The organism is Methanomicrobiales archaeon, assembly GCA_030019205.1.
Taxonomy (GTDB): Archaea; Halobacteriota; Methanomicrobia; order Methanomicrobiales; family JACTUA01; genus JASEFH01.
This window is the reverse complement of the sequence record JASEFH010000008.1, coordinates 1-101836: the sequence shown is the minus strand read 5'-3', so window position 1 is coordinate 101836 and position 101836 is coordinate 1. Positions and strand designations below refer to the sequence as shown.

At 61.4% G+C, this 101836-nt stretch carries 82 protein-coding genes and 4 tRNA genes; 45 read left to right on the top strand and 41 right to left on the bottom strand.

Annotation, left to right across the window (positions count from 1 at the left end):
* Positions 1–230: 230 nt before the first annotated feature.
* Entirely contained in the window at positions 231–947 is a 717-nt protein-coding gene (locus QMC96_06490; GenBank protein ID MDI6876401.1) for a methyltransferase domain-containing protein, read from the bottom strand.
* A gap of 63 nt (positions 948–1010) precedes the next feature.
* On the opposite strand from QMC96_06490, the gene QMC96_06485 reads away from it, so the two are divergent.
* Positions 1011–1157, top strand: a complete 147-nt coding sequence (locus QMC96_06485; GenBank protein ID MDI6876400.1) for a hypothetical protein — start codon at positions 1011–1013, stop codon at positions 1155–1157.
* A 304-nt stretch (positions 1158–1461) separates the two neighbouring features.
* On the opposite strand, the gene QMC96_06480 is transcribed toward QMC96_06485, so the two are convergent.
* A complete protein-coding gene (locus QMC96_06480; protein MDI6876399.1) occupies positions 1462–2187 on the bottom strand; it encodes an SIMPL domain-containing protein in 726 nt (241 codons plus the stop codon).
* Between the two features lie 308 nt (positions 2188–2495).
* On the opposite strand from QMC96_06480, the gene QMC96_06475 reads away from it, so the two are divergent.
* Positions 2496–2738, top strand: a complete 243-nt coding sequence (locus QMC96_06475) for a hypothetical protein (GenBank protein MDI6876398.1) — start codon at positions 2496–2498, stop codon at positions 2736–2738.
* 738 nt (positions 2739–3476) lie between these two features.
* On the opposite strand, the gene QMC96_06470 is transcribed toward QMC96_06475, so the two are convergent.
* Both QMC96_06470 and QMC96_06465 read right to left on the bottom strand, forming a co-directional pair.
* Positions 3477–5723: a hydrophobe/amphiphile efflux-3 (HAE3) family transporter gene (locus QMC96_06470; protein ID MDI6876397.1), complete on the bottom strand. Its 2247-nt coding sequence runs from the start codon at positions 5721–5723 to the stop codon at positions 3477–3479.
* A 118-nt stretch (positions 5724–5841) separates the two neighbouring features.
* The gene (locus QMC96_06465; GenBank protein ID MDI6876396.1) at positions 5842–7191 is read right to left on the bottom strand and encodes a COG1361 S-layer family protein; all 1350 of its coding nucleotides are present in this window, start codon (positions 7189–7191) and stop codon (positions 5842–5844) included.
* A 234-nt stretch (positions 7192–7425) separates the two neighbouring features.
* On the opposite strand from QMC96_06465, the gene QMC96_06460 reads away from it, so the two are divergent.
* The 4 genes from QMC96_06460 to QMC96_06445 all read left to right on the top strand — a co-directional run bounded on the left by QMC96_06460 (position 7426) and on the right by QMC96_06445 (position 11925).
* The gene (locus QMC96_06460) at positions 7426–9468 is read left to right on the top strand and encodes a PAS domain S-box protein (protein MDI6876395.1); all 2043 of its coding nucleotides are present in this window, start codon (positions 7426–7428) and stop codon (positions 9466–9468) included.
* 52 nt (positions 9469–9520) lie between these two features.
* Entirely contained in the window at positions 9521–9742 is a 222-nt protein-coding gene (locus tag QMC96_06455; protein ID MDI6876394.1) for a hypothetical protein, read from the top strand.
* A gap of 437 nt (positions 9743–10179) precedes the next feature.
* The gene (locus QMC96_06450) at positions 10180–11355 is read left to right on the top strand and encodes a nitrogenase component 1 (GenBank protein MDI6876393.1); all 1176 of its coding nucleotides are present in this window, start codon (positions 10180–10182) and stop codon (positions 11353–11355) included.
* Positions 11356–11529: 174 nt separating this feature from the next.
* Positions 11530–11925 carry a hypothetical protein gene (locus QMC96_06445; GenBank protein ID MDI6876392.1) on the top strand — a complete coding sequence of 132 codons (396 nt, stop codon included), beginning with the start codon at positions 11530–11532 and terminating at the stop codon, positions 11923–11925.
* A gap of 706 nt (positions 11926–12631) precedes the next feature.
* Here QMC96_06445 and QMC96_06440 read toward each other — a convergent pair.
* The 5 genes from QMC96_06440 to QMC96_06420 all read right to left on the bottom strand — a co-directional run bounded on the left by QMC96_06440 (position 12632) and on the right by QMC96_06420 (position 16930).
* Positions 12632–13486 (bottom strand): site-specific DNA-methyltransferase, encoded by an 855-nt coding sequence (locus QMC96_06440; GenBank protein MDI6876391.1) that lies wholly within the window; start codon positions 13484–13486, stop codon positions 12632–12634.
* 798 nt (positions 13487–14284) lie between these two features.
* A tRNA-Glu gene (locus tag QMC96_06435) sits at positions 14285–14359 on the bottom strand.
* Between the two features lie 211 nt (positions 14360–14570).
* Positions 14571–14999: a CBS domain-containing protein gene (locus QMC96_06430; protein MDI6876390.1), complete on the bottom strand. Its 429-nt coding sequence runs from the start codon at positions 14997–14999 to the stop codon at positions 14571–14573.
* Between the two features lie 204 nt (positions 15000–15203).
* A complete protein-coding gene (locus tag QMC96_06425) occupies positions 15204–15488 on the bottom strand; it encodes a hypothetical protein (GenBank protein MDI6876389.1) in 285 nt (94 codons plus the stop codon).
* Between the two features lie 155 nt (positions 15489–15643).
* On the bottom strand, positions 15644–16930 hold the full coding sequence (locus tag QMC96_06420) for a 2'-5' RNA ligase family protein (GenBank protein ID MDI6876388.1): 1287 nt from the start codon (positions 16928–16930) through the stop codon (positions 15644–15646).
* 204 nt (positions 16931–17134) lie between these two features.
* Between QMC96_06420 and QMC96_06415 the strand changes: the two genes are divergently transcribed.
* Positions 17135–18247, top strand: a complete 1113-nt coding sequence (locus tag QMC96_06415; protein ID MDI6876387.1) for a GTP-binding protein — start codon at positions 17135–17137, stop codon at positions 18245–18247.
* A 967-nt stretch (positions 18248–19214) separates the two neighbouring features.
* Here the strand turns inward: QMC96_06415 and QMC96_06410 are convergent.
* Positions 19215–20327, bottom strand: coding sequence for a tRNA (guanine(10)-N(2))-dimethyltransferase (locus QMC96_06410; GenBank protein MDI6876386.1), 1113 nt, complete (start codon positions 20325–20327; stop codon positions 19215–19217).
* Between the two features lie 67 nt (positions 20328–20394).
* Here QMC96_06410 and QMC96_06405 point away from each other — a divergent pair.
* The 4 genes from QMC96_06405 (at position 20395) to QMC96_06390 (ending at position 24431) form a co-directional block, all read left to right on the top strand.
* Positions 20395–20469: transfer RNA gene (locus tag QMC96_06405), tRNA-Arg, on the top strand.
* A 58-nt stretch (positions 20470–20527) separates the two neighbouring features.
* Positions 20528–21373 carry a geranylgeranylglycerol-phosphate geranylgeranyltransferase gene (locus tag QMC96_06400; GenBank protein MDI6876385.1) on the top strand — a complete coding sequence of 282 codons (846 nt, stop codon included), beginning with the start codon at positions 20528–20530 and terminating at the stop codon, positions 21371–21373.
* Between the two features lie 69 nt (positions 21374–21442).
* A complete protein-coding gene (locus QMC96_06395) occupies positions 21443–22765 on the top strand; it encodes an acetyl ornithine aminotransferase family protein (GenBank protein ID MDI6876384.1) in 1323 nt (440 codons plus the stop codon).
* A 100-nt stretch (positions 22766–22865) separates the two neighbouring features.
* Complete coding sequence (locus tag QMC96_06390; protein MDI6876383.1) at positions 22866–24431, top strand: aldehyde dehydrogenase family protein; 1566 nt, start codon at positions 22866–22868, stop codon at positions 24429–24431.
* Between the two features lie 40 nt (positions 24432–24471).
* Here QMC96_06390 and QMC96_06385 read toward each other — a convergent pair whose 3' ends face one another.
* Positions 24472–24861, bottom strand: coding sequence for an HIT family protein (locus tag QMC96_06385; protein MDI6876382.1), 390 nt, complete (start codon positions 24859–24861; stop codon positions 24472–24474).
* Between the two features lie 103 nt (positions 24862–24964).
* Between QMC96_06385 and QMC96_06380 the strand changes: the two genes are divergently transcribed.
* Positions 24965–25774: a proline dehydrogenase family protein gene (locus tag QMC96_06380; GenBank protein MDI6876381.1), complete on the top strand. Its 810-nt coding sequence runs from the start codon at positions 24965–24967 to the stop codon at positions 25772–25774.
* A 46-nt stretch (positions 25775–25820) separates the two neighbouring features.
* Here QMC96_06380 and QMC96_06375 read toward each other — a convergent pair whose 3' ends face one another.
* Complete coding sequence (locus QMC96_06375) at positions 25821–26411, bottom strand: stage II sporulation protein M (protein MDI6876380.1); 591 nt, start codon at positions 26409–26411, stop codon at positions 25821–25823.
* A gap of 307 nt (positions 26412–26718) precedes the next feature.
* On the opposite strand from QMC96_06375, the gene QMC96_06370 reads away from it, so the two are divergent.
* On the top strand, positions 26719–27132 hold the full coding sequence (locus QMC96_06370) for a polymer-forming cytoskeletal protein (protein MDI6876379.1): 414 nt from the start codon (positions 26719–26721) through the stop codon (positions 27130–27132).
* Here the strand turns inward: QMC96_06370 and QMC96_06365 are convergent.
* The 15 genes from QMC96_06365 to purH all read right to left on the bottom strand — a co-directional run bounded on the left by QMC96_06365 (position 27113) and on the right by purH (position 47745).
* Complete coding sequence (locus tag QMC96_06365) at positions 27113–27799, bottom strand: DUF116 domain-containing protein (GenBank protein ID MDI6876378.1); 687 nt, start codon at positions 27797–27799, stop codon at positions 27113–27115. The genes QMC96_06370 and QMC96_06365 overlap by 20 nt on opposite strands.
* Before the next feature lie 18 nt (positions 27800–27817).
* Entirely contained in the window at positions 27818–28846 is a 1029-nt protein-coding gene (mtnA, locus tag QMC96_06360; GenBank protein MDI6876377.1) for an S-methyl-5-thioribose-1-phosphate isomerase, read from the bottom strand.
* Positions 28843–30126, bottom strand: coding sequence for a CoB--CoM heterodisulfide reductase iron-sulfur subunit A family protein (locus tag QMC96_06355; protein MDI6876376.1), 1284 nt, complete (start codon positions 30124–30126; stop codon positions 28843–28845). The genes mtnA and QMC96_06355 overlap by 4 nt, the downstream gene beginning before the upstream one ends.
* A complete protein-coding gene (locus QMC96_06350; GenBank protein ID MDI6876375.1) occupies positions 30119–30613 on the bottom strand; it encodes a gamma carbonic anhydrase family protein in 495 nt (164 codons plus the stop codon). The genes QMC96_06355 and QMC96_06350 overlap by 8 nt, the downstream gene beginning before the upstream one ends.
* A gap of 529 nt (positions 30614–31142) precedes the next feature.
* Entirely contained in the window at positions 31143–31556 is a 414-nt protein-coding gene (locus QMC96_06345) for a PaaI family thioesterase (protein ID MDI6876374.1), read from the bottom strand.
* Positions 31553–32251, bottom strand: a complete 699-nt coding sequence (locus tag QMC96_06340; protein MDI6876373.1) for a glycosyltransferase — start codon at positions 32249–32251, stop codon at positions 31553–31555. The genes QMC96_06345 and QMC96_06340 overlap by 4 nt, the downstream gene beginning before the upstream one ends.
* On the bottom strand, positions 32248–33225 hold the full coding sequence (locus QMC96_06335; protein MDI6876372.1) for a glycosyltransferase family 4 protein: 978 nt from the start codon (positions 33223–33225) through the stop codon (positions 32248–32250). Before QMC96_06335 ends, QMC96_06340 begins: the two co-directional genes overlap by 4 nt.
* The gene (locus QMC96_06330; protein ID MDI6876371.1) at positions 33216–34532 is read right to left on the bottom strand and encodes an FAD-dependent oxidoreductase; all 1317 of its coding nucleotides are present in this window, start codon (positions 34530–34532) and stop codon (positions 33216–33218) included. The genes QMC96_06335 and QMC96_06330 overlap by 10 nt, the downstream gene beginning before the upstream one ends.
* A 574-nt stretch (positions 34533–35106) precedes the next feature.
* Positions 35107–36687 carry a sodium:solute symporter family protein gene (locus QMC96_06325; GenBank protein MDI6876370.1) on the bottom strand — a complete coding sequence of 527 codons (1581 nt, stop codon included), beginning with the start codon at positions 36685–36687 and terminating at the stop codon, positions 35107–35109.
* 2109 nt (positions 36688–38796) lie between these two features.
* Positions 38797–39300 (bottom strand): acetolactate synthase small subunit, encoded by a 504-nt coding sequence (ilvN, locus tag QMC96_06320; protein ID MDI6876369.1) that lies wholly within the window; start codon positions 39298–39300, stop codon positions 38797–38799.
* Positions 39297–40973, bottom strand: a complete 1677-nt coding sequence (gene ilvB, locus QMC96_06315) for a biosynthetic-type acetolactate synthase large subunit (protein MDI6876368.1) — start codon at positions 40971–40973, stop codon at positions 39297–39299. Before ilvB ends, ilvN begins: the two co-directional genes overlap by 4 nt.
* A complete protein-coding gene (locus tag QMC96_06310) occupies positions 40957–42453 on the bottom strand; it encodes a 2-isopropylmalate synthase (GenBank protein MDI6876367.1) in 1497 nt (498 codons plus the stop codon). The genes ilvB and QMC96_06310 overlap by 17 nt, the downstream gene beginning before the upstream one ends.
* Before the next feature lie 1289 nt (positions 42454–43742).
* Complete coding sequence (locus QMC96_06305) at positions 43743–44444, bottom strand: DUF4013 domain-containing protein (GenBank protein MDI6876366.1); 702 nt, start codon at positions 44442–44444, stop codon at positions 43743–43745.
* A gap of 172 nt (positions 44445–44616) precedes the next feature.
* Positions 44617–45252, bottom strand: coding sequence for a DUF4013 domain-containing protein (locus tag QMC96_06300; protein ID MDI6876365.1), 636 nt, complete (start codon positions 45250–45252; stop codon positions 44617–44619).
* A gap of 1005 nt (positions 45253–46257) precedes the next feature.
* Positions 46258–47745 carry a bifunctional phosphoribosylaminoimidazolecarboxamide formyltransferase/IMP cyclohydrolase gene (gene purH / locus QMC96_06295; protein ID MDI6876364.1) on the bottom strand — a complete coding sequence of 496 codons (1488 nt, stop codon included), beginning with the start codon at positions 47743–47745 and terminating at the stop codon, positions 46258–46260.
* Between the two features lie 395 nt (positions 47746–48140).
* Here purH and QMC96_06290 point away from each other — a divergent pair, with 395 nt between their 5' ends.
* The 8 genes from QMC96_06290 (at position 48141) to QMC96_06255 (ending at position 56148) form a co-directional block, all read left to right on the top strand.
* Positions 48141–48680 (top strand): nucleotide exchange factor GrpE, encoded by a 540-nt coding sequence (locus tag QMC96_06290; protein ID MDI6876363.1) that lies wholly within the window; start codon positions 48141–48143, stop codon positions 48678–48680.
* Complete coding sequence (gene dnaK, locus QMC96_06285) at positions 48673–50553, top strand: molecular chaperone DnaK (GenBank protein MDI6876362.1); 1881 nt, start codon at positions 48673–48675, stop codon at positions 50551–50553. The genes QMC96_06290 and dnaK overlap by 8 nt, the downstream gene beginning before the upstream one ends.
* Positions 50554–50573: 20 nt before the next feature.
* Positions 50574–51680 (top strand): molecular chaperone DnaJ, encoded by a 1107-nt coding sequence (gene dnaJ / locus QMC96_06280; GenBank protein ID MDI6876361.1) that lies wholly within the window; start codon positions 50574–50576, stop codon positions 51678–51680.
* Positions 51681–51962: 282 nt separating this feature from the next.
* Positions 51963–53069, top strand: coding sequence for a molecular chaperone DnaJ (dnaJ, locus tag QMC96_06275; GenBank protein ID MDI6876360.1), 1107 nt, complete (start codon positions 51963–51965; stop codon positions 53067–53069).
* Positions 53070–53141: 72 nt separating this feature from the next.
* Positions 53142–54098 carry a methyltransferase domain-containing protein gene (locus QMC96_06270; protein ID MDI6876359.1) on the top strand — a complete coding sequence of 319 codons (957 nt, stop codon included), beginning with the start codon at positions 53142–53144 and terminating at the stop codon, positions 54096–54098.
* 113 nt (positions 54099–54211) lie between these two features.
* Positions 54212–54565, top strand: a complete 354-nt coding sequence (locus tag QMC96_06265) for a DUF5518 domain-containing protein (protein ID MDI6876358.1) — start codon at positions 54212–54214, stop codon at positions 54563–54565.
* 103 nt (positions 54566–54668) lie between these two features.
* Positions 54669–55022 (top strand): DUF5518 domain-containing protein, encoded by a 354-nt coding sequence (locus QMC96_06260; GenBank protein ID MDI6876357.1) that lies wholly within the window; start codon positions 54669–54671, stop codon positions 55020–55022.
* Positions 55023–55590: 568 nt separating this feature from the next.
* Positions 55591–56148: a DUF2121 domain-containing protein gene (locus tag QMC96_06255; GenBank protein ID MDI6876356.1), complete on the top strand. Its 558-nt coding sequence runs from the start codon at positions 55591–55593 to the stop codon at positions 56146–56148.
* Positions 56149–56198: 50 nt separating this feature from the next.
* Here the strand turns inward: QMC96_06255 and QMC96_06250 are convergent, their stop codons facing one another.
* On the bottom strand, positions 56199–57410 hold the full coding sequence (locus QMC96_06250; protein ID MDI6876355.1) for an NADP-dependent malic enzyme: 1212 nt from the start codon (positions 57408–57410) through the stop codon (positions 56199–56201).
* Between the two features lie 243 nt (positions 57411–57653).
* Between QMC96_06250 and QMC96_06245 the strand changes: the two genes are divergently transcribed.
* Positions 57654–58184, top strand: a complete 531-nt coding sequence (locus QMC96_06245) for a DUF421 domain-containing protein (protein ID MDI6876354.1) — start codon at positions 57654–57656, stop codon at positions 58182–58184.
* 1546 nt (positions 58185–59730) lie between these two features.
* Here QMC96_06245 and QMC96_06240 read toward each other — a convergent pair.
* From QMC96_06240 to QMC96_06230, 3 genes are all read right to left on the bottom strand, one after another.
* Positions 59731–59825, bottom strand: a tRNA-Thr gene (locus tag QMC96_06240).
* Positions 59826–59970: 145 nt separating this feature from the next.
* Positions 59971–60684, bottom strand: a complete 714-nt coding sequence (locus QMC96_06235) for a sugar phosphate isomerase/epimerase family protein (protein MDI6876353.1) — start codon at positions 60682–60684, stop codon at positions 59971–59973.
* Positions 60685–61140: 456 nt separating this feature from the next.
* On the bottom strand, positions 61141–62166 hold the full coding sequence (locus tag QMC96_06230; GenBank protein ID MDI6876352.1) for a mechanosensitive ion channel family protein: 1026 nt from the start codon (positions 62164–62166) through the stop codon (positions 61141–61143).
* A 46-nt stretch (positions 62167–62212) separates the two neighbouring features.
* Here QMC96_06230 and hypD point away from each other — a divergent pair, with 46 nt between their 5' ends.
* Together hypD and QMC96_06220 are read left to right on the top strand one after the other, a co-directional pair.
* Positions 62213–63241 carry a hydrogenase formation protein HypD gene (gene hypD, locus QMC96_06225; GenBank protein ID MDI6876351.1) on the top strand — a complete coding sequence of 343 codons (1029 nt, stop codon included), beginning with the start codon at positions 62213–62215 and terminating at the stop codon, positions 63239–63241.
* Between the two features lie 56 nt (positions 63242–63297).
* Positions 63298–63369: transfer RNA gene (locus tag QMC96_06220), tRNA-Arg, on the top strand.
* A gap of 932 nt (positions 63370–64301) precedes the next feature.
* Here the strand turns inward: QMC96_06220 and QMC96_06215 are convergent.
* Both QMC96_06215 and QMC96_06210 read right to left on the bottom strand, forming a co-directional pair.
* A complete protein-coding gene (locus QMC96_06215) occupies positions 64302–65231 on the bottom strand; it encodes a hypothetical protein (GenBank protein MDI6876350.1) in 930 nt (309 codons plus the stop codon).
* A gap of 64 nt (positions 65232–65295) precedes the next feature.
* Positions 65296–65439, bottom strand: a complete 144-nt coding sequence (locus QMC96_06210) for a hypothetical protein (GenBank protein ID MDI6876349.1) — start codon at positions 65437–65439, stop codon at positions 65296–65298.
* Positions 65440–65524: 85 nt separating this feature from the next.
* On the opposite strand from QMC96_06210, the gene QMC96_06205 reads away from it, so the two are divergent.
* The 3 genes from QMC96_06205 to QMC96_06195 all read left to right on the top strand — a co-directional run bounded on the left by QMC96_06205 (position 65525) and on the right by QMC96_06195 (position 68493).
* A complete protein-coding gene (locus QMC96_06205; GenBank protein ID MDI6876348.1) occupies positions 65525–65770 on the top strand; it encodes a hypothetical protein in 246 nt (81 codons plus the stop codon).
* A complete protein-coding gene (locus QMC96_06200; protein MDI6876347.1) occupies positions 65757–67742 on the top strand; it encodes a type B DNA-directed DNA polymerase in 1986 nt (661 codons plus the stop codon). The genes QMC96_06205 and QMC96_06200 overlap by 14 nt, the downstream gene beginning before the upstream one ends.
* 121 nt (positions 67743–67863) lie before the next feature.
* A complete protein-coding gene (locus QMC96_06195) occupies positions 67864–68493 on the top strand; it encodes a hypothetical protein (protein ID MDI6876346.1) in 630 nt (209 codons plus the stop codon).
* Between the two features lie 160 nt (positions 68494–68653).
* Here the strand turns inward: QMC96_06195 and QMC96_06190 are convergent, their stop codons facing one another.
* Positions 68654–69625, bottom strand: a complete 972-nt coding sequence (locus tag QMC96_06190; protein MDI6876345.1) for a TIGR00341 family protein — start codon at positions 69623–69625, stop codon at positions 68654–68656.
* Between the two features lie 862 nt (positions 69626–70487).
* On the opposite strand from QMC96_06190, the gene QMC96_06185 reads away from it, so the two are divergent.
* The 5 genes from QMC96_06185 (at position 70488) to QMC96_06165 (ending at position 75277) form a co-directional block, all read left to right on the top strand.
* Positions 70488–71135 carry a RimK-like ATPgrasp N-terminal domain-containing protein gene (locus QMC96_06185; protein ID MDI6876344.1) on the top strand — a complete coding sequence of 216 codons (648 nt, stop codon included), beginning with the start codon at positions 70488–70490 and terminating at the stop codon, positions 71133–71135.
* Entirely contained in the window at positions 71128–72018 is an 891-nt protein-coding gene (locus tag QMC96_06180) for a RimK family alpha-L-glutamate ligase (protein ID MDI6876343.1), read from the top strand. The genes QMC96_06185 and QMC96_06180 overlap by 8 nt, the downstream gene beginning before the upstream one ends.
* A 187-nt stretch (positions 72019–72205) precedes the next feature.
* Entirely contained in the window at positions 72206–72703 is a 498-nt protein-coding gene (locus QMC96_06175; GenBank protein MDI6876342.1) for a YkgJ family cysteine cluster protein, read from the top strand.
* Positions 72700–73815 carry a glutamate-cysteine ligase family protein gene (locus QMC96_06170; GenBank protein ID MDI6876341.1) on the top strand — a complete coding sequence of 372 codons (1116 nt, stop codon included), beginning with the start codon at positions 72700–72702 and terminating at the stop codon, positions 73813–73815. Before QMC96_06175 ends, QMC96_06170 begins: the two co-directional genes overlap by 4 nt.
* A 79-nt stretch (positions 73816–73894) precedes the next feature.
* A complete protein-coding gene (locus QMC96_06165; GenBank protein MDI6876340.1) occupies positions 73895–75277 on the top strand; it encodes an ArsB/NhaD family transporter in 1383 nt (460 codons plus the stop codon).
* A gap of 120 nt (positions 75278–75397) precedes the next feature.
* Here QMC96_06165 and QMC96_06160 read toward each other — a convergent pair whose 3' ends face one another.
* A complete protein-coding gene (locus QMC96_06160; protein MDI6876339.1) occupies positions 75398–75874 on the bottom strand; it encodes a pyridoxamine 5'-phosphate oxidase family protein in 477 nt (158 codons plus the stop codon).
* 410 nt (positions 75875–76284) lie between these two features.
* Between QMC96_06160 and QMC96_06155 the strand changes: the two genes are divergently transcribed.
* The 7 genes from QMC96_06155 to uvsE all read left to right on the top strand — a co-directional run bounded on the left by QMC96_06155 (position 76285) and on the right by uvsE (position 84169).
* Positions 76285–76695 carry a hypothetical protein gene (locus QMC96_06155; protein MDI6876338.1) on the top strand — a complete coding sequence of 137 codons (411 nt, stop codon included), beginning with the start codon at positions 76285–76287 and terminating at the stop codon, positions 76693–76695.
* A 565-nt stretch (positions 76696–77260) separates the two neighbouring features.
* A complete protein-coding gene (locus tag QMC96_06150) occupies positions 77261–78244 on the top strand; it encodes an A/G-specific adenine glycosylase (protein MDI6876337.1) in 984 nt (327 codons plus the stop codon).
* 188 nt (positions 78245–78432) lie between these two features.
* Positions 78433–79041 (top strand): superoxide dismutase, encoded by a 609-nt coding sequence (locus QMC96_06145; GenBank protein MDI6876336.1) that lies wholly within the window; start codon positions 78433–78435, stop codon positions 79039–79041.
* Between the two features lie 880 nt (positions 79042–79921).
* Positions 79922–80455 (top strand): hemerythrin domain-containing protein, encoded by a 534-nt coding sequence (locus QMC96_06140; protein MDI6876335.1) that lies wholly within the window; start codon positions 79922–79924, stop codon positions 80453–80455.
* A 237-nt stretch (positions 80456–80692) separates the two neighbouring features.
* Positions 80693–81175 (top strand): hemerythrin domain-containing protein, encoded by a 483-nt coding sequence (locus QMC96_06135; GenBank protein ID MDI6876334.1) that lies wholly within the window; start codon positions 80693–80695, stop codon positions 81173–81175.
* 595 nt (positions 81176–81770) lie between these two features.
* Positions 81771–82250 carry a hemerythrin domain-containing protein gene (locus tag QMC96_06130; GenBank protein MDI6876333.1) on the top strand — a complete coding sequence of 160 codons (480 nt, stop codon included), beginning with the start codon at positions 81771–81773 and terminating at the stop codon, positions 82248–82250.
* 965 nt (positions 82251–83215) lie between these two features.
* A complete protein-coding gene (gene uvsE, locus QMC96_06125; protein MDI6876332.1) occupies positions 83216–84169 on the top strand; it encodes a UV DNA damage repair endonuclease UvsE in 954 nt (317 codons plus the stop codon).
* Here the strand turns inward: uvsE and QMC96_06120 are convergent.
* Positions 84162–84704, bottom strand: coding sequence for a hypothetical protein (locus tag QMC96_06120; protein ID MDI6876331.1), 543 nt, complete (start codon positions 84702–84704; stop codon positions 84162–84164). The two genes, uvsE and QMC96_06120, sit on opposite strands and share 8 nt — an antisense overlap.
* A gap of 1345 nt (positions 84705–86049) precedes the next feature.
* Between QMC96_06120 and QMC96_06115 the strand changes: the two genes are divergently transcribed.
* Both QMC96_06115 and QMC96_06110 read left to right on the top strand, forming a co-directional pair.
* Positions 86050–88131 carry a thioredoxin domain-containing protein gene (locus QMC96_06115; GenBank protein MDI6876330.1) on the top strand — a complete coding sequence of 694 codons (2082 nt, stop codon included), beginning with the start codon at positions 86050–86052 and terminating at the stop codon, positions 88129–88131.
* Positions 88132–88256: 125 nt separating this feature from the next.
* Positions 88257–90380 (top strand): acetate--CoA ligase family protein, encoded by a 2124-nt coding sequence (locus QMC96_06110; protein ID MDI6876329.1) that lies wholly within the window; start codon positions 88257–88259, stop codon positions 90378–90380.
* A 258-nt stretch (positions 90381–90638) separates the two neighbouring features.
* On the opposite strand, the gene QMC96_06105 is transcribed toward QMC96_06110, so the two are convergent.
* Positions 90639–90833, bottom strand: coding sequence for a hypothetical protein (locus tag QMC96_06105; GenBank protein ID MDI6876328.1), 195 nt, complete (start codon positions 90831–90833; stop codon positions 90639–90641).
* 143 nt (positions 90834–90976) lie between these two features.
* Positions 90977–92338: an MBL fold metallo-hydrolase gene (locus tag QMC96_06100; GenBank protein ID MDI6876327.1), complete on the bottom strand. Its 1362-nt coding sequence runs from the start codon at positions 92336–92338 to the stop codon at positions 90977–90979.
* Between the two features lie 318 nt (positions 92339–92656).
* Between QMC96_06100 and QMC96_06095 the strand changes: the two genes are divergently transcribed.
* A complete protein-coding gene (locus QMC96_06095; GenBank protein MDI6876326.1) occupies positions 92657–93172 on the top strand; it encodes a hypothetical protein in 516 nt (171 codons plus the stop codon).
* A gap of 1394 nt (positions 93173–94566) precedes the next feature.
* Here the strand turns inward: QMC96_06095 and QMC96_06090 are convergent.
* Positions 94567–95073: a hypothetical protein gene (locus QMC96_06090; protein MDI6876325.1), complete on the bottom strand. Its 507-nt coding sequence runs from the start codon at positions 95071–95073 to the stop codon at positions 94567–94569.
* A 135-nt stretch (positions 95074–95208) separates the two neighbouring features.
* Positions 95209–96294: an ATP cone domain-containing protein gene (locus QMC96_06085; protein ID MDI6876324.1), complete on the bottom strand. Its 1086-nt coding sequence runs from the start codon at positions 96292–96294 to the stop codon at positions 95209–95211.
* A 1633-nt stretch (positions 96295–97927) separates the two neighbouring features.
* On the opposite strand from QMC96_06085, the gene hxlB reads away from it, so the two are divergent.
* The 3 genes from hxlB to QMC96_06070 are packed head-to-tail and all read left to right on the top strand — an operon-like array spanning position 97928 to position 100686.
* Positions 97928–98527, top strand: a complete 600-nt coding sequence (gene hxlB, locus QMC96_06080; GenBank protein MDI6876323.1) for a 6-phospho-3-hexuloisomerase — start codon at positions 97928–97930, stop codon at positions 98525–98527.
* A 4-nt stretch (positions 98528–98531) separates the two neighbouring features.
* Complete coding sequence (locus QMC96_06075; GenBank protein ID MDI6876322.1) at positions 98532–99641, top strand: pyridoxal phosphate-dependent aminotransferase; 1110 nt, start codon at positions 98532–98534, stop codon at positions 99639–99641.
* 7 nt (positions 99642–99648) lie between these two features.
* Complete coding sequence (locus QMC96_06070) at positions 99649–100686, top strand: M42 family metallopeptidase (protein ID MDI6876321.1); 1038 nt, start codon at positions 99649–99651, stop codon at positions 100684–100686.
* A 706-nt stretch (positions 100687–101392) separates the two neighbouring features.
* On the opposite strand, the gene QMC96_06065 is transcribed toward QMC96_06070, so the two are convergent.
* The gene (locus tag QMC96_06065) at positions 101393–101782 is read right to left on the bottom strand and encodes a cupredoxin domain-containing protein (GenBank protein ID MDI6876320.1); all 390 of its coding nucleotides are present in this window, start codon (positions 101780–101782) and stop codon (positions 101393–101395) included.
* Positions 101783–101836: the final 54 nt, after the last annotated feature.

Genomic DNA, 101836 nt, shown 5'->3' with positions numbered 1-101836 from the left:
GTGCGGTTTCTGCCGAGGAAGATGCTTCCGGATAATCTCCCAGAGATAATCGTCGATTTCCTGAAATGCCATGTCTTGGGCTCAGGGTCCTCAAGGGTCTTATAATTTTGGGATATCCTCTGTATCATAAGAGATTATAGAGATATGGCCGAACAGCCCGGACTGTTTTACCGGCATCCGTATGAGCATGCTGCCGGCGTGACGTTCACATTTTCGGGGCTTTGCCCCGGTCAGGTGTCGATCGGTGCAGCCTCCCGTGTATCCTTGCAGGCATGGATCACCACAAAACCACTCGGGGCATCCGGGAATCCCTCAAAGACCGTCTGGACGACCTCGCGGTCCAGGAATCCGGCCTTCTCCAGCAGCGACTCGACCTCACCGGTCGAGTAGAAGACGGCGTCGCGGAAGAAGATGCTCTCCGCCCTCTCCCGCAGGTACTGCCGCCCGAGCGGGCTCTCCCGATCGATGATCCCGAGGGTCAGGCTACCCCCTTCCTTCAGGATCCGCCGAACCTCGCGGAAGGCGGCGAGCGTATCCTCGATGAAGCAGACGACCGTCACCATGAGGACGAAATCGAAGACCCTGTCGCAGAACGGAAGCGCTTCGGCGGCCCCGACGACGGCCTCGACACCCCTCTCCCGGGCGATGCGCACCATCGCAGGGGAGATGTCCACGCCGACCTCGATCTGCAGCGGTGCGGCGAAGCGTGCGGTCCCGACGCCCACCTCGAGCCCGCTCCCGCGCCACGGCACGTACTGCTCCAGCGCCCGCACCTCGGCCTGGTAGATGTGCGGATTTTCGTCGTACCATCGGTCGTACAGCCAGGGATACCGATCGAAAGGAGTCGCACGGACATGCGCGGTGCCGCCCGAACTCTTCAGCAGGGATCGGGACTTATCGCCGTCATGCCGCTCTCTGCCCTCGTCTGCGCTTCCACGCCGCTGCATCGCATAGAGATGGTCGAGCCGATTTAAAACTTTATCCGGCAGTGTCTGGAATCGATATCGACAATGCTCGACCTGTCCGATTCAGGATCAGCGACCAGAAAGTCTTCTTCTCAAGAGTATACTCCTGCGCTCGAAATCCTCATCAAGGTTGACGGCTTTCCGGTGTTCCCCGGGAAAGGGGCTCGCCTCTCCAACCCCTTCGGGGGATAGAGACGCTTTTAACGGTATTCCCCCGCCCATACAGGCCTATCGCACGATTCCACTCCTCTCGAAGGTGAGGCGGGCGGCCTTTTCAGGATCGCGGGGAGGTGAGAATCGGATCCGGCCATAGCATATCCGCAGGAGAGGTGGAACAATCCCGCAGAGGGCCTTCACCATGAAAAAGAGATCCGGTGTATCATTCTGTATGCTTGAATCATCGAATCATGCGCGTTTCGACAGAGCGTATCCTGGATGCTCGGGACTCCGTTCTGCCGCATTGGAAAATGGATGAGCGTTCTCCGCGCATCCTGCATCAGGCAGCAGAGTATATCGCGGAAACCCGTGCGCTCACCGTCACATCCCCGGGCTGAATGGGTGTAGGAACCGAAGCAGCCGCGCCGGACTCCCTGAATGCCGGGATCGGTGTCGGACCAGGGATCTCGTCGATCGCAATCTCCTTCACGCCCGTGATAGCCAGACCTGCAGCGGAGGCAGCGGTCTCCGCATCGGAGCGGGTCTGACGAACCGCCCGTTGCAGCGCCTCGGTGCGGAGCTGCCGCTCTCTCTCCTCGCTCAATCCGAACTCGATGAAATCGATGCGGTTGGCGCCTCCTGCCACCGCGGCATCCAGGATCTCTCCAGCCCGGCTCGTATTCTCGAGCGTCACCAGCAGGGAGTTGGTCACCCGGTAGGACCGGACGGTCCGGTTGATCGGATCTTCGCCGTCGGAATATACTGGCAGAATCGTGTATGCCGTTGTATTGATGGCATTCCGCCCCAGACCGGCAGCCAGGAGGGCCTCGATCACCCGGTTCGCCCGCTCCGCATTCCCCTGCTGGGCAGCGCGGGCGTCGGGATCGTCGGTCTCAACCGCCAACGAGATCCGCACCCGATCGGGGGATGCCATCGCTTCGCCCGTGCTCGCGGCATGGATCAGCCGTTCGGTAGCGTTGGATATCGGCTGGGCTGCGGTGCTGCCCATGAGAGCAGCACCCAGTAATGCCAGAATCAGCAACATCATGCCTCTCGTCATCCACATGCAGTCCCCCTTGCATTCCCTTAGTATAAACGTTCCTCCGCTCCGCTGACGTTCCCACGATCCGCCAAGCGACCCTTCGGAGTGATGAAGCTGGGTTTCCCCTCCCGATCCCGATACGCCAATCGCGTCTGCACACGTTAACGCTATCTATCCGACTCCCCGTTCTGCAGGCAGGGATGCGGAAAGAGGGTCCTATACTCCGATAAACTGGAATTCTGCCGGTCATCGGCAGGCCACGATCGGCCGGGGCAACCTTGATTATGCGGTTCTCGGAAAACATCGATCATAGCCACACTATGGGTGACAGTATGGACGATCTGCCCTACCTGAAAGTGCGCTCCCAGCTGCGGGTGTGGGAGCGGGGAAGCGGTCAACTTCCCTCTTCGGAGAAGGGGACAGTGCATGCCTACATCATGGACTGCGTCAGACGATACGCGGATGAGCGGGGGATACCGGAATCCAGACTTCTCGAGAAGCTGTTCTGCAACATCATGGTCGAGACGCTCGACTCCGAGGGGAGACTGGTTTTCATCCGAAAAAGGCTGCGGTGAACGGCAAGCGGATCGCGCCGGGATCGAACGCAGGATCCTCTTCGGCATCCAGGAGACCGTGCTGCCAGCGGGACCCGTTCCCGGGCGATACGGGTGTCGCGCGCTGTTCGCGATACCACATGCAAATCAGCATCCGGTTCTATCTGTGCAGGCATCCCTCTACCATCCTGAAGCATCCGCCTGATAGGGGAAGGGCCATACCATGATACCTTCTGTCCTCCTGTGGGGATAGGAAGCAGAAATCCTCCTGTGTTCACTCCTCCGAAGGAATGGGTTAGAGTGCGGTGAGCAGCCTGGAGACCCCCGGGCCGGGATGTGTTCGGATGTCGTACAGCAATCTGGCACTGCCCTTTCAGGCTATCGTACTGGCGGGGTGGGGGCACCCCCTCGCCCTTTTGGGTGCGACGGATTCGATTGTTTATCCCTGCAGGGAGCCGGATCTCCGGCTCGTAGGGTATACTTACGCGATAGGAGCCAGGAGCCGCACCATCGGGCTCGAGGGATGTGCGGGCAGGGAGGCGTCTGTCTGGTCCTCCATCACCCGATCCTGTGGGAAGGGGGTGTCGCACCCTTTCAGGATGCGGCGAGCCCTCGAACTGCGGTGCAGTGCACTCTTCCCGCGGTCGCCTCCCTCCGGCAGGGGGGCGAAGCCCGATCGAAGCATTCAGGGGATCGGTGAATGCAAATCCGTTCTTGGCGTGATTGGCAGGGGGTGAAGAGAGGATGCAGCCTGCGCCGTTACGATCCCGGCGCACGGGCCTTCCTGCCGCGGTTCTCCAGGGATCCGACCAGGATCAGAATGGCCGGCATCGCGATGATCGCCCCGATCAGGGCGAACCCGACCGAGATGACGGTCACCGACCCGAAGTTGCTGATCATACCGAACTCGGAGAGTATCAGCGCTCCGAAGCCGAAGACGGTCGTCAGTCCCGATACCGTGATCGCGGTTCCGATGCGCTGGACGGCGTAGCGGATCGCCGGGACCAGCGCGAGCCCGTTCGCCTGCTCCTCGTAGGCTCTCTCCATGATCAGGATCGTATACTCCGAGGCGACGCCGATGCTCATCGAGCCCAGCACCGCGGTCATGGGTGTGTAGTCGATTCCGAACAGGTACATAATCAGGCCGTTCCAGCCGACGATCATCACGATCGGTACGAGCGGCGTTACCGCTCTGCCGACCTTCCGGTAGATGATTGCCAGGAAGGCGAAGATCAGCCCGAAGGCCAGCACGGTCATCAGGGTCTTGCCTGCGCTGATCTCACGGATCAGGTTCGTGAACATCTCCGGCATCCCCGTTACATCGGCCGTCACTCCGGGCGGCGGGGGAAGGTAGTCCAGATCGCGGCGCAGCAGGTCTATCTGGGTCATCGCCACCGGATTCGTCATCGAGACGTAGTAAAACTCCATCACGGCTTCAGAGCGCCCGTTCATGTACCGGTTCAGGGTATCGGCGGGAATCCTTGCCAGCACATCCCCCAGTTCCCGATCGTTCTCCGGCATCTGGCCGTCATTGTACTGGAGGACATACGTGGCAAGGCTGGCCGATCCAGTTATCTTGCTGTTGTGCTCCTCTTCGTAGCGCTGGAACTCGTGCATCCAGCGGATGCCGTCGACGCTGACCGCCCCGCCCCCCCGAACCAGCACCGGAACCCCCGAGGTTGCCTCCATCATCCGGCCCACTTTGTCGAGCAGGACCTTTGCCGGCATGTCCGGCGGCACGAAGGTCTTCTCGTCCGTGTTGATTGGTATGAGGCCGTCCATCTGGTAGCCGACGACCGCGACGAATGTGAGGATGAGCAGCACGGGAACCGCGTTCTTTGCAACTTTCTCTGCCAGCCGTCCGATTGCCATGTCGTAGCGGTCCATCCATCCCCTGCGTCCTTCATCCGTTGAGGTGCCGCCGCCCTTCACCGGCCGGTACGTGAACAGCATCCCGAACGTCGGCACGATGGTCAGCGCGGCGAGGTAGCAGGAAGCGATCCCGATGACGCAGACGATCCCGAACCCGGCGACCATCGGAAGGGGTGATATCCAGAGGGCAATGAATCCCATCGCCGTTGCCAGCATCGCCAGCAGCACCGCGGGTCCGGCCTTCGTGACGGTGGTGCGGACGGCATCGGGAACCGATGCCTTCCGCACCTCTTCGTCGAACCGCGAGTGGAACTGGATCGCATAGTCGATACCGATGCCGATCAGCACCGGGAATGCTGCGATAACCGCCATGCTCACCTTCATGCCGGACCATCCGATGATTCCGAAGGTGAAGATGAGTCCGATGGCCACGATGCCCACCGGCAGGAAACGGTAGCGGACGTGGCCAAAGAAGAAGCCTACGGCGACCACCATCAGCACCATCGCAGCCACGATCAGAGTGCCCATCGAGGTGCCCATCTCATCCATCATCTGCTCGGCAAATGGCGCCTCGCCGGTCAGCGCCGCCGTGACCCCGGGGGGCCTCTCGATACTCTCGATCCGGGAACTGATGGATCGGACCAGGGAAAACGTCGAGTCGTCGGAGAGCCCCGGTTCGACCGTCGCCACGCTGATCGTCATGGCATTCGAGGGGGCGAACCGGGAGAGCATCTCGGGCGGGATGCGGTCTCTGGCCTGCTGGATCTCTCCCGGGGAGGTCGGAAGGACACCCCCATTGGCCTGCTTGAGCACTGCGGCGATGCTGCTGGTGCCGCTGACGTAGCGCTCTTTTCCCATCTCCTCCTCGAGGCGGTCGATGTAATCGATCACAGCGGGATCGTAGATATTGTCAGCCTCGACAAGCACCATCAGGCTTGCGGGCTGGTAGGTGCTGGTATAGTGGGCGAGGAGGTTGAAGCGCTCGGTATCCTCCCGCACATAGGTGTCCATGCCCGTCTCCATCGAGACGAACGCCATTCCCGCGAGGGCTGCCAGCACTGCACAGACGACCACGGCGGCCACCAGCAGCGGCCGCCGCACGATGACTTCCGCGAAATCAGAGTATACCGACATCATGTACCCTTCTCACCAATCTCTCCTGTCCGCCGTTTCCTGCAGGTGGATAGATCCCCACCGGCCGCCCGATGGGATCCACAGCCCCGCCATCCAGGCATTCAGGGAAGGATACTCCTCAGGAGCTGGCACCCTTCCCGCGCAGCCGCATGACGAAATAGCCCGTCCCGATCAGGCCGGCGGCGATGATGGCCAGGACGATCGGGTTGTCCAGGAGAGCGGAGATCCCCTCCTTCCTGACCACGCCCACGGTGACTTTCATGGTGTCGGAGGTCTGGGAATTGCCCAGCGCGTCTCTGTACCGGATCTCGGAGTCGAGGCCGTAGTCCTTCTCGGTAGCCCCGGCATCGACGGAGACCTCGAACCGCGCAACGGCCGCCTGACCGGGAGCCAGATCGCCGAGGTAGGCAGTATCGTCGTTGCTGGTGAACGGATCGACGGCCGAGATGCGGGCCTGGGCGTTATAGGCGGTGGCGGCACCGATATTCTGGAACTCGACCTCGATCACGCTCTTCTGGCCGGGATTGAGAGTGCTCGTAAGAGGTGTGGCAGTAAACGCGATCTTGCCGCCGACCGGCACGCCCATGGTGAGCAGGCCCGACTGCACCAGCAGACCGTCCGCATTCTTGTACTCCAGCAGGGCTTTAAGGGGATAGGTCTGCTCCTCTGCATTCTTTGATACTGAGACCTTGTATCGGCAGGTGATGGTCTCGCCCGGCGCGAAGTCGCCGACGTAGACGCTGCTCTCCGTGGGGATGACCGGACTGTTGTTGTCGTTCCGCACGATCTTCACCACGGCATCCCGGGCATTCTCATACCCGATGTTCTTCAGGGTCAGGGTGAGGTAGCCCTCCGTGCCAACGTTCAGGTGGTCGGTATCCATCTCCAGCAGCTGCAGACGGGCATTGGCGGTGACAGTGATGCGCAGCGGCAGTTCCACGGTCTTCTGCCGGTAGAAGTAGCGCATCGTGTCCATCCCGTACTGCTCCGCCTCCTCCAGATAGGTGTAGGTCACGGTGAGGGGCAGAGTATACGTCCCGGCGGGCGCGTCGTCCGCGACGAGTACGATGAACGTTACTTGTTTGGCCGTAGCCCCGGGGATATCCCCGATCATCTGCGGATCGGTCTTGACTGTCAGCGGGGCATTGCCACTCGAGAGGTTGACCGTGACGAGTTTGGCGGTGTTGGGCTGATCCTCCCGGGTGACGATGGCGGGATCCACGATCTTCACCTGGTTCAGTCCGGCATTGGCGATCACAACGTTCAGGGTAGCCGTCTCACCGGGAGAGACCTGGTTGGTGCCGGATATGCTGGCAGAGAGTTCCGGGCTGCCGTAGAGAAACTTCTCTCCGGCGGATGCCGTTGCAATCCCGCTGCAGAACAGCAGCATTCCCAGCACTGCGAGAACAGTGAACCGGAAGGCACAGCCAGAACGCTGCGCCGCATCGCTCTTTCCCGATCGTGACATTCACAGACCTCATCCTCGAAGTACGAGGCGCAATATCGTATTGCTACGTGAAACCCGAGGTTATTTAAATATTCCTATTATGTGTTACAATCGTCTATAACACAGGCATGTTATTCAGATGTGCAACATATTTAAGTAACCTATTTATAGGATAAAATTGAACTCGATTCAATGGTACGCCTTCGGGCCGATTTTTCCCGGATAAAACAGCTTCTGCAGGAGAACCCGCAGGGTATGAGTGTCACCGAGATCGCTGCGGCACTGAACAAGAACAAGCATTCTGTGGGCAGGTACATGGATATTCTCCACGCCGCCGGGGAGGTCGAGGTCCGTAACTACGGAATGGCCAAGGTCTTCTCCCTCGCCCAGCGGGTTCCGCTCTCGGCCATCCTGCGGTACACGAGCGAGTTCATGATGGTCCTGGATAAGGACTTCCGTGTGCTCCAGATCAATGCTCCCTTCCTGGAATTCCTGCATAAGGCGCGGGAGGACGTGATAGGAAGGCACATTGCCTACATCCCGCTCCCAGACGTGCCGCTTCAGGACCTGATCCAGAAGTTGAGAGACGCGCTGGAGCAGAAGAAGTCCTCCGAGGATCTCTTTCTCCAGAACGAAGGGGAGCACTTCTTCCGTGCGCGGATCCTGGAGACGGTATTCGAAGACGGGAGAGAGGGATATACGGTCATCCTGAGCGATCTGACGGAGCAGAAACGAGCCGAGCTCGAGCTGCAGCGGAGCGAGGCCCGTTACCGCGCGGTCGTTGAGGGGCAGACGGAGTACATCTGCCGGTTCCTCCCCGACGGCACCAATGTCTTCGTCAACGAAGCCTACTGCCGATTCCTCGGCATGCCGCGCGAGCGGATCATCGGGCGGAAGGTCAGGCCACGGGTGCCTGATGCAGAGGCGGCAGGTGTACGGCAGCATCTTTCATCTCTCACGATAGATCGCCCCGTGGGAACAATCCAGCACCGGGTGATTCTGCCCGATGGTTCGATGGGCTGGCAGCAGTGGACGGATATGGCGATATTCGACGAGATGGGGAATATCGTAGAGTATCAATCCGTCGGACGCGATATCACCGAGATGAAGCAGGCAGAAGAGGCCCTCCGTCAGAGCGAGGAGAAGTACAGGGAGCTGGTAGAGCTCGCCAACACCGTGATCCTGAAAATGGATCTCTCCGGAAATATCACCTTCTTCAACGAATTCGCGGAGGGATTCTTCGGCTATGCCGAAGACGAAATCCTCGGTCGCAACGTGGTCGGAACCATCGTGCCGGCAACCGAGAGTTCGGGGAGGGACATGCAGGAGCTCATCGCCAACATCTGTTCCCATACCGAGCAGTACCAGCTCCACGAGAATGAGAACATCACCCGCGACGGCAGACGGGTCTGGATGCGCTGGACGAACCGCATGATCCGGGACGGCGCCGGAAAACCGACGGGTATCCTCTCCATCGGTGTCGATATCACGGAGTTGAAACGCGTCGAAGAAAAGCTCAAGGCGAGCGAGAAGAGGTTCAGGGAACTCGCAGAGATGCTTCCACTCCCCGTCTTCGAGACCGATCGGGCGTGTATGCTCACCTATGGAAACGAACAGGCGTTCCTGTCCTTCGGGTACCATCCGGAGGATATCAGGGAGGCCCCCCATCTACTGGAGATGATCGCACCCGCGGATCGGGATCGCGCCCGAAAGCATATCGAGCGTTTGCTGGAAAATGTAGGACGAGCGAACGAGCAGTTCACCGCTCTTCGCAAGGATGGCACGACCTTCCCCATGATGGCGTACACCGCATCGATCGTCGAGGGGGGGCGGATCGCCGGACTTCGGGGTATCGTCATCGATCTGACCGAGCACAACCGCACGAAGAATTCTCTTCAGGATGAGCGGGATTTCATCGCCGCCGTGCTGGATACGGTCGATGCCCTCGTTGTCGTCCTGGATCCGCAGGGCCGCATCGTGAGGTTCAACCGTGCCTGTGCGGAGCTGACGGGATACGCCCCGGAAGAGGTGCAGGGGGAACTCTTCTTCGATCGCTTCATTCTTCCAGGAGAGATGGATGCGGTCCGTGCCACATTCGATCATCTCGTCGCGCGGAGGACAAAAGTCCGCGCACGGAATCACTGGGTGATGCGGGATGGCTCAAGACGGCTCATCGACTGGTCAAGCACCGCCCTCCTCGACAGAGAGGGACGTGTCATGCACGTGATCGGCACGGGTATCGACATCACGGGCAGAGAGGGGGGCGGGGCCGGATCCCGGTCGCCGTGCTGGGGATAGGGGTGCATGAGCGCCTCTTTTTCCATGTCATGGCATTAATACCCATCCGACAATGGCGGACGCTCTGCACCGGCTCGGGCATGCGGAAGGCATGCGCACCTCCGCGATGCAAGGAAAAGCGATGGAGTTAGCATGGCAGATGGTTTTCGATCCTGAAAAAGGCAGCTGGATTTCTGCAATTGCACGTCTCCCCTCACACCGAACGGACCGGATCGCAGTCGTGACGTGCTTCCATTTACAGCAATGCGATCATCTTTTTACTGGCAACCGATGAATGTTGGTTTTTTCCAGATTTAGCCGGCTTGAGTCGTTGCATATCGATACCCGCATGCATATCATCATGAAAAATAAAAATTAATTATATATTAAAATATTATTGATATATTGCTTTTTTAATCGAATATGGGACGGAATTTTTCCGCCATTTTGTGACCGTATGCCGATGTGTTGAAATTGAATATCGTGTAAAACTATATATACTTTCGATGCCCATATGGTAAACGTAAACCTCCTAAACCTTGAGTGGCAGCTGCCACTCATTCTTTTGCAGATGTGATGCTTGACGCGACAGCATGGCTTTTTTTATATCACTTCAGGAATGAACGTTGTACATACTCCGGGCTCGTGCCCGGGCGGAACAGGGCTGTCTCTGCAGATCCGCTCCAGGGCAACAGCAGCATCCGTGGTATGTGAGGGTAGGTGGGTGCAGCGATGCAACCGAAAGCGGTCAGAATCCCGAGGGGTACGTGCAGCCTCTTCGGGACGATACGGGCGGTCGGAGGAATTCGGAACAGCAGTATCCTGGTGCACGGGCCCAAGGGCTGCGTCTACCATATCAACTATATCCTGGGGATGCGGGGCGGTCGCCCATCACGGATCTACTCCACCTGTCTTGACGAACAGGACGTCATCTTCGGGGCGGAGCGGAAACTGCGGGATGCGATCGACGACCTGCTGGAGGAGCAGGACCCCGATATCCTGTTCGTGCTCTCCTGCTGCGCGTCCAGCATCATCGGAGAGGATGTGGGGAGTGCGGTAGCGGATTCGTCCTCCCGGGGACGGGTGATCGGGCTCGAGTCGGGGGGATTCGAAGGAGACTTCCGGACGGGTTACAGCCGCACCCTCTGCACCCTGGTCCGTGAGCTGGCAGGGGAACCCCGTACCGTCGATCCGCGCTCCGTGAATCTGATCGGGCTGCTCCGGGGCGGCCCGGATCTCCAGGAGCTGCGGAGGATGCTCTCACGCCGGGGGATTTCCGTCAATACGGTCCTGACGGCCGGTGCGGATCTCCCCTCGCTCGAGAGGATGGGGGATGCAGCCCTGAACATCGTCCTCTGCGAAGCTGCCGGCAAAGAAGCGGCGGAACTGCTGTGCAGGAGATTTCATACCCCTTACCTGCTGGAGACCCTTCCCATCGGCGCGGGAGCGTCCTGCCGGTTCCTGCAACGTGTTGCGGAAGCTCTCTCGCTCGCGGCGGATGCCGACGGCTGTGAGGAGCTGCAGCCGTTCGATCCGGCCTGCCTGCAGGGGCGGAAGATCGCGATCATCGGGGGGCCGACCCGAGCGCTCTCCGTGACGCGGTTCCTGGTTGAGCTGGGCGTCGAGCCCCGTCTGGTCGTCCTCGATTTCGATACAGATACCCGGGGGAAGATCTCCGATATGCTCGGTACGGCTTGCGACGTTCTGGTGGAACCGGAGCAGGACCTGATCTTCCGGAACCTGAAAGAGAAGGGGATCGATCTCGTCCTTGGAGGGCTGCTGGAGAGGCCCCTGGCTGATGCTCTTTCTATCGAACACCTGGACATCATGCACGGCTGCCAGAGCACTGTGGGATTCCGGGGTGCCGAGAACCTGCAGCGGCTCCTGCTCGCAGGCAGGAACGACTGATCCAGGAGATTCGAACCCGGCTCGATATGCGGCACAGCCGACCATGGGGAACCAGAAGTGTACATGTTCGACGGGGACGGTGAGACCGAACGAGCGATTGGCTCTGGCTGGTAACTCTGGCGTCCCTGGTCGGGACGGTCGCCAGTGTCTACAGGATGGCCCAGGGTTTCTTCCATGGCTGTTTACGAGCGCAACCTGGACGGTTGTCGGCTACAGGAGGGGGAACTACCCGCAGACACAGCCCTCTTCTTCGTCTACATGCTGCTGCCCGCAGGGGAGTTGTGGAAGTGGCAGACGGGAACCAGGGATTGGGACGCAGGGTTCAACGGTTTTCGCGGGAAAATTCAACTCTCTTCTCCTTCATGCTCGATGCTCATCGGTGAGGTCGTCCCGGAATTCTGCGGAGCGGATCCTGCGATCGATCTCCCGGCATCGCCCAATATGCCTGAGGCTGAAAATCGTTCCGGGATGGCCCCGGCTATGAAAGAGATGCAAGAAAACGATCCGATTGCCCGGGTCGCTCAGAAGATCTCCACCTTGTTTCCACAGTCTCACTGCAAATGTCCGTGATTCCCGGCTCTACGAACCAACCCTAGAATCAGTCGAATTCCCGATGTGCAGAATCGCCCCTCGCACATCCCTGCAGATGTAGCCTCCGATGCCCGGGCGATTCGTCGGCGCGCACGGAACCGGGGAATCCAGATACATGTCCCATCGACCGGGGATGCCGGAGATCCTCGAAACGAGGGAGACTCTTCTGGTTCGATCCAAGCCCTGTAAGGAGCGCAGTGCCATCGAGCGCTTCTTCTGCTGGATGTAGGCAAGAAGATCGTTCCTAGGTAAGAGCGACATGGACGCCCATTCATGGGATTGATCCATCCGGCGGGGGTGTCATGAGCGGGAGAATAAGGGAATAAGCTCAATCATATGGGGGATAAGATTTTTGAAGATATAACGTGGGCGGAAATCCAGAAAGGCCGGCCATATTCAGGATGAACTCCGTTCGATGAAGAACGATCGAACACGGTGCAAATCGGATGAGACAATCCAGAGTAGGCCGGAAAGGCTTCGAAGTGCATTTCAGGACGCATCTTAATACCATCCCTTCAGAACACGGATCAGACATGATTGTACTCGGGGAATCTCAGACATTCGGTGATGTGCTATCACGACATCTGTTTCTGATACCGGTTGCCTTTCCGCAGCGGGGGATGTGGATTTCGCTGCGATACAGTGGACAGACATTCTCCGATCGCTCTGTAAACTAGTACCGATCTCATCGAGGATAGACGGACGCATGGCCGGGATGCAGATCGACTTGCTCCTGCGAACCGGCTCCCTCGGATGGACGGGTCCACTGTTCCATCGGTGTTTCCCTCCCGATCCTGTTCAGCGCAATCCTGCAGTAATTCGCATCGATTTCGATGCCGATTCCAATCCGATTGTTCTGACAGGTCGCCACCAACGTCGTACCACTTCCAAGGAAAGGGTCCAGCACCGTATCTCCGACGAAACTGAAGAGTTTCATGCACCGTCTCGGCAATTCTACGGGAAATGGCGCGGGATGCCCGATCTTCTTTTTGCTCTCACCGCTGAAGGTCCATAATCCGTTTGTCCATTCCATGAACTCATCTTTGGTGATATCATTGCGCTTCGATCCGTTCTGCCTTTTCCAGTTCTTTTTATAAAGGACGACGATCAGTTCGACAGGTGCAATGACGTACGGCGCCGACGCGCTTTGAAAGGACCCCCAGGCTGTCCTTCGGGAGATGTTCCCCTCGTTCCAGACGATCGTGGAATGGTACTTGAACCCGATTTTCTTCGCCATTGTCGTGAAATCGGCACCAACGCTCTGCTGGCCGCCCTTGTTCTTGTCCAGGGGAATATTGAGGCAGAAACGGCCGTCGTCCCGAAGCCACTCGTAGCAGCGGGACATCCACTTCTCGCTAAATTCGAGGTATTCATCGTAGGTGATGCTGTCATCGTGGGAATGGTATTTTATGTCCACATTGTAGGGGGGCGATGTGACGACGAGATCGACACTGTCGGGTTCAACTGCCTGCGTGCAGAGCACGTCGCCATGGATGATTGTCACGCGATCGTTCTTGAAAAAAATCGGGCTGTCCACCATACCACCACATATCAGATTAACGTCAGTCCCAATAAAGTACAAGGAATTGGCGCATAACTGACAAGAAGACTCCGATACTGGAAATACCGGGTTGTTCCAATCGTTGATCCTGACATTCTCGGTGATGATCTCCCTCTATGCATTCCTGAATTGTACACGAACCCTTCCCTGAGCATCCGATAGATCTCCCGGTTCGCACTCACCGGGCTCATGGTGCTCCGATTCCGAGCGAATTCAGCAATGGCGAGATCGATGACTTCCTGCGGAAGGTCCGGATTCGGTTTCTTCAAAGCAGGGTTAAGAGTCGGACCTGGACTACTTCTTCCGGAGTCTCCTCTTCCCGATGAGCCCCCCACCAGGAAGGAAGGTCTCATCAAAAACAGGTGGCCGTTTCCCAGAGGAGATCCTGGAACAATGGATGACCGGCTGTTCGACGAGCGCATCTTCGGAATAATCGTCACCCGGATATATGTTCATTGGGTAAACCTTTGCTTGGTGTACTCCTGGATCCTGTGCGCAATTAAAACAAATCACGCTGGTGATATTGGAGCCTTCGACTTATCCTTCATCATCCACGATGCTCCACCTGCACCTTGGGCATATCTGACACCCACGAACCCATGCGCTCCCCTCGCATGTGGCCAGGCCATGCGCCTCTCCTCACATTCAAGGACCGCACATCTCGGGAACAAAACGCGCAAAAGACACTATAAAAACAGATGAATGAAGATTGTTGGCTGTTTTAAGATCGAACGATATAGAGAGATCGAAATCCGTCTTTGACCACGAAAACCAAAGTGCTGCCATGGGGATTTGAACCCCAGTCGTTGGAGTGAGAGTCCAACATGATTGACCGGTCTACACTATAGCAGCAACTCTTTATACGTTGACCCGACAGGAACTTAAAACTTATCGTCGCTCTCCCAGCACCGGCGCCGGAACGCGACGCTCCACTCCGATACCCGCCTATCCCCGATGCACCAGCGCAGGGCGTGCAATCTGCTGCTGTTGTTGAAGCGGTGTCGGTGCGACTGGCGTCACCGCCGCCCAGAGTGGTAGAAAATGGAGCGAATTTTGTATGCTCTCAGAAAGAAGGCATCTGCTTTCGGACGATGCTGGCAATCGACGCCATCTCGCGGATCAACAGCCCCATCAGGTCGTCGATCGAGACGATCCCGGTCAGCCTGCCATTCCCGTCAACAATCGGTATGCGGCGGAACCACTTGTTCTCCATTTTCTGTACCGCTTCGTGAACACTGATATCCGCAGGGAACACCATGGGATCCCTGGTCATTACCTCGGAGACCGCCACTGCCTCCGGATCCCTCTTCTCCGCCACAATCCGCAGGAGAACATCGCGGTCGGTGATGATGCCAACCGGCCTGTTCTGATCCGTGATGACAACCGACCCCACGTTCCGGTCCTTCATCATCCGAACGATCTCGGATACGCGTGCATCGGGCTGCGCGCTCACCACTTCCGATCGACTCGCTTCGCTGATCTTCATCTGCATCCCTCCGCACCCCTTCCCGCGGGCCCTATAAAAAAATTTTTCCCCCCGACCTGCGGGTTGAGGGCGGGCGGAGGATCTCCATGGCAGGCAACGCGCTTCCGCTCTGCCCGTAACAGCCGCTGTCTCCCTGGCTGCCGCATCCCCGACCGACGTTAGCCGATACCGGTTCGGCGGAGATAATCCCCAAGTGTTTCCGTTCCCGCTCTAGCGGGGAGCTGCGCCTCCCTTCTCCTCCGCTTCCGGCGGCGGGCACAGTCCTCTCAAAGGACACATGCCGCGTAAGGATTGCATCTGTCTCATCGGGCCGAAGAAGAACGCCAAGACGATCAGAACAGCTCCGAGAATCCCTGCGATGGCAGTGATCAGAAGCAGCGTGTGCAGTACATGCCGTATGCCCCACCAGACCCAGGTCATGGGGTTGAGCCATTTCATCAGGTCAAGGACCCGACAGACCGCACCCGCCAGTCCAAGAATGAGACCCAGAACCATCGAATCCCCGTCTCCCTATCGAGTGCGAATTTGGCGGAATGGGTATATCAATCTATCCTCGAAGCCCCTCGACCGCTTTGGGCGGGGATCGCAGGGCAGGCATCGCAGGAGATTCCCTGATGCACGGGGAACAGTCCGCGACATACCCTCCCGATTCAGAAACCCGACGACAGCGACTGGAGTGTGGGGATGCTGCCTGCGTCTGCGGCTTCGTCGATCAGCCTGCAGAGGGTGGAGAGCGCGATGGGGCTGTATGCGATCACCTCGGCGGAGACGTTGATCGTGCGGTTCGTAAAATGGATGAACGGGTAATTCTCCAGATCGTTGTTGTGCATATGACCGTGGACGATCCAGCCCTCGAAGTCCGGCGGTGCATCGCAGGGATCGTGAAGAAGCAGGAATCGCTTGCCGTCCCGCTCGAGGGTCAGGCTGCGGACCGTCCCGCCGATTTCCGTATCGTGATTGCCGGCAATGAACGAGATGCGTCCGTTCAACGCCTGAAGATAGCGATCCGGCGCTGCCGCATCCGTTCCATACCGCAGATCGCCAAGGAAGTACACCGTGTCTCCGGCGTCGACCGTCCGATTCCAGTTGTGGATCAGGACGGCGTCCATCTCTCCCACATCGGCGGGGACGAAAGGGCGGGCACAGTAGCGGATGATATTGGCATGGCCGAAATGTGTATCCGAGATCAGGTATGCCCCATCCCCTCCGCCCGTTGCGGACGTGAGCTCGAGACCTTTTCTCCGGCGGTACTGCCGCAGGGTACGCTGCCATCCTCCCGGATCCTGCGCCGCTTCGGCAGGCAGCCAGCACTTCTCGAGGAGATCGTACTCCGCCATGATGCTCTCCCCTTCCAGGACTGTGATCCGCAGGGCGTCCTGCTCGATGTACGGCGGCCTATCGATGGCGGTCGTGGAAGTCGCCGCACTCCCCCCGTCGGAGTGGTATACCCTGCCGCAGGGATCTCCTGCCATCCGTAACTGTCGAATCGCCAGATCGTGCCAGATCGCCCATGCTCTCTCTTCAGCCAGACGGTTTGCCGCGGTGACGTGGAACCAGGCCCTGGACGGATCGCGGTCCCACGCGTTCTCCGTCTCCGTCAGGGACGAGAGGCGGGAGGAGAGTGCGTATCGGAGGTCCCGGAGAGCCCGGGATGGCTCCACGGTATATGCGATCACCCATCCGTTCAGCCCTTCCCGGATCTCCCAGCCACGAATACGGAACGGTATCCAGTCGTATGTGGATGCTGTTACTCCGATTGCATCCATGAACGCCCGCACGGGTGTGTTCCCGAGTTTGCAGGGACCGTAGAGGGTGAGGTGCGGGCTCCTCTCCATGCATGCCTCGATTCCGTGGACGCGGGCGAGCTGCTCCGTTGTATGGCGGATCCTCCAGTGCGCCGGCCCGATCCGCAGCTCCACCAGGTACTGCGGGCTCATCGATGAACGATTGCGGTGGAAGTCTATTAATACCTGTCCGTTTCCCCGCTCTCCCCCCCGGGGGTCTGCACAGGTCAGGCCCCGAGAGGCACGGCGCGAGGGGTAGGGGGAACCCTTAAAAACCGTTATGAGGTGGTATTTTCAAATAATATGGAGAGCGAGATCGCGGCGGAATCCTGATCCGCCGCTGCCAAGGTGGATGCGATGAGTGGTCTGGAGGAGGAGATACGGGAACTGGAGGAGGAGCTCAGGCGGACTCCCTACAACAAGGCCACTTCGAAGCACATCGGTCGGCTGAAGGCCAAGATCGCACGCCTTCGGGACGAGGCTGTCAGCCGGGCGATGCGGGCGGGCGCCGGATCCGAGGGCTACACGGTCAAAAAGTCCGGCGACGCTACGGTCGTGCTGGTGGGGTTTCCTTCGGTCGGGAAGAGTACGCTCCTGAACGCCCTCACCAGGACCCGCAGCGAAGTCGCGAACTACGCCTTCACCACCACCACGGTGGTCCCCGGCGCGCTGGAGCACCGCGGCGCGAAGATCCAAATCCTGGACATTCCCGGCCTGATCGCCGGCGCTGCCATGGGCAAAGGGCGCGGCAAGGAGGTGATCAGCGTCGTGCGCGGGGCCGATCTGATCCTCATCCTGGTTGATGTCTTCAACGAGAAGCACCTGGATGTCCTTCTTCGCGAGCTCCATGATGCCGGAATCCGTATCAACCGCGATCCTCCCGATATCACGATCAAGAAGACATCGATGGGGGGGATCCGTGTCAACCGGGTGGGTGATGTCGAACTCGACGACGATGAGATACGTGCCATCCTTACAGAGCAGAGGCTGATGAATGCCGATGTCCTGATTCGCGGAAATGCTACCCAGGACGACCTGATCGATGCAATGATCGGCAGCCGGGTCTATGTACCCGCCTTCGTGGCGGTGAACAAGGTGGATCTGGTGGATGGCGAGACGATGGAGGAGATTCGCCGCGATCTGGAGCGGAGGTTCGGAGAGGAGCCGATGATGATATCGGCACAGAGCGGCCATAACATGGACGCGCTCAAGGATGCGATCTACGATCACCTGGGATTTATGCACATCTATCTCAAGCCGCAGGGCGGGGCGGCGGATCTGGAGGAGCCGTTGAACATCTTCAAGAACGCCACCGTCGAGGATGTGGGACGGAAACTGCATCGGGATTTCGTGGAAAAGTTCCGGTACGGGCGGGTCTGGGGGCGGTCAGTGAAGCACCCCGGTCAGCGCGTCGGGCTCAACCATAAACTGACCGACGGCGATCTGCTCACCATCGTCACCCGCCATTGACCCGGCATCGGTCGTCAGTCCGAATAGCACTCACGAAGAATGGTTCTGTCGAAATCCTATCGAAGCGAGAACCTGCTCCGATACAGGGGCATCTATGCATGGCTGTCTCCCCTTCGGGGTATGGTCCCGACCCGCGGGGAAATATCCGCGGGATACGGTCCGGAAAGCTTCGGAGAGACTGCCCGCAGAGCCCGAAGAATGGCTCTATTTTATCCCTGGCAACCATCCCGTGCGCCGCTTCCCCGACAGAACGCAGCCCGCCCCGGATGCATCAGCCGTCTCCAGTCCACGTTTCAGGCTCTGTCCGCCCTGCCCGCCAAGGCGGGGGCCTCTTGGTGTACCGCCCCTCCCGCCCCCCAACCCCCTCCAGCACGAAAGAACTCGCGATACGGTGCGGGTCACGCCGGCGATGGCTTCGGCGTTCAGCCTCTCCGTTCCCCCGGCTCTCTATGGCACAAGGCGGTGATCCGGGGTGCCCCCTGCCGAATACAGATTGGCTCGGTCGGGATCCCCACCAGAGACGTATCCTGCGCCGGGCCATTCCGCTGGGGGGGGGGCGAGCCGCTCCCCTCGCGTGCGGTCCCATGAGAAGGAGAGGCTGTCTGCACGGGCTGCAACGATCGCAGCATTCCCGGAACCCTGAGACGGCCCGCGGGACAGGATCACAGTATGCGCGGGGTGTTTCTCACGGAGCATGGGATCTCACGGCGGGACCGCGGTTTCTTCTTTATCGGGGAACCGGAGGATCCTGGCCGGGCTGTAGAGCCGATTCAATGGTCCTGGAGATCCCCCCGCTCCGGATCGTACCGTATCGGTTCCCGCAGACCTGTCGCAGCCCGGGGATGGAAGATCGAACGGGTATCATCGGGGAGTCATCCATATTCCCTGGGGGGTAGGCGGAGGCAGGTTGCACCGCGTCCTGGAGGTCTCCGCAATGAGCCGGAACTCACGACGATCGTATCCGCCATCATTCACGGATCGCATTCATCAGATCCGGCAGGGAAGCGTCAGTCTTGATGGCGGTGCCCGCGTAGTGAGCCCGGCTCGCTCTGTATCCGCCCTCCCGCAGTCGTTCCAGCACCGTCTCGATCGGCGGCGGGGAGACCTTCATCTCTTTCGCCACCCGGTGGTAGTCGTAGTGGCTGGACGTAGGAATCTCCTCCTCCAGCACGGCGATGAGCTTCTGGAGGATCGGTGCGGTGCGCAGGGGAATCTGCCCGATCCGCGACCGCATCTCTTCGAGAATCGCCCTCTCCTGAATGGCGCCGAGCCAGAGGGGCCCGATGGGATCGAGGGCTACGCCGCAGTACTCGCAGATCCGGGTGCTGGCGACGAGTCCGGCAGCCTCCGTGCGGTAGAGGCAGTTCGGGCACTGCAGGATATACCCGATCCGTGCGAGCGTCCGGTCTGCCGCCCGCACACCCGGCCGAATCCGCAGGTGGAGGCGGATGAAGTGCTCACGTGCAAAACAGCAGAGCGGATCCACTCCGCGGTCGTACTTCACCGCCTCCCGCACGGCGAACCCCAGCAGGATGCGGAGCGCCACCTCCCTGTGGTAATGGGTGTTCAACGGTCGTGCAAAGTACCGCCGCATTCCGGCTCTCCGGTGGGCGCCGCAGAGGGGAGCGGTATCCGTCGCTGTCATGAAGAGGTAACGCCGCGCGCTCCGCGAGGCGGCATCCGCGAACGGAGCCGGCGAACCGAAGGGATCGAGATCGACGGCATCGAACCGTCGGGCGCTCATGAGCACGTTCGCGTCCTCCTGGAAGATCTCCACGGGAATATGAAAAAGGTCAGCATTCCGCCGGATCAGGGCGACCGCTTCGGCATTCCTGTCGTTGATGGTGACTGCAATCCCGCATTCCGCGGCGACGCGGAGCCCCCTCACACCCGTCGCCCCCATGGCATCGAGGTAATCGGAAGGCTGGATGCTGGAGAGCAGCAGGATGGTCGCGTCCCGGTTCAGCTCCATGCGCCGGTTGTAGAAGATGGCGGAGCTCCCGGGGGGGAACTGCAGGGATGCATCCTGGACAGGCACGAAAAGGCGGGTCGCGCCCTCGGTCACCTCAACGAGGTCCATGCAGTACTGTAGGCGGGGGTGGTCGTTAAACTTATACTCTCCCATGGCGAAGTATATTCGCACTTTTGGGCTTGTGGCCTAGCCAGGATAGGGCGTTGGCGTCCTAAGCCAAATATCGGGGGTTCGAATCCCTCCAAGCCCGTCGCCTTGATCTCCACACCTTGAAATAGCATGCGGCCGCAATTCATTCATACGCATCCATGCACGCAGGAGCCTTTTTCAGGATTACACGCCCTCTGAACTCCGCGGTGGCGGGCCTCGCCACAAGTCTGGGATTCATCGTTGCGACAGGGACGCTCCAGGCCGATCTCCTTCTCCTGATCGCCATCGTCGCGCTCATCACGGCTGCCGGGAACGTGGTGAACGACTGCTGCGATGCGGCGATCGACGCGATCAACCGCCCCGATCGCCCCATTCCTGCCGGCGAGATCGGCACCGCCCAGGCCGCCGGGTTTTCCGCTCTCCTCTTCACCTCCGGTATCGCACTCGCCCTCTTCACGAATCCCCTCTGCATCGGGATCGCTCTCCTGAACTCCCTGCTCCTAGTGATCTACGCCGTGTACCTCAAGAAGGCCCCTCTCGTAGGAAATATTGCCGTCTCTTACCTCTCCGCAAGCATATTTCTCTTCGGCGGGGCACTCGCGGGTGTTGGCGGTGCGCTCATGGCGCTGCCCGTGGCCGGGATCACATTCCTCGCGATGATCGCCCGCGAGCTCCTGAAGGATGCCGAGGATGTGGATGGGGATCGTGCCGGCGGCGCCGTGACGGTTCCGATGCTGATCGGGATCCGCCGCACTGCAATCCTCGCCCTCGGTCTCCTTGCCGTTGCCGTCGCCATCAGCCTTCTGCCGGTCGGGCGGGGGTGGGGCCTGCCCTACCTCGGCGCGATCGGGATGATGGACGGGATCCTCCTCGTCGCGGCCGGGAGGGTCGTCCGCTGCAGAACCCCCGAATGCATCCGCACCTCGGGTGCGACGGCGATGCTCAAGTTCGGGATGTTCGGGGCACTCACCGTCTTCGTCGTCTCTGCCATCCTCGCCGCCTGAAAGGTTCGTGCAGGACGTCCGGATCGAATGGGCAGACAGATTATATATCGCAGGCATCCATGGTGGGGCATGGAGCCGCTTGTCAGAATCCGCCCGCCGGGTCCAACGGCGCGGGAGATCCTGCGCAGGGACGCCGAGGTTATCTCACCCTCTCTCTCCAGGGCGTATCCGCTTGTCATCGACCGGGCAGCGGGAGTGAACCTCTGGGACGTGGACGGCAACCGATATCTCGACTTCACCGCCGGCATCGCGGTGATGAATGTCGGGTGGAACCACCCGGAAGTGGTCCGGGCTGTGCAGGAGCAGACGGAGCGCCTATCCCACACCGTGTTTGCCGACTTCTGCTCCGAGTTGCCCGTCCGCTTCGCCGAGGAGCTGGTGAAATTCCTGCCGGCGGGTCTCGATACGGTCTACTTCGGCAACTCCGGAGCCGAGAGCGTGGAGGCGGCGATGAAACTCGCCCGGTACCACACAGGGAGAAAGTACTTCCTGGCGTTCCACCGCGCGTTCCATGGGAGAACCTTCGGTGCGCTCACCCTCACGGCGGGAAGGACGAAGCAGAGGAAGCACTTTGGACCTTTTCTGTCTGCAGTTCATGCACCGTACCCCGATCCCTACCGCCCGTTATGCCGGAATTCGCGTGCATCCTGCGATCAGGATGTGCTGGACTACATCGAGGATGTGATCTTCAGAACGGAGGTCTCTCCGGAGGAGGTCGCCGCCATCGTCGTCGAGCCGGTCCTCGGGGAAGGGGGCTACGTCGTTCCTCCGCGAACGTTCCTGAAGCGGCTGCGGTCCCTCTGCGACGAACACGGCATCCTTCTTGTGGACGACGAGGTGCAGGCGGGCGGCTACCGCACGGGTAAGTTTCTCGCGGCGGAGCATTCGGGCGTCACAGCGGATATCGTCTGTCTTGCAAAGCCGATCGGGGGAGGGCTTCCGATCGGCGTGACGGTCTCGACCGGTGAGATCATGGACTGGCCTCCCGGATCGCATGCGAGCACATTCGGCGGCAACGCCATCTCCTGCGCAGCCGGTCTGGCCGTTCTGGAGATTATGCGGGCCCCGACTTTCGGCGCTCACGTTCTCGCGCAGGGCGAGCACCTGGTGGAGGGTCTCGAACGTCTCCGGAGGGTGCATGAAGGTATCGGGGATGTGCGGAGCCTGGGGCTGATGGCCGGCATGGAGCTGGTCAGGAAGCGGGAGACCCGGGAACCGGATGCGGAGATGAGGGATCGAATCGTCCGGGAGTGTTTTGAGCGCGGACTCGCCCTGCTCCCCGCGGGGGAATCAGCGATCCGGTTCTCCCCGCCCCTCGTCATCGAGAAGGACGATATCGATGCAGGCCTGTCGATCCTGGACGGTGTGCTCTCCCGGATCTGCGGCCGGTAGGGGGAATGATTATATAGAGAACCCCCGCTCTATCGACCGTCCCCGGCCGCAGCACAGTCCGACCGCCGCGGGTACAGGGGCTACGCGGAGGAGAGTTTTCATGGGCTCGAAAATGACCTACGTCTCCATCGATGTGGATGAGAATACCCACAGGGAGTATGAGCGGGCGCTGACCGACATCGTGCAGGAGTTCGGCGAGCATCACCCGATGTATATCGGGGATCGGGAGGTGTATGCGGAGGACACCTTCGCCGTGACATCCCCGATCGACCGGGAGATCCTTCTTGGAGTATTCCAGAGAGGCGGGAAGAGAGAGATGGAGGAGGCCATCGGAGAGGCGAAGAGATCGGAGGCGTCCTGGAGTTCGGTGGAGTGGCAGGTGCGGATGAGGGCCATCCGGGCCGCCGCCGATACCCTGGATCGCCAGAGGTTCCCGCTCTCCGCCCTGCTGACCTACGAGGTGGGGAAGACCCGGACCGAGGCTCTGGCTGAGATCGGGGAGGCGGTGGACCTGCTCCGCTACTACGCCGACACCTACGAGGAGAACGATGGCTATGTGCTCCCCATGACAGTGGACCCTGATGGCGAGCAGAGCTGGAGCCTCATGCGGCCCTATGGGGTGTTCGCCGTGATATCCCCCTTCAACTTCCCGATTGCCCTCGCCGGAGGGATGTGTGCTGCAGCGCTTCTCACCGGCAACACCGTGGTCTTCAAGCCGACGAGCGTGGCGCCGTTCTCCGGGCTCAAGGTGTACCGGGCATTCGTCGATGGGGGTGTGCCCGCGGGCGCGATCAACCTGGTGACCGGTCCCGGAGGGCCGTTCGGGAACGTCGTGGCTGCCCATCCCGATGTCGACGGGATCGCGTTCACGGGTTCCAAGGCGGTCGGCATGTGGCTCTACCGCGAGCGTGCTGTGCGGCAGCCCTACCCCAAACCCCTGATCGCCGAGATGGGAAGCAAGAACCCCACCATAGTGACGGGTGAGGCGGATCTGGGTAAGGCGGTCGAGGGCGTTGTGCGGGCTGCGTTCGGCTATGGGGGGCAGAAGTGCAGCGCGACCTCCCGCCTGTACGTTCAGGATTCCGTCGCGGACGAGTTCGCCCGGAGGCTGGTGCGGAGAGTGGAGGAGGTGAAGGTCGGCGATCCCCGCGATCGGGACGTGTTCTACGGTCCGGTGATCGACGAGAGAGCAAAGAGGACCTACGAGGATGCCGTGCGGCAGGCGGAGGAGGACGGGGGCTCGATCCTTACGGGCGGGAAGGCGCTCACGGGAGGGCTTTTCTCCCGCGGCCACTACCTGACGCCCGCTGTGGTCACCGACCTACCGGAAGGGCACCGTCTGACCCGAGACGAGCTCTTCGTGCCCTTCCTGATCCTGAAGAAGTTCACCCGTCTGGATGAGGCTCTCCGTGAGGCGAACGATACGGACTTCGGGCTGACCGCCGGCATCTTCTCGGAGGAGGAGAGCGAGTTGAAGTCATTCTTCGAGCATATCCGTTTCGGCACCTGCTATGCAAACCGTAGGGGGGGAGCGACCACGGGGGCATGGCCGGGCATCCAGCCGTTTAGCGGCTGGAAGGGCAGCGGAAGTACCGGAAAGGGCGTGGGAGGGGCGTACTACCTGCTCTCGTTCCTGCGGGAGCAGACCCAGACCCGGGTCGGGTAGCGGCAGGTTGCCGAGCGGTACCGACATGCGGTACGCGGAGTCACCCGCAGGATCCCTTCAGGACATTGCGGATACCGCCTCCGGGGTGCGGTGTATCTCCCCGGTACCGCGGTATGACGTGGAAGTGCACGTGCATCACCGACTGTCCCGCAGCAGCGCCGATATTCACCCCGACGTTGTAGCCGTCCGGGGCGTACTCCGCGTCGATCCGATCCCTCACCTGCTCGACCAGGTCGAGAACCGCCACCCTCTCGCCGAACGTGGTATCGAAGTAGGACGCGACATGCCGGAAGGGGGCGATCAGCATGTGCCCGCGCGCGACCGGGTCGGCATCGCGGATGGCGAAGCAGAGATCGTTGCGCACGACGATCGCCTCCGCGGGTATGGTGCAGAACGGGCAGTCCGCCGCTTCGGAGTGCAGGGTTCTCATCCTCCCCTCCCGTATGCCGCCGCCGTATAAGAATCGTTCGGCGCCGCGACCGTGCCTCCCCCCCTCCAGCAACCTTTAATGGTAATCCGCTGTATCGGGTGCCATGGCGGGAACGGCTGAATCCTGGACGCTGCCGCACGGAGAGCGGGCGCGGCAGTGGTGCAGGGAGCGGAACGCTCAGGGTATCCGCTGCATCCTGGACATCCTGAGCGGTGCGGCGCGGACGCGGGAGCAGTCGGAGCAGACGCGGGATGCCTATATCGCCTGCATCCGGGGGATTGTCGAGTCATCACTGGACGCTTCCGTATCGGTGAAGCTCACCGCCCTCGGGGCGACCCGGGATCCGGCCATCTACAGGAGTCATGTGGCATCCCTGCTCCGGGTAGCCCGGGACGCCGGCGTGGGGTTCGAGGTCGATATGGAGGGGAGAGGTCTCGTCGACCGAACGCTGGAGATAGCCCGGGAGGCGGCGCGGTCGGGCTTCCCGCTTACGCTCGCCCTGCAGGCCTACCTGGACCGAACCCCCGGGGATCTGGCTGCTGCCCTCGAGGGGGGGATCCGGGTCCGCCTGGTGAAAGGGGCGTACACCGGCGATGTCCGCGATTTTACCGAGATCCAGCAGCGGTTCCGCTCCCTCTTCCTGGCACTCCAGCAGGCTGGCGCAGACTTCAGCGTGGGGACGCACGATCCGGAGCTGATCGCATGGATGCTGGAGCGCGGGCGGGCATCGAGGCAGAGGATCGAGTTCGGCTTCCTGAAGGGGCTCTCCGACAGGACCAAGCTGCGCCTCGCCCGGGAGGGCTGGGCGGTCGCGGAGTACGTGCCCTTCGGGGAGCATGCAGCTGCCTACATCGCCCGCCGCCGGCGCTACGGGGCGGAGCTGCAGGCGCTGGGCAGGGCGCCGGCCCCGTAGCCGTTGCCGCATCGTCTGGCAGAAGAGAGGCGGTTGACACGCCCGTCTAGACCATGGAGTATACGATCAGATGGGTCAGGTAGGTCTCGATGAGCGCCGCAACCGCGACCATCGGCGTGACAAGCGCCATGAAAGCGTCTGCGTACGGGCGGAACTCCCGCTCCCCGCGGCGCTCGTCCTGCAGGTATCGGAACGCATAAGTCAGTCCCAGGGCCGCCGCCAGGATCATCGCCGACAGCTCGATGATGCCGTGGGGCAGCACGGCGGCGAGGGCGATCGTGAGCCCCCGCTGGACGGCACAGAGGTAGACGATAGAGCCGACCATCAGTCCGTTGTAGCCAACCACGGCCGTGACGAAGATCGGGAGCAGGATCGCCGACCGGTGCTGCAGGAGCCGCGCCGGGAGGAAGAGCATGCAGTTCAGGAGGAGGTTGCCGCCGAAGATCATCAGGAAGGTGACGTGGATATTGGCCGCATAGGCGTGCAGGATCCGGGTCGAGATCGAGGAGGTGTAGCGATCCCGGAATCCCTTCGCGACGGCGAGGTCGTCCGATGCGAGAACGACGCCGAGGAGGAGGGTGATACCGAGCAGGAGGGAGACGAGGAGCACCGCATACCGGATAGGGGGGAGATCCATGCAGGTATATCCATTCCCGGGCTAATAAATCCACTTTTTTTAATTTATTTATAAATATACTTATTTTAATTATACTCATATTTTATATATGCAGATCCTTATAACGAATGTACCGACGGAGGGGCAGCTGCCGCACACCGGGAATCGGTGGTTCCGGCGAGCCCGACCGGCAGGGGCTCCTCGTTCTCCTCTCAAGCGACTGCGGTATGCGCAGTTCCTCCGGGATGGGACAGAGGGGGCGGTGCTCCACGATTGGTTCTGGATCCTACGCATTGATATGTTCAGACAATAAGAGGTACCACGGGGAATGACGAAAATATACCGGCATGGCGACACATTCATCGCGCCGAAGGGCTCCTTCTTCGATGGCAACGTGAAGATCGAGGGCAACCTGATCCTCCCTGCCGATACGCACGTCTGGGGGCGGCTCGAGGTGGGCGGACGGCTGGAACTCGGGCGCCTGTCAACCGTGGGAGGGGGTATCGCCAGCGGGAGCGCGATCATCGGCAGCCGCACCCGGATCAAGGGCCCCGTCTGCACCCGGGAGAACCTCACTGTCTGCGATCATGCCCGGATCCGCTCCATCCAGGCGGGCGGGGATGTGATCCTCCGCCCCGGGGTCGAGGTGGGCGAGGTAAGGAGCGGCGAGACCATCTACATCTTCGGGAAGATTCGCAGCGGGCGCCTGATCGGAAGGAATGTCAAGGTTCTTCCGCAGTGACCTCCGAGTCGATTCCAAGGAGAGCTGCATCGCAGAGATCGCTCCAGCCGACAAGCGTCTCAACGCACCCTTCCTTGAGGGTCACCACCCCGATCGCGGGTAGATCCATGCGATCGCACATCTCCAGACCTTCTTTCACCTCAGCTATGCATCCGACGCCGATGATCCCCATCGGGCGGTACTTCTTCACCATCCGTTTGATGAAGCTGCTGCCGGGCACGATGAAGACCCGATAGCCGAGCGCCTGCAGGTTCGGGATCCAGCCGCCGAGGCAGCACTGCCCGCACCGAACGCACTTCAGCCCCTCGGGAGTGAGGTTCGCGGGGCATCGAGCAGACCGCAGGCACTGGGGCAGAAAGATCGCCCTCTTCTCCACCGGAATCGCCGAGAATGCGCGCACGTTGACGGCATTGTGGATCGTGATGAAGAACTGCAGCAGCTCCCTCTCGTCCAGCCCGAGGAGCCGGCAGACCGCCTTCACGAGCCCCTCCATGAGGACCAGAGCGGGCGTCAACAGGCTGGCAAGATAGAGTCTGCCGCTCTTTAAAGAGTACAGGGTGACGATCACGACGAGCAGCGCGGAGGCGAGCACGACGAGTGCCATCACGACGGCGATCTCCCCGATGAGGATCATCAGCTGGTTCCAAGCTTCGGACTCGAAGAGCATGACTGAGACCTCGCGGTGTCAGGGATCTCCCGCGATCTGTTGCGCGAATGGGGGATAGAGGACTCCCGTCTCGGTGACGATGGCGCTGACAAGCTCCAGGGGCGTTGCGTCGAAGGCGTAGTTCAGCACGCGGACCCGCTCCGGCACCACCATGGTTCCGCCCGCCCAGGCGATCTCCGCCCGGCTGCGCTCCTCGATCCTGATCTCCCTCTCCGTGTGGACCGGGTCGAAGGTGGAGGTGGGGGCTGCCACGTAGAACGGCAGAGCATGGTGGCGGGCCGCTACCGCATGCATGTAGGTTCCGATCTTGTTGAAGACAGCGTCCCGCGTGATCCGGTCGGCCCCCACCAGGACCAGATCCACCTCTCCCCTCCGCATCAGGAAGGGGGCCGCAGAGTCCACGATCACTGTGACGTCGATGCCGGCTTCTGCCAGCTCCCAGGCGGTTAGGCGGGCTCCCTGGAAGAGAGGGCGGGTCTCGCAGGCGATCACACGCACCTCCTTGCCCTCCTCCACGGCGGCCCGGACCACCCCGAGAGCGGTGCCCCAGGCCTTGCAGGCGAGGGAACCCGCGTTGCAGTGCGTGAGCACCGTGCACCCGTCCGGCAGGAGTGCGGACCCGAATCCTCCCAGGCGCCGGCAGATGGCCTCGTCCTCCTCCGCAATCTCCTTCGCTCTCTGCAGCGATCTCTCCCGCGCTTCCGCCACGCTCCCGGCGCGCTCGATCACGTCCAGCACCTGATCGACGCCCCAGGAGAGGTTGATGGCGGTCGGGCGCAGGCCCTTCAGCGCCTCTGCCGCTCTCCGCATCTCCTCCTTGAACCGCCCCAGTCGGTTCTCCCGAACCTCCCGCGCGGCAAGCGCCATCCCGAGCGCGCCGGCCACGCCGAGCGCCGGTGCCCCCCGCACCTCCAGGGCGGCGATGGCATCTTTCAGCCGCTGGAGCGTCGTGCAGGTGACGAGCTCCTTTCTGCCTGGCAGCCGGGCCTGGTTGATGAGGCAGACCGCACCGCTGGCGTCGTCCCACCAGATCGTGTCGCCCGTCAGCGCCCCTCACCCTTTCCTGCGATGTCGATCAGCACCCGCATGGCAGCCGCCCCCCCCTGCGCGACGCAATCGGGGATGTCCCGAGGGCCGGTCGCGGCACCGACCACGTAGATGCCCGGTTTCAGCGTCTGCACGGGACCGAGCTTCGCGTCGAGGGGTTTGAAAAAGCCGTTTCCATCCTGCTCGATCCCCAGTCTCTCCGCGATGGCTGCTGCCGTCGCGGAGGGGCCCACGCCGATGGAGAGCACCACCAGGTCGGGGTGGAGCTCCAGGAACTGGCGATTCTCGGTGTTCTCGACGCAGAGCACCATGCCGTCCCTGCCTTCCACAACCTCGGCGGGCATCCCCCGCAGGAACCGCACCCCCAGGCGCTCCGCTCTCTGGTAGTACTCCTCGTAGCCCTTGCCGTAGGCGCGAATATCGATGTAGCAGATCGTGACCTCGCACTCAGGGTGCTTCTCCTTGATCAGGATTGCATGTTTTATGGCCGCCATACAGCAGGTGCCGGAGCACCAGGACCGTCCGATGGTTGCATCGCGGGATCCCACGCACTGGACGAACACGACGGATCCGGGAGGCTTCCCGTCGGAGAGGCGGCGCAACCGCCCCCCCGTGGGGCCGCCGGCGTTGATCATCCGCTCGAACTCGAGGCTGGTGACGACGTCCGGAAGGCGGAGATAGCCGAGTACCGGTTTGTCGGCAGGATCAAACTGCTGGTAGCCGGTCGCCACCACGATGCAGTCAACGGTCAGCCGGATCTCCTCCGCGGCGTCCTCCCGCCGGATCGCCCCCCGATCGCAGACATCGTAGCAGAGGCCGCACTCGATGCAGTGTTCGCTGTCCCTGACGACGACATCGGGTATCGCCTGGGGATGGGGCTTGTAGATCGCCTTCCGGACGCCGATGCCGGCGTCGAATCGGTTGTAGACCTCGATCGGACAGATCTCGACGCAGTCCCCGCATCCGGTGCACATCCCTGCATCCACATAGCGGGGATGCCGTTTCAGGACCAGCTGGAAGTTACCCGCCTCCCCGAAGACCCTCTCCACCTCGGTGCAGGTATGGAGCGTGATGCAGGGGTGCTGGAGCACCTCGTTCATGCGGGGGGAGAGGATGCACATCGAGCAGTCGTTTGTAGGAAACGTCTTGTCGAGCATCGCCATGTGCCCCCCGATGGACGGCTCCTTCTCGATGAGGTGCACGTGGATGCGGTGGTTGGCGATGTCCAGCGCCGCCTGGATGCCGGCGACACCGCCTCCGATAACGGCCACGTCAGCCATGGCGGTACTTCCCTGCCAGTTCGAGGTATCCCCCCCGGGCATTCTGCCGGATGTGCGCCCTCTCATCTTCCGTTGTCTCCCGCACCACCCTGCCGGGCACGCCCAGAACGACTGAGCGGGGCGGCACGTTCGTCCCCTCGGTGACGAGAGTTCCGGCGCCCAGAATGGATTCCTCACCGATCACGGCCCCGTTCATCACGATCGCCCCCATACCGACGAGCACACGGTCGCCGATGGTACAGCCGTGGAGGATCGCCCCATGCCCAACGGACACCTCGGATCCGATCGCGACCGGATGGCCGGTGCTCGTATGGATCACCGCGTTGTCCTGCACGTTGGACATCTGTCCGATGGTGATGCGGTCCCTGTCAGCCCGGATCACCGCCCCGAACCAGATGCTCACATCCGGTGCGAGCACCACGTCCCCGAGCACCATCGCAGTGCCGGCAATGAAAGAGCGGGACCGGGGAACTGCATCTTCAGCCATATATTCAGGAGAGTTTTTCGGTTATTGCATAATGATTATTTCCTTCCATCACCACGGTCGCGGGATTCTGACCGAGGGCATCCCCAGCGCAAGGTGTCCTCGCGGACCCTGCGCCCGGGTCATCGCGTTTCGGGAAATCGACGGCGATCCCGGAGAGATGGACCGTCCCTCGCCCGCCCCCGGTGCGACACGCGACGTTTCGGAGAGGGACCTGAGGCGCTCCACACGCCATGTGCGTCGGGAGCCGCAAATCCCTGAAATATGGCGCCCCGTCGACGGTCCGCCACTCCCGCGGACTATGTCGGCGATGCGCCTGTTCGCCGATCTTCCTCGATCCGCTCCCGTCCGACCGCGACCTCCCGAAGCCCGATCGTACTCGCGGGAAAGGGGAGAGGATGACCGAATGCGGCGGCGATGACACGGCGACCGGCTGCGGGCTCTGCTCGATCGGAATCGAGTCCCCCTGCCTTGATGCAGGCTGCGCATGAATCCGGTAAGGCGGAATGCGCCGAAAGGACCCCTGCTGCCGTCAGATCCGCGAATTCCCTGACTTCTTCCAGGCCACGCCCTCGAACTGGGCCACCAGCCGCCCGTCAGCATACACCCGGACCTCGTATACAGAATGATCGCGGGACTCCGCCCGCCGTTCCGCGATCGCCTCCAGTACTCCCGTCGCGGGAGCTATGAAGTGGATGTGAGCGGAGACTGCTACCTGCATCCCTCCCTGCGCGTTGGCCGCTATGCCGAAGGCCTGGTCCGCCACGGCGAATACCGCACCGCCGTGGGCGACGCGGTGCACATTCCGCTTGCCCTCGGTATCCATGACCACCCGCGCTCCGCCATCCCAGACATCCGCGATCTCCATCCCCAGGAGTCGCGCGCATTCGCAGTCGTTGAATGCCCTGACATGATTCGCCAGGGTATCGGATAACTTCTCCGTCATCTGTACTTCCGGCGGCTGTAGGAGTATTTCGAGGATTCTCCGCCACGCATGGCGATATAGAACCATTCGTAGAGGGACTTCAGCGTGCCGAACTGCTGGTACCGCCGCATGGAGAACCCGACGCGCATCCTCGGATCGAACATCACCTTCCCCAGTCTCCGCATCCTTCTGGCGATCTCCAGGTCGTCCCCGGCATCGATGCAGCGGTACATGCCGGCGCGCATGAACGCCTCCCGATCGAAGGCGGTGTTGCACCCGAGGGTGAAGTAGATGGTGCGGGTATAGTAGCCCAGTCGCGCGAATGTGTTGGCGCCAAGGAGGGATAGGGAGTGTTTTATCCCCTTCTCCCGGGGGTATACCGGCCCATAGAGCTGCACGGGATGGTGCCGCCGGAAGTCCTCGGCGATCACGGAGAGCCACTCGGGAGGCAGGATGCAGTCCGCATCCGTAGTGGCGATGATATCCCCGCTCGACCGCAGGGCGCCATCGTTCCTCGCACCGCCGACCTTTTTACTCGTCTGGATCATCACCACATCCGCGAGGGGCTCTGCAACCTCGCGGGTGCGGTCGTGAGAGTTCCCATCGACCACGATGATCTCGTATTCGCTTCGATCGAGCGTCTGCCGCGAGAGGGACTGAAGGCAGGCCTCGATATTGCCCTCCTCGTTGTAGGTGGGAACGACTACAGATATCATGCTCCTGTCAGCTCCCTGTAGAGATGCCGGTGCATCTCCGCAACTCTCTTGATATCGAATGCCGCTGAGTTCTCGCGGGCATTCGCCGCGCACCTCCGCAGTGCTGCCTCGTCCTTCAGAAGCGCCGCTGCCTGATCCAGGTCGAAGAAGTACAGCGCCATATCGCCGTAGATCTCCCGGAACTCGGGTATTCCGCGGACGATGAGGGGGAGATCGCAGGACATCGCCTCCAGGATCACGAGACCGAAGGTCTCCGCGTACGAGGGCATGAAGAAGATGTCCGCGCCGCTGTACGCCCCCACAATGTCCGGAACGATGCCGGTGAACAGCACGTTCTTCCCGCACTGCAGTTTCGACTGCTCGATGTGGAGGTAGTCCTTGCTCAGGGCTCCATAGGGGAAGCCCCCCACCCACACCCATCTGAGATCGGGGAACTGCTTCGAGAGCTGAAGGAAATCGTATATCCCCTTGCGGGGTGTCTGCTGTGCGACCGTGAGTACCACCCTCTCATCCTCCCCGATACCGTACCTCTCGCGGAACTGCTGCCGTTTCTGCGCATCGCGCCTGAAAAATTCGCGGTCGATGCCGTTGGGGATGAGAGTGGTGGGGACGCCCAGGTGCATCCTCTCCACTTCCCGCTGGCACGGGGCGGATATGGTGATGATGTGATCGAACTTCCTGTAGATGCGGGGGTAATACTGGTTGATGGAGTGCGAGAATGCTACGTTGCCCTCGTTGATGCGGGGCGTGGAGTGAGCGGTCAGCACCTTGACCCCCTGCGAGTACTTGCGGTTGAAGAGCGATAGAGGGCCGAAGGTGTGATAGTGGACGAGATCGTAATCATAGGCGTTCGAGTTCCATGAAATGTCGAGCTCGTTCATCCGCGATAGCTGCCGGTAGAGCGTCCTTGCCGCTGTTGCACACCCGATGTACTTGAAAAAGAGCAGATCCTCCACGAAGATGTTCACGCGCATCTCCTCGCCCCCACGTAGTTCATCGCGTTTCGAATGCAGCCGTCCATATTCAGGTACTCGAACTCCGCAAATCGGCCCACAAGCCCGATCCGCCGCCGTGCACAGTACTCCTTCACCTTTGCGATGTTCCGGGGGTAGTCCAGGTCGTAGATGACGTAGGCATACTTCTGGCGTTCTACCCGCGTGTAGACCACGTCCGAACGGGACAGGATTTCCATTCGTTCGAGGCCATCTAGGGTATGCTGGATCAGAGTGGAATCCGGCATCGTAGCTACCTCGTCCCCCTGGCGGTACGTAACCTCAGCGAGGATGGACGCGTGCCCCGGCGGCGCCACCTCCGGGCTGAAGTTGGAGGGAAAGGAGAGCCTGTTGAAGAGCCCCAGCTCCGCCTGAGGGACGTACATCCAGGAGATCCCGGGAACGCGGCCTCTCACGCCGATGCAGATGGTTGCGAGCGAGTTGTACTTCAGCTCCCTGCAGGCCCGCCCCACGTCTTCGGGAACCCCGTCCAGGGATCCCAACAGCTGCTGCAGGGGTATCGTGGAGATGATACGTTCGCAGCGGATCTCCTCGTCTCCGTCGCCCACGATCCAGTCCCCTTCGGTTCCGCGGACGGATGAGACAGCGAATCCCGTGCGGATGGCATCCTGAAGCGGTGCGGCGATCGAGCGGATCAGGGTTTCGATTCCGCCGCGGAGCGGGTAGTGGAACCGGGACTGGTGGGTATACCCTTCCGTCTCGATCCCGATCGCCGAGCGGATCACATCCTCGACCGGAGGGCGCGGGATCCGCCCCTCGACCCAATGGTGGGACATCTTATCGGTCGGAAACTTCCAGATCTTCTCGTTGTAGGGGATCAGGTAGGTCTCGGCTATCCCTCTGCCGAACGTATGCACGATCCACTCCTGGAAGTTGGAAGGGGGTTTCAATTCTCCTTTTTCCGAAGCGATCAGGGTCTTGATGAACTCGTTGATGCAGTAGAAGAGATCCTCCCTGGGAAGCCCGGACAAACCGTTCTCGAAGGGATACTTGATGTACCGCCCCTTGTAGTACACCTTGGTATTGCGGCTGTTCTCGTTCCGGTTGGCGCCCAGCTGCTCCAGCATGAAGCCGAGAACCTCCGCGTCCCGGGAGAAGATGATGTGCGATCCACCCACATCGAAGGTGAAACCCGACTCCGAATGGGAGCGGCATAATCCGCCGTACGCCGCTTCCCGCTCGAGAACGATGACATCCTCCCCACACTCGTACAGCAGCCGGGCCAGGGTGATGCCTGTCAATCCCCCTCCCAGGATAGCCGTCTTCACGCACTACTATTAGGTCCCGATGATTTATAATGGATGATGCTCCGTGCCTTTTTGAAGATGCAGGCAATTTCAAACCGAATGGAGATGCGCGATGCATCGCCTCTGCGAAGGGGCGGCCTTTCGTAGTATGGTCTCTGGAGGAGGGACGCCCGAATGCCGTAACCGTACCGGAAAAGATCTCGCGGAAACCCGCAGGAACGGCCCTTCGCGGCTGCGGAAGGCACTCGCGACCCGCGATAGTAACCGGTGCGGTTCGCGGCGGGATCGCCTCGCTCGGATACGCGGAATGCTCATCGATATCTCTTTCAAGCAGGGTTCCTCCTGCACAGGAGAAGAGGACAGGATCCCTTCCTCAGTCATACCGCCCGATATTCCCGGCATCTGCTGCGTGGGGATCAATACCGCTCGATGGGAAGGCACGGGCGGGGATTGCACACGCCTCCCACCCTGCGATGAACAAACCAGTGCAGAAATGATAGAGATTGTTCGACCGCTCTGCATGCACCGGGACACGAGGCAGGGATGGCGGCCCCGCGGAGCCGTCCCTCCCCCCGGAGGCTCGCATCTCTTCCGCCTATCGCGCCTTCTCCGCTGGACTGATCCGCGCCGCCTCCGCGACTGCCGGAATCTCTCCAGAAAGCATGGTCGGCGTGCTTCGGGGCTGGATGAACCACCCTGTCATGGTCTCGTCCAGCACCCGCTCGTCCGTCGGCTTCGTGAGGAGCGATACCAGCACCATGGCAGTCAGGGAGATGATCACGGCGTAGAGGCTGAAGTGCGCCGGAAGGGGGGCGATCTTGAAGTAGGAGATGCCTCCGAACAGCCCGGCGCTGATCAGACCGAGCGCCATGCTCGCGATCGCCCCTTCACGCGTTGCCCTCCGCCAGTAGAGACCACCCAGCAGGGGCACGGCAAACGTAGCGAACATGATCCCGATTCCGGCCCAGATGAGCCACACCAGCATCTCCGGCGGATTGATTGCCAGGATCAGGGTCACGACCGCCGCTGCAAAGACCGAGAGTTTGCTCACACGGAGCACCTCCGTATCGGAAGCTTTCGGTCTCACGACACTCTTGTAGATATCCCAGCTGAAGTAGGTCCCGATGGTGAGCATCAGGCGATCCGTCGTGGACATCACCGCGGCGAGGACGATTACCCCGAATATGCCCCAGAGGTAGATGTTTGGCAGCGCGAACTCCACGCCTTCGACAAAGATGAAGTCCGATGCGTTCTTTACGGCGGGGAGCACGATCATGCCCTCGGCGACAAGCACCTTGCCCGCGAAGCCGGCGAACTTCAGGAGAAACATCACGCCCGTATAGGCCACGAAGGCGATGATGGGCGCCCACCTGAAGAAGTTCACGTCCTTTACGGCGAGCACGTTGTTGATAACGTGCGGAGCGCAGGCAAGCCCGATCATGAGGAGGAGCGAGAATGATACGACATAGGTCGGCGTGAAGACGCCGCTCGCCACCCAGGGGTCCACGAGAGACGGATTGATGGTGGCCAGCGCCGTATTCACGTACTCGAAACCTCCCGCCGCGGCGATCACCAGCGGAGCCATGACGACGACGCCGGAGACGAGTATGGCACCCTGAATGAGCGTCGTCCAGGCGACCGCATAGAGCCCTCCGATCACCGTGTAGATCGTGACGATGGCGGCACCGATCAGGAGCGCGTAGATGTGCGGGATACCGAAGAGCCACATGAGAACGATACTCACCGCCGTGTACTGGCCGGCGAGATAGATCAGGGAGACGACGATTCCCGCCATCGCGGAGAGGCTCCGCAGACCTACCGGACTCTCGTAGCGGTGGCTCAGGTAGTCCTGAACGGTCATGTATCCGCTCGCCCTGGCGATACGGTTCATCTTGGCCCCGAAGAAGATGATGCAGAAGGCGATGGAGAGCGGCACAAAGATCTGCTCCCATATGGTGGGCCATCCGAAGTTGTAACCGAGGCCGGAGACCCCGAGGAGCGACATCCCGCTGGCGACCGAACCCACCATGAGCATGGTGAATACCCAGAATCCGAGGGATCGTCCGGCAACGACGTAATCCCCCATCGAATGCACTTTCCTGGAGGCCCATACCCCGATCAGGATCAGCCCAATGAAGTAGACCGCGACGATTCCTACATCGACAGGATCGATCATACCTTCACCTTCTGGAACCGAAGGCCCCACAGCAGCAGTCCGATGACGCTGAGAAGGAAGACTCCTCCCACCGATGCGACCGTGATATCAGGCAAACCAAACATAATTACCATGTTAATATGAGACGCGCTAACATATAACATAATCGAACCAGTGCGACAGTACGGCGTGCATTGCCGCAGGAAGGCTCGCAACTGCCCCGGTCTCTCCCCATACGACATATGCGGTTTATGCCTCAAAGCGAATCGACGAAATCAGACTCATCATCGAGAGGCTGCCGTCCGCCGATAGCCCGCCGGCGAAGATACCAGCAAAGGATGCTGGAGGCGGAAACTACCGGATCGGAAGGGGCGCTTCCCCCTCCGGATCAGCACGGCCGTACCTGCATCCGTCCTGCTGCGCCCTCGCACTTCGCAGCGATGCGGATCACTTGCAAGGCTCGGTTCGTGCTGCAGACAAATTGCTTGGGATAGATTTGAACACCGGATTCGACAGGAATAAAAATCCGATCTCCTCCGTCAATCCGCTTCTGTCTCATCAAAGCGGAGGAAGGCGAGCGATAGAGGCGCCGTTGCCCCCGTCCTCTTCACCCCCGGATTGCGACAATCCCTGTTCGCCCCAGGGAGCCTGCCCGGGATCCAATGCGAGGAGGGCTTATGGCAGGGCTGCTCGCCCCCTTCTCCCGCCCATTGAACCGGAAGGGTTACCAGGGGAGGGGATCGGTATCTCCTCAGCCTGCATGCGACCTTACTGCCCGGAGCGGGCATCCATCCCATTCGGGATTCGATCGGGCTGGAATAATAAATTCGGTGCTTGAGTGGCTCTGTTGAAAATCTGTCAACACGGAAACATGCTCCGATACGGCTGGCATCTCCGCAGGAGAGGGGCATCTCCCGAGGGGGAGACAATCCCGGGATGGAGAGAACCATGCAGCCTGACGCACGATTCTCTCCTATCGGGGAGGACCCCTGCTCTCGAACAATATCCACGGGATACAAGCAATCATACTTCGGAGAGCCACTCTCGTTTGAAATTGGGGGTTCATCATTGAGGGCACTCTCTCTTTCTTCTTCTGTGACCGAAGGTGCGTGGGCGTCTACAGAGTCGATTGGGTAACATCCTTCACCAGGGCTGCGATAAAGAGGGAAGGGCAGCCGCCTCGGACGAAGCGATCCCGCCATCGGGATCGTCTCTGAACGCGGTCGTCCATAAACCCTTCCGGTCATGCGGGCACAGTGAGCCCACGGGATGAGCGGTCGAAGCGCGCGTATCGGGATCAATCTTCCGGAAGGCTTCAATCGAGCGGAAGGGCCGTTCAATAGCGCTCCATTTCTGCTCGCGATCCCGTCGAGCCAGACCGCCCGCCCTCGTTTTAAGCGGGTCCGGCGGCGGGGACTCGCGGGAATGTCGCTCTTGTTGCCTCGGTTTCTCAGAAAGTGTCGATTCTCCTGGGAATCGTAGGCTGTATCCGCGATGGTGACGCCCCGTCTCTCAACGGTGCTGGGAATCTCGAATTGAACCACTGTTGGATTAAAGAGACGAGAATCGTGGATGTTCGCCGGGAAGATCGGACAGGTGACGGAGAGCCCCTGCGGGTCAACCGCAGCAAACAGGGTTAATCCCTCTGCTTCCCACAGCCATCGCGGTCGATACCTCCCCCTGTCCGCAGGACTGCATCGGTGTCTGTGATGCCGTGGGCAAGGTCGACCTTCGGAAGGTCGTAGCCGGACGGAAGAACTCTGATGCTTTCACCGCTGGCAGAGTTCGCGTTCGAGGTGGTATCAGTGTACGGTCAATCCGGTATCCTACTGCTCGAGGACGTCGCTCCCGATGCACCAGGCGGTCAGGACGCGGAGAATGCTGCTGGTGAATCATCGGATCGCACCGAATGCGGTGTGCGGTTTCTTCGGGGGCTATCGGAGAATTTCCCGGAGGTCTCCGTTGATTTCCCGAAACGCCATGACACGAACTCAGGATCCTCGGGGGTCTAATTGGGGGATGACCTCAACAGTCCGACGGACGACTGCCAGGAATGGAGCAGAGACCGGGATGCGCACGGGGAATCGCACGAATCGAAGTTCCCGGTGGACATGGCGCAATCGCGAAAAATTATTTTGAGCTCTGCACCGTCTTGGATCCACGAAGGACGGCAATTTTACCTGTTCGGACCAGCTCCTTGATGCCGTACTGGCGGAGGAGCTTCTCGAGGGCGTTGATCTTGTTGGTGTCCCCTGTCGCCTCCAGGACAACGGTCTTGGAGCCGACGTCGACGATCTGGGCGCGGAAGATGCTCGCGATCTGCATCACCTCCGCCCGGCTCGATCCCGGCTCTGCATTGACCTTGATCAGGGCGAGTTCCCGCTCGACGATCTCGTTCTCCGTGATATCCGAGACTTTGATCACATCGATCAGCTTGTTCAGCTGCTTCTGGACCTGCTCGATCTGGCTGTCGTCGCTCTCGACCACGATCGTCATCCGGCTCGATCCGGGCTCCTCGCAGGTGCCGACGGCCAGGCTCTCGATGTTGAACCCCCGCCGGCTGAACAGCCCCGCCACCCGGGAGAGGACGCCGGCACGGTTCTCCACGAGGACGCTCAGCGTATGGGCCTTCATCCGCTGTGACCCCCGATCATCTCGTTGATCGCGGCACCGGCGGGCACCATGGGGAAGACGTTCTCCTCGCGCTCGATCCGGAAGTCCAGGATGAACGGGCCATCCGCATCGATCGCAGCCCGGAGCGCCTGTCTCACGTCCTCCGCGGCATCCACGCGCATCCCGTCGATCCCATAGGCGCTCGCGATCCTGACGAAGTCCACGGGGGGAAGCTCCGTGTAGGAGTATCTGCGGTCATAGAAGAGCTCCTGCCACTGTCGCACCATCCCGAGGTACATGTTGTTCAGGATCGCCACCTTCACCGGCAGTCCGGTCTGGGCAACAGTCCCCAGCTCCTGGATGTTCATCTGGAAGCTGCCATCCCCGGCGATGTCGAAGACGGTCTCGTCCGGTCGGGCGCACTGGGCGCCGATCGCGGCCGGAAAACCATAACCCATCGTCCCCAGCCCGCCCGACGTGAGCCAGGAGCGGGGTTTCTTGAACCGGTACCACTGCGCTGTCCACATCTGGTTCTGCCCCACCTCGGAGACGATGATGCCCTCGCCGTTCAGGATGTTCGAGAGTTCCTGGATAATGTACTGGGGGCGAAGGCGGCCATCGCACCGATAGCGCAGCGGATGCTTCTCCTTCCAGACCCGCACCTTCTCGAGCCAGCTCTCCCGCCCGTCGCGCCGGTTCATGCGGTGGAGCATCGCCTGAAGGATCGCCTTCGCATCCCCGACGATGGGGACGTCGACCTTCTTGTTCTTTCCGATCTCTGCCGGATCGATGTCGGCATGGACGATGGTTGCGTTCGGAGCGAACGTCTGGATCTTGCCCGTCACGCGGTCGTCGAACCGCACACCAATGGCGAAGAGCAGGTCGCATTCGGTGACGGCGTAGTTGGCGTACTCGGTTCCGTGCATCCCGAGCATCCCCAGGTTCAACGGATGATCGGCCGGAATTGCGCCGAGCCCCATCAGCGTCGTGGTCACCGGCAGCAGCCCCCTCTCTGCAAATTCCACGAGTTCTGTCGAAGCCCCGGATGCGATGATCCCCCCTCCAGCATAGATCACGGGGCGCTCCGCCCTCTCGAGAGCCTCCAGCGCCTTTTCGATCTGGCGGACATGCCCCTTGTAGGTCGGACGGTAGCCTGGCAGGGAGATATGGTCCGGGAGGTGGTTCTCACCGGGGATCTGGTTGGTGCAGACATCCTTCGGTAGATCGATGAGCACCGGGCCGGGTCTCCCCGTCCTCGCGATGTAGAAGGCCTCCCTCACGATCCGCCCCAGATCCTTCGTCTCTTTCACAAGGTAGTTGTGCTTGGTGATGGGGGTGGTGATGCCGGTGATGTCCGACTCCTGGAAGGCATCGTTCCCGAGGAGCAGGGTGGGAACCTGTCCGGTGAGGGCGACGATCGGGACGGAGTCCATGTAGGCCGTCGCGATGCCGGTGACCAAGTTGCAGGCCCCGGGACCGGAGGTGGCGAGGCATACGCCTACACGGCCGCTGGCCCGGGCATACCCGTCCGCGGCGTGTGCCGCTGCCTGCTCGTGCCGTACCAGAATGTGCCGCAGTGACGAGTCGTAGAGCTCGTCGTAGATGGGCAGCACGCTTCCTCCGGGGTAACCGAATAAGGTCTCGACCCCTTCTCTCTGGAGACCCTCGATGAGGATCTTAGCTCCGGTCTTCATTCTCTTCCCTCAACAGTCTGTTCATGCCGGCGATGACCGCTTCAACGCTGGCCATGATGATATCGGTGCGAGCACCTCTGGAAGTAAGTATCTTCCCGTCTTTACTTAATTTTACCGTTACGTCCACTAACGCGTCCGTTCCGCCGCTGATCGCATCCACGTGGTACTCCTCCAAGCGGATGTCGGCCACATCGGCGACGGAGCGGCGCAGGGCCTCCATGGCAGCATCCACGGGGCCTGTGCCGGTGGCGGCTCCCGTCACCTCCTCCCCGTGTACGGTCATGGTCACGGATGCCGTCGGGATCACGTTGCTCCCGCTCACCACCGTGAACTGCCGCATCTGCAGCACCGGACTGCACTCGATGGCGAGGACAGCGTCTGCGATGGCCATCAGGTCTGCATCCGTGACCCGTTTGCCTTCGTCACCGAGCTGTTTGATGCGCTTGATGATCTCCCGCAGCTGGTTCTCGTCGGGGCGGTAGTTCATCTCGTGCAGGGCGGCCTCGACGGAGGCGGATCCCGAGTGCTTCCCCAGCACAATCCGCCGTTTCCGCCCGATCGACTCCGGTCGGATGGATTCATAGGTGCTCGGTTCGCGGAGGACGCCATGGGCATGGATGCCGCTCTCATGCGTGAAGGCCATCTCCCCGACGATCGCCTTGTTGACGGGGAGCGGCACACCGCTCAACCGCGAGACCAGGGTGGCAAGATGGTAGAGCTCCTCCGTGACGATGCCGGTCCGGTAGCCGTAGAGCACCTCGAGCGCCATGACGAGCTCTTCGAGCGGCGTGTTGCCCGCCCGCTCCCCCAGGCCGTTCACGGTCACATGGCATGCGCTCGCACCCGCTTTCAGCGCCGCGAGGGAGTTTGCCAGGGCCATCCCGAGGTCGTCGTGGCAGTGGATGGAGAGGGGCGCAAGACAGAGCGGAGGGATGAGCTCCGCCGTCCGCTCCGGCGTCAGCAGTCCGACCGTATCGCAGAAGCAGAGCCGATCGGCGCCCCGTTCCACGCCGCCGGCGAATACCTCACGGAGGAATGCCGGGTCAGCCCGGGATGCGTCCTCCCCGGAGAGCTCGACGATGAGACCCCGTTCCCGGGCGTATTCCACGGCGCTCCAGGCCATATTGCAGACCTCCTCGCGCGTCTTCCGCAGCTTCTTCTGGATGTGCAGGTCGCTCACGGGCACCACCAGGTGGACAGAGTCGGCATTGCATTCTGCCGCGTAGTCGATGTCCTGCCGGAGTGCCCGAACATAGGTGCAGATCTCGGCCGACAAATCCGCATCGGCGATCAGGCGCAGCGCCTCGCGCTCCCCCTCGGATGCGGCTGCAGATCCCACTTCGATGGTGTGTACCCCGATTCGGGAGAGGACAGAGGCGATCTCGAGCTTCTCGGCGGGTGTCAGTGAGACTCCGGGCGTCTGTTCGCCGTCCCGTAGCGTAGTATCAAAAAAGCGCAGGCGATTCGAGAATAAAGCAATCCCTTCTGGACTGTTCGGTCATGCATAAGAGTGGGGGCGGCGGATATTTAAACTATTGTCCGGCGGGTCCTGTCGAGATCCGTCTCGGAGGCAGACACGGCCCGAAACGCTTATTTTGCAGGCGGCGAGCCTTCGGCACCTTTGTCCGATGCTCCGGGGAAGGATCGGCTGGTTGCCCGGGATCACGGACCGCACGAATCCCGCGCTCGGTGGAAGAGACGCGGGACAGGTGCAGACTGGCCGGAGAGCAGATCTCCGGGGAAAATCGGATCCCCCGACGAGAGGCTCCCGGTTCCTCCCCGTTCGGGAACCGAAGTTTCCCGGATCGCGATAGAGCCGTCCGGCGCGCCTGTCCCGATCTTGATCCTCTCCCCCGCGACTGCTGGAGAACAGCGTCGGTGAGGGGCATCCAGCACGGAGGACGCTTGCCGGGCGTTTCCGGATGGAAGAGCAGGTCTCCCCCCTCGCTCGCCGTTTCCCCTTCCGGACACAAGTGCGCGGATGGTGTGTTGCCGGGCATGCGTTCCGCACGTGGGCGAATTCTCCTATCCGCCACGAATACGCCGTCATGCACCAATCAGCCCCGGCCCGCGGCAGAAATGGGAGGGTGCCCTCCGCCCGTCTCAATCCCGATAGCAGGATGTGTCCGACAACCGGAGGCATTTATCCTATCGAAGCCGTAAATGCGCCGATCCGGCCCGATTGGAAGGGAGCAGGGCAGGAGAATCAGAGAGGTGCGCCTGCTCTCCCCAGGGTTCCTTCACCACTATTGCGATGCGTCTCTGTTAATGAGCGGAGAAGGGCGAGAGGCATCGGTACGAACAGCGGATCTCATGCGGGGAGATCGGAGCGGCATAGAGGCTCTGTCGGCCGGCAGGAGGAACGGCGGATCCCCCCCTCTCCTGAGGATTAGGGCCCGGATCGGGTCTGCAGCGTCGAGAACCCGTGTACACCGAAATTGTCCGAAATTCCGAAAGTCCCCGCCTGGGAACCGCTGCCGAGTCCCTCACCGTCGGAAGAACCGTGTTATTTCGATACCCGCTGCCCCCATATCCGGGCCATGCCACACCCGGGGACAATCCCTCCGCGATCCTGGTGAGAAGCGGGCGCCGGGGATCCTCGCAGCATCCGGGCTCCCGCTCCCACCCGCCTGCATCCAGGCTCATTTCGGCCTTGGATGCACAGAGGGTCGCAGGATGAGAACGGGTGACGGGCTGCACGAGATGGGTGACGCCATCGTGGATGGCAGCAGAACAGGATCGGTTCTGTAAAAGCAAAGAGAGAAGGGATCAGGCAGGCTGGTGAGGACGTGTGCCGCTATCGTAGACCAGGGCGATGTAGCGCGATTCGAAGATGACCACCGCCGGCGTCAGGAAAAGCCAGAAGATCCAGCCAATGAACGGTATTCCCGCCAGGGCGGAGAGAGCGGCCCCCAGGACGATCGAGACCACCCAGATGACGATGAGCGCCACGATGTATTGACTCCACCCGATGCGTGCGATGTGGTCGAGGATGGCGCCGAAGTTGAAGGCCTCTCCGAACCTATCCGTCCGCGCCATCCGCACGAGCCCGATGATGGAAAGAAGCGCGATTGCCAGCCCCACTAGGATGGCGAGTATGATACCGATGCCGAAGGCGAACAGGGCTGGTGCGAGCACCTGCGGATTGCCGGCGAGGGGATCGGGACTCCCGCTTGCTGCCGACCTGGCGATGGCATCCAGCAGGGCGATATCCCCGAACACGAGCATGATCAGGATCGCCGGCAGGGCATAGATGAGTGATGCGACGAAGTACTTCAACCCGTCGATGAAAAGCCTGCCCCAGCCCTCCAGTTCGGGATCCTGCTTGCCCCGGTAGATCTCCATGATATAGCCAAGCAGGAGTGGAAAGATGATTGTGCACGGGATAAGAAGGATCCAGCGTTTCCACTTCCCCCACAGGAGATCCCGCGTATAGTCGAGCGAGTCTCCCAGCATGCTTCCGTAGTCCATGACGATACAACCTCACGTAAACGGTAAGGCGTGAAGGTGTATTTGAATGTAACTGCGCCGCACGGCAGTTTGATCGGCTGGAAATGCATTTTCGAGCCTCGGGAAGGGGAGAGGATGCATTTCGCGCCCGGAAACCGGAATCCGCAGACTGCGCTCTTCTGCCTCACCGCAATCAGACCGGGGCAGCATCGTACAGGATCGTCAGGTACCGGGAGAGGAATACCCCGAAGACGGGGCCAAGGATGAACAGCAGCGCCCATCCGAGAAAGGGGATCATGAGAAGCCCGAGCACCACAATCCCGATCGCGAGTACGGGAACCAGGAACGAAACGATGTAATTTCCCCACCCGATGCGTGCAATATGGTCGAGGATGGCGCCGAAGTTGAACGCTTCTGCGTAATCGTTCGTCCGCGAGAATCGGATCGCAGCAATGGCCGCAATCAGACCGACAAGTATGGACAACAGGAACGTGACGAGGGATCCGAGGACCACGGTCCCGAGGATTGCTATTGCAGCAGATGCGTCTCCGGACAGGATCATCGTGGAGAGGAGGGCATATGTCCCGCCGAAAAAGGCGAGCGCTATCACGATGACAGGGAGGGCATACACGGCAAGAACAACCAGCAATTTCAGGCCCTCGATGAATACCTCCTCCGTATCGGGTATCCGTGTCGGAGGTTCTACCTCCCCCTGCAGGATATGCCGGTAGTAGCCCAGGTTGATCGGGATGTAGAGGGCGAGAACCAGCCACTTGACCCATTTTCCCCAGAGCGTATTCCGCGTGTACCGGAATGCATCCGCAACCATCGCACTGAAATCCATCAGGAGCCCCGATCCGATCAGCTGGTATGCTGCACCTCATAAACGTGCCGAAAGGCTCCGGGATGAAGAAACTCCGACCTCTCGATGCCCGAACACGATCCGGCTGCGCCGGAAATCCCGTCCTGGATCGGTACGTTCTCGAGAACGCGCCGACCGGGTCCCATGCCGCCGCTGATCCGATGGGGCACCCCCCCCGGGGGGGACCGCGATCCAGATTCGGATCCCGCATACGAAAGGAGTGCCCTGCCAAACCCTGACTGCCCCAATCCCTCCCGCGCCTCCGCACACAGGTCCGGGGGAGGTCTTGACCTTTCCCCCACTTCACTCTCCGTCGGTTCGATAGGCCTGAGTTGTGATTTCGGGAGTAGGGGCTGTGAGCCCGAATTTGCATCGAGAATGCACTTGAGGATTCCCCGTGAGTTACCGTATCCGCCGGGCATTCGTGACCAGCAGGGGAAGGGGCATGGGGGAGAGGGGCGCGAACCCAAGCGATAGGACCCGGTTACCGGCCAGCGGGATTTGATGGGCATCGGGAGCGAATGGGCTAGCATCGAGCTAACCCCACGGACCGTGGATCTCTTCGGTATCCCTGAAGGGAGGCTTCCGCATACGGGATGAGGCCGGGAGATTCCAGGATGCCGCAATGGCGGTGCGGGGTGTGCAGGGCCCCTTCGGACCTCCAATCCCCAGTACTCCAGATCTGCGTTGCGTCTCCCGACAATCGGAACAGGGGGACACTGCCGCATCGTGACGGATAGAGAGGGAGCCGATCCGCCAACCTCTCCGATGCACAGCAGACTAATTCGTCCTGTGTCCCATTGGGCCGTGGGAGTGTGCGCTCCCCTCCTTCCGGAAGAAGGCAGCTCCGGGGTCGGCGGCGGAACCGGAGCCGCGACGGGATATGTAGCGAACTGCGGATCCGGTTCCGATCTGCAATGGAAAATGGGATGGGTTCGATGGTCCGGCACCGTCTTCAGCAGGAGGGCGGATTCAGTGCTTGAAATGGCGTACCCCCGTGAAGATCATCGTCACATCCAGCCGGTTTGCTGCCGCGATGACCTCATCGTCCCGGATCGAACCCCCGGGCTGCACCAGGGCGGTCGCCCCCGCTGCCGCCGCCTCCTCGAGGGTGTCAGGGAAGGGCAGGAAGGCATCCGAGCCCACTGCGCTGCCCTGCAGGGAATCTCTCGCCTTGGCGATGGCAATCCGCGCCGAGTCCACCCGGCTCATCTGACCGGCTCCGATCCCGACGGTCTTTCTGGCATTCGCAAAGACAATCGCATTGGAGCGTGTATGCTTGCACACCCTCCAGGCCAGCCTCATGGCCGCCAGTTCCTCCGCATCCGGATCCCGTTCTGTCACGACCGTCCAGTGCTCCTGGTAGGGCGGCGTCCGCTGCACCAGGATCCCCCCGTCGATGCTGCGGATTGATTCCTCGTCCGGGAGCGGTGTCCGCAGGAGAATGGCTCTTAGATTCTCTTTCTTCCGCAGAACCATCGATGCGTCCTCGGTGTAGGAGGGGGCGATCACCACCTCAACGAATGTCTTCGTGATCTCCTCCGCCACATCCCTCTCCACGGTACGGTTGAGGGCAACGACGGAACCATAAGCGGAGATCGGATCCACCTCGCGTGCCGTGATATAGGCGGAGAGGAGATTGTCTCCTATCGCCACGCCGCAGGGGTTGTTGTGCTTGACGAGCACAGCACAGGGATCCGCAAACTCGCTCAGGAGAGAGACGGCGGAACTGGCGTCCAGATAGTTGTTGAAGGACATCTGGCGTCCCTGGAAGGGTTCTGCTCCGGCGATGCCCCGCTCCCCGTACACTGCCCCCAGCTGGTGAGGGTTCTCGCCATACCGCAGCGCACGGCCGTTCCGGAACTGCAGGGTATAGATCGGAGGAAATGTCTCTCCCAGCCCCTGGAGGAAGTTGCTGATCGCTGCATCGTAGGCGGCAGTCCTGGCGAACGCCTTCTTCGCCAGGTACAGCCGCTGCTCCGGGGAGAACCCTCCCCGCTCGACCGCCTCTTTTGCCATGCCGTAGTCCTCCGGATCGACAAGCACCGCTACGTAGCGGTGGTTCTTGGCCCCTGCCCGCACCATCGCCGGGCCGCCAATATCGATGTACTCCACGAGCTCCTCCAGAGCCAGACCAGATCCAGCCTTCTCCTCGAACGGATACAGGTTCACCACGAGAATTTCGATATACTGGAACCCGAGCGCGGCGGCCGTGCAATCGTCTATCCCCGGCCGCCCGAGGAGCCCGCCGTGGATCCGGGGATGGAGCGTCTTCACACGCCCGTCCAAGATCTCGGGGGATCCCGTGTACTCCGCCACCTCTCGATACGGCACGCCGCCCTCTGCCAGTGCCCTGCCTGTGCCGCCCGAACTCACCAGGGAGTAGCCGTTTGCGACAAGCGTTTTTGCCAGATCGACAATCCCTCTCTTATCCCATACCGACAGCAGTGCCCATTTCATACCAACGCGTTCAGCTCCCTATGATAAAATACCGATGCTCCGTTCGCCGAGAACTGCCCCCGATCCGGGATCGCAATCGCCAGCACCGAGGGGCTTGACGAACTTCCCTGGGAGCTTCTCTGCCGGTGCGGATCCTGCACCGCTCTCCGCTTCCCCGCCCGCTGCAATGCACTCTGGGGGAGCATGACAGCGATGCCGCGGCGGGAGAGCCGCTGGCGTCCAGGCATGATGTGCCGGATTCGGCGTAAGAACCGTATCCGCGTCAGCATGGCAGGATATCCTGAAATATTGTGCAAAATTCAAAACAAACAGCAAACAAGACCTATTTATAGTCGCATTTGCACAAATAATATATAGAACTACAATACAATAGTTATTGAGATCCGGAGTGTAGCATGCAGAATCAGTCGACAGAACGGGGAAATGCTAAGGCTTCGCAGGGCGCTGCGGAAGGCGATATCGATCTGCAGTCCGCCCTTGAGGAGGAGCGGAAACGGTATGCCGAACTTCAGGACCGGTACATCCGCCTGGCGGCAGATTTTGACAACTACCGCAAGAAATTTGACAGGGAGAGGGATGCCATCGTCTCCCTCGCGAACCAGAACCTGATCGCCGAACTCCTTGTGATTGTCGACGATTTCGAGCGGGCTCTCGCCTCGATCGAGAGCGAGGAGAACCGGGAAGGGCTCGAGATGCTCCAGAAGAACTTCCTCAAGATTCTGGAATCCCATGGTCTCCAGGCCATCGAATGCCTCGGCAAGAAGTTCGATCCCAATCTCCATGACGTGCTCGCGCAGGAGGCGAGCGAATGCGAGAGCGGGACCGTGCTCGAGGAGTACCAGAAAGGCTACATGCTCCGATCCAGGGTGATTCGCCCGTCGAAAGTCAAGATTGCAGAAGATAGCAGGGATAGGAAAGGTGAGCACCATGAGTAAAGAGAAGATTATCGGAATCGACCTCGGGACCTCGAACAGTCAGGCGGCCGTGATGCTGGGCGGCAAGCCCACGATCATCCCCTCAGCGGAGGGTGCGACGGTTGCAGGAAAGATGTTCCCCTCTGTGGTGGCCATTGCAAAAGACGGCCAGCTGCTGGTGGGGGAGCCCGCCCGCAGGCAGGCGGTGAGCAACCCGGAGGGGACCGTTCTTGCCGCCAAGAGGAAGATCGGCACCAATCACACATACACCATTCACGGCAAGCAGTACACGCCCCAGCAGATCTCGGCATTCATCCTGCAGAAGATCAAGCGGGACGCCGAGGCATTCCTGGGGGAAGAGATTAAAAAAGCCGTGATCACGGTTCCTGCATACTTCAACGACAACCAGAGGACCGCCACGAAGGATGCCGGCAGGATCGCAGGCCTCGACGTTGTGCGGCTGGTGAACGAACCGACGGCCGCTTCGATGGCGTACGGGCTGGACAAAGCGGGAGAGCACAAGATCCTGGTGTTCGATCTGGGCGGCGGCACCCTGGACGTAACGATCATGGAGTTCGGAGGCGGCACGTTCACTGTGCTGTCCACGTCCGGCGACACTCAGCTGGGCGGCACCGACATGGACAACGCAGTAGTGGACTGGATCGTCGAGGAGTTCAAAAAACAGGAAGGCGTGGACCTGAGAAAGGACAAGATGGCCATCCAGAGGGTGCGGGAGGCGGCGGAGAAGGCGAAGATCGAACTCTCGTCGGTCCTGGAGACCGAGATCAACCTGCCGTACATCACGGTGGACAAGGAGGGTCCCAAGCACCTCGCCCTCAAACTCTCCCGCTCCCGGCTGGAGCAGCTCGTCGATCCCATCATCTCCCGCTGCATCCATCCGATCGAGCAGGCGCTCGCCGATGCCAAACTGACCAAACGGGATCTGAACAAGGTGATCCTCGTCGGCGGACCCACCCGCATGCCCGCGGTCGTGAAGTTCATCGAGGAGCAGACGGGTCTGAAGCCCGAACGGGGCGTCGATCCGATGGAATGCGTCGCGATGGGCGCTGCCATCCAGGGTGCGATCCTGGCCGGCGAGATCACCGATCTCCTGCTGCTGGACGTGACGCCGCTGACTCTGGGCATCGAGACGCTCGGCGGCGTCATGACCCCGCTTATCGAGCGTAATACCACGATCCCTACCCGGAAGAGCCAGATCTTCTCCACCGCGTCCGACTTCCAGACGGCGGTCACCATCCACGTGCTGCAGGGAGAGCGGCCGATGGCCGCGGACAACATCAGCCTTGGGCAGTTCAACCTGGTGGGCATCCCGCCGGCTCCCCGCGGCGTGCCGCAGATCGAGGTCGAGTTCGACATCGACGCCTCGGGCATCCTGAACGTCTCGGCAAAAGACCGCGGAACCGGCAAGGAGCAGAAGATGACCATCTCCGCATCCACCAAGCTCTCGGACAAAGAAGTCGAGAAGATGATCCAGCAGGCCAAGGAGTTCGAGGAGGAGGACAGGAAGCGGAGAGAGGAAGTGGAGACCCGGAACAATGCCGATTCGATGATCTACACTGCCGAGAAGACTCTCTCCGAACTGGGCGACAAGATTGGCGCAGAGCAGAAGGACAGACTGGAATCGGCCATCAAGACTGCCAAATCGGCCCTGGAGGGCAAGGATATGGACAGGATCCGGCAGGAGACCGAGAACCTGCAGAAGGTGCTGCAGGATGTGGGGACGGTCATCTACCAGGAGGCAGCGCGCAAGTACGCCGAAGAAGCAGCAGAGAAGAAGGCAGCCGGAGAATCTTCAGGGAATGCCGAAGGCCCGTCGGGCTCAAAAGACAAAGAAAAGGTCGTTGACGCCGAATTCAAGGTCGAGGAAGAGTAAACTCCCCATTTTTGACCGGCATGGATAAAAGAGACTACTACGAGGTGCTCGGGCTTTCCCGCGGAGCGTCGCAGGACGAGATCAAACGGGCATTCCGTCAGCTCGCGCGCAAGTATCACCCGGATGTGAACCCGAACGACAAAGAGGCGGAGGAGCGGTTCAAAGAGATCAACGAGGCGTTCCAGGTGCTGAGCGATCGCGAGAAGCGGGCTCAATACGATCAGTTCGGCCATGCCGCCTTCAAGCCCGGCGATTTCGCGGGTTTTCGGACATCCAGCTTCGAAGATCTCTTTCGGGACTTCGGATTCGGGGACATTTTCAATGTCTTCGGGGGCGGCGGCAGGGCGTCTCGGGCTCGGGACGGTGCCGATCTGCGGTACGACGTGGAGATCACGCTTGCGGAGGCGTATAGCGGCCTGACGCGATCGTTCGAGATCCCCCACTCGGCAGAGTGCACCACCTGCAGAGGGGTTGGGGCAGTTCCGGAACATATGAGGGATTGCCCCGCCTGCCAGGGCAGCGGCCAGATTCGGAGAGTGCAGCGGAGCGCATTCGGACAGATGGTGAACATCGCCACATGCAGCCGCTGCGGCGGGCGCGGAAAGATCATCGAGAAGCCCTGCAGGACCTGCGGGGGTACAGGGCGTATCCAGAAGACCAAGAAGATTCGGATCACCATCCCGAGCGGCGTGGACGATGGTCAGTACCTTCGGATCGCCGGCGAAGGGGAGCCGGGAGAGAGAGGCGGTGTGCCGGGCGATCTGTACGTCGTGGTGCACGTGCAGGAGCACGAGATCTTCGAGAGGCACGGAGCCGATCTCTTCTGCAAGACGGTTCTCCCGCTCAGCACCGCGATCTTCGGCGGCGAGATCGAAGTGCCCACGATCACGGGGAAAGCAACCCTGAAGATCCCTCCGGGAACGCAGAGCCACACGGTGTTTCGGCTGAACGGGCAGGGAATGCCGCACATCGATTCGAAGGAGAGGGGGGACGAGCTGGTGAAAATTGTCGTGGAGATTCCGCGGCATCTGACACCCCACCAGGAGGCACTGCTGAAAGAAGCCCTCCTGGATCAGCCTGTTGAGACGAAGAAGGGTTTTTTCGAGAGGCTGCGGGAGTACGTCTGAAGGGGGCGTCCTGCCGATCCGGGGAGCATCGGGGGCAGAACCGCGTGCCCCCGGCATCTTGGGTATACTCTCCGTGTGGATGGGGGCGGCGGTGCGCACCGGCAGGATCGGCACGTCCTGCCGTGCAGGGCACCTAGTTTAAAGATGGATAACGGCGCACCGGTACGCAAGGAACCGCAGTGCATGCCGAAATGACACGGACGATACCCCGAATTCACCTGTTTTGCAGCATGAACGGCAGGATGCCCCATGCCGCCCCGAATTCCGCAGGAGAGTGAGCCAGTGTCGGATGACTACTACGACATCCTCGGCATACCGAGAAACGCCACGGACAAGGAGATAAAGGCTGCATTTCGCAGCCTCGCACGGAAGTACCATCCTGATGTCTGCAGGGAAAGGGGTGCCGAGGAGAAGTTCAAGAAGATCAACGAGGCTTACAGCGTGCTCTCGGATCCGCAGAAGAGGGCGCGGTACGACATGGGAGGCAAGAGCGCATTCGAGGGCGCCTCCCCCTTCGGCGGAGGGTTCGGAGGTTTCCATACCGACTACTACGACTTCGGTGACATCTTCGACGCGTTCTTCGGGGGTTTTGGTGAGCGGTCCCGCCAGAGGCAGGGGCCGATCCCGGGCGCGGACATACTGATCCGCCTTCGGATCAGTCTGGAGGAGGCGGTATTCGGGGTGGATAAAGACGTGGAGGTCGATCACACCGAGGCATGCCCGGCATGCGATGCGACCGGCAGCGTCTCGAAGCGGCTCCGGCCGTGTCCGACCTGCGGGGGCAGCGGTCAGGTGCGGCATGTCCATGCGACCGTTCTCGGACAGTTCATTCGGGCCGCCCCCTGCGGAGCCTGTCGCGGACGGGGGAGGGTTGCGGAGACACCATGCACGCAGTGCCGAGGAACCGGCCATGTGCAGGCCAGAAAGAAGGTACGCGTGCACGTGCCTGCCGGGATCGATACGGGCATGCGGCTGCGTGTCGGCGGACTCGGCGAGGCGGGCGAGATGGGGGCGCCGAGCGGAGACCTCTTCATCGAGGTGAGTGTCGCCCCCCACAGACGGTTCTCCCGCGCGGGAGACCATCTGGAGACGACCATCGAGATCACGCCCGCTCAGGCCGCTATCGGCTCGTCCGCAACGGTGGAGACGATCGACCGCAAGCAGGTGGAAGTCCAGATCCCGGAAGGTACGGAGCAGGATGCTGTCCTCACCGTGCCCGGAGAGGGTGTGCGGAAGAAAGGAAGAAGCGGCGATCTCCGCGTTCGCGTGAAGATCCGCACGCCCCGGCACCTCTCGGCGGAAGAGCGCGACCTGTACCAGAAACTCCTCCAGCTGGAGGGGAAAAAGAAGCCGAAGAGGAAGGGGCTCTTCGGCCATCTCCGGGGATGAGACTCTGTCTTCCTTCCGCACCTTGCCGTCAGCAGCACCGGATTTTTTAGGGGGCCGTTCCAATCCAGTAAGGTGAAACTTCTCTTCGAGCTCTCCGGCGAACACCCCACGCTTCCCGTTGCCGAACTGGAATGCGTGGGCATGGTGCTGCAGGCACGGCCCCAGGTGGCGGTCGCGGATTGCCCCGAACCGGAGGAGGTCCGCCGTCTCGCCCTGACGCACGCCGTGCTCGAGTACCTCGGGGAAAGCCGCTCCGACCTCTCCTCGCTCTCGCATCTCCTGCAGCATCTCTCCCTATCTCCGCCCGGCCGCTTCGCGGTGCGGGTGAAGAAGGTGCATGGAGCTGCGATGCCCGGATCGCCGGCGTCTCTCGAACGGTTCATCGGGAACCGGATTGAAGGGCAGGTCTCTCTGTCCCATCCCGATGTCGAGTACCATGCCGTATTCTCGGAGGACGTCTGCTACCTGGGAAGGATGCTTGTCCGCATCGATCGCGGCTCCTATGCGTGCCGCAATCCGATGCGAAGACCGTTCTTCCACCCGGGGGTGATCATGCCCAGGATGGCGCGGGCAATCGTGAACCTCTCCCTCATCCGCCGCAACGAGCGAATGTACGACCCTTTCTGCGGCACCGGAGGGCTATTACTGGAGGGTAAAATTCTTGGCGCCGATGTGCTGGGGAGCGATGCCGATCCCCGCATGGTCAAGGGGTGTCTGGCCAATCTCGGCGGTGGATTGGTGCTCCTTGCCGATGCCACGCGCATGCCTCTCTGCGATGCTGCCGTGGATGCCGTGGTTACGGACTTCCCTTACGGTCAGTCATCCTGGATCCGTGCCAGAACGCTGGAGGATCTGTACGGGGAGACGCTGGCGGAGATAGGGCGGGTGCTCAGGCCGAAGAAGAGGGCTGTTGTTGTCAGCCACCGCGATATTCGGGAGATTGCACGCGACCGGTTCGCTGTCCTTCAGCATCACGAGCAGAGGGTGCACAAAAGCCTCACCCGCCGGATCCTGGTGCTCCAGGGATAGATCGGGCTGCATCGCCGTCGCGGAACCCGCAATGGCTTTGTGCCGAGGGGCGGGACGCATCCAAACATATTTATAGTTGATGAAAGATCATCCCGCCCTTCGGGTGAACTGAAGTGGCATATTACTACACAACGGGCAACTTCTGGCTGGGGGTGATCCTGGGGTGGATCATCATGGTCGTCCTGAACATCTGGGTTCCGATCCTGGGGCCGATCCTCGGCGGGCTTGTGGCAGGGTATATCGCCGGCAGAGGCGTGGGCAACGGAGCCCTGGCCGGATTGATCGCCGGCATTCTCGGCGCCATCATCGTGGGCGTGCTGCTCGTCATCGGGGGGACTGTCTTCCTGGGCGGAGTCGGCTTCATCACCGGACTCGGGGCTGCTGCCGTCGTGATCCTGGCGGCGCTGGTCTACATGGGTATTCTCGGCCTCATCGGGGGAGCGATCGGCGGAGCCGTGCGTCGGTGAAGGCACGCGAGGTGATTCACCCCGATCTGCCGCGATGCAGGAAGGGAATTATCCTCCTTTCCCGATCCCGGTTTCGCATGCCCACCCCCTCTCTCCGATTGTGATGGCTGACGGTCTACGGAACTTCGTCGTCTCGAGCATCCTCGGTTTTACCGTGATGATCGTGCTGAACCCCTTCTTTCCTGTCGGGGGCCCTATCCTGGGGGGAATCGTATCCGGATACTTCGGCGAGCCGGGCATCTGGAACGGCATGAAGGGAGGGATCGTCTCGGCGGTGCTCGCCTCCCTCCTCGTCTCCGTTCTCCTGATCGCAGGGGGTGCGGCGTTCCTCGGCGTGCTGGGAGCGCTGATTGGCGCCGGTATCGGCATGGTCGTGCTGGTGATCCTCCTGTATTTCAGCATCCTGGGCATCGTCGGGGGCGCCATCGGCGGTGCACTGAAGGAACGATTCGGGTGAACGACAGATCTCAACCACCGTGGAGTTCCCGCCGAAGATCTATGGGGCTCCCTGCAACAGCCCCACTGTATCGGGGGGGAGTGCGCTCTATTCTCCCGTCCCCCGCCGGTACGATATCCTGAAAACAGGGTATCCCGAATCCCGCGACTCCAGCGGTGTGACGGGTGTTGCCCGCAGTGAGTATCCATCCCATGCCTTCGTAGAACAGAGTGCGAGGATCCTACGGGCTCATGGAGACCTCTTATCCTTTCCTCGGGTACCTGTATTCGCGGCGGGCTGTATTGTGAGAATGGACCGAACACCGTGTGATACAGGCACCCCTCGCCCCGTGGAACGAGGACGAGAGTGAGGCATCCCTCGATTGAAGATCATGCCGGGCTTGCGACTTCCTCTGCCGTTCGGCTTCCCCGTCGCAGGACTTAAGTGGAATCTCCGAGCCAGCTCGGCTAGACTCTGGTCCCCCCTCAGGCTGGCGAGGGAAGGGAGGGGATGCATCGGAAGAGAGTACAGCATCGCGGCCATATGTTCAATACAGTTAGCAGCCAAACCGTGTAGGGAGCCGTAGATCATGAGCCTGGTGCTCGCGTTCGTCGGGACAAAAGGCGCTGCCATGGCCGGGGACATGCGGGAGATCACTTTCCGGGGCGATGATACCGGCATCGAGAGGCTGGAAGCCGAGCTCTACAGGGGATCCATCCGCACCGATGAAGAACTGCAGAGGCGGTCACGGGAGATCGGCGTCTGCATCACGGTTCGGGACGACAAGATCAAGGTATCGCAGCGGGACGGGATGCTCGTGGGGGAAGTGATCTCGGCTGACGGTTCCGTTGTGCATCGGCGGAGGCTCTACGTATCGACCGACAACTACGCGATAACGGAGATCCACGGTCCGGAGATCAGACTGGTCGGGAGCGGCAGGGGTAGCAACTTCGTCGTGCTGGGAAACGAGATCGGGAAGAAGATCGCGCATGCATGCATCCAGAAGCACTGGAAGTCCGGCACACTCAGGGATGCAATACGGATTCTCATGCTCGCGATGGAGGCGGCGTCACGGCAGACCGCATCGGTGAGCCGGGAGTATGTCCTGGTGCAGACGACCCGCACTGTCAGGTTCAACGTGCCGTGACCCGCGATCGGGGGTTCGGCGAACCCCCGCCATATCCGGTTACAGAACGGTCATAGCACCCGTGCGCATCCGGAACGGAATGCCGCAGCCTTCACCGCCACCGCAACGGACCGCGTCACGTCCCGATCCAGGATGGCCGGAAGGATATGGTCGCGCCGCGGCTCTGCCACGTAATCGGCAAGAGCATGGGCGGCAGCGACCTTCATCTCGTCGCTGATGCGGGTGGCGCAGGCGTCCAGGGCCCCCCGGAACACCCCCGGGAAAGCGAGCGCATTGTTGATCTGGTTCGGATAGTCGCTACGTCCGGTGCCCACCACCGCCGCACCGCCTCTCCTGGCATCCTCGGGCAGGATCTCCGGTATGGGATTTGCCAGGGCAAAGACGATCGGATCGTCCTGCATGCGGCGGACCATACGCTCCGTGACGAGCCCGGGAGCGGACACGCCGATGAACACATCCGCACCTTCGAGGGCATCGGCGAGTGTGCCGCTCCGCCCCGAACGGTTGGTCTCGTCCCCCAGGATGAACTTGTACTTGTTGCTGTAGAGCCCTCGTCTTCCCCGGTGGATGATCCCCTGCCGATCGCAGACGACGATGTCGCGCACCCGAGAACAGACATCCGGGCTGTAACCGATGCAGCCCAGGAGACGGGCAATAGCAAATCCCGCCGCACCGGCCCCGGAGATCACGACGGTGAGATCGGAGTAGGATTTGTCCGTCACGCGGCAGGCATTCAGAAGGGCTGCGCGCACCACGATCGCCGTCCCGTGCTGATCGTCGTGCATGACGGGGATGCCGATATCCTGCAGGGCCTCCTCCACCTCGAAACATCGGGGAGCAGCGATGTCCTCCAGGTTGATCCCGCCAAAGACGGGCGCGATGTTTCGCACCTGGTCCACAAAGTCCGCGTTGTGGCTCTCGAAACAGATGGGGAAGGCGTCGATGCCCGCGAACTTCCTGAAGAGTATGGCCTTTCCCTCCATCACCGGAATCGCGGCGTAACCACCGATATCCCCCAGACCCAGAACGGCAGTCCCGTCGGTGACGATGGCGATGGAGTTGCCCTTGAGCGTGTACTTGTATGCCAGGTTCCTGTCTTTCTGTATGGCGCGGCAGACCTCGGCGACGCCCGGCGTATAGGCGCGTGCGAGGTCCCTCCGGTTCTCCAGCGGGACCTTGGAGCGGATCTCCAGTTTCCCCTGATGCCGTGCGTGCAATTCGAGCGCTTCTGCATAGATCTCCTGGTCCGACCCCGCTTCCATGAAGATACCCTCCCGAGTTACATGATTGCATGTAACCCCTTATTAAATCCATTTAGGGTTGGATGCAGTTGATGGCACCGGGGAACTGTCGAGGCACTGGTGTCTGGAAGGCCCATTCGTATAGCTGCCGGTACTCGATATGGAATCCAATCCGCCCCAAAAGGTGTTACTCGGCCAAACCCGTCCACGCACAGCGGACAAATCATTAAATAGATCCATTTCTCTTGCGGCGATCGGAGGCGGATGAAAATTCCCGAGATCTTCTTCAGCGGCTGGGAGAGTATCGGCCGCGTTCTCATCGTCGGGGTTCTCGCATACGTCGCTCTGGTCGTTCTGGTCAGAGCATCGGGCAAAAGAACCCTGGCATCGATGAATGCCTTCGATTTCATCGTGAACGTCGCCATAGGTTCTATCCTTGCGACGATCATCCTTTCGAGGGACATATCGCTTGCGGAAGGCATCATTGCGTTTGTCGTTCTCCTGGGCCTGCAGTTCATCGTCTCGTGGTCCTCATCGAGATCGAAGATGGCGGCGCAGTTCGTCAAATCGCAGCCAGGGATCCTCGTATACCAGGGAGAGCTCCTCCGGGATGCGATGCGGCGGGAACGGATTGACGAATCCGAGATCCTCCAGGCACTTCGCTCGGAAGGCATGGACTCTCGAAAAGACGCAGCAGCGGTGGTACTCGAGACGAATGGCCATATTTCCGTGCTTAAACGGGCGGAACGGGGAGACGATTCGTCACTCCGAAATGTAGCCGGCCTGCCCCGCTGATGCGGCGTTTCGAATCGAAACGGCCAGCTCTTGAGGACGACTGGATCCGCATCGAGGGCTGAAAAAAGATCGCGCAGCCGGCGCTGGCTCGGCAGAACCTAACATGAAGGGATCCCCGCCGACCGGTGATCCCCAATCCCTGCGATTTTCGGTATATGGACGGTATAGCATCGGTCTGGTTTTTCTAAGTGCTTCAGGTTGATACAATCCCAGCCCGCCCTCTTCGGTCCATCGGCTCATCTTCGTGGAACGGCTCGTCGCACCATGCGCACATCCAGACGCCGGGCTCCTCGGTCCGGGTGGAGGGCATGAACCAGCACGGCGGCAGCGGGCGGCATGTCCTGGAAGGGATCCTCGATCGTTCATGCGGCAATCGTCGTCAAGAGACGGTATGCGTGTATGGCATGGAGGGGGTGAAAGTTCCGGTAACGGGAGAGCCCCTTGAAAATACCTACACTATTGGCTTGAATGCGATGGCCTTATTAGTGGGTAGACAGGCAGATAGGTATTAGTGCATAAGCCTTTCCCGAAACGGATGAGGCCACCTTGAGGTAGGTGGGACTAAGTAGGGAAGGAAGCACATACTACTTCTGCCGTTCTTCAAATAAATCCAATGCAACGCCTATCTTGTGTTCAATCAGGTTATAGTGGGTCCAGTCACTGGTCCTATACCCTGCATGAACCGTGCCAGCAACAAAATCGGCTGCCTGTATGCAGCAGTACTGCTGGGAATTCACATGATGTATCGTGAGTTCCGGGGGATCCAGATTGAAGCTCTGATTCCTGTCGATAGTTGAATAAACAAGGTATCGATCGAACCCATCTCGTTGAAGCCCATAGAGGGACTTATCGACAATGATTTCTATCTCCTCATCGAGGCGGTATCGGGTGATAATGCGGGATACGAGGGATCCGGCGATATGGTTGTAGAGAATCTGGGGTTTGGCCCCGAGTTGATCACGTACCTGTTCTTTTCAAGGACCGCATACCCTATCCCAATCTCGCACGACGCGAGGCGCTCCAGAATCCGGCGCCGGATCGCGGGATTCGTATTATTGTATTTCAGCTCGAGTAGCTCGCGATAGCTCTTCTTGAGTCCCTGGCTTCGCACTTTCTTGAAGCAACGTTGTACTTCGATAGAATCCGGCTGAATCAGGGCAGCTAAAACAAAGTATTGAGACGCCCCCCGGAGAAAATCCTAAATCGCCCGATTCGTCGAGATAAATCATTTAATAAAAGTCAGGGAGATTCTGCATAAATCCCAGCTATTTGATCCAGGGTCTCAAGGGGCAGAGTGCTTTCTCCAAGGGCCTTAAGCCGGCCAGGTCCGAGAATGTCTCCTCTACCCTACACTTTACGTGCGACAGGAAGGATAGCTGCCCTTTCTATGCGATATATACCTATGCCCGGGGTGCTGGAGGCCTCGCTATCAGTAGATGGGTGCTCAAAGAAAATTGGTGCGCGGATGGGAGGCGCGATCGCCGGGACCGCTGCAGCCCTGGCGCCAGAGAGCCAGAATTACGATAAAGGGTATTGGGAGAATCGAAGCCTTCGCCGGGAATCGAACCCGGGACCTTGTCCTCTTTGGTCTGCTTTCGCACGATTACCAAGGACACGCTCTACCGACTGAGCCACGAAGGCGCGGTCATGCATTGTTAGGACAGGCTCTACCGGCCGAGTCACTGCAGCAATGCATCAATTACGTTGGAGCCCGAAGGTATAAAATGTTTGGAGTCCGGGTCCCTGGCAGGTAGGGAAGGCGGGGAGAAGTATCGAGCCCGCGCGCTCACATCAGGCCTTTCAAGGCCCGGAGGCTCGCGAGCGTCCCCTCGAGCGTCGACACCTCGACGATCGGCACCGCGCTGTTCCGCCGTACAGCATCCATCACAGTACGGAAGTCGATACTGCCTGCCCCCACGGGCAGGTGCTGGTCTTCGCGGCCGTTATTGTCGTGAAGGTGGAAATGCTGGATCGGGAAGGCCAGAAATGCCGGCAGGCATCCGTTCAGATGGGCATGCCCGACGTCCAGGGCAAATCCGGCACCGCCGAGCAGCTCCAGTTCCTCGGGAGTCCGCAGGAAGAAGTAATCCCAGTTGCCCATGTTCTCGACGAAGTACCGGATCGAGAGATCCCCGGCCGCCGCATCCAGCTCGGCAAGCGATCGCTTCAGCTGGACCGCCGCCCGATCCCGCTCCTCCCTCCAGGCAAAGTAGCCGGGGTGCACCACAACGGAGGCACTCACATCGGCGGCAATCCGGAAGCACTGGACGATCACCTCCAGGCTCGCCTTTCGGATCGGTTCCAGCAGGCTAGCGATATTCACACCCCGCGAGGGGGCGTGAATGGCGTAGTGCAGACTGTACTTCTCCAGCAGTTCGGAAGAGTCCAGGAAGTGGTAGCCTTCGTCCATGATCTCCACGTACTCCGTGATCCCTGCCAGCGTATCGAGTGCCAGGGGGAGGGGGCTCTCGTGCAGGCAGTATGTGGAGATGCCAAACATTACAAGAAGTTCCGCTTCTTCCTACAAAAACATACCCCGTTCCTCGCCCCTTGATGAACCCTCCCAGTCCGCTCACCTTCCGCGGGAACCCGTGAGGTCGATCCACTCCCCATAACCGAACCTTAAATTCGTTCGTAAATCGTATAGATAGAAAATATCCGTTCATTAATAATAATATGAAAAAAATGAAAAATTACAAAATGAATAAATATAAATACTATATTGTCTAAAAAGGAAATGGGGATACAGAAAGGCACTCGCCCCTCCCCCTCGAACCCACCTCCGGGCGGGTGCGGTCACCCCCCTGACATTGGTATTCAAAGCATCCCCTGAATCCGCAGCCCATTCCGTTCGGTTCCCTCTGTCCACCCCGCAGGGGGACCACCATTTCCAGCCCCTCCAGGGCACGGTCGATGAGATCACCGCCTCCCACGGCGACTGACCGCCGGCATCCGACTACCGCATATGGACGTCGATCTGCCTGAAGGGAATCTCGATGCCCTCCTCTTTGAAGACCTCGTTTATCCGGGTGTTGATATAGTCCTGAGTCTCCCACGAGTACGAGAACGCCCGTTCCCAGACCACCAGGATGAAGTTCAGGCTGGACTCGCCGAACTCCAGGAAGTACACCTGCGGTGCCGGATCGTCGAGGACGTACTCTGAACGGGCAGCAGCCTCCTTTCCGATCCGGACAAGGATCTCCTTCACCCGATTCACATCGGTGCCGTACGCGACCGATACCGGGATCTTGACCTTCATCTTGGCATCCGGTGCGGCGTAGTTGATCACCTTGCTGTTCGTCAGCATGGAGTTCGGGATGGTCACGAGCTGGTAGTCGAGGGTACGGATCCGGGTGCTCCTCGGACCGATCTGGACCACATCCCCCAGGATGTCGTCTATCTTGATTCGGTCGTTCACCTTGAAGGGTTTGTCGACCATGATGATTGCGCCGCCGAAGAAGTTGGAGAGGATATCCTGGGCGGCGAGCGCCACGGCGAGGCCCAGCACCCCGGCTCCGGCGAGCAGGGGGGTGATCTCGATGCCCAAGTACGCAAGCACGATAAGGATGCCGATGAACCAGATGACGTACTTGGCTGCAACCTCCAGGACATCGATGATCCGGTCGTCCAGATCGCTGTCCGTCTGCCGGGAGATCCACCTCCCGTATGTGCGGATGAAGTTGTGCATGAAGGAGGAGAAGATCCAGGTCGCCAGGAGGATGTAGAATGCATTTATATACCGGCTGTCTAGGATCCATCGGTACTGGGGAGGGAGTTCGTAGAAGTATCGAAGCGCGACATATACCGAACCTACCAGAACCAGGATGACCAGAGGCCTCCCGATCGCGATGAGAAGGATATCGTCGATCTTGGACTCGGTGCGGTCTGCCCTCTTCTGGAGCACACGGTATACCGCATTGACAACGATCGCAGCGGCTATTCCTCCGAGAATTATCGCAACTGCAGCAATCTCTCCCGCCATAGAGGTATAATTATTGCATCTTGGCGCATATGAATACTGGAGATTTATGGCGGTCAGTCAGGATATCGCGAGGGCGCTCCGGGAGCATGTGACCGACGATCTCACTTTCATGCACATATGCGGGACCCACGAGGCATCCATCTCGCGGGCAGGCATACGGAGCATCCTCCCCCCGCAGCTGAAGATCGTGATGGGGCCGGGCTGCCCGGTCTGCATCACGCCGCAGGGGGAGATCGATGCCGCCCTGGAACTGGTCGAGAAGGGCGCCATCGTGGCGACGTACGGGGATCTCCTCCGCGTTCCGGGTTCGAAAGGATCTCTGGAGTCGTGCGGGGGCGATGTGCGGGTGGTGCAGGGCATCCACAGGGCCGTGGATATCGCCCTCCGCGAAGAGAGGGAGGTTGCGTTTATATCGGTCGGTTTCGAGACAACGGCCCCGACTGTGGCGGCAGCGCTTCTTGCCCGCCCCCCGCGTAACTTCAGCATCCTGAGCTGCCACCGCCTCGTCCCGCCGGCGATGCAGTGGCTGCTGGAGCAAGGGGAGGCGAAGCTCGACGGGTTCCTCCTGCCCGGCCATGTCTGCACGGTCATGGGCTACCAGGAGTACGAGAAGTTCCCCGTCCCGCAGGTGGTGGCAGGATTCGAGCCGGAGGACATCCTTCTCGGACTCCTGATGCTCGCACGGCAGGTCGGGAGCGGAGAGCACCGGGTGGAGAACGCCTATCCGCGCGCGGTCACGAGGGAGGGGAACCGGAAGGCAAAGGAGATGATGTACCGTGTCTTCGAACCCTTTGATGTGGAGTGGCGGGGATTTCCGGTGATACCCCGATCCGGACTGCGGCTCAGGGACGAGTTCTCGGAATACGACGCATTGAAGAGGTTCGAGCTGGAGATCAGAAACGTGGAGAAGCACTCGGCATGCCTCTGCGATCGTGTGCTGCGGGGCGTCAATCAGCCCACGGACTGCAGGCTCTTCTCGAAGGTCTGCACACCGCATACGCCCGTCGGGCCCTGCATGGTGAGCCACGAAGGCGCCTGCCGGATCTGGCATACGTATCGAGTCAAGCATGGGTGAATGCCCGAGATCCGGGCATCGGTAGTATTTTTATCCCCCCCGTCAAATTATTAGGAGTCCCGGTAGGGTAGTGGATATCCTGGAAGCCTCCGGAGCTTTCGACCCGGGTTCAAGTCCCGGCCGGGGCGCTGAGAGATCCTGACCATCTATCTTTCCATTCGTGGTTTCTTGCAGGCTTGTCCGGGGTCCGTGCGGAGTTCTGCAGGCAAAAACCGTTTTACAGCCGACAGCGAAAGGGGTCCATCGCTCCTGCCGCCGTGCTGGTAGCGGCTCGCTCGAACCCCAGGAGGTGTCAATCCCCTTGCCTCGCCATCCTGTCGCATTCCATTACTGGAAAAATCGAGGGGAATGGATGTCCCCGGATCGGACGGCGATCATCCCCGTCTCCTCTGTCTGCTCGATACGCTCTTAACGCTCCCGGGAGGAGCTGATCCGGGCTCAGCCAGGGCATTCGTCGAACTTCTGCTCCGCAGTGCCGAGCCCGATCGCACCGGGGGAAGGCATCGATTGGGGGAGCACGCCTCCTCCCCCCGTGGCACGCCAGGCCCTTGCCCGGATTCGAATCCCCCGGCATCGTGATGCCGCAAGAGGATGGGCTATCCCGGGGCCCGATCGCAGGGGGCAACCCCCCGCGTCAACCTTTCTGCCGCTGCTGATCCGCTCTCACCGCACCGGCGTCCATCCCTGCAAGACCACGGGGCATCCACGCCCGAAATGACAGCGAAAGACCATGGTTCCCGGGTTCCGAAGAACAACCATGACCTGTCCCGGGATATCGTGCCAATCCGTTCGCCAGCCCACAATGAGACTGCGCTCTGCGACCTGGACGCAGAAACGCCTCCCCATCGCTCTTGAAAATCCGTACGGACGAAGAGGCACACCCCACTCTCGCAGAAGAACCGGGAGTATCTCGAGCAGCTGCAGGACAATCTCACCGGGCGTGATGTCCGCTCAAAAAGAGTGAAAGGGCAGCAACCCGCACCGGCCCCTGCCGATCACCAGAGGCGCCCGGCTGCTCCCCCCGGCACGCATCCGGTTAACAGCGCACCTCCTCAGGGGCTCATCGGGCAGATGCACCCTCCGGGACCTTCAACTGGAGCATCCGGTAGATCTTGGCCCGTTCGCCGTCAGTGAGACTCTCGTGCTTCTCTGCCGCCTGATAGAGTTCCTGCGCCCTGCGGATGTTCTCGGCAGGATCCAGGCACAGATCGGCCATCCGTACGAGCGTATCCGCCTCGGCAATCAGGCTCCGCGGATACTCCGGTGCATCCGGCTGCAGCCCCTCCTCCCGCGCCCGCCTGTAGAGCTCCACTGCACGATTGAAGTTCGCCTCCTCGTCGAATCCGAGGCCCGCGATCATCTGGCGGGCATTCGCCTCGTTCATCAGCGCCCTGGCATAGTGAGCCGAATTCTGGATTAGCCCCTCGTTCCGTGCCCGCTCGGAGAGTTCGGCGGCGCACCTGAAGTTCTCCAGGCTGTTCACATCCATGTCCGCGAGTATGTTGCGCACGATCGCCTCGTTCAGCAGCGCCAGCGCGTACTCCTCCGTCTTCTCAGGGAATCCCTCCTTTCTCGCCCTTTCGTTCAGGGATGCAGCGCTCAGCAGGTTCCTTCGCGGATCCACCCCGAGCTCAGCGAGGGTGACGCGCCCGCTCCCCTCCGCCGCCAGCGAACGTGCGTACTCGAGACCGGGCTCCAGATGCTCCCGGCTCCTCGCCAGGAGATCGGTGCCGAGTTCGAGGAAAGGCCTGTTCCTGCGCTCGATCCCGTAGTTCAGGATGGCAGCCCCGACGGTGAACAGAAAGGTCCCGTCATCTGCCACCCGCTCGAAGTCTCCGGCGGTAAGATCCTCTGCGTTCCCGCTCGAGAGGGCCTCGGCGATACCCTTCGTCTCCGGATACGCTTTCAGGGCATCCAGATCCTTCTGCTGCACGTCGGGATAACCGCCGAGCACACGCAGGAGGAGTGCGATGGCGTCTTTCGCAGTCATGCCTGCCTTTCAGGCGCCGTTCTTATTTAGGGCTTTCGATGATTCCGGAGAGCGATCGCCCTTTTTACCGGACCGGGGCGGAGAACTGCGGGGATCGGTCCGCCACCGAAGGTCCCGCAGCAGCGATCGCTGCCCGTTCAGGCAGCGGCGCCCCCTCCGCTCCCGTCCAGCCGTGCGGCAGGGGCTGGCTCTCCCTCCACTTTCGCACCGCCCGTGCCTCCCACTTTATACGGGCTTGCAGCGGATCCGCCCCTGTATTGTATTGGTCAAGGCCGTTCTGCAGTCCGGAGGGGGTGGAAGCACTGGGCAGGAGTTTTCTCTCGGTACGGGTGGGGGCGAAGGACACCGCCGCGCGCTGGGCGAAGGCGGCCCGAAGGATGCGGGCCGCGGACCGCCCGTATGCCGGGAGGCTCGCCGACCTCGCCCGGCGGCATACAGCCGGGGCGTTCTGCGGTTTCGACGAGCCCCTGGAGGCGGCGCTCTTCTCCGTGCTCATCGAGCTCCTGAAGGCGGTGGAGGAGCAGGATGTGGATCCTTGACTCCTGCTACCGCGGCGCCGTCGAGCTCTGGGTCAAGGAGGGTGGCAGCGTGCGGAGGGTGCAGGCGGACTATACCCCCTTCTTCTACCTCCACCTTGCGGACGCCGCACCCCACCGCGAGCTGATCGACGCGCTGGACAGCCTCTACCCTGTGGAGGAATGCACGTTCCGAACGGTGTGCGGGTGCCGGCAGGGGTACCGGATCGGCGCCGGGCGATCCGTTGCCCTCGCCATCGAGTCGCAGACACGGTTTGCCGCCGATCTCTACAACGTTGACGTTCGCCCCGACCAGCGGTTTCTTGCCGAGCGGGGGATCTTCCCCTGCAGCTACCCGGAGGAGTCCCGCTTCTCTTTGGATTTTCCCGTGCCCCTCACCGAGCTCGCGATTCGCGTGCACGGCGACCCGCACCGCGACAGGGAGATCGCCGCCGTCAGCATCGGAGGGAAGCGCATCGAAGGAGACGAACGGCGGATTCTCTCCGATCTCTCCTCGATCCTGGCGTCCGTGGACCCGGACGTAATCCTCTTTCCCGACGCCGCCGCCTGGCTCCGCCACATCCGCCGCAGGGCGGAGGAGTACGACCTGGAGGTGGCATTCAGCCGGAGCGGGGAGTACCGGGAGATCGCCGACCGCTCCTACTGGAGTTACGGGAGGAGGGAGTACAAGAGCGGCATCGGTCTGCCGGATGGGCGAATCCTGGTGGACACCGCACGGAGTTTCACCTACCGCGAAGGGGGGCTTGCCGGCATCCTGCTCGCCTCCCGCCTTACCGCGCTGCCCCCCAGCCTTGCCGCCCACGTCACCCCCGGCACCCTGATATCCGCCTACGAGATCTATGAGGCGGTGCGTAGGGGGATTGCGGTCCCCTTCCGTAAGGGCGATGCCGAGCATGCGAGGCGGTTGCAGGATCTCAGGGCGGAGGATCGCGGCGGCATGATCCTCCAGCCTCGGGCCGGGCTGTACGAAGGCGTCGGCGAGCTGGACTTCACCTCGCTCTACCCCTCTCTGATCGTGAAGCACAACCTCTCCCCCGAGACGCTCCGATCGCCGGCCCGGGATGGCTTCCTCCCCGAGGTGCTCCGCCCCCTTCTTGCGCTCCGGCGTTCGGCCAAACGGCAGAAGCGGCAGCATCCGGGGTATGCCTCCATGGACGCCATCCTCAAGTGGATGCTCGTCACCTGCTTCGGCTATACCGGCTACAGGAACGCCAAGTTCGGGCGGATCGAGGTGCACGAGAGCGTCACCCACCATGCCCGCGATGTGCTGCTCCGCACGAAGCGGATCGCGGAGGCTATGGGATTTGCCGTGGTGCACGGCATCGTGGACTGCCTCTGGGTGCAGGGGGGGGACATGGGAGTGCTGAAGGCAGCGGTCGAGGAGGAGACCGAACTTCCGGCCGAGACGGAGACGTACGACTGGATCGTCTTCCTCCCCATGCCGGACGGCTACGGCGCCTACAACCGCTACTTCGGGCGGCTCGCCGACGGTTCCATGAAAATGCGGGGGGTCATGGCCCGGCGGAGAGATACGCCCGAGTACGTGCGGAGGATGCAGCAGGAGATGCTGCAGGTTCTGGGGAGTGCGGCAGACCGGGCGGGACTCGCTGCCCTCCGCGGACGGGCGGAGGAGATCTACTTCCGCCATGCCCGGGGGCTTGCCTGCGCGGCTCCCGAAGATCTGGTCATACGCCGCCGCATCAACAGGCCGGATCATGCCAGGAACAGCCTGGAATCCGCCGCTGTCCGGGCCTACGGACATTGCGGCATCGAGATCGCAGCGGGCATGGAGATGGGCTATGTCGTGCGCGATGCCGGGCGGTGGCTGGTGGACACACCCTGGGATGCCGATTCCATCGATCTCCGCTACTACTGCGGCCTCCTGGAGAAGGCATGGAGCGAGGTGGCATTCTGCCTGAACTGCGCTGCCGCCGGTGAAGACGACGTTTGGCCTGCCCAACCGCATTCGGGCTGACTGCGGGCGATACGGCCGTAGAACCGCATGTGCCCGTCCACGATGGCATCCCCGCGCGGGACGCATCGCCGCAGTTCCCCCGTCGGGCAAGGTTCATATAGTCGCGATCCAAGGTATCTCTATGCCCCCGACCCGGAACGGGTACATCCTTGCGGCGGCGATCCTTCTCCTCTTCGCCACCGTCACCCTGCTGGCCCTTCTCCCCGGGATACCTGCCGATCCGCTCCGACTGCTCGTGCGTCTATTCGCGCTCTACGCTTTCCTGGCCTTATCGATTGCCGCTATCATGACGCCTTTCCTCCGCGAGATCTACCGGATCTTCGGGCGTCCGTTCCTCTTCGTGCACCATCGCTTTGCCGCCTTCGGGCTTGCCGCGGTGACGGTGCACCCGATCGCATTCGCCGTCCTCACCGAGAATCCCCGGGTCTTTCTCCCCACGCTTACCTCCTGGACGGGGTTCTGGACGAACGCGGGAAGGCCCGCCCTCATCATCATCTACGTCGCCGTGGCGGCGGTGCTTCTGCGGGGGCAGGTCCCGAGATACTGGCGGCCCGTCCATGCCCTGATGGTCGCCGCTCTCTTCCTGGCAATCGTCCATGCAAACCTCATCGGCACGGACTTCGATGGCACCTGGATCCCGCTCATCTTCAACGGTCTCTTCATTGCAGTCCTGGCTGCATTCGCCCTCAAACGGTGGCAGGGCCTGCAGATGCGCAGGAAGCAGCAGGAAAAGGGGCAAAGATCCCGATAGCCTCCCCCTGCCGAGAGTTCCGAACGGGCGACCTTCGGGCCGCATGCCGTGGAAGGCAGCGTATACGCCCCCGTTCGCACCGCATCCACCGCTTCACGCCACCCGGCCGGGAGCGGACTGCTCACGGCCGGGAGACCTCCCCGCTTCCGCCGAATGGGGACTACACGAAGATCGCCAGAGCGATGATGATGATCATCAGGATAACCAGCACCGCCGACACCCGGAGCAGAGCACGCCTGGCGATCCCTTTCTGATCCTGCGTCCTCGGTGCGATTCTCAGGAACGCGGTGGCCGCCAGCGTTCCGGTCAACAGTCCCACGAGATTCTCCAGGACGAGCAGGAGAGAGCGAAGCGCGAGGAAGGGGTCGACGAAGAGGTAGATCCCGGTCACCACGGTCGGAGGGATCAGCGCCACCGCCACCGAAACCCCGGCGATCACCTCCAGCAGACCCCTCTGGATCGCGAGAATGGTGGCGAAACCCAGGAACACGGCCATCAGGATGTAGATCGGGTTGGTCACGGTCCGCAGGGTGATCTCGGGCGTGATCGGCGGGGCGAGCATGGGGTAGACGACCAGGGTGGTCAGGAAAGAGACGGCAATGACGGAGCCGAGAAGGACAAGCAGGAGTCCGATGCTCCGCAGCGCGTCCCGCATGTCACCGTGAGCGACAAAGATGGCAAAGGCGGAGATGGGGGCCAGTATGGGAGAGAGAAGCATCGCACCGATGATGAGCGTGGCGTTGTTCAGGAAGAGCCCCGAGAGTGCGATGATACCGGCGATGCAGGTGATCACCACCCGGCTCGGTTCGAGCCTCGTATTCGGCTCTGCGGCCTGGAGCAACTGCTCGACCGGACTTTTTTCAGCCTTTTCGCCCTCGGCTCTCCTCTCCACGCGTGCCAGAAATGGCGACACCACGAAATCGGGCGTGACCACCTCTATCGTGTTGGCTTTGTACCGGAGATCCAGGGTGTCCTTGACGGCGGTGATGAAATCGTCCAGCTCGGCATTCGGCAGGTAGAGCCGGATCTCGTGAACGCTCTCCCCTCTGCTCTCCAAATAGTGGTAGGGCTCCAGGAGCCGTTTCAAGGCCTCGTATTCTTCGTCCCGGACCGTAATTGAGACCTTTTTCATCCAGCGACGCTGATTATCCTGAAGGTAATAATGATTTCCCCGAATATCCGACCGGAGGACAGAAGGGGGATCCGTTCAGTTCCTGCGAGAAGGGCGGGATTTCAAAGACGCGCCAGAACAACCTGGCGGCAGGAGGACGAATTTTTCAGCCCGACAGGGCTGTGCCGTGGGAACCGAAGGTCCGCTTCAGCCCTCCCAACGGGGATGCCTCGGATCGTTCATCGCCGCCGCCGATCGGTGCATTGCAGGTTCTCGATCTCATTCCGTCGAGGATACGGCAGGAACACCTCTGCAGGAAGGTGCGATACGCGGATCTCTCTCTCACATTCGTTGTCGCCCTGCACGATTCTGCCGGGGCACCGCTCTGCCCCGACACAGGCTCCTGCATCAGGATGCCAACTCCTCCATCCGATCTTCGGCCTCACCAGTGTGGTCCGCGATAGAGCATCGTAAACGTCGAGCGCGCATGGATCCCTTGCACGTCCGGTTCAGGGCGTTCGAACCGCTATTGCCGATATCCCGGCAGATGGGAGAACTGTCGATCGGCAGATAGGGGACGACGCTGTCTGCGCAACTCAACGCCGGTAAAGCATTCCAGCCGCTCTCGACGCAATCGAGGCCTGCTGGCAGGAGGGGGGATGGATGAGAGCCAGATTCCTGCTCCAGGATCGCCACTTCCTGATGATAGGCTAACGGGATGAAAACAACAGGTATATCTGATCCACAGGCACAGCTGAATAGAGAAGCGGCATCGAGACGAAACGATGGCTGTATTACGTAGTTCGACCGGCTGTACCGGAGTATTCTATCGCATTGACTCGGTGATGCCCGACGGACGGTCGTTTTTCAGCAGTGAGTTTCCATGACCGATCAATTGAGCAAGCTCCTTCGCACCGCTCCCTTTCACCTGAAGATCGGGAATTCGGCCAACTTCGTGGTGAGCGAGAACTACTTCTACAAGACGCGCACCTACTACAGCATCGTGCGGAGCGAGGTGGCGGGAACGCCCCTCTCGCCCTCCAGCAGCGAGGTGGTGGAGGCGTACGTGGTTCCCGTCTGCCTGATGAAGGCCCGGCGTGCCGGTATCCCGGTCTGCGAGTGGGACATATCCTACTCGTACGTGCCGATCCCGTCCATCGTATACGGACTCCACTACTACTCCGACCCCTCGGAGTATGTCGTCCTGAACAGCCAGGAGACCTCGAGCGAGGTGATCAAGTACATCACGCACAACTTCAAGTTCCCGTTCTGTTACCAGAAACTGTCCGATCCCTCATCCATCGCGAGTGCGGTCTCGATCTTCGGGAAGACGGCGTATCCCGACGACGCTATGGCAGAACTTGCGGAGAAAGTATTCTCCGCATTCCGCATTCCCCTGGTCAATATCGTGGCCGTCTCCACGGATGGCGGCTACCTCCTCTCCAGTCTCGCTCCCATCCGCTTCTCGAAACTCTCCCGGGACGAGATGCGGCTTCTCGAGGCAGCCGTTCGGGAGGGCGGGCATGGCTAAACTGGGTGTGTTCGTGGATCGGCAGACCCTCTCCAGCTCCCTGCAGCTCTCCACCCTCATCCGATGCCGGGATGACGCCGAAGCCCTGGGGCATACGGTGTACTTCATCTTTCCCGTGGAGATCAAGAAGATCGCCGGCGTGGACGCCCTCTTCATCCGCAGCAGGACGGATCCGATGAACATCAGCTTCGTTGCGGCCAAGATGGCGGAGTACAACGGCATACCGGTGATCGACGATCCCCGCTCCATCCAGATCTGCGCGGACAAGATCAACATGTATCTTCACCTGATGGATCGCGGCGTGGCGATGCCGCGGACGGTATTCCTGGACAGGGATGACATCCGTCCGGCACGGATCCGGAGCCTTTTCGAGGACTATGGGACCCCCCTCGTCCTGAAAGAGCCGTCCACGTCGTTCTCCGTGCGGGTGGAGAAGGTCGATACGGTGGACGCGTTCACGCGTGTGGCGAAGCGGTTCATCAAGCTCTCAGACTGCATCGTGATGCAGGAGTATGTCAGGAGCACATACGACTGGCGCATCGGAGTTCTGGACGGCAAGTTCCTCTACGCCGCCAAGTACATCATTCCCACAGAGACTTTCAAGATCCAGGCGACCGTCAACGGCCATATCGTCTACTGCGCCGTGCAGAGCGTGCCGAGGGAGGCGGTCCCGCAGGCGGTCGTCGATCTGGCATTGCAGGCAGCGGATGCCATTGGCAGCGGTCTCTACGGCGTGGATATCAAGGAGGTCGGGGACCGGGTCTGCGTCATCGAGGTGAACGACAATCCGTCTCTGGAAGGCGGAGAAGATCGGTATTACCCGGATTTATACCGCCGGATCGTCTCCCACCTCATGGATCTGCGGGAACGCTCTCCTGAATGATCCAGAGGCTTGATTTCGTTCTTCATTCATTTCGCCGCGATGTTATCAGATTTTTCACTATCGCCGCCCTCCGGAGCGGTTCGCATGCTTTATCCTCTCCAGCATCCCACGGGTAGGATACACTTCAGACAGAGAACTGCGCTGATGCATGAAGTTTTCTCTGTAACGCCACAGGGAGAAGGTATCCATGGACAGCCCGGACGAGGGACTCCCAAGCAGGATCTGCGAAGCATGCGGAGGGCGGTGTTGCCATGGCGCGCACCCTCCGCTGACCCCGGAGAGGATCGGGATCCTCGAAGATCTGATGCGATCGGCCGATGGGATCGAATCCGGGAGCTATGCAAGGCTTCGCGTGCGGGAAGACGGCTTCTGCATCCTCATGGAGGGGAACCGCTGCATAGTGCATGCGGTGAAGCCGGAGACCTGCGCTGCCGGCCCCTTCACGTTCGACATACGCGACGGGGTGCTCGAGATCTATCTGAAAAAGGAGACCATCTGCCCCCTGGTCCGCCATCTCAAGCAGGATTCGGGTGCCTACCGGCGGCAGATCCTCCTGGCGGTGGAGAATATTACGCGACTGATCCGCCTGCTCCCCCCGGATCAGCTGGCGGCGGTCCTCCGCATCGATGAACCGGAGACCGATAAGGTGGCCTGTCTGCCCCTGTACAGCGGAGGATGCGCATGACGGTGGGCACCGAGCACGAGTACTCCATCAACGACGCCGCGTTCCACCCCCTCCCCATCTCGGATCGTCTCATGGAGATCCTCTCGGGTTCGGTGCGGAGCGAGCTGCCCTTCGGCGAGATCGAGCTCTCGAAGGAACTCCAGAAGCACGTCCTGGAGATCGTTCCCCGGCGCCCGGCGGCGAGTATCGCCGCCCTCGAGAGCACCCTCTATGGAGGGCTGAAGCATCTCCATGCCGCCCTCGACGGACGGTGCCGCTTCCTGGGGCTGGGCATGCATCCCCTGCTCCGCCTGACCGAGACCGCCGTCTGGGATCACGAAGAGAAGGAGATCTACGAGGCCTATCACCGTCTCTTCGACCTCCGCCAGCACGGCTGGCTGAACATCCAGGCATTGCAGATCAACATCCCCTACGCCGATCCCGTCAGGATGACGGGCATGTTCAACCGCATCCGCGCCCTCATACCCTATCTGGTCGCCGTCACGGCAGCATCCCCCTGCGTGGAGGGGAGGTTGACAGGGTGCGTGGACAACCGGATCCACTATTACCGCATCAACCAGGCGAAGATCCCTGACATCTGCCGTGACCTGATCCCGGAGCGGATCCGCAGCCTGGAGGACTACCAGGAGATCCAGCAGGCGATCTACCGGCAGCTCAAGGAGAAGGGCGCGGAGATCCTCTGTCGGGAGTGGGTGAACTCCCGCGGGGTGATCGTGCGGTTCTCGCGCCAGTGCCTGGAGATCAAGGCCATGGATGAGCAGGAGTGCATCCGTTCTGATATGGCCATCACCGCCTTTGTCCTGGCGCTCCTGCGGAACCGGGATCTGGACCTCGATGACGAAGAGTCGGCTCTCCGTGCGCTGATCGACAGTGCCATGCGGCGCGGCACAGAACCGCTCCGCCCGGAGCTCCGCCGGCTCTATGCGGCAGCGGTTGAAAGCGCCACCGACGATGAGCGGGCCTATCTCCCCCTCGTTGCGGAGCGGATCGAGAGGGGGAGCGTCGGGGAGATCATGGCGCGAGAGGTGCGGAAGAGCGGCGACCTGCATGGATTCCTGGAGAGGGCGGAGCAGTGCCTGTGGCTGAATACGCCCCTCCGCGAACGGACATGAGACTCGATGGATCGCGATTCCCCTCGCGCGGCCTGTGAGGGGATGGGATGTCTCGCTGCACGCAAGCAGGAAGATGATTATGCCGGATCGCCTTGCTGTCGTCATCCTGTTCGCCATCACGTCCGCTCTCACGATCTTCTTCATTCTCCGCAGGCCGTACCTGAAGATACGGCTATTCTCTCGTGACATCGTTCTGGAGAGCTACATCGTCGGCAGCCTGCTCGGCCCCACCCTGATCGTTGCCTTCGGTATCCTCACCTACGATCAGATTCTGCTGGGCGTAACGGGGGATTCAACACTCAATCCTCTGGGGATCCTGCTGCTCTTCCTCTCCCTGGTCTTCCTCTCCATATTCCTGGACATAACGGGGTTCTTCGAGTTCTGTGCGCGGATGGCGCTGAAATTTGCGGGATGCAGCGGCGTGCGCCTCTTCTTCGCCCTTTACGCGACTGTCTCCCTGCTGACCATCGTCACATCGAACGACATCATCGTGCTCACTTTCACGCCCTTCATCTACTATTTCGCGCGGGAAGCCGGGATTAATCCCAGACCCTACCTCTTCGCGGAGTTTTTCGCCGCCAATACCTGGAGCATGATGCTTTATCTCGGCAACCCGACAAACATCCTCGTCGCCACCGCATTTCGCATCCGCTTCGACGCCTACACGGGCCGGATGATCCTCCCTACCCTGGCCGCCGGTACCGCGTCTGCCGCGCTCCTCTATCTCGTCTTCCGCAAAGAGATCGCAGAGCCTCTGCAGCACCGCTACGCCGCAGACCCCCGATCCGCGATCACCGACGGACCCGGAGCCGCGCTCGGCATCTCGCTCCTCTTCGGGTGCATCATCGCCCTTGCCGTCGCACCCTATGCCGGTATCGAGCTTCACTGGATAACGCTCGCCTTTGCCCTCACCCTCCTCTGCATTCTCGCCCTCCGCGATTCGTACGCGGCTTGCCTGAGAAGAGAGACTGCAACCAGGCAGATCTTCGCCGTTCCGGCCACCCTCCGGCGAATGCCCTGGGCCGTCGTGCCCTTTCTTCTCTCCCTCTTCATCACCGTCGAAGCCCTCTCAGTCTACGGCATATCCGGGGAGGTCGCGCAGGCGTTCGCATCGATCTGCGGCGGCTCCGATATGGCATACGTGTTTCTCTTCGGAACGGCATCCGCTCTCTCCGCGAACGTCCTGAACAACATCCCCATGACGGTCGCCTTCATTCCCGTCGTTGGCATGCTCCCGGGAGAGGGACTTACCGCCGCTGCCCTCGCCACCGTCGTCGGTTCGAACCTGGGCGCGAACCTCACGCCTCTCGGCTCTCTTGCGGGCATCATGTGGATCGGTCTCCTGCAAAGACGCGAAATTTCGATCACCTACCGTGAGTTCGTCAGGGTCGGACTCCTTGTCACCCCCGTCACGCTCGCTGCCTGCCTCGCCGTGCTCGCGCTGGAGACGATCATCTTCTAGGGCGCGAGCGCACAGGCGAACCGGGCTGCAGAGGGAGGCGGAAGAAGGAGACGACGAAAATGAGGGATTGATCGCCAGTGCAGCGTCCTGCAGACTGGGCCGGATCGGTGCGGAGGATGGCTAGAGATTCTTCAGGGCGACGATGTCCGTAACCCCCGTGAGCTTCCAGATGCAGGAGCGTTCCTCGGTCGCGATCGACTCGATGTTATCCAGAGGGGAGTGCCCGAGGGCAGCGAGGATGTTCTTCGAGAGGTTTCTGTCACGGATCATGGCGATGAACTTCTGGCGAATCACCTTCTTCTCGATGGAATCCTCCACTTCGACGAGGCGTCCCTGGAGGGTGACGAAGTTGTACCAGGAGAGATCGCTGCTGTACTTCTCCACACCCACGGAGACATAGGGATGCTGGCGGAAGAACTTGATCTTCTTGCCGTAGCGCGTGGAGAGGAAGTACATGAAATTGCCGTCGAAGACGTAGAGAAATGGAGCGATATAGGGATATTTGTCGCCGATGAAGGCGATGCGGCAGATATACCCTTCGTAGATCAGCTCGTCGTACTCCTTCTTCTCCATATGGGGGATTTTTACGACCTCCATACCGATCACACTTGCATACACTCATCACCTCAGGAATACATATCCCTTCTCTTTTCTCGAAGAAATCAGAATCAAGCCCGTTGAACCCACCTGCGGCGAGATAATCGCGGCGAGGGGGATTCTACCGGCACAGTAATCGTGGATCGTGCGCTAGGCGTAGCTGCTCTTTAAAGAGAGATCTGGCTGCAGGTCGAGCATGGCGATTGGGCTCGATATGAATGACGGCACCCTCCTGTCGGGATCATTCTCCAGCGGGATCGGTCGCTCACGATGCTGCCCGCGATTGCGGCATCCCCGCTGACTTGCCCGAGAAGCTCTGAGGGGACGAATGAACGGGATCGTATTATCCTCCCCTGGACGGAAACGCCGCAATCCTGTTAGAATTCTCGAACAGCGCATCCTGCTGCCGCATGATCGCCACGAGAGCGGAGAAGGGGAGACGGACGAAGACATCGCTCTCCATCGCGGTCTCCGACGCCCTGCCGGCGGATCGCCTCCCGGTGCCGGAGCTCCGCCGTACACATCACCGGGAGATCCCGGGCGACATCGACTCGCAGGATCGAGAGCGACTTCAGCCCGCGCTCCAGAAACACCTGCGGGAGGCCCGGTGCACGGCTCAGGGCCGGGAGGTCGATCGCGGATACGCCGGAGATGCGGAGCCGGGTTTGGAGGAGGAGAGGATGTGCATGTTCGGATCCGCTGAAAGGAGTCCCGGACGGTGTCGAGATCGATCGCGGCGCCCGTATCCGCATCGGGAGATCGTGGCGGATCTTCAAGGTTCGATCGGATTCGCTATCCTCCTCTCGACGGTTCCCCCTTGACGTAGGCCCTGCGCGTGACCCGGAGGAGACGGAGTGCCGGAGAGGAGCGCATGGGGCGGAGAGCCGCTCAGAAGTTCGCGCCGGGAAGCGCGATGATCGGGAGACCCGGCATCTGCCGTAGGTCCAGGAAATGCGCATGGGGGTCCGGGGCAAGGATCAGCTCGAGGAAGTACTCCTGAACGGAGACCGGGATGATGGCAGTATCCGCAATGCCGAAAGGTCCGACCGGGTCACGGCCGGCCGGGGGCGACAGGCAGGAGCGCGATCGGGGACATGAGACTTCACCAGGATCAGGAACCCGTCCGATTGGGTCAGGTTCGCATACACCCGCAGCCCTTCTTCTCGACTTCGGGGTACGGTTCCACCCGATCCCCTCCCCTGGCACGTTCGCCCCCGGGGTCCCGCCGAATCCCGGTTCAGCCGGCACCGTCGTTCGGGAGACGGGGCTGGGTGCACCTCCCCCGATGAAGCATGCTGAGGGGCGCTGAACGGCATTATCGGGGACAGTCTCGTCGACCGCGTCATGATTATGCTGCTTCGGAGCTGAAGGGTACAGGAGGAGTTGATGGACACACACGTGCGGTTCCAGGATCCCGCCATCCTGGATCTCGAACGCCGCCTTCATGAGCGGATACGGGATGAAGGTACGGGCAGGGATTCGATCCATCTCTTCCAGGATCTCATCCTCGCCTACTACCGCCGTTACGGGAGAGACCTTCCCTGGAGGAGAACGCGGGATCCCTATGCCATCCTCGTCTCCGAGATCATGCTGCAGCAGACGCGGGTGGAGCATGTGGCGAACCGGTACGATCGGTTCCTGAAGCGGTTCCCGGATTTCCACCGCCTGGCGTCAGCACCCTTCAGGGATGTGCTTGCTGAGTGGCAGGGCCTGGGCTACAACCGCCGTGCGATCGCCCTGAAGAAGACTGCCGAGAGAGTGGCAGACGAGTTCGGCGGTATCCTCCCTTCCGATCGGGAGATTCTGACGACGTTCCCGGGGATCGGGAAGGCGACTGCCGCCGCCATCGCCGCGTACGCCTTCAACCTGCCGACCGTCTTCATCGAGACCAATATCCGCAGGGTATTCATTCACTTCTTCTTCCCCGGTCGGGAGGGCGTGAAAGATGCAGAGATCGAGCCCCTGGTGGCGCTCTCCCTCGTCAGGGACGATCCCCGGGAGTGGTACTATGCCCTGATGGACTACGGATCGCGCCTGAAGACGCGGGTGGCGAACCCCAACCGCCGGAGTGCGGTATACCAGGTGCAGGAGCCGTTCAAGGGATCGGATCGGCAGGTCCGCGGCGAGATCCTGCGGTTCGTTCTGGCGGAGGGGGAGGTATCCGTCGATGCCCTCATCGCCGAGCTGAGGGGTGACGGCGAGCGGATCCGGACCCTGCTGGGAGTGCTGGAGAAGGAGGGGTTCCTCACTACACGGAGCGGCAGAGTCGCGCCGGCGGGAAAGGAGGGACGACGTCCCCGCGACCCTTCTCTCGAGCCCGATGCCCGCTCGTGCTCGAGCACGTCTGAAGCACCTGACGGGCTCCATTAATTTTATTAATTCGGGACGTGAAGCATGTCGGAGGCTGTATGGACCGGAACCGCCCGAAACTGCAAGGCAGACATTCGAGGATTTTAGGACCCACGGTGTCCGCAAATCCACAGGGTGCAGGATACGGTTCGGGCGATGGTCCGACAGCGGACGATTGCGATGGAGACGATGCCCAGATGGCTGAAAAGATGACGTACCAACTGCCGCCTCTGCCATACGACTACAGCGGCCTGGAGCCCTCGATCTCGGAGCGGCAGCTGCGCTTGCACCACGACAAGCACCACCAGGCATACGTAATCGGCGCCAACGCCGACCTGGAGAGGCTGGAACGGTCCCGCCGTGAAGGGACCGATATCGACATGAAGGCACTGTTAAAGGAACTCTCGTTCAATATCGGCGGGCATATCCTCCACTCCCTCTTCTGGGAGAACATGGCGCCCGCTGGCGGGGAGGGGGGCGGCAAGCCCGGTGGAATCCTGGCAGATGCGCTCAATGCGGAGTTCGGTAGCTTCGAGCGGTTTAAAAAGGAGTTCACTGCCGCGACGGGTGCGGAGGGATCCGCCTGGGCGGCGCTGTCCTTCGACGTGGCGACCCGGCGCCCCGTCATCATGCAGATCGAGAAGCACAGCAACCATGTTTACCCCGCATATCCCATCATCCTGGTGCTGGATCTCTGGGAGCATGCCTACTATCTCGATTACCAGAACGAGCGGGGAAAGTATGTGGATGCCTTCTGGAACATCGTGAACTGGGGCTCCGTGGAGAAGAGGCTGGCGGCGATCCCCGGGATCGGGTGAGAGGTCTCTTCACCGGCTTTACCGGTCCGGCGGATGGTTTCAACCGCTCTCCCGGACCGGGGGTGGAGGCTTGCCGTCACCTTTCCCACTCGTTTTCCGGCCATCTCAACGGCTACGATGGCAGCTGGCGATTCTATCCAGATACTCGGGATCCTGGAGGCCTCGTCCCTGCGCGGAGACGACACGGGACTGCATAGAACCCCGACGCGAGAAGAATCTGCGGGAGGTCATCCTGGAGACATACCCCGACGATCTGCAGGCCCTGGAAATCTATCGGGAGACCCCCGCGACCGATTGCTCCTCCATTCCGTCGCTTGGCCGGCATCCAACAGGGATTTCCGTATTGCGGGCTCCCTGCAGACCTATTGGCGGCTGCCGCGTATCATGAATGCAGGGGCACCTCCCTCGCCCCCCATTCTGCAGGCAACAGAGTCTTTCTCCGGGATACGGAGATGATTCCGTCCGATAGGCTCCCCGGAGACAGGATCGGAATCGATAGAGCTGTTCCCCCCTTCGACGGCTCCGCACGCATCTCCCCACCACCTCGTATCCCGGCACAGGGGAGTGGAGGAATTCATCCACGCTGCCGCATTCCCGCACAGCCTCTCCTTCGGGGACCGAGAGGCGCTCGTCCTTCGTATCCCGGAGGGCATCCGATCCTCCTGCTCCTCTCACCCCGATCCCGGCAGCAGGGGATCCGCCACAACGTATAAATAGAGGCGGGTGCGGGTATGGGCGGTGCAGTGGTATCCTCCGTGCAACGACAGCCCGGTGAACCAGGCTCTCCCGGCTGATGCCGATATCGATCTGCACCCATGCGGGCCGGGCGTCTCGGGGGGCAGACGCATGAACCGGTCAGAAACATTCGGGTGACCAGTCGATGCCAAGAAACATTCTCGATCTCATCATCGAGGATCACAGGCGTGTGATGGATGCTCTTCGCCGGCTTCTCGACCAGGGAGTCACCGCACCGCCGGAGAGCGTCATCGCCGTGCAGACGGGTGCGACGAGTGCCGTCGCCGAACAGACCTTCGCAGGTGCAGCCGCGGAGATCCTGGCGCACTTGCAGAGCGAGGAGTCGACCCTCTATCCGAGGCTGAAACCGGAGATGAGAGATCGCATACGGGACGCGGAACGGGAGCATGGCGGGATCAAGGCCCTTCTCCAGCAGCTCGGACGCCCCACGGAGGGGATGCGGGCCGGGGATGAACGCTGGCTGGAGAAGATCGGGGAGTTGAACAGGCTCGTCCGCTACCACATCGATGAGGAAGAGAGGAGCATACTGCCCCGTGCCCGGGATCTTATCGGAACGGAGACGCTGCAGGAGATCGCCCGGGATTTCGAGGAGGGCAGGCAGATAAACCGTCATGCAGCAGGCGCCAGCGCTGCTGCAGCCGAATCCCGAATCGGATGACTGCCCGAACAGGAATCGATCAGTCCCGAACGGTTCTGATAGCGAAGGGTGAACGCAGCCTGTCGTGGAGGTACAGGCGATCGCCGGCGATTGGAGATCCGGTCGGTCCATGAAGGGATGCCAGCACCACCGACCGCAGGATTCGCGAGCGAGCTGCGGTCGGCGAACAGGAGGCGGGAAGGGGCGGGATGATGGAAACTGCTTCGAACGACGCAAATGTCCAACAGGAGAGAGATAATGGCGCAGAATCTTGTTGATGTTCTCATCCAGGAACATCAGGAAGTGATGAACGGGCTGAACTCCATCATGGAGAGGGGCGCCCCTCCGGAGCGGGGAACCCGGAACCCGGAGTTTGACCGCGTGCACAGCATGTTCCTCCAGCATGCGCACGGCGAAGAGGAGGCGTTCTATCCCCGGATACGGGACGAAATGCCAGATATGGTTCGGGATGCCCTCAACGAGCACGAGAAGGTGCGGACCCAGATGCAGGAGCTCGCCAGCCAGTGGCACGAAGAGAGCGAGTGGAAGTCCCGCCTTCAGGAAGTAAAGGGGAATATCCAGCACCATGTGGAAGACGAGGAGCAGAAGATCTTCCCCAGAACCAGGGATATGTTCAGCACGCAGGAACTGGAGCAGATGGCCCAGCAGTTCGAGGGAGCCAAGCAGCGGACTCCAGGAATTTCAGCGGCAGCGCCCGGGAGGGCTGAAGCCGCCCGATAACCGGCACAGGGGTAACACGCGGGGCGGGGAGTGCATCATTTCCTCGATAGTCCTTCCCGCAGACGAGTCCCCGGCGGTATGGGGCAAGGTCGGGGGCATGCCGGGCCAGGTCGTGAGACTGCGGGAGATCGGGCGCAGGGTTTGCGTCCCCGTTGCGGCATGGACATGTACTGGAGTACCTGGAAGACAGAGAGGGGAAGAGCGTCACGATCCGGAAGGACCGCAAGAGGATTCTTTCCGCAGGATGACAACCCTTCGCGGAAATGGAGGCAGATGCAGGCGGGAAACCGTCCGCCGGAGCTGCTCTGTCCGCTTCTGCCGCGAGGGGAGATCCGGACTCCCTCTGCGCGATGCCGCGCCTGCCCGGATGGAGCAGGCAGCCCAGAAGCGTGCCGAAATCTGCCGGCAGAGGGGGCTCTTCTGCACCGCTGGCTGGACGAACCGGCTTCTCAAAGCCATCTCCCGGGAGGGAAGGTCCTGATGCGGGTTCTATCCGCGACTGCCGAATTCGAGCGGGCGATGCCTGGGTATCAGAGAGGCTCGCTGTCTCGCCGGGCTTCCCCCCTCCGGTATGCGATGCCCGCGGGAGGTTGCTATGACAGACAACATCGTCGAGAAGATCCAAAGGGAGCACGATGCAATCCTGTCCGAGCTGGACGGGCTGATTGAGGAAGCGGGTTCGGAACAGCAGCAGTCGAGAGCCGAAGGATTCCTTCGGATGGAACGGAAGCTGCAGACTCACATGTACGCTGAGGAGCGTGTCTTCTCGCCCCTTCTGGCGGGCACGCTGCAGGAGCGGATCGAAGAGTCCCTCGACGATCACAATCGAATCCGCAGGGAACTGCGCGAAGCGTTCGCTGCTCGATCGCTCAAACCCGGATGGAGAGCCGCGCTGGCGGAGTTGAAGACGCTGGTCCGGTTCCATGTCGAGAACGAAGAAGTGCTGCTGAACGAGTTGGGGGATGGATTCAGCGACGCCGATCTCGAAGGGATGGGTCGCCGGTTCGAGGCGGAGAAGCAGAACTACCTCGGAGCGCTGGCAGAACTCTCCCATGGGTCGGGCGAGGCTGTCTAGGGCGGAGAGCGGAGCCCGTCCCCGATCCCCGTCCCTCTCTCACCCCCATGCCACGTCCGCCGGCAGGGGCCTTGAAGACGAGCCTGTTGGACCGCACGTCGAGAGGATTTACCGCGATTGCGGGGATTCCCCGATCCCGCAGAATGTCTCCCGTGATTCCTTCGGGATCGGTAGAGCCCCGTGCCGCCGACGGCTCGATCCGTGCTCTCCCGGATGCGCCGGAACCAGCGCACCTCCCCGTCCATACGCTCCCGACCTCCCTTTCATCGGATCTTTCCAGGCGGCACGAAGGAGAGAGAGCCCTCCGATCTGATGGTGCCTTCCGGGAGAGCGGATGGACTCACCGAGATCCCCGCATACCGGCAGGTTGCCGAAGAGCGGTATCGCATCCCCGCCGAAGGGTGCTCTGCTCCTCGGGAGCTTGAACGTTACCGAGCCCCACGAGTGGCCCGGTGTGTGCGACACGCGCAGGGCGGGCTCGTCGCCGATCGGGATGGTATCCCCCTCTTCGAGAGCGCGATCGAAGGGAGTGAAGCCTTCTAAAAGGTGGAAGAAGGCAGGAACAGGCCATTCCTGCACCTCACCATCCTTGGCCAGGACCGCTCGAGCGGTTGCGCCGCGAAACGGGAGTCTGTAGCGTCCTGAATCGCCCCAGTCGCCCCGATATAGCGGGAGGAGGATGCGTCTGGAGAACCATGGCAATCTTGCCGTGGTCTCGTCCTCCCCGATGCAGTCCCTGATCACCCTCCAGGATCCGCCCACCCGATGCCGATCAGGCAGACTGCATCGCTGTAGATGCGATAGACGAACAAACGCACCACGGAGATGCCCTTCACTTCCCCCGGAAGGGGATCCCGAGTGCGTGCACAGGCTCTGTCAGCGGCATGCGATCCTTCCGCCGCTCTGGATAATTGGGCTGGTACAGGGCTGTACCCCGCGGTTCACCACGCACGGGCGGAGGATCCATGGTATTAAGAGGGAGTATCGCAAAGGGGGGATGGATCGTGCGGATCGGGTATCCCTGCATCAACAGGAGCATCGGATGCCGGGCAGGATCGACGTTTCGCCTGGCATCGTACTCGGAGGAGAGGCTGGAACGGGCTGTCCGGAACAACCTCGAATGCCTGTACCGAATACTGGAGTTCAACGTGGAGAACGGCATCCTCTTCTTCCGGATCACCTCTGATCTGATACCCTTCGCTTCCCACCCCGACTGCCGATCTCCCTGGCAGAGGCGATTCGCCGATGCATTCTCCTGTATCGCGGAGTTCATCCGTCGGCACCGCATCCGCATCTCCATGCACCCGGACCAGTTCGTTCTGCTGAACTCGATGAATACCGCCGTTCAGGAGAGGAGCAAGAGGGGACTCGCATATCATGCGCAGGTGCTCGAAGCGCTGGAGCTCCCTACGGACGCCAAGGTGCAGCTGCATCTCGGAGGCGTCTACGGAGACAGGCGAAGGAGCATCGAGAGGTTCATCAGGCGGTATGAAGCCCTCCCGGATCAGATCCGCTCCCGCCTCGTGATAGAGAACGACGATCGCCTGTATACGCTCGCCGACTGCGTGAGCGTGCACGACAGGACAGGCGTACCGGTCCTGCTGGATGTATTTCACCACCGCGTGAACGGCTCCGGCGAGAGTTGTGGAGAGGCGGTGCGCTTGGCAGGCGCCACCTGGGCAGCGGAAGACGGCGTTCCCATGGTGGATTACAGCTCGCAGCAGGCGGGGAGACGGGCGGGGGTGCATGCGGAGTCGATCGATCTCGCTGACTTCCGGAGATTCCTTGCGGTATCCCGCCCCGTGGATATCGACATCATGCTGGAGATCAAAGACAAGGAGCGAAGTGCCATCCAGGCGGTGGAGGCGGCAGCTTCGGATCCGCGATTTATACGGGTATCCACGAGCAGCGTTACCTGAACGTGCCGCCCGTTCCGGATCCGCTCCGATCGGGGAGGGGAGGTTCGTCGACTAGGGGAATCGATGGTCCCTTCTCTGCCAGGGCATGCACCTCGTCCGCGCTGAGCTCCAGATGCACCTGATCCCCCTCCCGCCGCTCGTGCATCCCCCATCTCGCGAAGAAGGCACGGGCGGCATCGTCGATGGGATTGAGCGTGATGCCGCGCCGCTGCTCGCACGCAACCCGGATCGCGGCCTGCACGAGCGCGGTTCCCAGTCCCAGTCTCCGCAGGACCACGCCGACATCCGTCATCTTGAGCAGTCCCGGATCGTAGTAATCCCGCCGATACGCCAGCGCACCCAGAACGATTCTCCAGTGACAGATGACCAGCAGATCTCTGGAGAACTGCTGCAGTGCGTCCAGAGTCATCCGGACCCCCGGTATCGCTGTCTTCAGCGGACCCCAGCGGTCCGTCGCATCCCGAAGCAGATCGCGGCGCGGTCTGGTGTAACCGGAAGGCAGCCTGACGATGACCAGATCTTCGCAGGGACGCATGGCGGTTTCGATCCGTACCTCCGAAGCTGCTACATAAAAGGATCGCATAACCGGTGGGCACACCGGAACCGTTCGGCGAGTGGATTCGGGAGTCCCGCGTAGCGAATGAAAGGGGGGAGGAGAACATCGAAGTGGGTTCCGGAAGCGTCAGGGCCACCCCCGCAACCTTCTTCGCAAATCCCGTAGGTGTAGTATGGCACTCCCCGGGGCATCGCGACGCGCAGGATCCTCCCCCGCCTGCGATATACCCTGCGGAGACATTCGATGAAATGTTCCAAACGGCGGGCCACAAGACTGCGACATGCGCGCACGCCCGACACCGGGCTGATCGCACCCATGGGATCCATTGCCCCTGAGGATCTCATGGGAGAGGGACCGCGGGGTATCCCCGATCCTCTTCCAGGGGAGAGGCCGCACTGCGGGGAGACAGGACTCCTCCGTACACCCTGCCCGGAAGAAGGTGATGGGGGACTCTGAAGGGGAACGCCTCTCCCGTCCATGCCCGGGGGCACGGGATCCGGTGGATCCAGGCATCGGCCATCCCGCGATAACAGGTTGGCGGAGAGCATTTGCGGGACTCCGTTAGGATGGGGCGGACACATTGCCCGAGGGATCTTGCGTCCCCTGCCTCAACCGACCAGTGGACCGATCCCGCGCCGGCCGACCCCGGATAGGCCCTCGAATACCTTCAGGTGCGCTCCAACCTCTTTTCAGGCATCATCGGCTTCCGTTCCTCTGCGCTCCTAGAGGGACAATCGCAGCCTGGGAAGGTTTGTGAAATAGGAGGATGTTCGCCCCCACTCCCGACCGTAGCGATAGGTCAAGATATGGGGAGCAGAGGGGCTAACTTATCTATGCTCGCGGCTGTCCCCGGGCGAACGGAAGGGTTGTGCCCGGCATGGCAGCTCCCTTGCCGCGTCGAGGATCCGCTGCGCGATAACGCGGAACCCCCGCTTATCCCGCCCAGGCCTCTCACGGCATCCAGACCTCCCTGACCTGAGGGGACCCGTTATTGTGATCCATATCCTCCCGAGGCAAAGGCCGTCAGGCAGGGGCGAAACCCGCGGGCGGATAATCCTTACTTGAGGATCCGGGGATACTTTTATCACGAATACAGGCATTCAATGGTTCGAATTCGAAGATCGGAGCAGGAAACATGCAGATCCATGGATATTCCATCACGGAGAGCGGGAAACGATCGTCGGGATCGGCCGCTGGTTCCGCATTCCAACCGCGATCGGTCGAACCGCCGAAGTGGCGAGCGGAAGCGAAGGGACACGGGGAGCGTCGCCTCCCTTGCGGACCTATCCGTCCACGCCTGCAGGCGGCAGGAGCGTGATCAGGGATGGTCACAGAGCCGCAGGAGCCGGGGCTGAACCGCCTCCGGCACTCCAAGAGTCCGTATCTCCTCCGGCACGCCCGGAACCCCGTGGACTGGTACCCCTGGGGGAACGAGGCGTTCTCAAAAGCGAAGGAAGAAGATAAACCCATATTCCTCTCCATCGGCTACTCGACCTGCCACTGGTGCCACGTGATGGAACGGGAATCATTCCAGGATCCAGTGGTCGCCCGTCTCCTGAACGAGACCTTCGTCAATATAAAAGTCGACCGGGAAGAACGTCCGGACATCGATCAGGTCTACATGACCATTGCCCGGGCGATGACGGGAAGCGGCGGCTGGCCGCTCACCATCCTGATGACCCCGGATAAACTCCCCTTCTATGCCGCCACCTACATCCCGAAGGAGTCCCGCCACGGGATGGTCGGCCTCCGGGATCTCGTCCCCCGCATCCAGGAGATCTGGCGTAATCAGAGAGAAACGGCGGTGAACTCCGCCCGGGAAGTGATAGAAACCCTCTCCAGGGAGACCCGGCCGCCGCAGGAGGAGGAGATCGATACGTCCATTCTCGACGACGCCTGCCACGCCCTCAACATCCGCTTCGATCGCCAACACGGCGGGTTCTCTCCCGCCCCCAAATTCCCCCTGCCGCACAACATCCTCTTCCTCCTCCGCTATTACAACCGCACCTTCGATCCGAATGCCCTTTACATGGCGGAGAAGACGCTCCAGGCGATGCGTCGTGGAGGGATCTGCGATCAGATCGGGTTCGGTTTTCACCGCTACGCGACCGATGCGGCGTGGCTCGTCCCGCACTTCGAGAAGATGCTCCACGATCAGGCGCTGCTCGCCATGGCCTATGCCGAGTGCTATCTGGTGACGGGCAGGGAGGGCTATGCGGATGTCGCGCGTGAGATCGTCCACTATGTGCTGCGGGATATGACCGCCCCGGAGGGGGGGTTCTACTCTGCCGAGGATGCCGACAGCGAAGGGGTCGAAGGCAAGTTCTACCTCTGGACGCGGGAGGAGGTGTTCAGCGTACTCGCGGAGGAGGAGGCAGACCTCTTCTGCCAGCGTTACGGTATCCGAAGCAATGGCCGTGGGATCGAGCAGAGCATCCCTCATATCGTGCGATCCCTGGCCGACCTGGCCGAACGCTACCGCACAACCGAGGAGACGATTGCCATCCGTCTGGAGCGGGCGCGAAAGCGGCTATTCCAGGCGCGGGAAAGACGCATCCCTCCCGCCCGGGACGACAAGATCCTGACCGACTGGAACGGCCTGATGATCGCGGCTCTTGCAAGGACGGGGTGGATTCTGGACGAACCGGGATACCTGGCTGCTGCCGAGAAGGCTGCTGCCTTCATCCTGACGACGCTCTGCCGGGACGGCGAGCTCCTCCACCGCTACCGCGACGGAGAGGCATCCATTCCGGGTTTCCTGGACGACCATGCCTTCCTCGTATGGGGGCTGCTGGAACTCTACGAGGCGACGTTCAAACCCGCCCACCTCGAAAGTGCTCTGAAGGTGCAGGATGCCGCAATAGCCAGGTTCTGGGATCCGGATCGGGGGGGATTCTACTTCACTTCGGGCGATGAGGAACTGCCCCTCCGCCGCAAGGAGAGCCACGACGGGGCGATCCCCTCCGGCAACGCAGTCTCCCTCTCGAATCTCATCCGTCTCGGTCGCCTGACGGGCGACGCCGATCTGGAGGAGAAGGCTCTCGCCCTCGTGCGGGCGTTTGCGCCGAACATTCGCGACTCCCTGCCCTCGCACACGCACATGCTGAGCGGGATCGACTTCATGTTAGGACCCAGTCATGAGGTGGTGATCGCGGAAGGGCGAGATGCTGGCGGCACCCGGAAGATGCTGGATGCGCTTCGCCGGTACTTCCTTCCCCGTGTGGTCGTGCTGGTCCGCCCCGAAGGCACCGGCCCTATCACCCGGATCGCCCCTTTCACGGAGTCCATGCAGAGTTCGGGGGGTCAGGCGACCGCCTATGTCTGCGTCCTCCGGGCCTGCCAGGCACCCACCACCGACGCCAGCGTCCTGATCCGCACACTTGGTGTGCGGGAGGTGCACACCTAGGAGATCGATACGTACATAATGGAGCGGGGATCATTCCCCCGGAATGTCCGGGAGAGGGAAAGGCTCGCAGGGGGCGCCAGCTCCTGGGTATCCCGGAATGCAAACACCAGGATCGAGGATGTCACATGGCCAGAAGACTGTTATCTGAAGCGGAAGGATACGAACTGTTACGGGAGAACGGGGTTCCCGTCCCGGCTCATGCGATCGTGCAGAACGAAGAGGACGCAGCTGCGTTCGCGGACAGTATCGGCTATCCCGTCGTCATGAAGGTGGTCTCCCCCCAGATCGTCCACAAGACAGACGCCGGCGGCGTGGTGCTGGAGATCCGGAACCAGCAGGAGGCGCGGCAGGCGTACCGTTCTGTCATCGAGAACGTCACGGAGTACGATCCCCGAGCGGAGATCCGCGGGGTGATGGTGGAGAAACAGCTGCCGCCAGGGCTGGAGGTGATCATCGGCGGGAGGACCGATCCCACCTTCGGCAAAGTGATCACCTTCGGTCTCGGGGGCGTGTTCGTGGAACTTCTCCGTGATATCGCCATGCGGGTGCTTCCCATCGATCGGGAGGATGCGGAGAGGATGGTCCGCGAGATCCGCGGCTATCATTTGATCGCTGGATTCCGGGGGCGTGGCATGGACGAGGAGGCGTTGATCGAGCAGATCCTGAACGTCGGGAATCTCTTCTGCAACGACCATCGGATCGTGGAGTTCGACATCAACCCGATGATCCTTTACGAACGGGGGGCGTCTGCCGTGGACGCGCGAATATACATGGAGGATTGGGGTGCCGCGGCGCTGGAGAGGCGGGAGCCCCTGCCATTCTCTCCCGAGGTCTTCTACGCGGACTCGATCGCGGTCGTCGGTGCCTCCTCGGACCCACGGAAGATCGGGTATGCCGTCTTTCGGAACCTGCTCAATTATCCCGGGCGGCTCTATGCGGTGAACCCGAAACGAACGGAGATCCTTGGCCACAGGACATACGGATCCCTCGGCGCCATCCCGGGGGATATCGATATGGTCGTGATTGCGGTGCCTGCCCCCGCGGTGCCCCAGGTGCTGGAGGAGAGCGGGAGAAAGGGTGCGAAACTGGCGGTTATCGTCTCGGCGGGCTTCCGGGAGACGGGAGAGAGGGGAAGGGTAGAAGAGGAGAGACTGCTTGAGATCGCCCGCACGTACGGCATTCGGATCGTCGGCCCGAACAGCCTGGGGATCATGCTTCCGCACCGGGGGATCAATACCACGTTTGATCCCGTATCCGCGCAGCCCGGTTACATCGGATTTGTCTCCCAGAGCGGCGCGATCATCACGACCGTGGTGGACTGGAGTATCACGGAAGGCATCGGATTCTCCGCCGTCGTGAGCGTCGGCAATCAGACGGACCTGAGCTTCGTCGATTACCTGAAGTTCCTCGAGCAGGACGAGAACACCCGGGCGATCATCCTGTATATTGAGGAGATCCGCAACGGCCGTGAGTTCATGGAAACCGTGGCCGGGATTTCGAGGAAGAAGCCGATCATCGCCCTGAAGGCAGGCTCTTCGACGAAAGGCAGAGAAGCCGCCATATCCCATACTGGTTCCCTCGCAGGGAGCTACGAGGTCTACATGGCTGCGTTCCGGCAGACCGGCGTGATCCCGGCATTCTCGCTCCGCGAGGCCTTCAACATGGCAGAGGTGATCGCGGCTGAGGGATATCCCGGCGGCCGCAGGGCAGTCATCGTCACCGGAGCGGGAGGGTTCGCCGTTCTCGGCTCCGACTACGCGGAGAGGTTCGGTATCGACCTGGCAGTGCTGCCGCCCCACATGATGGAGGAGTTGAACTGCGTCCTGCCCTCCACCTGGAGCCATGCCAATCCTCTGGATATCGTAGGGGATGCCGGTGCCGACCGGTATGCGCGGGTGTTCGACGTGCTGATCCGTCATCAGGATCTCTGGGACATCGCCTGCATCATCGCCGGGCCTACGTCCGTCCTGGACCCCCGCCTCCTCGCCCACGAGATCGAGCGGCTCCAGAAGCGCACGGACCGGATGGTCGTGGGATGCCTGCTGGGGGGAGAGCATATGAAGGGGGGGTTACGGCTGCTCCGCGAGAAGGGCATTCCGAACTTCACCGAACTTGAGGATGCTTTCAAAGCGATAGGGCGGATCCTGGCGGGCATGAAGGTTCTGGGGCCGCCGGCGAGGGAAGCTCCGCCCCCGGAGCCTGCGGCTGCAGAAGGGGCCCGGGTGGCGGCGGCATCGGAGCAGGAGTGAGGGGACGAACACGCACCAGAACGGGCTGGCTGGTATCGATTCCGCCGCCAGGCCACCCTGGCGTCTGTCGGATTGTGCAGAGAAGTTCCCGCGCGGCAGGGCCCGGCGGTGTGCACGCTGAGGCCGTGCGACAAGCGGGTAACCGCATCCTCCCCGGGAAGCCCCCCGATCCCGGGTGATGCGGGAGGATAACGCTCGAAGGCCGATCTCTCGAGGAGATGGTTGATGCAATCGATCGTATGCGGGGATCCCCTCTCTTCAGGGCACAGCCGAGGGGGGGACCACCTGCCCTCCGCGCGCCGAGAATAACGAGGGGGTATACAGCCTGTTCTTCTCCCTGCGCGGTCGGATCGCATTCTGAGGGACTTCCAGCAGGGGGTTCAGCGGGAGCGCAAGGTTCAGGACGGGATCGGGGAGCAGGAGAACGGCTTCGACGACGGGGGATTCCGTCATGCCGCGCGGGACAGGCCAACTGCCGGAAGGTTAACGCGTCCCCATGGAGGGGAGATGGCGGAGTGCGGGGCGCCTGCCCTCTCAGATCCGTTTCCCGCATCGGAAAAATTCTTCCCGTGGCTCCCGGGCCGGCGTATTCTGCTTTACTCCTTCTCGACCGGATACCCTGCATTCACCCAGGCGGTGGCGCCGCCGAGGAGGTTCACGACGTGCTCATAGCCGTGCTTCTGGAGGATGCTGGCTCCCAGGCTCCCCTTGAACCCCGAGTCGCAGTAGACCACGACCGTCCTGTCCCTCGGGACCTCGCCCAGGTGGTCGGCCAGGTGACCGACGAAAATGTGGCGGGAGCCCGGGATATGCCCGATGCTCCGGCGGTTCCTGATGTCCCGCACATCCAGGATGAACAGCGTCGGATTGGAGAGCCGTTCGTGGAGATCCTGGACCGACCATGTGCGGGTGGTCTCGATCTCCTGCGCTGCCGTGAACCAGGCGGAGTATTTAGGACCGAGATATCCGGCCACATTATCGTAGCCCATCCGGATGAAGTCGGCAGCGACGCTCTCCAGATCCTGGTAGTCATGGACGAGGACGATAGGATCCTCGTAGTTCAGCAGGTATCCCATGTAGGAGGTCAGGCCCTCCCGCCAGATGTGGATGCTGCCGGGCAGGTGGCCACCGGCAAATGCGGTGGGGGAGCGGATGTCCAGGACCTGGGCTCCTTTTCGACGGCACTCATGCACGTCCTGGATGGAGAGGGGTTCGAGATACGGGCGGCCGCAGCCTGCAGGGCCGATCAGGTTCAATGCCTCCACCTTCGAAAAATAGGGAGGGAAGTAGAGTATCTCGCGACTTTTCTCCCGGATGAACGCCTCTCTCCCCTTCCTCAAACGCGGGTTTGTCCTCTTCTCGTATCCGATGGTGGTATGCGGATGGTCTGCGATATGGCCGCCGCACGCGGAACCCGCACCGTGGGCGGGGAAAACAAGCACTCCGTCGTCCAGCTTCAGCAGCTTGTCGAAGATGCTCTCCGCGAGCAGCTTCGCCATCTCCTCCTGTCGTCCCTTCACCAGATCCGTTCTCCCCACTTCGCCCGCGAAGAGCGCGTCTCCCGTGAAGACGAGGTATGGTTCCCCAGAGACTTCATGGTCGCGGACGATGATGGAGATGCTCTCCGGGGTGTGCCCAGGGGTCTCCAAGATCTCCAGCTCCAGAGAACCGATGCGGAACGTATCGCCCTCCCGCACGCTCTGCCCGTATGCGAACTCGGTCCTGTCGCTGTGGTAGATCTCCGCCTTCACCTTTTCAGCGAGCGGCACGGATCCGATGAGGTAGTCCTCATTGCGGTGAGTCTCGAAGATGTGGGTGATGTCAACCCCGTACTGTTCTGCGAGCTGCATGTAGACCTCGCAGTCCCTGCGGGGATCGATGACTGCGGCACTGCCGCCGGAGCCGATAAAGTAGGAGTTGTGTGCCAGGCCCTCGGAGACGATCTTCTCGAATATCATGGTCAACCTCTCTTCAAACGACTGCCGGTCTGACCATGTACGAGAACTGTTTATTAATCGTTTCCCTCGCCGTGCAGGTTCGGCAGGAAGGATGGCAGGACGTATGTGGTAATGCAGGGTATCCTTTGCTTCCGTGAATTCGATGAGCCGGTAATAACAGATGATTACGAAAAATCTCGAAGTTTAGAGAATTTTGATGTGGGTGCGACGCCAACCGTTATCCGAGCAACCATGCAGATTCGGCATCTTATCGGATATACACTAACCCTTGCGCTCTTTGTCGCCGGATGCGGATGCATCACTCAGGGAAGCGGGGAGATGATCTCTGGTACGGGTACGGTCGTCCACGTGGAGCTCGAAGGCGGGTTCTACGGCATCGCCACCGAGGACGGTGAGAAGTACGTTCCCCTGAACCTCGAGGAGGACTTCTCACGGCATGGACTGCCCGTTCGGTTCGAAGCGAAGAAGAAGAGCGATCTCGCCACCATACAGATGTGGGGGACGCCCATCGAGATCGTGAGCATCACTCCGATCAGCGTTCCACACGAACCTCCGGAGGCCATGGTCAATACCACGGGTACCGTGCGGTTCGTGGATCTGGAGGGGGGATTCTACGGCATCGTCACCGACGACCAGATACGCTACTATCCCCTGAATCTGGAGCCGGGCCTGAAGGTGGATGGGCTGCGGATACGGTTCCGCGCGGTTCCGCGCGAAGACGTCAGCACTCTCCAGATGTGGGGAATTGTGATCGAGATCGAAGAGGCCGCGGCGATCTCGGCTCCGCCAGCCACCGATGGCAAAGTCTCAGCCAGGGAACCATCCAGCGCGTAGATATCGAGGGGGAGTAAATGGCAGCGTAACCGACAGCGGGGGGTGCGATATCCGCTCAACCGGCACGAGTCGTTCAGAGAACCGGCCTCGCCGTATTCTTCCACGGGAGGCCGCCACCCACGACCACGGAGATGGGGCGAGCGGGTACGGACTCCTCACGCATCTCTCGACCCGCTGCCTCCTGTCCGCAGACGCGCCTGCCGTTCTCCGGGCAAGAGAAGCTCGCATGCTTCGGTCGAGCAGAGGCGGGAATGCGGATCCGGGGATATGGCGATTCAACTCGGCCATGGAGCGATCGGCCAGTGCTTTCAGAGCCAGCCATCGGTTCTGGTGCTGACAGGCGGATAAACGCCGCTCTATCGGTACGGCAGCGGACTGATCCGAAGAGTGTTTCATCCGGCTTATCGTTCTCCCGGCGGTATCGAAGGCGCTCGGGATCTCAGGGGCAAGAGCTGTTGTGCGGCGCAGGGCAGGGATGATCCGTTCCCTCTCCACCCGGTGCGGTAGACTGCCTGTCTCTGGGGGGCTGCCAGGCATGGGAACCTGCGGCGGGATCGCGTCCGTGTGCTCGATCGGGACCCGGCGCCCTCTCACGGATGTCGATAAAGGAATTCGGCCAGCGCACGGCATCCCTGCTCTCGGGCGGTGGAGGGGCCCAACTCCTCCCCCCTCGAATTCCATTTTCCCGGTGCGACAGGGCCTGAAGGGGGAACGAGCATCGAGGTTTACGGGATCAGGGTCTGGCCGAGCCGCTGCTCTTCAGGCATTGTGGAGTACTGGGGAGAACCACGGGAACGAATGATCCCGTTTGGAACGAACGAAGGCCGGGAGGTGTCCCCTGCAGCCGGGCCTCGGGCAGGGGACGGAGGCTGTCTTCGGGTACGGGGCAGGCACAGCAGGCTGTCCGCACCCCGCCTGTAGCATTACAGGACGAGGTGCAGCGGAGACGAGGATCGCCTCATCCGTATTCCGGTGCGATGGGGGCAGGTGCGGGAGGGGAAAGGTACGTAACTCCCTGCAACCAGCCTTTCGAACGGACCAGCTAGCATCTTCCGTATTTCAGCGGAGAGTGCCCCGCTGGTGCCCGCAACAGTCCGCCACCGCGGTGGCGGAGATAGGAAAGGGCGGATCGTCGACGAGCGCCGGTAAGGAGATCCCTTTCCCCCCTGGCGGGCGATAGCGGCTGGGAACGACGGGGCGGACCGATGAAGTCCGTAAGACCAGGAGAGGTCGCCGATGCATTCCGGGTGCCCGCGGAATCGACGATCGGTATGCGAACGAAGGCACCCCCCTTCACGAATAGGCATGCCCGCTGACGGATCTGCCCGTGCAGCGAAACCGGAGATCGCCTATTTCCGTAGCAGGATCATATGCGCGGGAGAATGGAGGGGGGATCAGCGGTTCGGTTCCAGATCTTCGGGCGTCTTTACGTCACCCGTCTTGGGCATCCAGAGCGAGCGCGACTCCGGACGCGAGTTGATCCACATACGCTCCCATGCGGGATTGCGCAGCCGCAGGAGCGTTCTGACGCGGGCGTCGATCTCCTGCCATGTCATGCCGGAATGGACGGAACCTACGACCACCCCGGCCACCTCCCGGGCATCCGCATCCGGTACACCCGCCTCCCGAATCGCCCTCTCCAATACTTCCGCGCCGGGAGGCTCCGTCCCCCCCTTCTCCGCACTCTCGTGCGGTTCTGCCCTTTCCGGATTCATCGTCTCTCCTTCAATTATGGATTTCCATACCGTTCCCGACCTGCGGGTGCGGACCTGAGATCCGGATAGCCTCTGCTCTTCGCGGACCTGTTCTTCTGCCGGATCCCTGCCCTCCTCCAACTCGGGACGCTCGAGCTTCACCGCCGATGGGGCCCTGTCCTGCTTCTCACGCGGATAATCTGTCATTCGATCCCGTCTCCGGTTCCGCGCACGGTCCTGCCCATGCCGGCCACCGCCTTCCATCAAACGGAGGGACAGAGCGTTTGGATCGCAACGGGCAGGCGACTCTTGTTGCGGGTGAAAGAGCCGGGTTCGGTGCGATCAGCGCCCCCCGAACCGCTCCCTGTACGCGTTCCAGTGCCGCTCGATCTCCGGGTTCACCCGGCGGACCTGCGCTCGCACCTGATCGTCCAGCTCCGCCGCTGTCAGGCTGGTAGAGATTCCACTCTCCACCCGGCGGGCGATCTCCCGGGCTTCCTCGGAGGTGGCGCCGGCGCCCTCTAGGGCTCGCGAGATCTTCTCCGGATTGAACGCCTCCACGCTCCCGTCTTCGCGAAGGATCTGGATTCGCTCTCCCGCACCGGTCAGGGCCTGGAATGCCGGCGAGACGTACTCCTCCTGCCGACGGGGCTCCTCCCCTTCGGCCAGCCGCATGCCGCCCTCGGCAGGGATTTCGCCGGCACGGATGGATCTGCGGATCTCGGCATCCTCCCGGCCGCCCGATTGCGTCCCGACGGAACCCCCGCTCTTCTCGAGCTGCAGTCCCTCGCGGGCTCGCTTCTCCCGCTCCTCCTCTGTTCCCATCTCAATTTTCTGGAGTCCTTCTCTCGTGCGGGCCTGTTCCTGCACGATTCCCGTACCTTCGCGCGTCTCCCCGGGACCCGCCTTCAGCTCCCCGGTCCGGAGTTGCTCTCCGCTCCTGCCGGTGACGCCGTACCTCCCCTCCTGCTCTGAAGCCTGCTGGAGCTCCCCTTCGTAGCCCGTCTTCTGTGTGTCGAGACTGCCAACTTCGCTCCGGCTCACTCTCCCGCCCGAGCGCAGCTTCTCCGCCACGACCGTCAGCTCTTCCGATGCACCCTGAGACGGCTGCGCCTCTTCGACGTTCCAGGGTTTGGTGTAGCTTTCGGGGGATCCACCGGGCATTACGGTCTCAGGAGCCCTCCCGGCCTCTTCCTGTTCCCCGGTGCGCCGTTCGCCCCTGGCCTCCCAGCCTGCCCGGACGGATCTGCCGAATTCGCCGCCTCCGCCGCTCTCGATCTCTCTCTTCACCCTCTCCGCAGGAACCTCTCCCGCCTGCTCCCCCGTCTCTGACCCTGCCGGGGATTCGCCGGCCCGCGGGGCAAGCCCGTGCTTCTCCGGCTTCTCCGCCTCTGTCCTCTCCTGCTCTTCTCCCTCTTTGGCCGTCATTCCATCCACTTCCGTGCCCCCAACCAGGAAACCCTCTCGCCCTATCGGATCTATGCCTCAATACGGCGGCAGACCGATCGTGCAGTCTGCACTCATTCCCGGGAAGGAGGCGAAACATACCTTGTTATCCCTAATTAAGGTTATTATGGTACAGGAGATCACGGTCGGCCCGGGCTTTAGCCTTCAGGCGGACTGACCCCGCACGAACCTCACAACAGGCCTCTCAATGCCTAGTCCAGCCGGAACGGAACCGGATTCCCCTACTTCGGCAGCCCGCCGGTTCTGCGGGCGATCTCCCGCATGGTCGTCCCCGTGTTAGCCGCACGGTGGATCCCGCGGCGGTGTCCAATGCATCCTCGGGAGGATCCGCACCTGCGATACCCGGATCACTGCGGTTTCCAGCGGCACTCTGATCGACCTTTCTCTACCTGTGAGACTCCCGGGCCTCGCTCCTTCCACAGGTCTCCGACAGCCCTCCGCCACGGACGGGCATTCCCGTTCCGTCCGCGTCCGTCCCGGCGGAGCGAGCCCGCCATCTCCGCTCTCTACCCCGCAGTTCGTCGGAGCAGATCGAATCGTCTTCCATTCTGGTCACAACGCTGTTGCCTTCTGGCGTGCACTATTCCTGCCCGGTGCCTGCCGTGCCAGGCATGGCAGCCGGATCGCACCAACCATAGCATCACGACCTTTTATGTTTTTTCCTGCAAGAGCGGCATTGCGCAGCACGGGAGGCGGGATAGGATCAGTGGTTTTACGCCATCCTGCCCTGCCAATCCCCACTCCTGCATGGCACGGAAGACTTCCCTCCTGCCTCTCTCCGTCGCGCCCGGGCCTCATCCTGGACACCCGTTCATCGACTCGCTATCGGGCTCTCTCCTGATCGGCGTGGAGTCCGGTGGTATCGTCCTGATCGTTCCCCGCCGCATTCGCGTTCATCCTGATCCAGGCTCGAATAACGTGGACGCCGGTATCGCAGCCCCATATTCGCGCCCATGGCCACCGGATGAGACTGGAGATGCACCCCGTCGCTCGGCGGAACAGGGGTGGTCCGCGCGTTGCTTCCCACGATCCCATCCCCGAGGGGGGGGGCAGACTGGAATTTCGGGATTCCGACTGTTCCCGGATCCCCCTGCATACCGTCCACGGCCCCGCTCCGTTGCTTCCACCACGCGAACCGGCACCCTTTTTCTCCTCATCGAGGCGGAGCGGGATACTCTGCGAGTGCGGCAAACAGAATCCGGGGAGTATACCGCACGGATCCGGCCGTGCGACACCTCCGGGCATCCCGGCATCTGGGGAACCGAACCCCATCGCTTCAGCCAGAACTTCCCGGGGAGGACAGCCAGATCGGCAGCAGGACAGGGAGCGGATCCGGCTGATCGTTCTGCAGCCGCCTTCGATCGATGAGGCGCCGTTTGAACGAAGGCCTGGTTACCGATCCCCGGACACGCCAGTCCTGAGCCATCGCAACGGGACCTGTCGCAGGCCTGCCGTCGGGAGACCTTTCCCCTGCTGGAGCGGCGACAACCCCGCAGCTCGCGGCGGTTGCCTGTCCGGCGGTGGGCAGAAAAATGGATTCTCACCCATTAGAAATTCTCTTGTAGTTGCAGGGAGTATCACTTCCGGGATATCGATGATAACGCACCGTGTGCAGGATACCATGAGACTGATGGCCTCTCTGATACGCTCCTTCGCCGATTCCATATCGGATGACGAGGTAGATGCCTTCGTCGACGAGCTGATGAAGGCAAACCGCATCTTTGTCATGGGAGCGGGTCGATCGGGACTGGTCGCCAAGGCCTTTGCCATGCGGCTGATGCATCTCGGTTTCCAGTCCTTCGTGGTAGGGGAGACGATCACCCCCGCGCTCCGTCCGGGGGATGTGATGGTCGTCTTCTCCTCATCGGGTGAGACAAAGACCGTTGCCGACCTCGCCGAGACCGCCAAAGGTATCGGGGGGCGTATCTGTCTGATCACCTCGCGGAGAGACTCCCGTATCGGGCGCATATCCGACTGCATCGTCACGATCGAGAGCCACCGAGATCGCGACCTGGAGGAGTCCGGCGAGTACGAGATCCGCCAGATGCTGGGCGAGCACAAATCGTTCGCACCTCTCGGCACGCTCTTTGAGACGGCATCCATGGTCTTCGCCGATGCGGTGATCTCGCGCCTGATGGAGATCACAAAGACCGAGCCCAGCGCGATGAAGGCCCGGCATGCCACGCTGGAGTGAGAGTATGGCAGCGAAACGGGCGTGCGCGCACAGGCTCGAGGGCATCGAACTCTCGGGGATCCGCAGGATGTTCGAAGGGGCCGGTCCCGGCTCGATCAATCTCGCCATCGGGCAGCCTGACTTCGACACTCCGCAGCACATCAAGGATGCGGCGATTCGGGCCATCCAGGAAGGCAGAACCGGTTACACGCCGAATGCCGGCATCGAGGAGCTGCGGGTTGCGATCGCGGATAAGCTGAAGCGGGAGAACGGCCTCGCGTATACGCCCTCGGAGATCCTGGTGACAGCGGGCGGGAGTGAAGCCCTCCACCTGGTACTGGAGTCCCTCGTCAACGAGGGGGACCGCGTCCTCTTCCCCGATCCGGGATTTGTCTCCTATCCGACCCTCACAGCGATCGCCGGCGGCCGACCCGTGGGGGTTCCGCTCGACGCCGCCCTGCACATCGATATCGAGAAGGCGCAGGAGCTGATGGACGGTGCGCGCCTGTTCATTCTCAACTCCCCGTCGAATCCGACCGGTGCCGTGGAGAGTGAGGAGTCCATCCGCACCATCGTGGAGTACGCCGCGGACGCCGGGGTGACGGTGGTGAGCGATGAGGTGTACGAGCATTTCATCTACGGGCGGAAGCATTTCTCCGCCGCGCGCTACGGCGAGGACGTAATCACGGTCAATGCGACGAGCAAGACGTACGCCATGACCGGATGGCGCGTGGGCTACCTGGCCGCTCCCGAGGAGTATATCGACCACTGCCTCAAGATCCACCAGTACTGCCAGGCCTGCGCGACATCCATCTCTCAGTACGCGGCGCTGGCAGCCTATACCGGCGATCAGACAGCGGTTCGGCAGATGCGGGATGAATACAGGACGAGGCGGGATATTCTCTATGACGGCCTGAAACGGATGGGCTTTGCGTTTCCTGTTCCCGAGGGGGCATTCTACGCCTTCGTCCCCATGGGGATTCCCCTGATGCAGAGAGTGATCGAGAACGGGGTGATCGTTACGCCGGGGAGCGCGTTCGGGAAGAATATGCCGGAGCATGCGCGGGTGAGCTACGCGACCTCCCGGGAGAACCTGAGACAGGCACTGGATCGAATACAGCGCGTAATGGAGTGAGATCGGGATGGTCAAGAGTCTGCTTGCGAAGTACTCTAACGCCCACGGAATATCCGGGAGGGAAGGGAGCATCGCGGATGCAATCCGCTCGGAACTGGAGCCCTGCGTGGATGAGGTGAGGACCGATTCCATGGGAAATCTGATTGCGGTGAAGAAGGGTGGCGACTTCACGATCATGCTCGCCGCCCACATGGACGAGATCGGGCTCATGGTCCGGTTCATCGACGAGAACGGCTTCATCCACTTCGTCCCCTTCGGCGGATGGCACCCTCCGACACTCTACAGCCAGCGCGTGGTGGTGCATGGCTCGAAAGGAAGGCTCTACGGCGTCGTTGGTGCAAAACCGCCACACATCATGACCGATGAGGAGCGAAAAAAGGAGCTGAAGATCGAGGACATGTTCGTTGATATCGGAGCCACCAGTCGCGAGGATGCCGGGGAGCTGGGCGTGGAGATCGGTACCCCGATCACGATCGATCGGGAGCTCGTGGAGTTGCCGCACGACCGGGTCAGCGGCAAGGCCTTCGACAACCGCGTCGGATGCACGCTCCTCACGAGGGTGATGCAGAAGGTGCAGTCGCCCCACACAATCTACGCGGTCTTCACCGTCCAGGAGGAGGTGGGGCTGAAGGGAGCCCGGACGAGCGCGTACCGGCTCGCTCCCGACTGCGCCATCGCGACCGATGTCACCTTCCCCGGGGATCACCCGGGGATCGAGAAGAAGGATTCGCCCATAGAACTCGGGAAAGGACCGGTCGTCACCATCTCGGACGCCAGCGGAAGAGGGCTGATCGCGCATCCGGGCATGGTGAAGTGGCTTCGGGACACGGCGGAGCGGAATAATATCCCCCTACAGATGCAGGTTGGGAAAGGAGGGACGACGGACGCCACGTCCATCCACACGGAGCGGGGGGGTGTCCCGAGCACCGTCGTCGAGGTCCCGGTCCGGTACATCCACTCTCCCGTAGAGGTTGCCGATATCGGGGACCTGGAGGCGGGCATCTTCCTGCTCGTCGAAGCCCTGAAGGGAAAGCCGGACCTGTAATCGCCGGTCATGCATGGCGTGGAGGTTCCCCTCCCCCAAATTGGGTATCGACGAGCAGAAAGTCTGGCTGCAAATCCGATAACAGATCGAGGCCTTTTCGGCCCCGGTCATGATCTTTTCTGCATTCCGGAGAAGATCCGATTGCGAGCGGCGGGTGGGGGGGGCGATAGGGGGGAGGGATCCCCTCTTGGCGCGATAGGTTGAGGAGGCCGAAGAACTGTCCGAGCACCCGAACCAGCATTTCTTCCTCATGCGGCTGTTGAAGCGATTGCGGATTCGGGATAGGGCACATCCCACCAAGGGGGGAGGGGGCGTACTCCCCTCCCGTGCCCCTACCCCCGCGTGCGATAGGGCCAGGATCGAATTATGATGCTTGTTGCACACGAGCCCCTGAAACAGGCCGTATTCAGCATCGCCGCACGGCTATCGCATGCGTGAGCCGAGGCAATCGGCGGAGGAGATCCTTTCCCCCATGATAGGTCACGTTTGAGGAAGCGGGGATCGGGAGATCTCCGAACCCTGATTGCGGCACTCCTTTTAATTCCCGCATAAGGTCAGGATCTGGTAAAAAGAATCGGTGCTTTCGATCCGGGAGATCGTTTCTACAGAGCGAATGCTGGATCAGCAGGATCCCGTTCGCTCCCGAATGGATCTCCCGTTTCGAGGACGATCGAAAGTAAGGGAAGAGGTCGTCCCTCCCTCTCCCTCACTCCACGACGAAGCTGCCGGTCATCTGGACGGGATGGACGTCGCAGCGGAAGAAATAGGTGCCGGGCTCCTCCGGGGCAGTGAACGTGTAGGTGATGGAGTTCACCCCGGTGATGATCTGCCCCACGAAGATGGGTGTGGTTGCCGCCGGAGTCTCGTAGACGGCCAGATTATGGGGAATGCCGCTGTCCTGGTTCTGGAAGTTCACCGTCACCACGGAGCCGGCCGGCACCGTGATCGTGTCCATGTTGAAGGCAATGTTCTGCGCCACCAGGTCGACGGTTACGCCCCCGGGAGCCGGCGTCTCGGTAGGCGTGGGCGTCGGGGTCTCTGTCGGCGTGACATTCGGCGTCTCGGTGGGCGTGAGGTTGGGAGCAGCGCCCTCCACGGTCACGTTGACCGTCTGGTACACCAGCGGGATCAGCGGCGTGTGGTCGTTGTT

Bases quoted from the DNA above. Each gene is read 5' to 3' on its own strand.
- QMC96_06105 (MDI6876328.1), bottom strand. From the start codon at position 90,833: ATGACGGAATCCCCCGTCGTCGAAGCCGTTCTCCTGCTCCCCGATCCC.
- QMC96_06120 (MDI6876331.1), bottom strand. From the start codon at position 84,704: ATGCGTCCCTGCGAAGATCTGGTCATCGTCAGGCTGCCTTCCGGTTAC.
- QMC96_06370 (MDI6876379.1), top strand. From the start codon at position 26,719: ATGACGAAAATATACCGGCATGGCGACACATTCATCGCGCCGAAGGGC.
- purH (MDI6876364.1), bottom strand. From the start codon at position 47,745: ATGAAATGGGCACTGCTGTCGGTATGGGATAAGAGAGGGATTGTCGAT.
- QMC96_06235 (MDI6876353.1), bottom strand. From the start codon at position 60,684: ATGTTTGGCATCTCCACATACTGCCTGCACGAGAGCCCCCTCCCCCTG.
- QMC96_06110 (MDI6876329.1), top strand. From the start codon at position 88,257: ATGGCCAGAAGACTGTTATCTGAAGCGGAAGGATACGAACTGTTACGG.
- dnaJ (MDI6876361.1), top strand. From the start codon at position 50,574: ATGGATAAAAGAGACTACTACGAGGTGCTCGGGCTTTCCCGCGGAGCG.
- QMC96_06410 (MDI6876386.1), bottom strand. From the start codon at position 20,327: ATGGACCTCGTTGAGGTGACCGAGGGCGCGACCCGCCTTTTCGTGCCT.
- QMC96_06340 (MDI6876373.1), bottom strand. From the start codon at position 32,251: ATGATATCTGTAGTCGTTCCCACCTACAACGAGGAGGGCAATATCGAG.
- QMC96_06460 (MDI6876395.1), top strand. From the start codon at position 7,426: ATGAGTGTCACCGAGATCGCTGCGGCACTGAACAAGAACAAGCATTCT.
- QMC96_06450 (MDI6876393.1), top strand. From the start codon at position 10,180: ATGCAACCGAAAGCGGTCAGAATCCCGAGGGGTACGTGCAGCCTCTTC.
- QMC96_06425 (MDI6876389.1), bottom strand. From the start codon at position 15,488: ATGGTTCTGGGTCTCATTCTTGGACTGGCGGGTGCGGTCTGTCGGGTC.
- QMC96_06135 (MDI6876334.1), top strand. From the start codon at position 80,693: ATGGCGCAGAATCTTGTTGATGTTCTCATCCAGGAACATCAGGAAGTG.
- uvsE (MDI6876332.1), top strand. From the start codon at position 83,216: ATGGTATTAAGAGGGAGTATCGCAAAGGGGGGATGGATCGTGCGGATC.
- QMC96_06325 (MDI6876370.1), bottom strand. From the start codon at position 36,687: ATGATCGATCCTGTCGATGTAGGAATCGTCGCGGTCTACTTCATTGGG.
- QMC96_06175 (MDI6876342.1), top strand. From the start codon at position 72,206: ATGGACAGCCCGGACGAGGGACTCCCAAGCAGGATCTGCGAAGCATGC.
- QMC96_06305 (MDI6876366.1), bottom strand. From the start codon at position 44,444: ATGGACTACGGAAGCATGCTGGGAGACTCGCTCGACTATACGCGGGAT.
- QMC96_06195 (MDI6876346.1), top strand. From the start codon at position 67,864: ATGCCCCCGACCCGGAACGGGTACATCCTTGCGGCGGCGATCCTTCTC.
- QMC96_06480 (MDI6876399.1), bottom strand. From the start codon at position 2,187: ATGTGGATGACGAGAGGCATGATGTTGCTGATTCTGGCATTACTGGGT.
- QMC96_06385 (MDI6876382.1), bottom strand. From the start codon at position 24,861: ATGAGAACCCTGCACTCCGAAGCGGCGGACTGCCCGTTCTGCACCATA.
- QMC96_06470 (MDI6876397.1), bottom strand. From the start codon at position 5,723: ATGTCGGTATACTCTGATTTCGCGGAAGTCATCGTGCGGCGGCCGCTG.
- ilvB (MDI6876368.1), bottom strand. From the start codon at position 40,973: ATGAAGACCGGAGCTAAGATCCTCATCGAGGGTCTCCAGAGAGAAGGG.
- QMC96_06375 (MDI6876380.1), bottom strand. From the start codon at position 26,411: ATGGATCTCCCCCCTATCCGGTATGCGGTGCTCCTCGTCTCCCTCCTG.
- QMC96_06145 (MDI6876336.1), top strand. From the start codon at position 78,433: ATGACGTACCAACTGCCGCCTCTGCCATACGACTACAGCGGCCTGGAG.
- hxlB (MDI6876323.1), top strand. From the start codon at position 97,928: ATGATAACGCACCGTGTGCAGGATACCATGAGACTGATGGCCTCTCTG.
- QMC96_06395 (MDI6876384.1), top strand. From the start codon at position 21,443: ATGGAGCCGCTTGTCAGAATCCGCCCGCCGGGTCCAACGGCGCGGGAG.
- QMC96_06170 (MDI6876341.1), top strand. From the start codon at position 72,700: ATGACGGTGGGCACCGAGCACGAGTACTCCATCAACGACGCCGCGTTC.
- QMC96_06215 (MDI6876350.1), bottom strand. From the start codon at position 65,231: ATGACTGCGAAAGACGCCATCGCACTCCTCCTGCGTGTGCTCGGCGGT.
- QMC96_06400 (MDI6876385.1), top strand. From the start codon at position 20,528: ATGCACGCAGGAGCCTTTTTCAGGATTACACGCCCTCTGAACTCCGCG.
- QMC96_06130 (MDI6876333.1), top strand. From the start codon at position 81,771: ATGACAGACAACATCGTCGAGAAGATCCAAAGGGAGCACGATGCAATC.
- hypD (MDI6876351.1), top strand. From the start codon at position 62,213: ATGGCGGTCAGTCAGGATATCGCGAGGGCGCTCCGGGAGCATGTGACC.
- QMC96_06085 (MDI6876324.1), bottom strand. From the start codon at position 96,294: ATGACGGCCAAAGAGGGAGAAGAGCAGGAGAGGACAGAGGCGGAGAAG.
- QMC96_06490 (MDI6876401.1), bottom strand. From the start codon at position 947: ATGCAGCGGCGTGGAAGCGCAGACGAGGGCAGAGAGCGGCATGACGGC.
- QMC96_06300 (MDI6876365.1), bottom strand. From the start codon at position 45,252: ATGGTTGCGGATGCATTCCGGTACACGCGGAATACGCTCTGGGGAAAA.
- QMC96_06485 (MDI6876400.1), top strand. From the start codon at position 1,011: ATGCTCGACCTGTCCGATTCAGGATCAGCGACCAGAAAGTCTTCTTCT.
- QMC96_06090 (MDI6876325.1), bottom strand. From the start codon at position 95,073: ATGACAGATTATCCGCGTGAGAAGCAGGACAGGGCCCCATCGGCGGTG.
- QMC96_06165 (MDI6876340.1), top strand. From the start codon at position 73,895: ATGCCGGATCGCCTTGCTGTCGTCATCCTGTTCGCCATCACGTCCGCT.
- QMC96_06420 (MDI6876388.1), bottom strand. From the start codon at position 16,930: ATGAGCCCGCAGTACCTGGTGGAGCTGCGGATCGGGCCGGCGCACTGG.
- QMC96_06255 (MDI6876356.1), top strand. From the start codon at position 55,591: ATGAGCCTGGTGCTCGCGTTCGTCGGGACAAAAGGCGCTGCCATGGCC.
- QMC96_06350 (MDI6876375.1), bottom strand. From the start codon at position 30,613: ATGGCTGAAGATGCAGTTCCCCGGTCCCGCTCTTTCATTGCCGGCACT.
- QMC96_06070 (MDI6876321.1), top strand. From the start codon at position 99,649: ATGGTCAAGAGTCTGCTTGCGAAGTACTCTAACGCCCACGGAATATCC.
- QMC96_06075 (MDI6876322.1), top strand. From the start codon at position 98,532: ATGGCAGCGAAACGGGCGTGCGCGCACAGGCTCGAGGGCATCGAACTC.
- QMC96_06155 (MDI6876338.1), top strand. From the start codon at position 76,285: ATGATCGCCACGAGAGCGGAGAAGGGGAGACGGACGAAGACATCGCTC.
- QMC96_06335 (MDI6876372.1), bottom strand. From the start codon at position 33,225: ATGCGCGTGAACATCTTCGTGGAGGATCTGCTCTTTTTCAAGTACATC.
- QMC96_06390 (MDI6876383.1), top strand. From the start codon at position 22,866: ATGGGCTCGAAAATGACCTACGTCTCCATCGATGTGGATGAGAATACC.
- QMC96_06445 (MDI6876392.1), top strand. From the start codon at position 11,530: ATGGCTGTTTACGAGCGCAACCTGGACGGTTGTCGGCTACAGGAGGGG.
- QMC96_06180 (MDI6876343.1), top strand. From the start codon at position 71,128: ATGGCTAAACTGGGTGTGTTCGTGGATCGGCAGACCCTCTCCAGCTCC.
- QMC96_06100 (MDI6876327.1), bottom strand. From the start codon at position 92,338: ATGATATTCGAGAAGATCGTCTCCGAGGGCCTGGCACACAACTCCTAC.
- ilvN (MDI6876369.1), bottom strand. From the start codon at position 39,300: ATGAAGGCCCATACGCTGAGCGTCCTCGTGGAGAACCGTGCCGGCGTC.
- QMC96_06455 (MDI6876394.1), top strand. From the start codon at position 9,521: ATGGCGGACGCTCTGCACCGGCTCGGGCATGCGGAAGGCATGCGCACC.
- QMC96_06380 (MDI6876381.1), top strand. From the start codon at position 24,965: ATGGCGGGAACGGCTGAATCCTGGACGCTGCCGCACGGAGAGCGGGCG.
- QMC96_06250 (MDI6876355.1), bottom strand. From the start codon at position 57,410: ATGGAAGCGGGGTCGGACCAGGAGATCTATGCAGAAGCGCTCGAATTG.
- QMC96_06475 (MDI6876398.1), top strand. From the start codon at position 2,496: ATGGACGATCTGCCCTACCTGAAAGTGCGCTCCCAGCTGCGGGTGTGG.
- QMC96_06355 (MDI6876376.1), bottom strand. From the start codon at position 30,126: ATGGCTGACGTGGCCGTTATCGGAGGCGGTGTCGCCGGCATCCAGGCG.
- QMC96_06095 (MDI6876326.1), top strand. From the start codon at position 92,657: ATGATCTCTGGTACGGGTACGGTCGTCCACGTGGAGCTCGAAGGCGGG.
- QMC96_06115 (MDI6876330.1), top strand. From the start codon at position 86,050: ATGGTCACAGAGCCGCAGGAGCCGGGGCTGAACCGCCTCCGGCACTCC.
- QMC96_06415 (MDI6876387.1), top strand. From the start codon at position 17,135: ATGAGTGGTCTGGAGGAGGAGATACGGGAACTGGAGGAGGAGCTCAGG.
- QMC96_06150 (MDI6876337.1), top strand. From the start codon at position 77,261: ATGGACACACACGTGCGGTTCCAGGATCCCGCCATCCTGGATCTCGAA.
- QMC96_06185 (MDI6876344.1), top strand. From the start codon at position 70,488: ATGACCGATCAATTGAGCAAGCTCCTTCGCACCGCTCCCTTTCACCTG.
- QMC96_06230 (MDI6876352.1), bottom strand. From the start codon at position 62,166: ATGGCGGGAGAGATTGCTGCAGTTGCGATAATTCTCGGAGGAATAGCC.
- QMC96_06200 (MDI6876347.1), top strand. From the start codon at position 65,757: ATGTGGATCCTTGACTCCTGCTACCGCGGCGCCGTCGAGCTCTGGGTC.
- QMC96_06190 (MDI6876345.1), bottom strand. From the start codon at position 69,625: ATGAAAAAGGTCTCAATTACGGTCCGGGACGAAGAATACGAGGCCTTG.
- QMC96_06465 (MDI6876396.1), bottom strand. From the start codon at position 7,191: ATGTCACGATCGGGAAAGAGCGATGCGGCGCAGCGTTCTGGCTGTGCC.
- QMC96_06140 (MDI6876335.1), top strand. From the start codon at position 79,922: ATGCCAAGAAACATTCTCGATCTCATCATCGAGGATCACAGGCGTGTG.
- QMC96_06440 (MDI6876391.1), bottom strand. From the start codon at position 13,486: ATGGTGGACAGCCCGATTTTTTTCAAGAACGATCGCGTGACAATCATC.
- QMC96_06365 (MDI6876378.1), bottom strand. From the start codon at position 27,799: ATGCTCTTCGAGTCCGAAGCTTGGAACCAGCTGATGATCCTCATCGGG.
- QMC96_06245 (MDI6876354.1), top strand. From the start codon at position 57,654: ATGAAAATTCCCGAGATCTTCTTCAGCGGCTGGGAGAGTATCGGCCGC.
- QMC96_06160 (MDI6876339.1), bottom strand. From the start codon at position 75,874: ATGGAGGTCGTAAAAATCCCCCATATGGAGAAGAAGGAGTACGACGAG.
- dnaK (MDI6876362.1), top strand. From the start codon at position 48,673: ATGAGTAAAGAGAAGATTATCGGAATCGACCTCGGGACCTCGAACAGT.
- QMC96_06290 (MDI6876363.1), top strand. From the start codon at position 48,141: ATGCAGAATCAGTCGACAGAACGGGGAAATGCTAAGGCTTCGCAGGGC.
- QMC96_06430 (MDI6876390.1), bottom strand. From the start codon at position 14,999: ATGCAGATGAAGATCAGCGAAGCGAGTCGATCGGAAGTGGTGAGCGCG.
- QMC96_06345 (MDI6876374.1), bottom strand. From the start codon at position 31,556: ATGACGGAGAAGTTATCCGATACCCTGGCGAATCATGTCAGGGCATTC.
- QMC96_06260 (MDI6876357.1), top strand. From the start codon at position 54,669: ATGGCTGACGGTCTACGGAACTTCGTCGTCTCGAGCATCCTCGGTTTT.